73 protein-coding genes, 1 other RNA gene and 3 pseudogenes are annotated in these 82,991 nt (G+C 50.7%); 34 read left to right on the top strand and 43 right to left on the bottom strand.

Going from position 1 to position 82,991, the window contains the following annotated elements; genetic code table 11:
* Nucleotides 1-532: 532 nt before the first annotated feature.
* From PsB1_RS04955 to PsB1_RS04940, 4 genes are all read right to left on the bottom strand, one after another.
* A complete protein-coding gene (locus PsB1_RS04955) occupies nt 533-1,681 on the bottom strand; it encodes an AGE family epimerase/isomerase (RefSeq protein WP_284359464.1) in 1,149 nt (382 codons plus the stop codon).
* Nucleotides 1,674-2,906: an HAD-IIIA family hydrolase gene (locus PsB1_RS04950; protein WP_284359463.1), complete on the bottom strand. Its 1,233-nt coding sequence runs from the start codon at nt 2,904-2,906 to the stop codon at nt 1,674-1,676. Before PsB1_RS04950 ends, PsB1_RS04955 begins: the two co-directional genes overlap by 8 nt.
* 408 nt (nt 2,907-3,314) lie before the next feature.
* Nucleotides 3,315-4,502: a DegT/DnrJ/EryC1/StrS family aminotransferase gene (locus PsB1_RS04945; protein WP_284359462.1), complete on the bottom strand. Its 1,188-nt coding sequence runs from the start codon at nt 4,500-4,502 to the stop codon at nt 3,315-3,317.
* Between the two features lie 126 nt (nt 4,503-4,628).
* Complete coding sequence (locus PsB1_RS04940) at nt 4,629-5,549, bottom strand: Gfo/Idh/MocA family protein (RefSeq protein WP_284359461.1); 921 nt, start codon at nt 5,547-5,549, stop codon at nt 4,629-4,631.
* Nucleotides 5,550-5,936: 387 nt separating this feature from the next.
* On the opposite strand from PsB1_RS04940, the gene PsB1_RS04935 reads away from it, so the two are divergent.
* The 3 genes from PsB1_RS04935 (at nt 5,937) to PsB1_RS04925 (ending at nt 8,715) form a co-directional block, all read left to right on the top strand.
* A complete protein-coding gene (locus tag PsB1_RS04935) occupies nt 5,937-7,316 on the top strand; it encodes a leucyl aminopeptidase family protein (protein ID WP_284359459.1) in 1,380 nt (459 codons plus the stop codon).
* A 135-nt stretch (nt 7,317-7,451) separates the two neighbouring features.
* A complete protein-coding gene (locus PsB1_RS04930) occupies nt 7,452-7,859 on the top strand; it encodes a MarR family winged helix-turn-helix transcriptional regulator (RefSeq protein WP_284359458.1) in 408 nt (135 codons plus the stop codon).
* Between the two features lie 10 nt (nt 7,860-7,869).
* Entirely contained in the window at nt 7,870-8,715 is an 846-nt protein-coding gene (locus PsB1_RS04925) for a C40 family peptidase (RefSeq protein ID WP_284359456.1), read from the top strand.
* 49 nt (nt 8,716-8,764) lie between these two features.
* On the opposite strand, the gene PsB1_RS04920 is transcribed toward PsB1_RS04925, so the two are convergent.
* From PsB1_RS04920 to PsB1_RS04890, 7 genes are all read right to left on the bottom strand, one after another.
* Nucleotides 8,765-10,351 carry an ammonium transporter gene (locus tag PsB1_RS04920; protein ID WP_284359455.1) on the bottom strand — a complete coding sequence of 529 codons (1,587 nt, stop codon included), beginning with the start codon at nt 10,349-10,351 and terminating at the stop codon, nt 8,765-8,767.
* Nucleotides 10,352-10,566: 215 nt separating this feature from the next.
* A complete protein-coding gene (locus PsB1_RS04915; RefSeq protein WP_284359453.1) occupies nt 10,567-11,520 on the bottom strand; it encodes a tyrosine recombinase XerC in 954 nt (317 codons plus the stop codon).
* Nucleotides 11,517-12,209 carry a DUF484 family protein gene (locus tag PsB1_RS04910; protein WP_284359451.1) on the bottom strand — a complete coding sequence of 231 codons (693 nt, stop codon included), beginning with the start codon at nt 12,207-12,209 and terminating at the stop codon, nt 11,517-11,519. Before PsB1_RS04910 ends, PsB1_RS04915 begins: the two co-directional genes overlap by 4 nt.
* Nucleotides 12,210-12,360: 151 nt before the next feature.
* Entirely contained in the window at nt 12,361-12,858 is a 498-nt protein-coding gene (locus PsB1_RS04905; protein ID WP_284359450.1) for an RNA pyrophosphohydrolase, read from the bottom strand.
* A complete protein-coding gene (locus PsB1_RS04900; RefSeq protein ID WP_284359449.1) occupies nt 12,855-14,105 on the bottom strand; it encodes a divergent polysaccharide deacetylase family protein in 1,251 nt (416 codons plus the stop codon). The genes PsB1_RS04905 and PsB1_RS04900 overlap by 4 nt, the downstream gene beginning before the upstream one ends.
* A 96-nt stretch (nt 14,106-14,201) precedes the next feature.
* On the bottom strand, nt 14,202-15,128 hold the full coding sequence (locus tag PsB1_RS04895) for a class I SAM-dependent methyltransferase (RefSeq protein WP_284359446.1): 927 nt from the start codon (nt 15,126-15,128) through the stop codon (nt 14,202-14,204).
* A complete protein-coding gene (locus tag PsB1_RS04890; protein WP_284359445.1) occupies nt 15,129-15,938 on the bottom strand; it encodes a TrmH family RNA methyltransferase in 810 nt (269 codons plus the stop codon).
* A gap of 455 nt (nt 15,939-16,393) precedes the next feature.
* Here PsB1_RS04890 and PsB1_RS04885 point away from each other — a divergent pair, with 455 nt between their 5' ends.
* Nucleotides 16,394-17,116: a helix-hairpin-helix domain-containing protein gene (locus PsB1_RS04885; RefSeq protein ID WP_284359444.1), complete on the top strand. Its 723-nt coding sequence runs from the start codon at nt 16,394-16,396 to the stop codon at nt 17,114-17,116.
* A gap of 226 nt (nt 17,117-17,342) precedes the next feature.
* Here PsB1_RS04885 and leuC read toward each other — a convergent pair whose 3' ends face one another.
* Complete coding sequence (gene leuC, locus PsB1_RS04880) at nt 17,343-18,752, bottom strand: 3-isopropylmalate dehydratase large subunit (protein ID WP_284359443.1); 1,410 nt, start codon at nt 18,750-18,752, stop codon at nt 17,343-17,345.
* 45 nt (nt 18,753-18,797) lie between these two features.
* Here leuC and xth point away from each other — a divergent pair, with 45 nt between their 5' ends.
* The 13 genes from xth to PsB1_RS04815 all read left to right on the top strand — a co-directional run bounded on the left by xth (nt 18,798) and on the right by PsB1_RS04815 (nt 33,239).
* Nucleotides 18,798-19,607, top strand: a complete 810-nt coding sequence (gene xth, locus PsB1_RS04875) for an exodeoxyribonuclease III (protein WP_284359441.1) — start codon at nt 18,798-18,800, stop codon at nt 19,605-19,607.
* A gap of 23 nt (nt 19,608-19,630) precedes the next feature.
* The gene (locus PsB1_RS04870) at nt 19,631-20,173 is read left to right on the top strand and encodes a hypothetical protein (protein ID WP_284359440.1); all 543 of its coding nucleotides are present in this window, start codon (nt 19,631-19,633) and stop codon (nt 20,171-20,173) included.
* A gap of 38 nt (nt 20,174-20,211) precedes the next feature.
* Nucleotides 20,212-20,817, top strand: a complete 606-nt coding sequence (gene leuD, locus PsB1_RS04865) for a 3-isopropylmalate dehydratase small subunit (protein ID WP_284359439.1) — start codon at nt 20,212-20,214, stop codon at nt 20,815-20,817.
* 70 nt (nt 20,818-20,887) lie between these two features.
* Nucleotides 20,888-21,958: a 3-isopropylmalate dehydrogenase gene (leuB, locus tag PsB1_RS04860; protein WP_284359438.1), complete on the top strand. Its 1,071-nt coding sequence runs from the start codon at nt 20,888-20,890 to the stop codon at nt 21,956-21,958.
* An 81-nt stretch (nt 21,959-22,039) separates the two neighbouring features.
* Complete coding sequence (locus tag PsB1_RS04855) at nt 22,040-23,062, top strand: DUF2333 family protein (protein WP_284359437.1); 1,023 nt, start codon at nt 22,040-22,042, stop codon at nt 23,060-23,062.
* Entirely contained in the window at nt 23,063-23,548 is a 486-nt protein-coding gene (locus PsB1_RS04850) for a universal stress protein (protein ID WP_284359436.1), read from the top strand. It begins immediately after the preceding gene.
* 57 nt (nt 23,549-23,605) lie between these two features.
* Complete coding sequence (locus PsB1_RS04845) at nt 23,606-24,184, top strand: NifU family protein (protein ID WP_284359470.1); 579 nt, start codon at nt 23,606-23,608, stop codon at nt 24,182-24,184.
* Nucleotides 24,185-24,264: 80 nt separating this feature from the next.
* Complete coding sequence (locus PsB1_RS04840) at nt 24,265-24,936, top strand: GntR family transcriptional regulator (RefSeq protein WP_284359435.1); 672 nt, start codon at nt 24,265-24,267, stop codon at nt 24,934-24,936.
* Between the two features lie 61 nt (nt 24,937-24,997).
* Nucleotides 24,998-26,341: a transaminase gene (locus PsB1_RS04835; RefSeq protein ID WP_284359433.1), complete on the top strand. Its 1,344-nt coding sequence runs from the start codon at nt 24,998-25,000 to the stop codon at nt 26,339-26,341.
* 13 nt (nt 26,342-26,354) lie between these two features.
* Nucleotides 26,355-27,746: a glutamine synthetase family protein gene (locus PsB1_RS04830; RefSeq protein WP_284359432.1), complete on the top strand. Its 1,392-nt coding sequence runs from the start codon at nt 26,355-26,357 to the stop codon at nt 27,744-27,746.
* A gap of 9 nt (nt 27,747-27,755) precedes the next feature.
* Complete coding sequence (locus PsB1_RS04825) at nt 27,756-29,156, top strand: glutamine synthetase family protein (protein WP_284359431.1); 1,401 nt, start codon at nt 27,756-27,758, stop codon at nt 29,154-29,156.
* Between the two features lie 72 nt (nt 29,157-29,228).
* Entirely contained in the window at nt 29,229-30,341 is a 1,113-nt protein-coding gene (locus PsB1_RS04820) for an ABC transporter substrate-binding protein (RefSeq protein WP_284359467.1), read from the top strand.
* A 171-nt stretch (nt 30,342-30,512) separates the two neighbouring features.
* Nucleotides 30,513-33,239, top strand: a complete 2,727-nt coding sequence (locus tag PsB1_RS04815) for a hybrid sensor histidine kinase/response regulator (RefSeq protein ID WP_284359430.1) — start codon at nt 30,513-30,515, stop codon at nt 33,237-33,239.
* A gap of 182 nt (nt 33,240-33,421) precedes the next feature.
* Here PsB1_RS04815 and PsB1_RS04810 read toward each other — a convergent pair whose 3' ends face one another.
* The gene (locus PsB1_RS04810) at nt 33,422-36,073 is read right to left on the bottom strand and encodes a TonB-dependent receptor (RefSeq protein WP_284359429.1); all 2,652 of its coding nucleotides are present in this window, start codon (nt 36,071-36,073) and stop codon (nt 33,422-33,424) included.
* 707 nt (nt 36,074-36,780) lie between these two features.
* Here PsB1_RS04810 and PsB1_RS11925 point away from each other — a divergent pair.
* Together PsB1_RS11925 and PsB1_RS04805 are read left to right on the top strand one after the other, a co-directional pair.
* Nucleotides 36,781-36,915: pseudogene (locus tag PsB1_RS11925) on the top strand (hypothetical protein); the annotation flags it as partial.
* An 18-nt stretch (nt 36,916-36,933) separates the two neighbouring features.
* A complete protein-coding gene (locus tag PsB1_RS04805) occupies nt 36,934-37,128 on the top strand; it encodes a hypothetical protein (protein ID WP_284359428.1) in 195 nt (64 codons plus the stop codon).
* Between the two features lie 320 nt (nt 37,129-37,448).
* Here the strand turns inward: PsB1_RS04805 and PsB1_RS04800 are convergent, their stop codons facing one another.
* The 4 genes from PsB1_RS04800 to fsa all read right to left on the bottom strand — a co-directional run bounded on the left by PsB1_RS04800 (nt 37,449) and on the right by fsa (nt 41,982).
* Nucleotides 37,449-38,579, bottom strand: coding sequence for an AGE family epimerase/isomerase (locus PsB1_RS04800; protein ID WP_284359426.1), 1,131 nt, complete (start codon nt 38,577-38,579; stop codon nt 37,449-37,451).
* Nucleotides 38,580-38,601: 22 nt separating this feature from the next.
* On the bottom strand, nt 38,602-40,134 hold the full coding sequence (locus tag PsB1_RS04795; RefSeq protein WP_284359424.1) for a phosphomannomutase/phosphoglucomutase: 1,533 nt from the start codon (nt 40,132-40,134) through the stop codon (nt 38,602-38,604).
* 35 nt (nt 40,135-40,169) lie between these two features.
* Entirely contained in the window at nt 40,170-41,261 is a 1,092-nt protein-coding gene (locus PsB1_RS04790; RefSeq protein WP_284359422.1) for a mannose-1-phosphate guanylyltransferase/mannose-6-phosphate isomerase, read from the bottom strand.
* A gap of 67 nt (nt 41,262-41,328) precedes the next feature.
* Complete coding sequence (gene fsa, locus PsB1_RS04785) at nt 41,329-41,982, bottom strand: fructose-6-phosphate aldolase (protein ID WP_284359420.1); 654 nt, start codon at nt 41,980-41,982, stop codon at nt 41,329-41,331.
* 282 nt (nt 41,983-42,264) lie between these two features.
* On the opposite strand from fsa, the gene galU reads away from it, so the two are divergent.
* Nucleotides 42,265-43,140 carry a UTP--glucose-1-phosphate uridylyltransferase GalU gene (gene galU / locus PsB1_RS04780; protein WP_284359419.1) on the top strand — a complete coding sequence of 292 codons (876 nt, stop codon included), beginning with the start codon at nt 42,265-42,267 and terminating at the stop codon, nt 43,138-43,140.
* A gap of 81 nt (nt 43,141-43,221) precedes the next feature.
* Nucleotides 43,222-44,526, top strand: a complete 1,305-nt coding sequence (locus PsB1_RS04775; protein WP_284359418.1) for a UDP-glucose dehydrogenase family protein — start codon at nt 43,222-43,224, stop codon at nt 44,524-44,526.
* A gap of 403 nt (nt 44,527-44,929) precedes the next feature.
* On the opposite strand, the gene PsB1_RS04770 is transcribed toward PsB1_RS04775, so the two are convergent.
* The 5 genes from PsB1_RS04770 to htpX all read right to left on the bottom strand — a co-directional run bounded on the left by PsB1_RS04770 (nt 44,930) and on the right by htpX (nt 51,535).
* The gene (locus PsB1_RS04770; RefSeq protein ID WP_284359417.1) at nt 44,930-46,828 is read right to left on the bottom strand and encodes an SDR family NAD(P)-dependent oxidoreductase; all 1,899 of its coding nucleotides are present in this window, start codon (nt 46,826-46,828) and stop codon (nt 44,930-44,932) included.
* On the bottom strand, nt 46,825-48,399 hold the full coding sequence (locus PsB1_RS04765; protein WP_284359416.1) for a hypothetical protein: 1,575 nt from the start codon (nt 48,397-48,399) through the stop codon (nt 46,825-46,827). The genes PsB1_RS04770 and PsB1_RS04765 overlap by 4 nt, the downstream gene beginning before the upstream one ends.
* Nucleotides 48,400-48,407: 8 nt before the next feature.
* Nucleotides 48,408-49,073 (bottom strand): ribulose-phosphate 3-epimerase, encoded by a 666-nt coding sequence (gene rpe, locus PsB1_RS04760; protein WP_284359415.1) that lies wholly within the window; start codon nt 49,071-49,073, stop codon nt 48,408-48,410.
* Between the two features lie 85 nt (nt 49,074-49,158).
* The gene (locus PsB1_RS04755; RefSeq protein WP_284359414.1) at nt 49,159-50,499 is read right to left on the bottom strand and encodes an RsmB/NOP family class I SAM-dependent RNA methyltransferase; all 1,341 of its coding nucleotides are present in this window, start codon (nt 50,497-50,499) and stop codon (nt 49,159-49,161) included.
* A gap of 85 nt (nt 50,500-50,584) precedes the next feature.
* Nucleotides 50,585-51,535 (bottom strand): zinc metalloprotease HtpX, encoded by a 951-nt coding sequence (gene htpX / locus PsB1_RS04750; RefSeq protein ID WP_320412717.1) that lies wholly within the window; start codon nt 51,533-51,535, stop codon nt 50,585-50,587.
* 46 nt (nt 51,536-51,581) lie between these two features.
* Between htpX and PsB1_RS04745 the strand changes: the two genes are divergently transcribed.
* Complete coding sequence (locus PsB1_RS04745; RefSeq protein WP_284359412.1) at nt 51,582-51,806, top strand: DUF1674 domain-containing protein; 225 nt, start codon at nt 51,582-51,584, stop codon at nt 51,804-51,806.
* Nucleotides 51,807-52,201: 395 nt separating this feature from the next.
* Nucleotides 52,202-54,886: an aconitate hydratase AcnA gene (gene acnA, locus PsB1_RS04740; RefSeq protein WP_284359411.1), complete on the top strand. Its 2,685-nt coding sequence runs from the start codon at nt 52,202-52,204 to the stop codon at nt 54,884-54,886.
* Nucleotides 54,887-54,978: 92 nt separating this feature from the next.
* Here acnA and PsB1_RS04735 read toward each other — a convergent pair whose 3' ends face one another.
* Nucleotides 54,979-55,416 carry a hypothetical protein gene (locus PsB1_RS04735; protein WP_284359409.1) on the bottom strand — a complete coding sequence of 146 codons (438 nt, stop codon included), beginning with the start codon at nt 55,414-55,416 and terminating at the stop codon, nt 54,979-54,981.
* Here PsB1_RS04735 and PsB1_RS04730 point away from each other — a divergent pair.
* The 3 genes from PsB1_RS04730 to rpoH all read left to right on the top strand — a co-directional run bounded on the left by PsB1_RS04730 (nt 55,415) and on the right by rpoH (nt 57,710).
* Entirely contained in the window at nt 55,415-56,200 is a 786-nt protein-coding gene (locus PsB1_RS04730) for a vWA domain-containing protein (protein ID WP_284359408.1), read from the top strand. The two genes, PsB1_RS04735 and PsB1_RS04730, sit on opposite strands and share 2 nt — an antisense overlap.
* A gap of 114 nt (nt 56,201-56,314) precedes the next feature.
* Entirely contained in the window at nt 56,315-56,602 is a 288-nt protein-coding gene (locus PsB1_RS04725) for a hypothetical protein (protein WP_284359407.1), read from the top strand.
* 223 nt (nt 56,603-56,825) lie between these two features.
* On the top strand, nt 56,826-57,710 hold the full coding sequence (gene rpoH / locus PsB1_RS04720; RefSeq protein WP_284359405.1) for an RNA polymerase sigma factor RpoH: 885 nt from the start codon (nt 56,826-56,828) through the stop codon (nt 57,708-57,710).
* A 247-nt stretch (nt 57,711-57,957) separates the two neighbouring features.
* Here the strand turns inward: rpoH and PsB1_RS04715 are convergent, their stop codons facing one another.
* The 10 genes and pseudogenes from PsB1_RS04715 to ftsE form a co-directional block, all read right to left on the bottom strand.
* Entirely contained in the window at nt 57,958-58,512 is a 555-nt protein-coding gene (locus PsB1_RS04715) for a GNAT family N-acetyltransferase (RefSeq protein ID WP_284359404.1), read from the bottom strand.
* Complete coding sequence (locus PsB1_RS11920; protein ID WP_420887880.1) at nt 58,509-58,850, bottom strand: GNAT family N-acetyltransferase; 342 nt, start codon at nt 58,848-58,850, stop codon at nt 58,509-58,511. Before PsB1_RS11920 ends, PsB1_RS04715 begins: the two co-directional genes overlap by 4 nt.
* A gap of 62 nt (nt 58,851-58,912) precedes the next feature.
* Nucleotides 58,913-59,074, bottom strand: coding sequence for a hypothetical protein (locus PsB1_RS04710; RefSeq protein WP_284359403.1), 162 nt, complete (start codon nt 59,072-59,074; stop codon nt 58,913-58,915).
* Between the two features lie 198 nt (nt 59,075-59,272).
* A complete protein-coding gene (gene rpmA, locus PsB1_RS04705; protein ID WP_284359402.1) occupies nt 59,273-59,542 on the bottom strand; it encodes a 50S ribosomal protein L27 in 270 nt (89 codons plus the stop codon).
* A 32-nt stretch (nt 59,543-59,574) separates the two neighbouring features.
* Nucleotides 59,575-59,877 (bottom strand): annotated as a pseudogene (gene rplU, locus PsB1_RS04700) (50S ribosomal protein L21); the annotation flags it as partial.
* Between the two features lie 417 nt (nt 59,878-60,294).
* Nucleotides 60,295-61,227: a DUF2125 domain-containing protein gene (locus PsB1_RS04695; RefSeq protein ID WP_284359401.1), complete on the bottom strand. Its 933-nt coding sequence runs from the start codon at nt 61,225-61,227 to the stop codon at nt 60,295-60,297.
* A 100-nt stretch (nt 61,228-61,327) separates the two neighbouring features.
* Nucleotides 61,328-62,083, bottom strand: coding sequence for a lysophospholipid acyltransferase family protein (locus tag PsB1_RS04690; RefSeq protein WP_284359400.1), 756 nt, complete (start codon nt 62,081-62,083; stop codon nt 61,328-61,330).
* Nucleotides 62,080-62,835, bottom strand: coding sequence for a YdcF family protein (locus PsB1_RS04685; protein WP_284359399.1), 756 nt, complete (start codon nt 62,833-62,835; stop codon nt 62,080-62,082). Before PsB1_RS04685 ends, PsB1_RS04690 begins: the two co-directional genes overlap by 4 nt.
* Before the next feature lies 1 nt (nt 62,836).
* A complete protein-coding gene (locus PsB1_RS04680) occupies nt 62,837-63,748 on the bottom strand; it encodes a cell division protein FtsX (RefSeq protein ID WP_284359398.1) in 912 nt (303 codons plus the stop codon).
* A complete protein-coding gene (gene ftsE, locus PsB1_RS04675; RefSeq protein ID WP_284359397.1) occupies nt 63,745-64,479 on the bottom strand; it encodes a cell division ATP-binding protein FtsE in 735 nt (244 codons plus the stop codon). Before ftsE ends, PsB1_RS04680 begins: the two co-directional genes overlap by 4 nt.
* Nucleotides 64,480-64,545: 66 nt before the next feature.
* On the opposite strand from ftsE, the gene PsB1_RS04670 reads away from it, so the two are divergent.
* Nucleotides 64,546-65,379, top strand: a complete 834-nt coding sequence (locus PsB1_RS04670) for a zinc-ribbon domain-containing protein (protein ID WP_284359396.1) — start codon at nt 64,546-64,548, stop codon at nt 65,377-65,379.
* Nucleotides 65,380-65,524: 145 nt separating this feature from the next.
* Entirely contained in the window at nt 65,525-66,049 is a 525-nt protein-coding gene (locus PsB1_RS04665; protein WP_284359395.1) for a phosphoribosyltransferase, read from the top strand.
* On the opposite strand, the gene PsB1_RS04660 is transcribed toward PsB1_RS04665, so the two are convergent.
* A complete protein-coding gene (locus tag PsB1_RS04660; RefSeq protein ID WP_284359394.1) occupies nt 66,039-66,347 on the bottom strand; it encodes a hypothetical protein in 309 nt (102 codons plus the stop codon). The genes PsB1_RS04665 and PsB1_RS04660 overlap by 11 nt on opposite strands.
* A 120-nt stretch (nt 66,348-66,467) precedes the next feature.
* Here PsB1_RS04660 and PsB1_RS04655 point away from each other — a divergent pair, with 120 nt between their 5' ends.
* Nucleotides 66,468-67,049, top strand: coding sequence for a cob(I)yrinic acid a,c-diamide adenosyltransferase (locus PsB1_RS04655; protein ID WP_284359393.1), 582 nt, complete (start codon nt 66,468-66,470; stop codon nt 67,047-67,049).
* Between the two features lie 21 nt (nt 67,050-67,070).
* On the opposite strand, the gene PsB1_RS04650 is transcribed toward PsB1_RS04655, so the two are convergent.
* A complete protein-coding gene (locus PsB1_RS04650) occupies nt 67,071-67,877 on the bottom strand; it encodes an OmpA family protein (RefSeq protein ID WP_284359392.1) in 807 nt (268 codons plus the stop codon).
* A 256-nt stretch (nt 67,878-68,133) separates the two neighbouring features.
* Between PsB1_RS04650 and hisS the strand changes: the two genes are divergently transcribed.
* The 5 genes and pseudogenes from hisS to PsB1_RS04625 all read left to right on the top strand — a co-directional run.
* Nucleotides 68,134-69,621 carry a histidine--tRNA ligase gene (hisS, locus tag PsB1_RS04645; protein WP_284359391.1) on the top strand — a complete coding sequence of 496 codons (1,488 nt, stop codon included), beginning with the start codon at nt 68,134-68,136 and terminating at the stop codon, nt 69,619-69,621.
* Nucleotides 69,612-70,745: an ATP phosphoribosyltransferase regulatory subunit gene (locus tag PsB1_RS04640; protein WP_284359390.1), complete on the top strand. Its 1,134-nt coding sequence runs from the start codon at nt 69,612-69,614 to the stop codon at nt 70,743-70,745. Before hisS ends, PsB1_RS04640 begins: the two co-directional genes overlap by 10 nt.
* 1 nt (nt 70,746) lies before the next feature.
* Nucleotides 70,747-71,445, top strand: coding sequence for an ATP phosphoribosyltransferase (gene hisG / locus PsB1_RS04635; protein ID WP_284359389.1), 699 nt, complete (start codon nt 70,747-70,749; stop codon nt 71,443-71,445).
* 234 nt (nt 71,446-71,679) lie between these two features.
* Nucleotides 71,680-72,423, top strand: coding sequence for a hypothetical protein (locus PsB1_RS04630; RefSeq protein WP_284359388.1), 744 nt, complete (start codon nt 71,680-71,682; stop codon nt 72,421-72,423).
* Between the two features lie 32 nt (nt 72,424-72,455).
* Nucleotides 72,456-72,878: pseudogene (locus tag PsB1_RS04625) on the top strand (type II toxin-antitoxin system VapC family toxin); the annotation flags it as partial.
* A gap of 191 nt (nt 72,879-73,069) precedes the next feature.
* On the opposite strand, the gene PsB1_RS04620 reads toward PsB1_RS04625, so the two are convergent.
* The 8 genes from PsB1_RS04620 to PsB1_RS04585 form a co-directional block, all read right to left on the bottom strand.
* The gene (locus PsB1_RS04620; protein ID WP_284359387.1) at nt 73,070-73,330 is read right to left on the bottom strand and encodes a PaaI family thioesterase; all 261 of its coding nucleotides are present in this window, start codon (nt 73,328-73,330) and stop codon (nt 73,070-73,072) included.
* 107 nt (nt 73,331-73,437) lie between these two features.
* The gene (locus tag PsB1_RS04615) at nt 73,438-73,914 is read right to left on the bottom strand and encodes an SspB family protein (RefSeq protein ID WP_284359386.1); all 477 of its coding nucleotides are present in this window, start codon (nt 73,912-73,914) and stop codon (nt 73,438-73,440) included.
* A 180-nt stretch (nt 73,915-74,094) separates the two neighbouring features.
* Nucleotides 74,095-74,449: a transfer-messenger RNA gene (gene ssrA / locus PsB1_RS04610) on the bottom strand.
* 137 nt (nt 74,450-74,586) lie between these two features.
* Nucleotides 74,587-77,340 (bottom strand): M14 family metallopeptidase, encoded by a 2,754-nt coding sequence (locus PsB1_RS04605; protein ID WP_284359385.1) that lies wholly within the window; start codon nt 77,338-77,340, stop codon nt 74,587-74,589.
* A 129-nt stretch (nt 77,341-77,469) separates the two neighbouring features.
* Nucleotides 77,470-79,173 (bottom strand): ATP-binding protein, encoded by a 1,704-nt coding sequence (locus PsB1_RS04600; RefSeq protein WP_284359384.1) that lies wholly within the window; start codon nt 79,171-79,173, stop codon nt 77,470-77,472.
* Nucleotides 79,173-80,312 (bottom strand): FIST signal transduction protein, encoded by a 1,140-nt coding sequence (locus tag PsB1_RS04595; RefSeq protein WP_284359383.1) that lies wholly within the window; start codon nt 80,310-80,312, stop codon nt 79,173-79,175. The genes PsB1_RS04600 and PsB1_RS04595 overlap by 1 nt, the downstream gene beginning before the upstream one ends.
* A 113-nt stretch (nt 80,313-80,425) precedes the next feature.
* Nucleotides 80,426-81,550: an acyl-CoA dehydrogenase family protein gene (locus PsB1_RS04590; RefSeq protein ID WP_284359382.1), complete on the bottom strand. Its 1,125-nt coding sequence runs from the start codon at nt 81,548-81,550 to the stop codon at nt 80,426-80,428.
* 9 nt (nt 81,551-81,559) lie between these two features.
* On the bottom strand, nt 81,560-82,750 hold the full coding sequence (locus tag PsB1_RS04585) for an acyl-CoA dehydrogenase family protein (protein WP_284359381.1): 1,191 nt from the start codon (nt 82,748-82,750) through the stop codon (nt 81,560-81,562).
* Between the last annotated feature and the right edge of the window lie 241 nt (nt 82,751-82,991).

Here is an 82,991-nt window from a genome sequence, read left to right as displayed (position 1 = left end):
AGACGGCACTCAGGAGAAGCTTTTTTTAGAAGGTGGTCCTAAAGGTGAAAGCCTAACTGGACCTTGGGTAAGACCTGGGAAGCCACGCTTTTTATTGAAAGACATGGCAAGTGGCAAAGTGCTGGTTGAAAGCGCAGTTAAAGGGCCTGAATGTAAATAATAAATAAATTAAATTAAATCAATGTTTTGTGATTACCTAAAATCTAAATGTCTCAAATGTTCAGTTATAATGCCTGCATTAGACATAAATTAGGCCAGAAACTTGCTAAATCTTAGTAAGCTATGATTTGATTGTGTCCCTTGCAAACTGCAGACGCCAATGACGCCAACAAGGGCATTAGACAAAGCCTTTAGAGTACATGGCAGCATGCTACATCTCCATCCTATATTTGCATGGAGATGTGTCATCTTTAGTGCCTTGTTGAAGTGATGTTTAAGCATTTGAAAAGATGGCCCAGTTAACTGAAATGCGTTTAGACCAATCAGGACCAATTGCATCATGAGTTTGTTCGGTCGAACCATGCACACAAGACTAAGCATTACTCTCTAGAAGTTGGCTCACACGAAGAATTTCAGCAAAAGCCAAAAACACATGGTAGAGCGTGGATGTAGGAATTGGGCCTTGGCACGGGTTCCAGTCACTATCGTAGGCGTCAACCCAAGTCCCTTGTAAGTGAGTGTTTAAATGGTTTGAAAACAATAGATCAAGAGATTGGCCTATCGCACCTCTTGGATCTGTACCAAAGATTTCATAGGCTGCAATATGGGCTTTAATGCGCTCTGTATTTGGCCAAGTTCTAGATCCCTTATCCAATACCAAACCATCATTACGGACTTGATTATAGGTTGCAAAACTGATTGGATCAACTCCGTTAGCTTCAGCACTCATGATCAAAGCGCGTGTAGTTGCACGAGTATCAATAGCTAAAAGGCGATTGGCATTGCCTAAAATCCATGCCCACTCTAATTGATGACCCGGCTCGGTTATGCGCCCGCTCGAATTGTTGAGAGGAACCATGTCTTCATCAAAATACTCTGGAAGACGACCATTTGCTTGATCGAACAACTTTGTCTCAAACAGGGTGACAACTTTACGTGCCAAAGTCTCAAACCTAGGATGTGGCTGCGTATCAAGCCAGGCCAAAGCAGCTTCCAATAAATGCATATGCGGATTTTGCTGGCGAGGTCCAACAGCAGGCTTTTCATGCATAAAGCCGATGCCATTAGGGTGACGCATGTGCGCCTCTATAAATTCAACTGTCTTAAGCGCCCACGACAACACATCTTGTCGTCCGCTGGCCCTATGAAACCAAGCCAATGCAAACAAAGCAAACGCATTGTCATATAGATCAGGTGTTGGGTCCATGAGTTGGCCATCCGTCGTAACGCGTCGCGCCCAGCCACCCACCTCTCCCAGCCAAGCATGTTTAACCAAGAAATGAAAGCCATGCTCAGCTAAAGCCAGCCCAGGCTTCCAGCCTAAACAAAAGGCATGAGAAAAGACGTAAATTTGCCGACCAATAACACGTATTCGCTTAAAGCCCGGGTCGTCGGGGGTTCCATCTGCCTTAAGTCGCTCAGTATAGCCACCATGAACTCGATCAATACCCACATCGCCCCAAAGCGGCAGTGCTTGGTCAAACATCCAATTACGCACTTGGGTAACGTGTTTTTCAAACATCATTGTGCCCCCGAAACCCATCCCCAAGAGCGGATCTGACCAATTCAAGAAGATCAGATCCATCATAAAAATATGCTCGAACACCAGCTTTGTTGGCCGCTTCGATATCGCTTTGTTTGTCACCAATTAAAAAGCTCTTGGCCTTGTCATGTGGCCACTCATGCATGGCTTTAAGTAACATTCCAGGGTTGGGCTTTCGATCTGGATGGTCGAACGCGCGAAACCTCTCAATCACTGCCTCTGGGTGATATGGGCAGATATAGAAAGCATCGATATGGCCACCAGTCCGAGCAAGATCTTCTTGCATATGCTGATGAAAATGGCGCACCGCTTCAGGTGTGTACAGACCGCGTGCAATTCCGGCCTGATTTGTCACTACGATTGTGTAATAATTGGCATCATTCAGTGTACGGATCGCCTGTTTTGCATTGGGCATCCAAACTAAATCTTCTGGTCTGTGCGTATAACCATTATCCTGATTAAGTACGCCATCGCGGTCAAAAAAAGCGATCGGGCGACGCGTCCGCATGGGGATTTCCATACACGCCTGTGCATAGGTGTCTGGCAAACCAATATCGAGGAAATATCCTTCAAAAATCTGACCATCGATTGCCCATTGCTCCACCAATTGTGGGAAAATGTCTTGTTCTATGGAGCATGGGCCCTTAACCATATCAGCGACAGATTGCTCTAGCAGATATACCCCACCATTGATGGGCATTGGGCCTTTCAGATTTGTCTCTTTTTCAAGAAAGCCGCTGATACGCATGCCATCAAGCTGCACTGCACCATAACGTGAAGGATCCGAGACTTGCCGCAACGCCAGTCTTGCCTTCATTCCCGGACGTGGTGCAAGGGTAAGAGCACGCAGGTTAATTTCAAACAATGAATCACCATTGCCCATCAAGAACCAAGGATCCAATTGATCTTTTACCAGCGCAAGCGCACCTCCAGTCCCTTGCGGTTGCACCTCACGCATAACTTTGACTTCAGCCTCATAAAAGCGTCTGCCATGATAGGCAGCTTGCACTTCTTCTCCCAAATGCCCAGCTAATAAGATTAGATCAACAAAGCCTTGGCGGGCGGCCTCACCGAGAACATGATCAAGAAATCGAACCCCAGGCGCAATTTCAAGAAGCGGTTTGGGTGTATCAGCCGTCAACTTACCCAAGCGCGTGCCTTTACCACCAACTAAAAAGACTGCTTGTTTGATATATGGGGGCACGAAAGACACCGTAAGGCTTGAGGAGAATAGGTTCTGCTAAGCCAAACCAATGATGCTGTCAAAATTGGGCATACTTCCATCATATGCCTGTTAACATTAGATTGGTAAAGCCTCACAAATACGATAATGATTAAAGAGTGGGCGCTTATTTAGCTTCAAACTCTTATTGAAGCTTGCCAGCATTCCTGTTGGCAGATCTTGACAAACAGATGTTGATTTTTTTCAAGACGACAAAGCTACAGAGGTCTACGCGATCCTTTTTGTTTGCATTGGGACCAATAAAGGATCTTGATCCATGGTTTGGGATCGGTATTTTCTTGCTTCATCATTTCAATACAAGCCATGCCCTCATCCTGCCTAATACCCAAACTTTCGCGCTGAAAGATCATAAGGCCAAATATTTATGGTTTATGCGTGATTACGCCCGGCAAAATTGCGCACAGTTTCGATGATGTAATCTTGGGTCGCCTCATCCAAATCCGGGTACATAGGCAAGGAGATCACAAGATCTGATTTGGCTTCAGTCACTGGCAAGCCACCAGGACCGACAGGGAAGCGGCTATAAACGCCCTGCTTGTGAATTGGGATAGGATAATAGGCGGTGGTCGGCACGCCACAGGACTTGGCATAGGCTGCTAGGCCGTCACGGTTTGGGATTTCAATAGTGTATTGCGCCCAAGTGGATACGCCGCCCTCAATCACATTTGGAACAACAACACAATCGCCTAATAATTGATTGTATCGCTTCGCAATCCGGTTACGCGCATCGATTTCTTCAGCGAATACTGCAAGCTTTTCAAGCAGGATCGCGGCTTGAACAGTATCGAGGCGCGAATTCATCCCGATGCGCATGTTTAGATATTTTGGGTCGTGGTTAATGGTTTTGCCCGCAAGATCACTTTTGGTCGCCTTACCATGCACACGCAGCGAATCCATTATCTCCCAAAGCCCATAATCATGGGTGAGCACACCACCCCCATCACCATAACAGCCCAAGGGCTTAGCCGGAAAAAAGCTGGTGGTAGTTACATCGGCCCAATGAATAGGATGTTGGGCATGAAGGGTGCAACCAAAGCCTTGCGCGGAATCGGCGATTAGCTTGAGACCATATTTTTGAGCAAGGGCAGAGATTGCAGGATAATTGGCAGGTTGGCCAAAAAGATCGACTGCGATGATAACTCTGGGCCTTAACGTTCCTTGCGCCAACACAGCCTCAATTGTGGCTTCCAAATGCACAGGATCAAGGTTGTAGGTCACAGGATCCACATCGACAAAGACGGGGGTCGCTCCTAACCATGGTACCACCTCTGCGGTGGAGGCAAAGGTAAAACTTGGACAAAAGATAGCATCACCAGTGCGGATGTGCCACGCCATCAATGGCAAGACCAATGCATCTGTCCCATTGGCGCATGATAAAGCATATTTCGATTGACCAAACGCCGCCAAAGCTGCTTCAAAGGTTTGGACTTGTGGACCCATGATATAGGCACCGCTATTGATAACCCCCATCACGGCGTCGTCAATCCGAGTGCCAAGCCTGCGGCGCTGGGCCAAAAGATCTATAAAGCCAATGGGTGGTCGGTGGCTCTTGGTCATGGTCTCGTACACTTAGTCCCAAACGAATGCTCATAGTGGATGCATAAAGTGCATAGGCGATCGGATTGGAGATTACTGCAAGACAATACAGAAAACGTGATCACTTTTGGCAACCAAGAGCGACAATCAGGTGCGCGTGGCATGATCAATTGCTTCAGCGATCCGAACAGCAGCTGCCCCATCTAGTCCCGAAATTGAGACCTGACGCTCATTTAAAATAGCAGCAATAAAGTCTGTAGTGGCGGCATCCATCGGATCAGGAATCCGTGATGCAAAGTCAGAGTACAGACCGAAGCTAGGTTCGTCTTTGAACCTTTTGGCGATAAAGTCGATCTCGACCACCCCTTTGTGGTAACCAATCATCATGCGACGATCGCGTTCTTCGGCTACGCGACTGGCGAGAAATCGCGCTTGACCGCCACCCTTAAAGGTCAAAACAGCTTCGACCGTGTCAGGGTTTTCAGGCCTGCCGACCAAGCGTTGCGCCCTGATGTCCATTGGCTCTGACCGAAATAGGAGACGTGCTACATCAATATCATGGATCATCAGATCCAAAGTCACAGACACATCAGCCCCGCGATTACTGGGTAAGCCAATACGCGTTGCCTCCATGAATTGCGGTTGTTCTTTAACCTCAAACAATCCCATCGCGGTAAATATATAGCGCTCTTGGTGGCCGGCCTGAAGAATTACACCGCGGTATGCGGCATGTTGGCACAAAATATCCGCATCCGCTGATGTTGCCGCCAAAGGCTTTTCGACTAAACAATGCTTGCCAGCATCGATTGCAGCGCGGGCAACCCCTCCATGGGCAACAGCCGGGGTTGCAACGACGAGCGCATCAACTTCCCCTAATATGGCCGATAGGCTAATAAAAGCACGACTGCCCATTTCGCGTGCCAAGGCTTCTGCCCGCTCTTGGTGCAAGTCAAAAATGCCAACCAAAGTCGCGCGCGGGTTTGAAATGATTTTTTTCGCGTGATTACGGCCAAAAACGCCTGCCCCAGCAACCCCGATCCGGACTTTTTTGTTTGAAAGTTGAGTCACTTTATTCGCCTTCAATAAAGGGGCGCGCGGGGTACCTGTGAGTTGTCGCTACTGTGCTTCTAACCTGTCTGCAACCCACAAGCTTTCACTCAAAGCTTAAATTTGACGGTCATTGCTTGGTTTCGGCTTGGACAGAATCTCTGGTGCCGATTTGCTCCACCACATCCGACCAAATGCCATCAACTTGATTGGTTTGCAAGGTCGCCATGATCCAATGTTGATCCCGCTACCCCATTTAGTCTTGCGTACACGGACTAAGTGTCCTAACCTCGTATTCAATTAGGTTATATCTGCAGCCTTAGCACCATCACTTTTGCCTTAGCTAGGATCTGAGAAACGAGCTTCTGTTTCGGTATAAATGGGTGCATATTCACCTAAAGACGTATCATGCACATCAATATCGCACCACCTGATGCCCCATCCATTCCTATCTATGCCATCTCCGCTAAGGATTGGCCTAACTATTTGGACGGCAAGGCCATTGGGCAGGCGGTTTGGGCCTCCAGCCATGATTTTAAAGCACAAGCTGGACGCGTTTTGTTACTCCCCGCTCCGGATGGTTCATTAGAACGAGTGTTATTGGGGCTTGGACCCGTGCCCAGTCCTGCTTTCTATGGTGCCTTGGCGGCCAAGCTTCCAGTTGGTGATTACCATATTGCAACCCCTGTCAACAAGGAACAGGGACATGCGATTATGGTTTCCTATCTCTTGGGAACCTATGTCTATAATAGATATAAGGCCAAAGAGGTCCGCGCCGCACGACTGGTGCCCCCTTTTGGGGCGGACAGCCAAGCTGCTTCGATCACTGTATCTGCTGTTGAGTTGGGCCGCGACCTTGTGAACACGCCACCCAATGACATGGGCCCAGATGCACTAGAGGCAGCCGCCCTGACCCTCGCTCAGCAGCATGGGGCAGAAATTGAAGTGATCCGTGGTGGGGAGCTGGTCGCGCAGAATTACCCCCTGATCCATGCAGTAGGGCGCGCCTCTGCACAAGAGCCACGATTGGTCATTTTAAGGCTTGGTCGTCCTGATGCGCCGCGGGTAGGCCTGATTGGAAAGGGTGTGACCTTTGATACCGGGGGCCTTAATTTAAAGACCGGCTCAAGCATGGCATTGATGAAGAAGGATATGGGCGGGGCGGCCTGTGTTTTTGCCCTCTTTTCAGCTTTGGCTCAAGCCAGACTAGACATTCACCTATCTATTTATATCCCGATTGTTGAAAATTCGCTTGGCTCACAATCGTTTCGGCCCAGTGATGTGCTCGTGGCACGTAATGGTTTGAGCATCGAAATTGACAATACTGATGCTGAAGGTCGGTTGATTCTAGCCGATGCCATAAGCCGGGCGCGCGAAGACGGCAATCAATTGTTGATCGATATGGCGACTTTAACTGGAGCGGCGAGGGTCGCACTTGGGCCTGAAGTGCCGCCATTTTTTACAGAAGATGAGACCCTTGCCCAAGATCTCAGTGAAGCAGCAGCCTTAACCCATGACCCTCTTTGGCGTTTGCCATTATGGCGGCCTTATGAAGATGATTTGGAAAGCCCTATTGCCGACCTAAAAAATTCGGGTGGCCCGTTTGCGGGGGCCATCAATGGCGCACTTTTCTTATCAAAGTTTGTGACATGCGCAGATCATTACCCTAGTTGGGTTCATGTAGATGTTTATTGTTGGAATCCCAAGGATAAGCCTGGTCGACCTATGGGCGGGGAAGTTCATGCAGTGCGTGCGGTCGAAGCCATGTTACGGAAAAGATTCGGCTAAATGATACTTTTGGTGCCTCTTTCAGACTTGGGCTGAAGAAACCCGGTGGGAGGACTCTTTTCCAATTTCGCAAATCGATTCACCACGAGGCTTATTGCTTCGCGTTATCATCGCACAACGCCATTGGGGTCGGTTTTGGATCAGTTTGCAGGACTTGATAAACAAGCACTCAGTTTATGGCTGGACGTCACATCGCGGTCCGTTCAAGCCGATGGCCCTGATTTAACAGCACGTCAAACCGCTTTGATGCTCACGGTTTATTTGGAAGTAGGCCCTCATACGGTGCGATCGCTGGCGCATAAATTGGGCGTTGGAAAGCCCGCCATTGTGCGAGCTATTGATACATTAGGTGATGCGGGCCTTGTGACACGGGTTCCTGACCCACATGATCGGCGCAGCGTGTTCGTGATCGGCACCCAAAACGGGGCCAGCCGTCTTTCGACTTACGCTGCCAGTATTGCACGCACGATTGCTGATATCGCAAAACTTGATCTTCACGTGACAGAAACAAGCTTTAGCGCACGTGATCACCAACTCGCCTAATGCAAAAGAGATGAGACTTGACCCAAACCTAAACCCCTTCCGCCCCGACCTTGCGGCGGTGAAGTTAAAAGGTTTGGTTAGTGCCGATCACTATGTTGAGCCTACCTTGTTTCAAGTGAGTGCCGCCGTAGCGCCCTTGCGTAAAGTGGGTGCCCCAGATGGGGAGCAGATAAACCAAGCCCTGCATGGGGATATGATTGAGATCTATGAAGAGCGCGATGGCTTTGGCTGGGGGCAGATGCGCAGCGATGGCTATGTTGGCTGGCTGGATATGGAAGCTTTATCTGCCCCTGTTTTGCCCGTTACAGCAAAAGTCCAAGTCCTTCGCACTTATGCTTTGAGTGCGCCTTCAGTCCGCGCCGCACCCCATTTCCTTTTAAGCTTGGGTGCGCAGGTCACAGAACTTGGCCGCGAAGAAAACGGCTTTGTGGAGACTGCACGGGCTGGCTGGGTTTACGCTGCCCATTTAGCGCCATTGCGTGCATGTGCATCTGATCCTGTGGCGGTCGCAGAGCAATTTCTCCATGCGCCCTACCAATGGGGCGGCGTAGAGAGCTTGGGGCTTGATTGCTCAGGCTTGATCCAAACTGCTTTCAAAGCGGCAGGTATCACAATGCCACGCGATTCTTATATGCAGCGTGAAATTGGCCATGAAGTCGCTTGGGATGCCAGCCTTCAGGGCCTTATGCGCGGTGACATTGTGTGTTGGAATGGCCATGTCGCCCTAATGACTAGCCCCACCGATATAATCCACGCCAATGGCTTTCATATGCAAGTGGTGCGAGAGCCTTTGGCACATGCTGAAGCCAGGATCGCGGCAAGCTATGGTTCGATCATCACCATTCGTCGGCTATAAAAAAGGGCGGCCGAAACCGCCCCCCGTTAAACGCACTCTAAATTGCAGCTTAAAGATGATAAGCGCGCTCACCATGCTCTGCAATATCCAAACCTTCCTCTTGATCGTCTAAAGATGCCTTTAGGCCAATGGTATATTTTATCACTGCAAAGACGATGGCAGAGGCTGTGCCAGACCAAGCTATGGTAACCAGCACACCTTTGAGTTGGCTTATCACTTGGGTACCCATATCGTAAGTCACCGCTGGACACACGGCCAAGATCTTGCCGGATTCGTCGAAGCAAGTGGTGTAATCGACGATCCCTGCCCCACCAAGTGCGGGCGAAACCACAATCCCAGTTCCAATCGCACCGATGATGCCGCCAATGGCATGTATGCCAAAGGCGTCCAAGCTATCATCATATTTCAAAGCTGACTTGACGATGGAGCAGAAGAATATACAGGCAGGCGATACCACAAGACCCAAAATCAAGGCACCCATTGGCCCAGCAAAGCCTGCTGCGGGGGTGACTGCGACCAAGCCTGCAACAATGCCAGATGCAAGGCCCAGCATGGATGGGCGCTTGCGTGTAACCCACTCATAAATGACCCAGCTTAAGCCCGCGGCAGCCGTAGCGATAAAGGTATTAGCCATGGCTAGAACCGCGTAATAGTTCGATTCAAGGTTTGAACCAGCATTGAAGCCGAACCAGCCAACCCACAATAAACCAGCACCAATGAAGGTCATCACTAAGGAATGAGGCGGCATGGGCTCATTTCGGTATCCAGAGCGAGCTCCCAAGATGATACACCCAACCAAGGCTGCAATTCCGGCATTGATATGCACGACCGTACCGCCCGCAAAATCAAGCGCACCAAAGCCCCAGATCAAGCCCGTTGTGAATGTGTCACCTTGCGCCGAAGCTGCGGCCAAACTGTCTGGGCCAGGCCACCACCAAACCATGTGCGCGATGGGATAATAGGACAATAGGGGCCATAAAACAGCAAATAAAACCACGGCGGCAAACTTCATCCGCTCGGCAACACCTCCTAAGACCAGCGCGGCTGTGATGGCTGCGAAAGTCATTTGGAAGACCACAAACACAAGTTCTGGTAGATAAACGCCGGTTGAAAATGTCGCAACCAGTGCTGGATTACCATCGCCATCAAGACCAGAACCCTTTAAGAACAAACGGTCAAGGCCACCTATAAAACTGTCAAGGCCGCCACCTGATGTAAACGACAGACTATAGCCCCACACCATCCAAGCAATCATGCCAATCACCATGACCGTAGAAACTTGCATCAGCATGGAGAGCATATTCTTCGCCCGCACCAAACCACCATAAAATAAAGCTAGCCCTGGAACGATCATCAATAGGACCAGTAGGGTTGATACCATCATCCAGGTTACATCACCCTTATCCACGACTTTCAGGGGCAATGTTGCAACGAGTTTGGCGGCGGCTGCTGCTTCTGCTGCTGCGGGTGCTGGTACTGCTGCAACATTATTTGCCCCATCCTGAGCAAACACAGGTGAGGCCAACCCACTAGCAAAAATAAAAATCAATGCTGCAAGGACTGTTAGGCCTGCTCGTACGCGCGCTTGTAAGCTATGCTTCAGTCGCGTGCATCTTATTTTACGTGTCCCGTCCATCGTGCTCCCCACAAGGTGTGAACCGAGGCTAACATTAACCCAGTCTCATCCAAGCTAGGGTTAGAATTTGGGCTGTTATGAGCAAGTATGTGTCTGCGGCCACGGGCATCTCACGGCGAAGAGCATAAAATTTAAGCACACATTATCTTAATTGCTCTTTGAAGTAGCATATTATTGGCTTGAAATCGGCGTGGGTAACTTTGTTAGGATGTGGCCTAAGCGCGTGGGTGGGCGCGGGCAAAAACGGCGAGCATTTGACTGGAGTCAACATCCATATAACGCTGGGTGGTAGATAGCGACGCATGACCCAATAATTCTTGAATGGATCGAAGGTCACCCCCTGATTGAAGCAAATGGGTGGCGAAGGCATGGCGCATAGCGTGTGGTGTTGCGCTTTCGGCTAAACCTAATTGGCCCCGCATCCGGACCATGCTTGCTTGTACGATACGCGCGCGCAGCGGCCCACCACGGACGCCACGAAATAACGGACCATCGCCTTGAAGGACAAAAGGGCAAACAGTCACATAAGCGGTCACGGCATCGCGTGCAGCAGGCAAAGTCGGGACAAGGCGGGTCTTCTGGCCCTTTCCTACAATTCGCAAAGTAGGTGGCAAGTCTTTATGCATGCCCGTTAGACTTAAAACTTCAGATATCCGCAATCCACAGCCATATAGCAAGGTAAGGACTGCGGCGTCTCGTGCGCCGACCCAAGATGAATCATTGTCCTGAGCCAAATCTATCAATTCAAACGCAGCCTCTGGGGATACAGCACGCGGGATTGGGGGTTTAATCTTAGGACCACTAACTGCGCGAATGCTGGTGTTGATCAGGCCCCTACGCCGATCTAAAAAGCTAAAAAAGGATCTCAGGCTGGCTATAACACGCGCTACAGAACGGTCGCTTAATGGGGATTCCCCAGCACGTCGTCGCGCCAGATAAGCACGAATATCACCAGCTGTGAGTTGGGCTAGTGCGTGAAGATTTAACGCCTCACCGCGATGGTTAACCAAGAATGAGAAAAATGCGTCGACATCTTGTTGATAGGCTAGGCTTGTGTGGTCGGATAAGCGGCGCTCATGTTTTAGCCAAAGCAGCCAGTCTCGTCGTGCTTGGCAAAGTGGGTCGTCTGCAGCGGTGCTGCGATCATGAGGATCGCTGGTTTGTGTCACAATAATCCGCTGGAGGCAAAGCGGCTCAACACACGCTCTAAAACACGGGCAAAAAACATCACCAGTTCTCCACCATGTTCGGGGCGAAAAGCGTCAATATCACGACTGGCGATCGCTAAAACGGCTAAGCGCCGATTGGGCCCAAATTCAAGGCGTGCAAGAACTTCAGAGCGCAAGTGTGCAGCCTGGTCGCCATAAAGCCATGTCCGTGTGTGCTCGATCGGTCCTAAAAGCGTTGGTTGACTGGCGGGAACCAAGCGTTCGATGGCCGAACCTGCTTTGTCAAGGGCTTGGCTATTGATATCCGAATCAGAGACAGCCAAAATGCAAACATCTGAAGCTAAGGCGAACGCGACATGTCCGGTAAGTCGCTCATTCAGATCATCAGGATCATGGCTGTCAAGCACTGCCAAAATGGCTTCTTGAACACGGATCTGCGCTTCATAATTAGCGCGCGCCGTCTCAACAATTGCTGAAAAGCGCGACCGCGCGGAGCGGGTCTCCCGCAGCATACGCTCACGCGCTAGATCGCCAATCGCAATCACATTTCCCGAACTTGGTTCGCTAGCGATACAGGTCAGTAATTCGGCATCATTGCGGATAAAACCGGGGTTTTGCATCAAGAAATCACGAACGAGATCTAGGTCGAAACCAGGTTCAGCGAATAATGTAGCATCTTGATAAGCCATAGGGGGGCGGGATCCTAGTCAAGGTTGATTGGAAAGCCATTATGGAGTCAACAAGGTGAACACACGGTTACACAAATGGAGACAATACAGCTTTTTTTACATCGATCGCTGCTTTAACCAACAGGACTGGTCAGCCAGTTGAAGGGCTGATTTAAGCCGCTGCTAAATGCGCAAATTCTTGCGCTACTTGGCTATATACATGGCGTTTAAATGGTACGACCAGTTCAGGTAGGGCTTCCAAACGCTCCCAACGCCACGCATCAAATTCAATATGCTTATGGGCATTGAGCTTCACATCTCGATCCGAACCCAAAAAGCGAAAAGCATACCAGATTTGGGCTTGGCCTTTATTGAGGCGCATTTTGCCGCGTTGCATTTCGGCTGGAAAGTCATAGGTCAGCCAATGGTTCGTGTGTCCTATGACGGACACCAAACTCGGCCCAATGCCGGTTTCTTCTCCTAGCTCACGTAGGGCAGCAGCCTGCACATCCTCATGACGGTCAATGCCCCCTTGGGGAGCTTGCCACGCATATTGACCGTTGAAACCACGCCGTTTGCCAATCCAAACCAAGCCCCGCATGTCAAAAAGCAATAAGCCAACATTGGGTCGATAGCCTTGTGGGGGTTGGGGAAAAATCGTAGGATTCATGTAATGAGCGCCGAGGCAGGTGCAAGGATCAACCCCCGTCGGGGAAGGTCTTTCGCCCATCGTCCTATCTGGTCTATGGTTACGCTATAGGCAACTCCAAACCCAAGTGCAGACTTTTTTTGAGCGGCCATCGCTTCTAAAGCCCCCAATTGTGCGGCAATATCCTCGCTGGATGGTCGTTGATCGATCAAACGGTCGGCTTGAACGGTGCGTAAACCGGCCGCCGTCGCGGCAACACCGAGCTGTGCTGAGGAGCCGTCGCCGATAAAGGCAATGCCGCGGGACTTAAGTTCGCGCATGAATTTTGTCGTGGGATCCGTGGCGGTCGCAAATTTAGCTCCCAAATAATGCGTGACACCATAATAGCCCGCAGCCCGCGACAGTAAATAGGTTAGTTTTCTTTGATTTTCGTCAGCTGATGCCGTGGTTAACAAGGTATTGGGACCTGGATCATTATCGGGGTAGTCAAATGGCTCCATCGGAATTTCAATCAAAACTTCATGGCCCTTGGCCCGCGCGCGATCGATCCATCCCTGCAAATTACTGGCACTCGCGACAAAAGACAAAGTTACTTCGCTCGGCAAATCATCAATCGCACGCTGAGTGATGCGGGCATTTAAGCCCAAACCCCCAACCACCAATGCTACTTTTGGTTTCTCCGTCGCAGAAAACGGTTTTTTATAGACGTCAAAAACCGTGCGATTGCCCGGTCCTATAATCGGTATCAACCCACCAACCGATTGTTGATGCATGCCAGGTGCAGGGGCTTGGTTGAGTGGGGCGCTGGCTGGCGCGCGAAATGCTTTGCCCTCTACTTTGCCAAATTCAGGGGCCTTCACCGGTCCAAAATCTGCACTTTGGGGTATTTGGCCTGAAGAAGCTGTTTTAGCGCCACCCACAATGTCTGGCACCCCGCGTTCAATTGCTTCATCGTTAGCATTTGGGTTGGTTGGTGGTGGGGTACCAGGTAGCCAAGGTGAGGTTGTGCCTTCTCCTGTGCGCCAAGGTATCATCGCCGACTTTTCTTCCAGCTTATCGGCTTCCTCACCATCTTCAACCTTGGCTTTGGTGGGGTCATATTTGGGAACCACAACCGTGACCGAAGGTTCAGCATCCTTTTCAGTACCATAAAACTGTATCGAGCCTGCAACTACGCCACAAACTAAACATATTACAAGCAGACCTAAGCTTGCATGCTTAAGCCCAAGCATCATTGGCTTCGCGGTTATTGTCTTAGAGGCTGCCATGGTGCCAAGTGGTCCGTTCTGACAAATTAACTGCGCTGTGTCGGTTAATGATTCAAAAACATAGCAGCTCCAAAGCTGAAATTCTCATGAGTTCCCTTAGCTGTTAGCAGACCACCGGGCATAAATCGCAGTGGGCAACAAACGGTTGGAGTTTTGCTCAGCTATGGCCATTTCACCCGCTTCACGGTGTCCAGAGCGGGTGCCCAATGCGGCCTCAAGGCTATTATCTAGGGCAAGGAAACTTAGCCTTACTGCATAAACAGTCGCAACTAAAAAAAGAGCATCTTCTGCAAGCAATTGCGAGCAGGCCGCCAACAACCGATTGAGCCCCTCTTCAAGCTTCCAAATCTCACCTGTTGGCCCACGACCATGTTTCGGGGGATCCAAAATAATCCCGTGATAATGATTGCCACGGCGAACTTCGCGTTCTACGAATTTTAGGGCGTCATCAAGGATCCAGCGAATGGGCTTATCCTCTAAACCGGCCAGAGTTTGATTGTCGCGGGCAAAGCCTATGGCCTTTTTCGATGCATCAACATGGGTCACGCTCGCACCGGCTTTGGCACATACCAAGCTTGCCAGCCCCGTATAGCCGAACAAATTCAAAATATTGGGTGGCTCCCCCTTTGGCGCTTGCTTGACGCGGGCTTCAATCCGATCGCGACACCAGCGCCAATGAACCGATTGTTCTGGGAAAAGCCCAAGATGGCGAAAGGGTGTGCAGCGCGCGTGAAAACGAATACCCCCCCACGAAATCGCCCATGTTTCTGGTACACGCCGCACAAAGCGCCATCGACCCATTTCTTCAGTTTCTTGACCTGTAAATGCTGCGTCATACCGCCATTCCTGATCAGGCAAGCGCTTGGGCCATAACGCCTGACTATCTGGGCGTACAAAGAGATAAGGTCCAAAGCGCTCAAGTTTCTGGCCGTTTCCAGAATCGATCAATGCGTAATCTGTCCAGTCTTCGGCAACCAGAACTGGGGCCATAAGTGGCGGACTAATATTAAGATTTTTGGCCATTTAATCACGCGCCCCGAAAAAGTCTTTTTGTCGCCAAATCTCATAAGCGGTCACGGCGGTCGCGATCGCAAGGTTTAAACTATCTGCCCGACCTGACATCGGAAGTCTTACGAGGCCATCACATGCTTGCGCCCAAGAATCCGGGAGGCCCGATTGTTCATTACCCATCAACAATACCGTCTTTGTGCCAAAATCCGTGTCCGTGTGACGTTGAGAGCCCTTAAGTGAAGTGCCAACCAACTTAAATCCGAAATCCTTGCGCCACATATTAAACGAGGCGAAGTCTGATTTGCTGATTGGGGTCGAAAATACTGAGCCCATGCTGGCCCGCACCGCCTCGACTGAGAATGGGTCACAACTTTCTTCCAATAGCACAATCCCACCCCCCCCGATGCAATCGAGAGTTCGCATAATCGTTCCTAAATTACCTGGATCTCTGATGCGTTCGAGGGCGATGATGAAAGGTGCATCCATAAGTGAACTGAGTGAGCTTAATCTTTGCTGAAACAAGCCAATGACCGATTGCGCATTATCGCGCTTGGCAACAGCTTCAAGAACCCGATCGGTCACGCGCGCAACACGTGCGCCTACATCCAATGCCTTTTGAGCCAAAGCCTGTACGGCTAGGCGCGTTTCGGCAGCCCCTGAAAACAATAAGGCTTCAAGCTGCCACCCTTGGTCCAGCCCTTCGCCAACATGGCGTGCCCCTTCGGCCAGGAATAAACCAGTTTCGCTGCGAGTCTTTTTGCGATCAAGCGACTTAGCGAGTTTGATCAAACTATTGTGTGTGCTGCTTACATCATCAATCATTGCTAACTCTTAGCGCTAGTTTGGATCAATGGGAGGGTGTGAGCGGTAAATAGCTGTGTTTTCTCGCGCGTGACGCGAGTAGGCTTACGTCGGCGACGTCGTGACCCGATCTGAGGGCGATAGCGCGTGCTTTGCGGGGAAATGGCCTCTGATTATGATTTACGGCTGTTTTATGGGTGCAGCCCATTGATCTTGGACTGTTAAATCCAGAAGCCTAGCTTGCAAGAGGCAAGATGGGGTACAAGAAACGTGATGTTGAATAACAAAGGCGATGATTTGTCTTGGTCCAAACCATAAATCATGGCCTTAACATGCTTGGATTTGCCGCAGGGTGCGCGCGCTCAAATTATTATAAAGACGCCTATCAAAATCTTAAGTCATTGGGTCAATTCGGAGATATAAAAGCATGATATACAAGAGCATCCACGATATCATTACAAGACAGGAACCTTAACATGTTTGTGTTCAGCCAAACCTTGATCCTCATTCTTCTGGCTGCGGCATCTGGTGCGCTCGTATCTTGGGTGATTACGCGATACACAAGTCCATGTGATGCATTACGCGAACAGATCAAAGCATTGAGTACTCAGCGCGATGAACTTGTGTGGACACTTGAGGTCAGGGCAGGGCCTGATGCGCATACAGTCGCAGCAAGCCGCCGCATCGTGGCTTTAGAAAGAGAGCTGGCTAATGTGCGGGCACGCGCCGACACTCTGGCAGCTGCCTATGCTAAACTCCTTGCGGCTCAGCCCCACAATGATCAACCAACCAACCCTTTAACCAATGACCTCATAACCGACATTAGCCAACAAGATTCAAGCGATCTTGCCTTTGTAAACAAGGGATTTTTGCGATCCCCCTTGGCAGAATTATCGCCCGCAGCATTAAAAGAAGCAGTCAAACAAGCAGGCGTTGGCACACCACCACAGCGCATTTTACCGCCTTCAAAGCCAGATGATTTAACCTTGATAACAGGCGTTGGCCCAATGAATAAAGCTTGGCTACATGCACAAGGCATTTATTTTTTGAATCAGATTGCCAACCTCTCAATCGAGGAGCTGGCTTGGCTTTCAAACCGTTTACCCGCTTTTGGAGCGCGTGTTTATCGCGAAAACTGGATCGCACAGGCCTGCAAACTTGCAAATGAAGTGTCAGAGCCGAGCCATAAGCAAGATTGATGTGGCCCTTTCGGGTTTATGGTAAGCCAATCGTTTGCATCAACGCGCTAAGCCCACCAATTCTCTGATTATGGGTTCAAACCACAATCTTGTGCCTGTCTTGGGTGTTTTGTATGGCAATGCTTTGGTGCAGCTCCTGTCTGCCCCAAAGGTGTGTCTAGGTCCCTGCTCTAAGGATAACTGGCCAACTCAACGCCAATAGGCCATTATCACACAAAAATCAGCGCTAAATCAACGTGCGCACATCGGTCAGCCGACCTGTTAAAGCCGCCGCTGCGGCCATCGCAGGGGATAATAGATGGGTACGCCCATCACGGCCTTGGCGGCCTTCAAAATTGCGATTTGAGGTCGATGCACAACGCTCAAAAGGATCTAAGCGATCAGGATTCATGCCCAAACACATAGAGCATCCTGGCTCTCGCCATTCAAAACCGGCCTCACGAAAGATGACGTCAAGACCTTCTTCTTCGGCCTGATAGCGGACGAGGCCAGAGCCTGGCACAATCATAGCGCGCACGCCATCTGCCACCTTTTTGCCGCGAACAAGTCCTGCCACGACGCGCAAATCCTCAATTCTGGAGTTGGTACATGATCCAATAAAAACGCGTTGCACCTCCAGATCCGTCATTTTCTGACCGGGCTCAATGCCCATGTAAGTCAATGAACGCATTGCGGTTTCGCGCTGAACCGGGTCAGCGATGAGATCAGGATCTGGGGCCACTGCATCGATGGCGATAACCTGTTCGGGGCTTGTACCCCAAGTCACAAGTGGCGGTATAGAGGCAGCTGGAATGGTGATGACTTCATCAAACACCGCGTCATCGTCGCTATAAAGGGTTTGCCAGAATGCGATGGCTTGCTCCCAAGCCCCAGCCTTGGGGGCTGAGGGCCGACCTTTCAAATAGTCAAACGTGATCTGATCTGGGGCGATCAGCCCGGCGCGTGCACCCGCTTCAATCGCCATATTGCACAATGTCATCCGCCCTTCGGCAGAAAGGGCGCGAATGGCAGTACCGCGATATTCAATGACGTGGCCAGTGCCACCCGCTGTACCAATCCGCTTACAAATGGCCAAGGCAAGGTCTTTTGCGCCGACACCGGGGGCCAATTCACCATCGACGACAACCGCCATGTTTTTCATTTTGCGGGCACGCAGGGTCTGGGTAGCCAACACATGCTCAACTTCACTCGTGCCAATGCCATGCGCCAGTGCCCCGAAAGCGCCATGGGTGGAGGTATGGCTGTCCCCACACACAATTGTCATGCCAGGTTGGGTGCGGCCTTGCTCTGGGCCGACAACATGGACAATGCCATTGCGAATTTCGCCCATTGGGAAAAACTCAATCCCATGCTGGGCGACGTTTTTGGCAAGGGTTTGTAATTGCAGGCGGGCTTGGGGGTCTTGAACACCGTCTATGCCATCGGCTTGATTTTGGGTTGGTGTATTATGGTCGGCCACGGCGAGGGTAAGGTCAGGGCGGCGCACAGGCCGACCTGCCGCTTCCAAGCCTGCAAAAGCCTGCGGCGTTGTGACCTCATGGATGAGATGGAGGTCAATATAAAGAAGCGAGACACCATCATCGGCTGTGCCAATGACGTGGTTCTCCCAAATTTTGTCATAAAGAGTTTTTCCCATACACGACGCTTTAGCGCACTTTCCTCTTTCGCCCAAGTCGCTTAAATGTCTGGGATGACGCGCCTATCAATCGCTACTTGGAATATCAATTCGGTTCGCCTGCGCGCGGGCTTGATACAACGCTTTGTAGAAGAGCGCCGCCCGGATATCGTGTGCTTGCAGGAGATTAAATGTCGCAATGGTGAGTTTCCGACCCATGTCTTTACCCAAATGGGCTTTCCTCACCTCCATATTCGCGGCCAAAAAGGCTGGCACGGGGTGGCCATCGCCTCCCGCTTTGCGTTGGAAGAAATATCAGAGCCAGATTTTTGCCCCCAGCAAGAAGCCCGCGTTGCGGCGGTTCGTGTAAAGGGCATCACGCTGCATAACCTCTATGTGCCCGCAGGCGGCGATGAGCCCGATACCCAGATCAATCCAAAATTTGCCCATAAACTGGCATTTTTAGCGCGTATGGAAGCCTATTATGCAGCCCACCCAACCAACGAGCCCTTGGTGCTTGTTGGTGACTTAAATGTAGCGCCAGGCGAACATGATGTTTGGGGACATAAGCAATTATTGAATGTCGTCAGCCACACCCCGGTTGAGACTCAAGCTTTAGACAAGGTCATGGCCCGTGGGGGCTTTATCGATCTGGCACGCATAGCGGTTCCGCCAAGTGAAAAGCTGTTTTCTTGGTGGAGTTATCGCTCGCCCGACTGGACCAAAAACGACCGTGGGCGCAGACTGGACCATATCTGGGCTAATAGAGAGCTTGCAAAACAGTTTGATGCTGATAGCTTTTCCATCCACAAGAATGCGCGTGCATGGGAGAAGCCCAGCGATCATGTTCCCGTGATGGCCCACTTTGACATTTAAACTTAACCGAGGCTTATGGTAAAATGGCAGGGCAAAGAAGATCCGGATTGGTGGTGCCTTTAATGATCATTGGCGCAACCCTATTTGCGCTTGGCACCTATCGGTCGCTCAAGCCAGAACAGGCGCAGGTCAATCAGGGGTTCGTGGCATCGGATCAGAAACCCAGCGATGCAGACAAAGCTGATGCCGCAGAGCTTGCAGCACAAGCAGCGCCCGAAGCTGACACCCAATCGCCCAGCCAATTTCAGCTTTCAGTCACAAAAGCACCTTGGGTCAAGGATTTGTTGATTGGGGCGCTCGGCGAATTTGACCTTGCCGTGGTCCGTAGTCTGCAAAAGCAACAAGCCGCAGGTGAAATGAATTGCAGCCCGGTGCTGACAGGGCTGGCGCAACCGGAGATCAAAAAACTTGAGGAGGTGATCTGTACCGCCAAGGACGGCAATATTCTAAAAGCAAGTTTTGATGGGAGTGAGCATGGAACCCTCGAGATCAAATCCCCAGAGGGTGATGTCGTCACCATCGAAAAATCAGAAACGGACTTAAGGATTTCTGCTGAGGGACCATAAGGTAAGGTCAGCCAGCATCTAGAGGATTTTCATTAGCCATGAAGAAATTTTCACGTCTTTTAGCCCATGCCGCTCCCTTGCCGATTGCCAATATCGATACAGACCAGATCATCCCTAAACAATATCTTTCGACAATTGAGCGTAGTGGACTGTCCAAGGGGCTGTTTTTCGATATGCGGTTTTTGCCAGATGGCACTGCAAACCCTGATTTTGTTCTCAATAAACCAGCCTATCAGGGCGCTGAAATCTTAATTGCCGGGCCCAACTTTGGCTGTGGGTCATCGCGTGAACATGCGCCTTGGGCCTTGTTGGATTACGGTATTCAATGCGTGATTTCAGCCTCCTTTGCGGACATATTTTTCAACAATTGCTTCAAGAATGGGGTGCTGCCCTTAGTTCTAGCGCCTGAAGTCGTGGATAAATTGATGGGCCAAGCCAACGGCCAAAACGCCCGCTTTGAAATTGATCTAGAACGCCAAACCCTAACCGCGCCGGACGGTGTCACCCATCATTTTGACATTGACCTTGGTCGCAAAAAGTCCTTGCTCGAAGGGCTAGACGAAATTGGTCAGAGCCTGGTCCATGATGATCAAATTAGTGATTATGAGCACAAGCGCAAACTGATGACGCCTTGGTTAGGCTAAGGCGGGCAAGCTTCCAATTGCCGATGAAATCGCCCGTGACAGGAAGCGCATTCAAAGTTAAGGCCGCGGCATGACCAAAAAACTCCTTCTTTTGCCGGGCGACGGCATTGGCCCTGAAGTCCTCGGCCAAGTCGAACGCCTTTTGGCCCATTTAACCAGCTACCAAGGTTTAGACCTTACAATCGAAACGGCCCTATTTGGTGGGGCAAGCATTGATGCATGCGGCCAACCCATAACCGATGCTGTTGTAGCCCAAGCCAAAGCCAGTGATGCAGTTTTGCTGGGCGCTGTAGGTGGTCCACAATGGGTTGATGTTGCACGTGATCTGCGCCCGGAAATGGGGCTTTTGCGGCTACGCAAGGAGATGGATGTTTTTGCCAATTTGCGCCCGGCCATTTGTTTTGAATCCCTTGCTGATGCATCGGGACTTAAGCGGCATTTGGTGGCAGGTCTTGATATCGTCTTTGTACGCGAGCTCACGGGTGGGGTGTATTTTGGTACGCCCCGGGGGATTGAGACGCTCTCCGACGGTTCAAGACGCGGCTTTGATAATCAGGTCTATACCAGTCATGAAATCCGCCGTGTCGCTAAAGTTGCTTTTGAGCTTGCGCGCCAACGTGCCAACAAGGTGACGAGTTTGGAAAAGTCCAATGTGATGGAATCGGGGCTGTTATGGCGCCAAGAAGTGACAGCTTTGCACGCCGAACACTATAGCGATGTGACGCTCGAACATATGTATGCGGATAATGCCGCCATGCAAATGGTACGGGCGCCCCAGCAGTTTGATGTGTTATTGACCGACAATCTATTCGGCGACGTTTTGTCGGATTTAGCCGCCGCGTGCACGGGTTCAATCGGGCTTTTGCCATCCGCCGCACTTGGAAACCCCGGAACACCAGGCCTTTATGAGCCTATACATGGGTCAGCACCCGATATTGCCGGAACCGGCAAGGCCAATCCGATTGCCGCCATTTTGTCGCTTGAAATGGCGTTGCGCTGGTCATTAGACGAGCTCAAGCTTGCCGACCGGGTGTTTGAGGCGGTTAAAAGTGCCCTTAATCAAGGGGCCAGAACAGCGGACTTGGGTGGCGATCTTTCAACAGAGGCTATGGGTGATGCCATCCTTCATGCCCTAGGATGAAGGATCATGCGTCAGCTATGCTTGCCATCAGTGCTATAGAAGCCCATGATATAATCATCGCTCGAATGCTTGGAGGGATTGATGGATTTAGGTCAACGCGTGCGCCATACGATTGCTGGGTTGAGGCGTGCTATGACACCTCGTGAAGCGGTCGATCCATTGACACAGCCCAAGGCACCCGCAAGGCCGCAACATGTCCTCCAATGGCAGCCTTGGCTGGTCGTGTTGGTCGTAGCACTGGTTCCGATTTATTATGTGTCCGGGGCGGTCTTAACCCACCGGATTAATGATGATTTGAACTTTAAAGCACAAGAGCCTGCACCACAGGGCTCCAAAACCATCGCCTTGATGGCTGGCTTGATCGATCGGGAGATTAACCATACGGCTTGGGCCCCCAATATCCAGCCGTTTCAACCAGCAGCACTGTTACGCTTTGGCGGCAATATGGCCAATTTCCAGTCCGGCATGATCAAAGCCTTGTCGAATGTGACCTTCGAAATCGAAAGCTATATTGGCCGCTCGCGGGGTACCTCTGCTGCCGATCTAGATTTAGGGCGCGCCCGTCAAGGCCTTTCACGCCAGCCTGACACCTGGCTCTTAGACCCATGGCCAACATCTTCCGCCGATCAGGAATACCGAAAGGCGCGCACGGCACTTCTCGCCTATAATGCGCGCATTGCCTCTGGAAATGCGGTTTTTGATGTGCGCGCAGATAATCTCCAAGCCCTGTTAACGCGATCGGCATTAGATCTCGGTTCTTCGTCGGATTTACTTGAAAAGCAGATTGATGCCGGACGAAAGGTTTGGATTGATCGACGTGCAGATAAGCTTTTCTATTTCGTCAAAGGCCAATCCTATGCATATTACATGATTCTCTCGGCATTACGCGATGATTTTAAGGCTGTGATCACTGAGCGCCGGGTCGGTGCCATATATGATGCAATGCTCGCTGATTTAGCATCCAGTGCGAGTATGGCCCCGATGATCGTTCAAAATGGGTCACCCAATGGGGTACTTTTGCCAAACCATCTTTCAACTGAGGGTTTCTATTTATTGCGTGCGCGCGCTAAATTGCGCGAAATCACTGATATTTTGCAGCGCTGAATGGACCTTCAAGTGGGTGAAAGAAAACTGCTTTGTATTGCTGATGACAGCCCAGAATGTCGCGCTGCTGTCTATTTTGGTGCGCGACGTGCGGCCAATACCCATGCCATTTTGACGATTTTAAGAGTAATTGAGCCTCTAGACCCTGGTCTGTGGTCAGCCATGGGTGAAGCGATGCGCGATCGGATGCGCAATGAAGCTTTCGATGATTTACAAGGCCTGGCAGAAGTTGCTCAACAAGCCACGGGGATTACACCAGAGCTTGTAGTTAAAGAGGGGATTTTAGACCAAGCAATCCGAGCATACATTGATACAACCCCCAGCGTCAAAACCTTGCTACTGGCAGCAGCATCTGGGCGTGGTGGGCCAGGTCCATTAGTGGCGGCGGCGATGCGTGGCGGATTTGGCTTTGGCCTGCGCGCAGTTGCCATCATGATCGTACCAGCTGGCTTAAGCGATGCTGATTTGAGCGAACTGGCAAGCTAGAGAGGAACAAGCGCACAGGGCGTTGAATTTATGCCAATCTGGGACCATAGTAAGACTATGTTCATTCAAACCGAAGCCACTCCCAATCCGCAGACTTTAAAATTTATACCCGGTCGCGATGTGCATCCCCCAGGTGCGCTTGAGTTTAGCGATCCAAAAGCGGCGGCGGCGTCCCCGTTCGCGGCTGCACTTTTTAAGATAGAAGGCGTGCGGCGGGTGTTTTTTGGGCCCGACTTTATCACCGTGACCAAAGATGGGGCTTATGAGTGGCCGCATTTAAAGCCCTCTTTACTTGGTGCGATCATGGATAGCTTCGTATCAGGTATTCCGGTGATGACAGGTGATGATGCGAGCGCGGCCCCAGCACCTTCAGCTGCGACCCATTATAGCGGCGATACAGCCCAAATTGTGCGCGAAATAGAGGAATTATTGGCTACCCGCGTGCGCCCAGCCGTTGCCCAAGACGGTGGTGACATTGATTTTGATCGCTTTGAGCCTGATACAGGCACGGTTTACTTGCGTATGCGTGGCTCTTGCTCTGGCTGTCCATCCTCAACAATTACGCTCAAGCAGGGCATCGAAAGCATGCTGAAGCATTATGTCCCAGAAGTGGTGCGTGTCGAGCAAGCCCTTTAGTTTGATCCCCCGATGGATGACGATCCCTTTCCTGCTCAGTGCCCCAACTTGAGTTTCCTTCATGATAATGGATCCTCGCCATGACCAGCCATGACATCCAAGATCTTGACCGAGTTGACCGCGCTGCACCGCTACACGAAGCCATTTATCAAGAATTGCGTGCCAGATTGTCACGTGGGGCGATGGCCCCGGGTGAAAGCCTTAGTCTGAGATCCCTTGCAGCCGAACTGGGCGGTAGCGTGACGCCGGTCCGCGACGCAGTTTGGCGCTTAACCGCAGAACAGGCACTCACGATCGGAGAAACCCGGCGTATCAGTGTACCTGAAATGGATCGGGGTGACATTCTTGAACTCATGCGGGCGCGCACCTTGTTGGAGCCTGAAGCCGCAGCGCGTGCCTTGCCCTTTCTGGACGAACACCATCGCGTCGCTATGCGCGCTGCCAACGAAGCCATGAATTTATCCTTACGCCAAGGCGATGTCGTAGGTTATATGGCCAACAATCATGCCTTTCATTTTAGCCTGTATCGCGCTCGACCCTCAATCGTACTTGTGGCGATGATCGAAAACATCTGGGTGCGATTTGGACCCTTTATGCGCCTAATGTATCCAGGCGCGGTCATGGCAAAAGACCTCTCAGACCGTCACGGCGACGCCCTATTAGCGCTTGAAGCCGGGGACGAAGCTGGGCTTCGTGCCGCGATTTCCGCAGATATACAAGATGGCTTAGATTGGATGCTGACGCGCATTTAACTCCAGTTTGGGCTTGACCAACCCCTCCGTAAGAACGTTATAACAGTTTCTGAGGTGGAATGTGTCTATCAATAGGGATAAACTGAATGAGTTTTTGGTGCGCGAACGCGATGTCTATCGTCAACAGCGGCCCAAAAGTGCAGCACGGGCGCAGCACAATAACGGGTTTTTTGGATCTGTGCCCCAACATTGGATGCTCGACTGGCCAACGCCATTTCCGCTAATCCTTGATCACGCCAAAGGGACTAGCCTGACCGATCTGGACGGCAACACCATGATCGATTTGTGCTTGGGCGATAGCGGGGCGATGTTTGGCCATAATCCCGAGCCAATTAGCCAAGCCTTGATACGCCAATCACGCCGTGGCCTAACCACAATGTTACCTTCCAATGAGGTTGCGGAGGTTGGGCAACTCTTACAAGAGAGGTTCGGTTTACCTTATTGGCAAGTCACGCTTTGTGCATCAGACGCCAACAGATTTGCACTTCGCGCCGCTCGCGCCATCACCAAAAGGCAAAAAATACTGGTATTTGATGGCTGCTACCATGGTGCGGTGGATGAAACTGCTGTTGCTTATGTGGATGGGCAAACGCGGGCAAAGCCCAGCTTGTGGGGTCAGGCCTATGATTTAGCCAAGGTGTCACGCTGTATTCCCTTTAACGATATGGCCATCCTAGAAGCAGCCTTGGTGCCGCGCGATATTGCCTGCGTGATCATGGAGCCAGCTTTGACCAATTGTGGCATGATTGCCCCCTTGCCCGGATTTTTAGACACTGTGCGCAGGCTTAGCCGGGAAAACGGTAGTTTGCTTTTGATGGATGAGACCCACACCTTATCGACAGGCCCTGGCGGCTGGACCAAGACCTATGGACTTGATCCTGATATTTGGGTAGCAGGTAAAGCCGTTGCTGGGGGCGTTCCCTCTGGCCTTTGGGGCTTTACCGAAGCTGTTAAGGGCGGCTTGGACAAGGTTCGGGCCGAATGGCCACCTGGCCATTCTGGCGTGGGGACAACACTGTCAGGTTCACCGCTGCAAATGGCTGCCCTACACGCGTGCCTCAAAGACGTTATGACGCCGGCCACTTACGCCTCCATGATTGACTCTGCCAAGGCGCTTGAAGCAGGCATTTTAAAAGTCATTCAAGATTTCAAGTTGCCTTGGTCTGTCATTCGTTTAGGCGCACGTTTGGAAACCGTATTTGCACCCACCCTACCGACCAACGCAGCAGACATGCGTGCCACTTTTGATAAAAACCTAGAAGCGGGCATTCATCTGGGCCTGCTTAACCGAGGATTTCTTGTTACGCCGTTCCATAACATGGTGTTGGCGGGCCCTGACCTACCCAAGCATGCGCCAAACAGCTATTCTAATGCCTTAACCTCCATCATAAGCCAGATCATTTAGCAATCGGTGACCTATGTCCTTTGAAACAGATCCCAATATCCACAAGCGCTTAGAAGCCTGGATTAAAGAAAAGGGAGTCTCAGAGATTGAACTGATTTTGCCTGATATGAACGGCATCATTCGAGGTAAAGTTGTACCGGCACCGCGCTTTTTGAAGGGGGTGTCCAACCATACATTGCGCATTGCTTCCTCGATTTTAAGCGTGACAGTTACGGGCGAATATCCAGAACCTGACTTAGAGCGTGACGGGGAAGACAGCTATTCAGGCACACTAGATCCCGATTGTGTTTTGGTGCCCGATCCCAATTCCATCTGTGTCGCGCCAGGCTATCGCACGCCGACAGCTTATGTTGTCACAGATGCATACACCCACGCCGGAAAGCTGATTGAAATTGCGCCACGCCAAGTCTTGCGCAGGGTTCTTGATCTTTATACACAAAAGGGCTGGCAACCTGTGGTCGCCCCTGAGGTCGAGTTTTTCCTAACTGCCCGCAATATCGACCCCGATCTACCCCTTGAAACACCGGTTGGCCGTTCGGGCCGCGCCGAAACCGTTTCCCAACCTTACGGTCTTGAAGCAATCAACGAATATGAGGATCTGATCGAGCAAATTTATGAATATTGCGAGATTGCCGAACTCGATATCGACACGATGATCCACGAAGCCGGTGCCGCGCAATTGGAGGTCAACTTCAATCATGGTGATGCATTAGAGCTGGCTGACCAGGTTTTGATGTTTAAACGCATCGTGCGCCAAGTGGCCTTAGCCCAAAATGTCTATGCGACCTTCATGGCCAAACCGATGGACAACCAGCCCGGCAGTGCCATGCATATTCACCAATCCTTGGTCGATGCAAAGACCGGGCGCAATCTATTTGCCAATGTGAACGGCACGGACAGTAGATTATTTCGCTCCTTTGTTGGCGGCTTGCAGACCTATTTGCCGGAAGTTGCCCCGCTTTTTGCCCCCAATGTCAATTCATTCCGGCGAATGCGACCCCAGTTTGATGCGCCCATCAATGTGCAATGGGGCTTGGATAATCGCTCATGCGGCTTGCGCACACCGATCAGTGACGGCCGTAACCGACGGGTTGAAAACCGTTTGCCAGGGGCGGACGCAAATCCCTATCTGGCCATCGCCTCATCCTTAGCCTGTGGTTATGTCGGTATGGTGCAAGAGCTTGAGCCTGGCCCGATGATTTCGACTTCGGCTTACCGTATGCCGCGCTCTTTACCACGCACTTTGGACGAGGCTTTAGGCCGCTTCCGCGACTGCGCACCTATGCGCGAGGTACTTGGCGAAGAATTTTGCAGCTTGTTTGCGGCTGTAAAATTGGACGAGCTGGATGCCTTTGAAGGCGTGGTTTCAGCTTGGGAACGCGAACACTTACTCTTGAAAGTTTGAGGTTATCTTGTGTCTATTCTGTTCAATCAGCATACAATTGGCGTTGCGACTCGTAGCGAAGCGGAGGCATTTTTGGCGGCCAATCCAGAGATTGCTTTTATCGATATCCTCTATAATCCCATGAGTGGCCCTCCGCGCGGTAAACGCATTCGCCCGCATGAGCTTTTGGCTGTCTATGGCCATGGCCGCTATTTGCCAGGCTCGATCACCGTTGTTGATATGACGGGTGCTGATTGTGAAGCAACAGGTCTGGTATGGGAAGATGGTGACGCCGATCGTTTGGCTAAACCCGCACCCAATACTTTGTTTAAAGCGCCTTGGTTAGGTGAAGACGTCGCCCAATGCGTTTTATCCCTATATGAATTAGACGGGGCGAAGAATGAACTTGACCCCCGCCATGTCCTCCAACGCGTGTTAAACCGCTTCGCTGCCGATGGCTTGACCCCGGATGTGGCGTGTGAGCTTGAATTTTATTTGTGTGATCAGCGCTTTGAAGGTCAACCCGCCTCTTTGCCACTTTCACCCGTAACTGGGCATAAGCCAATAGGCCATGAGGTATATGGGTTGCGCGAGCTCGATGATTATATGCCCTATTTACGTGACCTTTACGCTGCAGCCGCTGCGCAAGATTTGCCGATTGAAGCTGCTATCAGTGAATTTGCGCCAGGCCAATTGGAAATTGGGCTTGCCCATCGCGCTGATGCTTTACGTGTCGCCGATGAGGCGGTGATGTTCAAACGCCTTGTAAAGGGTTGCGCGGTCGCGCATGGGATGGAAGCTACCTTTATGGCCAAGCCATTTGAAGGCCGCGCTGGCAATGGCCAACATTTGCATGTGTCAGTCCTCAACAAAGCAGGCCACAATATTTTCGCCAGTGAAGACCCACAAGGCACGCCCGCTTTGCGCCATGCGATCGCAGGCATGCAGCAACTATTGCCCGCTGGCATGGCGATCTTTGCACCCAACCAAAACTCATATCGCCGCTTTGTTGGTAATTCCTATGCACCGGTTGCGGCGACTTGGGGCGTCAATAATCGCACTGTAGGCTTACGCGTCACAGCAGGCCCACCAGAGAGCCGCCATGTTGAGCACCGGGTTTGTGGTGCAGATGCTAATCCCTATCTCGCATTGGCGACCATGTTAGCTGGCGTACATTACGGCCTGACCCATCAGCTGGACCCCAGTCCTGCCATCACCGGAGATGGATATGCCCAAGCGCACAAGGCACCCGTGGCTCTGGCTAAGAATTGGTTTAATGCAGTAGACACTTTTGCTGCATCCGAAGTGATAAAGGACTATCTCGGTGCGCGTTTTCAAGCCATGTTTACGACACTGAAGCGAACAGAGCAGGACCGCTATTTCGCTCATGTCCCAATTGTAGATTATGAATGGTGTTTTCGTAATGCCTAAACGCACTATTGGTATCCAAGGAGAAGCCCAATGACAGAACGACCATTATCGCGCGATGAAGTTGATATATTTATGCGCCTTCGACCCCATTCCAGACGCGCATTTATGGCCGCGTTTGGCGCCACAGCGGCGGCACTCTCCCTCTCAGCTTGTAAGCCAGCTGAACCTGCGTCGGGCGAGGGTACCAAATTGGTGATCCCTGGATCAGAAGGGAGCAAGTTAGAGTTTTATAATTGGGATACTTATATAGGTGAAACAACGCTCGCTGATTTCAAAGCCGCCAGCGGTATCGATGTCAATATGACATTATTTGCCAATAATGATGAGCTATTCGCCAAATTTAGAGCTGGGAACCCTGGTTTTGACTTAATCATGCCTTCTAATGAATATGTTGCCCGCATGATTGAAGCCAAAATGCTAGCACCACTAGACCAATCCAGAATCCCAAATAAAAAGAATCTGCTCCCTGAATTCCAAAATGCCGATTTTGATCCGGGCCGCAAATATTCTATGCCCTATACTTGGCTCGTTCTCGGCATTGGGTATCGCAAATCTGCAATGAAGGGGGGCGTTACTCCAGATAGTTGGAAGTATTTGTATGACAGCGCAGAGTATAAAGGCAAAATTTCTATGCTTTCAGAAAGCGCTGATGTCTTTCGAATCGGATTTAAATATCTGGGCAAAAGTGTAAACGACGCAACACCTGAGTTGATTAAGCAAGTCGAAGACATGCTGATTAAACAAAAGGTCAATATCAAAAACTTCCACAATGACGATGGTCAGGATTTATTGATGTCACGAGAAGTCGATCTCGTTCTTGAATATAATGGTGATATTGCCCAAAAGGAGACAGAAGATCCAGACCTCGCCTTTGTGGTACCGAAGGAGGGTTCACTATTGAATTCAGATTGCATGTGTATCCCGAATGGCGCGCCCAACCCCAATAACGCACATGCCTTCATCAACTTCCTGTTAGACGCCCAAAACGGTGCTAATATCACCAAGACAATCTTATATCCCACTCCAAATGCTGCGGCTAAAGCCTTGATGGATGAGACCTATAAGGATAATCAAACCATTTTCCCGCCTACAGCCGTGATGGCTAAATGTGAATATGGGAAATACCCAGGCTCAGCCATTACCCAAGCCTTCGAAGCCGCCATGACCCGTGTACGGGCAGCCTAGATTGTATAAATTCACGCCTCACAGGTTGTGATCGCGATCGCAGGGGTACCCCTTAGTACCCCTGCATTGATCAACTATGAATTATGCGCAATTTTTACATCATTTTACTAATATTTTTTTTGACTGCTTCGCGTTAAAAGAGAATTCATTACATTCTGTTACCTGATTGTTATGATCCGTGCGTTATCAGGACTTATTGGTTTTTTAACTGGCTCCACATCTGTGGATATCTCAAGTACTGCAGGCCAAATGCGGGTAACTGCGGTTAAGCAAACCCTGAAGAATGCTCGTATAGATCTGGTTGCGAGCTTGATTAGTCAGGGTTTGCCAAGCTTATGCGTGACCCTGGCAGGTGCCCCTACCATGGCAAGCTTGATATTCGTACTTGGTGTGGCAGCAGACGCCATGGTTAAAGCTTTTGCCAATGCGCGTCTTTCAGAGATGCGGTCTATATTGGATCCACACCTTTTACTTAGCAAGGCCATTGAGAATGAACAAACTCTAGTTATTGTTTTGCCAATTCGTTGCTTATTGGCTTTGGCAGCGCCAATTGCTTTACTCTTTTATGGGACACAACAAGAAACCCACCTTACCGCAGCGGCCTTTATGATGGCGGCCAGTGCGACCGTGTTTGTTACCCAAGCAAGTCCAAACCCAAGGATCTTGATCTTAGGGACATGGCCTGTTTGGCTTGGCCTAGCAGGGTTTAGCTTTTGGTTATTATTCAAATTTGAAAGCACAGAAGTTGCAATTGTGGTCATTGCTTATTTCTTCTGCATGCTGTGGTTTGCACGCTATTTTTACTTGGGGCAGGTACGTCTTCAACGCCTTCTGACCGAGAAAGACCACCATGCCGCCGAATTAGCTCGCGCCTTTGAACGTCGAGAACGCGATCTATCTATTTTTGCTTCTTTAGAGAGCGATTTGCCCGTCGGAATTTTTGACTATGATGCCCGTACCAAGACTCTTTTCTGGTCACCTGGAACATTTCGAGCCTTTGGCCGCATACCGGGTTCCCCCGTCCCGACTTTGGCTGAGCAATTAGCACAAGTGGCACCTGACTCCATAGAACAGGCAAAAGCCAATCTAGAAATCTATACCAAAACCCCGGGTGTCACTAAATTTGTAACGCCTATAATAGGCTTGGACGGCCAAACTCGGCAGGTTTCTGCCATCGTTCACACTGTGATGAACGAACATGGAGAGCTTGCACAAATATTTGGTGTTGTAGACGATCAAACAGAGTTGCGCTCTTTGCTATTCAAAGCCGAACAATTTGAAAATCGGCTTGAAGCCGCATTGACAAGTGGCTGTTCCATGGTGTGGGATCTTGAAGAACCCGGCCACAAAATCATTGGCTTTGGCGCGGTGGAACACTTTTTGCGCCCCGATCAAGATCGCCACGGTGATCTCATCGCCATGTTCGCCGAAAATGTGGTGGATGAAGATCGACCTAAGCTTAATCAGGTTACACGGCAAGCCTATCTTGAAAAAAAGCCGCAAACCCTTGATTTTCGTTTCTGTATTGATGGCCAGACTATACGCCATGGCCGCAGCATTGTAAGCGTCTTTGGTCGCCCAGCCTCTGGTGCCGGGATTATTCGCTCTTTTGTGACCGACATAACAGACGATGTTGCGCGCCGGGAAGCATTGGACCAAGCCCGCTCTGCCGCCGAATTAGCCAATAATGCAAAGAGTGCTTTTTTGGCGAATATGAGCCATGAGATCCGTACACCTTTGAATGGCATCGTCGCCATAACAGGAGCGCTGGCGACGACAGAACTGACCCCGTCTCAGCGCGAGATGGTTGATCTTGTCTGTGAGTCAGGTGTGTCTTTAGAGCGGGTGTTAAATGACATTTTGGACCTTGCCAGGGTTGAATCAGGTAGGCTTGAAATTGAGTCTGCCCCCTTCTCACTTACCGATTTAATCTCAGGTACTGTAGCCCTATTTGCGGTTAAAGCGGACAATAAGGGTTTGAAATTTAGGCAAATAGGGCATCATGTTGAGGGAAAGTGGCTGATCGGAGACGCCGCCCGCATTCGTCAGATTTTGACGAATTTCTTATCCAACGCCATTAAATTTACCGACCATGGGAGCATTGATCTATGTGTTGAACTCGCACCAGAGAAAGATGGCAATAACAAAGATATGCTACTAACCCTATCGGTCAAGGATACCGGTCCTGGCATTGCCCAAGCCGATCAGGAACGGTTGTTTCATCGGTTTGAACAAATTGATGCCTCTATTACACGCGCCCATGGCGGATCAGGATTGGGTTTAGCCATCTGTAAATCCTTGGCACAGCTAATGGGCGGGGAGGTAGAAGCCCAATCGGTTTTAGGTCAAGGGTCAATTTTTTCATTGAAGTTAAAACTTCCGGTTGCTGATATGCCTTCCACGATCAAACCAAAGCCGGGGGATGCTCTGCCTGACCTGTCGTCACCAGGATCGGCTGGTAAACTAAAAGTTCTCGTGGCCGATGATCACCCGACAAATCGGCGGGTGTTGCAAATGATTCTTGAACCCTTAGGTATTGAATTGGTGATGTGCGAGGATGGGCAACAAGCGCTTGATGTATTAGACCAAATGGATGTGGATCTCGTGCTGATGGATCTACAAATGCCTGTCATGGATGGGTTAACCGCCATTCAAACCATAAGACGTCGAGAGGTGACATTCAAAAAGCAAAGATTGCCGATCATTGCTGTTTCGGCCAATGCCATGGCCCACCACAAAGCAGAAGCCCTAGAAGCTGGAGCGGATATGCACATCGCGAAACCCTTCACCCCCAGCATTTTAATCCAAGGCCTTGAAGCCGCATTGGCTGGAGAAACGCCTTTGAACACAGACGAACATGCACCCCATTTTAAACGATATGCCCTGCCTAGTGGCTGACCGATTGAATAAATAGTCTCTGGAAGATTATTCTTGGGGAAGAACTGATTGATTCTAGTAGAATTGATGGAATAGCAGACACAATTATACCTGACTTTTTACTTCCCTACATTAAGCTATCACTGGGGTGGCAAAAATTAAATTATGCCACCCCATGATTATAAGATTAATCAGTAAACTGATTAAAACTTAAATGTTGCATCAATACCAAAAGTTCTTGGCATGTTAAAATTGCCATAATCACCCATAATATTCCCATTATTGGCAACCCGAACAATATTAGGAACACCTGTGACCGCATTGGTTTGCACCGATGGCAAACTATTTGATGGATCACGCCGGTATACATAATGCTCGTCCAACAAGTTTCGGCTCCATAATCCAAAACTCAATTCTTGGTCACCTCTCCCCAGCGAAATACCAGTCAATGAAATGCGACCATTTACGATCAATGATTCGTCATTCTTGGTGTCGAATTGATCAAAGGTTTGTGTTGCTTCTGAATAATTGGCATCCAAATGATACTTGATGCTCGCATTACTGCTACCAATTGGGCTCTCATAATCGACTGCAAGACTAGCAGCATTACGTGGGGTAAAGACGATATAGAACTTTTGATTGACAGTGGTGAATTTGCCAGTGGCAACACCTGCGGATGTAAATTCCTGATAGGTCACAGGAACCAATGGAATGTCAAAATCGGTATATGCATAAGACGCATTCAGGGTTAAGCCCTCAATGGGACGGAAGGTCAAATCTGCCTCAACACCATTTATTTTAGTTGTGCCTGGTGCATTAAATGTTACAAGATTGTTGAAATTGCCTGTCGCTGTTGGCTGCACCGTTGACAAATCTACTTGGCTACCTTTTCGATCCATAGTGTAAACGGCAATATTCGCACGAGCGCGGCGGTCCCAGAAATCGGCCTTGAAACCAACTTCATAGCTCTTAACATCTTCAGGATTAAATGACTGATAATTTGATGTCCTCGAACTTGCGCCGCCAGCACGATAGCCTGTTGCATATTTGGCATAGGCATGTATCTGATCGCCCAAGTCATAAGCCACAATCACAAGCGGATTGAAGCGTGTCCACGTCTTATCTAACGGTTTATAACCATTTCGTGCAACTGCTGCTGCATTTGCCGGATCATCGTAATTGAGATTACGCGAAAACAGAAGTCGACCTTTCTTCTCGTCGGTAGTGTATCTACCTCCTAATGTGATATGAAGAGCTTCAGATGGGTTCCAAGTGACTTGGCTGAATGCAGCATAACTTCTAGAGGTTACTGTTGATGCCCGGTCAATCGAGCATCCATTAACAGCTGCACCCAATTTTGGATTTGATGGGCCCGTGCAAAACGCAATTGGTCTATAAGTTGCACCGGTTACAACACCTTGGTCCACAATTGCAATGGCACCCATTGAGTTTGGTGTTGTCGCATCGTCGCTTACCTTCTCTGTAAAGTAATAAAGACCGGCAACATAGTCAAACTGACCTAGCGTTCCAACGGCTTGAAACTCCTGGCTGAATTGTCGTTGTTTTAAGTCAGCATTGCTATAGCGTGCAAATGGACAAGGTGATGTTTGTGTGCAGGTTGCAGTTAAATTGACAACAGGAATACGGTGTGCGCCCCCTGAATTGTCATATTGTTGAACATCAACACCACGCCAAGCCGTAATTGAGCGCAATTCAAGCTCAGATGAGACTCTCCATTTCAAGGTGTTAGAAATTCCAAATGTATCGTCCGTGCTTTCCTTTTGCGGTACACCAATATCGGCTGTACGCATCAATTTTTTACCATTAACGACAACATCAGGTAATAACTTGCGCACAGTGCCTTGGCTTCCGACAAAATCAGTACCAGGCGTAACGCAAGTTGAGCCAGCTGGTATTGGAAGAGGTGCAAGATTTGTCCCTCCACTTAGACAATTATTGGGATTATAATTGAGAAGCTGGCTATAAAACGGTGTATTGCGGTCGCTTGCTACATCGTATGCAATGTCATTCGTGATTTGATCTGAAGGTCTCCACCGGGCAGCGACACGCAATCCCTCTCGCCGAAACAGTCCAAATCCGGCTTCGCCTTGAAGTGGGTTCTTGGTAATTGCATCTTGATTTTGCACAATACCATCAAGCTTGATGGAAAGATTGTTCCATTCATCAAGATCTACATGAAAAGATGCATTATAGCTGCCGATATTTCCGAATCCGCCTGAAAATCTGCCCCCATAAACACCCGTTGGTGCCTTGGAGACGATCGACACTGCACCACCTTCCGTGTTGCGTCCAAACAAAGTTCCTTGCGGACCTTTTAGCACTTCGACGCGCTCAATATCAAATAAGCCAGCGTTCAACCCGTGCTGGCGTCCCAGATAAACGCCATCAATATAAACGCCGACACCTTGTTCGCGGGCAGGTTGGTTGGCATCCAAGGGCACAATACCACGAATTCCGATTGTCAGTGCCGATTGTCGGGCTTCAAATGTGGCTACCCGGAGAGACGGAAGCCCCCCATCAGAAAGGTCCAATAAGCTTTGAACCTTGCGCTCAGCCAACATCTTTGCACCCATAACCGAAATGGAAATTGGCGTGCTTTGTAAATTGGTTTCCCGCTTGGTTGCTGTTACGACGACAACATCTAATTCAGCCGGTGGTAAATCATCAGATGGCTCAACCGAGCGCGAGCCATCATTTGGTAACGCACTGGCTTCTTTAGTCACCTCATGATTGGGATCCTTATTGGCTGCCTGCGCAACACCACCAAATCCCATTAACATGCCAGCTGTAAGCGCCAAGAGCGATACCGAATGGCTCGACCTAATAAATTTCATCCTATGTCCCCGATAAAAGTGCACAATCGGATAACCTAGAGTGCAACTTGGTTTGATATCGGAAGCGGTTTAGGAGTAAAGATTAGACTTTTAATGTCATTAATGTGTCTATAATTTTAATTTATCATATGTTTTTTGTAATGGTTTCATGTTATTTTTATGACAAAGCCACTGCATAGATTCAAGGCCAATGCTTAGATTCATGGGGTCACATGATTTGAAATGATTGTTCGAGTTTTAAAACCTAATTAGTCGTTTTTTTCGATTTCCAAGCATCACCTAACCAGAATGTAGGAAACAACCCCCCACAACGGCAAAAGTTTAGCTTTATGTTTGAGGCAAAGATCATGTTGAATGATTAATTGATCATTGCTTACAATGGTCATCATACGCTCTATCAATTTCTCCCATGGATTCAATTTCTTAACATGAAGGCGCATTCTGGCACCAGGTGGTAAGGCGGTGCCGCCGCTGGTGTGGGGCCGTGGATAAGGGTGTGTTTCAACTGAAGAGATAATGTTACGCTAAAGTGCCTGCTGGCTGATGCGATGCCTAATAAGGCTGCCTTTGAGGAACTTGTTGCAAAATGGGACACCCGCCATGAAGCAGAGGGCGATTGCCCATCTTAAAAGGACTTCAAGATAAGCGCGGCCGCGGGCCTGTGGGATCCTGGAGAGGCATAGGGTATCGCGCCAACGTAGGAACATATCGCACCTGACCATTTCACAACGTGCAAACCGACCCTGAATTGCTTTATAGAAAGATTGAATGGATGTCTGAGCGATGAGCTTTTGAATGCAAAAATGTTGCACCGCCTCACACACGCAAGGGCGGTTCTGCAAGTCTGGCGTCGCACTATCATGAAGTCCGACCCACGCAAAACTTGGCTGCAAAGGCCAAATCCCTTACCACGCTCAACACCACCACCAGCTAAGGCGAAGCGCTCAAACCTAAGCTACCCACCTAAGCCTTCGACAACACCATTAATGATCGATGAAAACCAAGCAAAGACACCCCATGTGGCTCTCATTCTCGCACGCAATGTGGGTGGCTGAACCATGGGGGTTACGTCAATCACAAACCCCAAATGCTAATATCGAAACTCAAAGGGTTGAAATGGTATCATTGGATTGTATCAACTCAATGGAATGGCTCGCCAGCTTCAAATGCCTGTATTGGGATCATACAATGATGAAGCGCATTATACCACCTAGGTGTTGATAGGTTCATTTCCAGACTAGGACCCTTCATAACAATCAGCCAATTATAGAAATGCGCCCTAGGGACCCATAAGGTCATGAGTGCACAGCATGATGTAGGGTGAAGGCCAGCCCAGTCATATGCCCAAGGTGCTTTTGCAATGCACGATCCAACCTTAGCGTGCGTCTGCAAGTTTCAGTATTTCGGCGAAAGCTAAAAAAAGATGGTAAAAGGTGGAAGTAGGCATTGTTGTTGCTGTTTGATGCCCATTTGCATCAAATGCATCCACCCAACCTCCAAGTGGGTTGGTGTTGAGATAGCGTGAGAACAATAAATCTATCGTGGGTAGAATAACAGGCCAAGGATCATGACCCATTAACTTAAATCTTGCCACGGCGGCTTTAAGCCGCTCCGTATTTGGCCAGGTGCGTGACCCAGCATCGATCAAACTGCCGTCATCCAAGATCGCATTATACGTGGCCGCAGTGGCGTGATCGACACCCTTGGCCTCTGCAAAGCCGATCAAGTCATCGACTAAGGTGCCCAGCTCCAAACCCAACAGATTGTCCGCAGTCACCAAAATCCAGGCCCATTCAAACTGGTGGCCAGGCTCAACCAAACGCCCTTGCTGCCCCAAAAGTGGTATAAGATCATCGTCAAAGTATTCGCAAAGTGCCTTTGTATTCGTGTTAAAGAAATGGGACTGAAACAGGCCAAAGACTTCATGGGCCAGCCGAGCAAAAATCTGTGCTTGCGTGCTTTCATAGCAAACCAAAGATGCTTCTAAGAGGTGCATATGGGGGTTTTGCAACCGCGGGCCTTGAGGCGGAATTTGGTGCCAAAATCCAAGTTTCGGATGGCGTAACTTCTGATCAATCACATCGGCAGTCTCCAACATCAATTGCAAGACATCCGGTGAAGGTGCTACGCGATAATACCAACCCAATGCAAACAGAGCAAAAGCGTTGTCATAAAGATCCGTAGTCGGATCAAGTATCTTATGATCGGATGACACACGCTTGGCCCAGCCAAGCTTTGAACCCTGCCAGCAGCATGACATCATCGACTGAAACATGCGATGCGCTTCGCTTAGTCCGCGCTCCCAGCCAAGGATATAGGAATGGGAAAAAACATAGAGCTGGCGGCAAAAAACCCGAACGCGCTTAAAGCCGGGGTCGGAGGGTTTAAAATCTAAACCCAATTCTTCAACAGGACCACCATGGCTTTTGTCCCAACCCAGTTCCGCCCAAAGAGGCAGAGCCTGGTCAAACATCCAAGCCCGCAATCGTTGCACCACTTCCTGCATAGGTAAGCCTCTTTGGGACAGTTTAAATCGTTTGATTATAGTGGCCTACTTCGGGGTAGGCTGCCAGCCTTGGTTTCACTTCTTCATGGAATAAAGCCCGCATGTCGCCATCTGAGATACTGCTTTCCACAACCACCACCAATTCTGGTTTGTTGGAGGAAGCCCGAACCAAAACAAAGGATCCATCCGCTAACGTTACCCGGGCACCATTGACCGTGTTCACATCGCGGATGGCACGTCCTAATATGGATTCATTCGTGTTTGCCAAAGCGACATAATTGGCAACCACCTTGTCAATCACTTGATATTTAATCTCATCAGCGCAATGCGCAGACATGGTCAGCGATGTCCATGTTAAGGGTAATTCTTGTTTTAAAGTAGAAAGCACGCGCCCACCTGCCCTGTCTAACATGCCTAAAATGGCGCGTGCCGCAACCAAGGCATCATCATAACCACGCCCATAAGGCGCACGAAAGAAAAAATGACCTGATTTTTCAAATCCTGCCAATGCACCTAGTTCATGGGTGCGGCGCTTAATATAAGAATGCCCAGTCTTCCAATAATCCACCCTTGCCCCATTGGCCTTTAAAACTGGGTCAATCTTATAAGCCCCAGTTGATTTCACATCCACGACAAAGGTTGCGTTTTTATGACTAGAACTCAAGTCGCGGGCAAGCAATAAACCAATTTTATCAGCAAAAATCTCTTCTCCTTGATCGTCAACCACGCCACAGCGATCACCATCACCGTCAAAGCCCAAGGCAAGTTCTGCCCCGCTGTTAAGCACAGTACTTGCCATAGCTTTTAGCATAAGTTCATCTTCTGGATTGGGATTATATTTGGGAAAGGTCCAGTCGAGTGTACAATCCATTTCAACCACATCAGCGCCCATGGCCCGCAATGCCTCTGGAGCATAAGCGCCCGCGGCACCATTTCCACATGCCACAACGACTTTGATAGGTCGGCTCAGCTTAAAATCATCAACAATGTCTGCTATATAGCGCTCCCGCATCCCATCGATCCGGGTGAGACTTCCCCCTACGCGCTCCTCAAAAGCACCGGAGAGCACAATGTCCTTTAAGCGGCCCATTTCCTCAGGTCCAAAGGTTAAGGGCTTATGCGCACCCATTTTAACGCCAGTCCAGCCATTCTCATTATGACTTGCCGTGACCATGGCAACGGCAGGCGCATCCAAGGCAAATTGAGCATAATATGCGACAGGCGATAAGGCCAAGCCGATATCAAGCACCTCACAGCCTGCCTGCATCAAACCTAATATCAGAGCCTGCTTGATCGACAAGGAATAAAATCGATAATCATGCCCCACAACAACCCGGCTGGTGCCATAATCTTGCAACAAGGTTCCAAGACCAAGACCGAGTGCTTGAACACCGAGAAAATTCAATTCAGGGGCGGCATCATTGCCCTGCATCCCAAACCACCAGCGTGCATCATATTCGCGAAAACCTGTCGGCTTGACCAAAGGGGTCATCTCAAAATCAAGCGTATTGGTCCTAAGTTCGGCGCGTGGCTTGGTTAGGGTGGTCTTGGTCATTATTAAGCTCCAGCTTAGGTTGGTCAAGGTCGGTCTTAGGCAACAGAACCTTCTGCCTTGAAGGCGTGGGCGGCCAGCCCAACGTCTTGGGTACGATCCTTGGCACAGACCAAAATGCCATCATCGGTCGCAATGATCACCAAATCCTTTACCCCAATTACAGCCACGGGTATGGATTCAGATCGCACGAGGCAGCCTGAAGTATCAAAGAGTGCTGTTTTTCCTAAACATACATTTGCAGCTTCATCTTTCTGGGCCAACTCCCACAATGTGCTAAAGCAGCCGACATCACGCCATCCCATATCGACCGACACAACCGCAGCTCGCTTTGTCGCCTCCATCACCGCATAATCTAAAGAGATCGATGGAGCCTTCTTAAAGCTGTCCTCATCAAGATCGATTTCGCCCCTGTTGTTTCGGCTGGCACTTAGCGTCAAGCGGGCAGCTTCTAAAACCAAAGGTGCATGTAACGCCAATTCTCTTAGAATGACTTTTGGTGTGAAGAAGAATATACCTGCATTCCATGCATAAGACCCTGATGCCACATAGGCCTGAGCTGTGGCAAGATCTGGTTTCTCCCGAAAGGTGTCAACGGCACATACGCCCCCTGATAAGGATTCCCCAATCTTAATATATCCATAAGCAGTTTCTGGGAAAAGCGGGGTAATTCCGAATGTCACAACTCTACCGTCCAGTGCTGCTTCTTGGGCATCCAGACAGGCCTGATACAAACGCTCAGGCTTGGTGATAACCGCGTCAGCCGACAAAACCAGCATCAAGGCATCAGGGTTTGTTTCGGCCTGCACCAAGGCCGCCACCGCCACCGCTGGGGCAGTGTTGCGCGCTACGGGCTCGATAATCAGGGTTGCATCCACGATGGCGTTTGTCACAAGCTCTTCACGCACAAAACCGGCATGGGCTTGGCCGCACAAAATCACTGGGGCGCCAAACAGGACGGATTGCCCACATGCGACGCGCTGTAGGGTCTGGGCAAACATGGTCTGTTGGCTCTGCAAGGCATGAAACTGTTTAGGCTTCAGGCGTGTCGATAAGGGCCATAGTCGCGACCCTGATCCCCCGGTCATAATCACGGGCGTGATGGTGTGGGTAGTCACAGGTTTCGCCAAACAACCCCGCCTTCTTTCATAAGCAAATCCAAAAAGCTTTGAACCTCATGTGACAGCACAAAATGGTTTATAGGATGGATTGGCCCGTTGTAATCCAATCTTTCATAAAAGCATCTAAACCAAGATCTGTCAGCACATGCTTATAGAGGGCATTGAATACAGCGGGTGGTAAAGTTGCACAATCCGCCCCCGCCAAAGCCGCATCACGCACATGCAACGCGGTTCGTGCGGAGGCCGCCAAAATCTGCGTTTCAAAACCATAATTGTCATAAATAAGCCGAATGTCCCGGATCAGTTCCATGCCATCACTGCCATTATCATCCAAGCGGCCAATGAAGGGTGAGATATAGGTTGCGCCAGACTTTGCGGCCAAAAGGGCTTGAACGGCTGAAAAGCACAAAGTTACATTGACGGGCGTGCCTTCATCGGAAAGCGTCTTACAAACCCGCAAGCCCACAGGTGTCAGGGGTAACTTTACCACGACATTGGGCGCAATTTTTGCTAAAAAACGACCTTCTGCCAATAAGGTATCATAATCAGAAGCTACTGCTTCTGCGCTGATAGGGCCTGGAATCAGGGCGCACATCTCGACAATTGCTTCGCCAATCTTACGCCCTGACTTTGCAATCAACGATGGATTGGTTGTGACCCCATCAATCAAGCCTGTTGGCACTAATAGTTTGATTTGTTCAACTTCAGCCGTGTCGATAAAGATTTTCATATTCAGTCCTATTGGTTAGGCATAGGCCATGCCCTGAGGGTTGCATGCCCTTAAAGCAGGCTGGCTTTGTGCTCAAGGTCAAAGGATTTAGCATGGTTTTTTGACCAATTATCCGATATCTCATGTTTAATTGCCTGCTGGAGTGGTTGCTATTTATCCCCCCAAGACATAAGCGAATTTCAAATCGTCAGAACGCTCATGACGCTTGCTCGTTTGGGTGCGGTAAGTTCCTTTTAGTAAGGCCATCTTCAAAACAAGCCAAGCTATAGGTAAGGGATGGGTATGAAAAAGATACGCAAGGCTGTTTTGCCGGTTGCAGGTTTTGGAACCCGCGTTTTACCGGCAACCAAATCTCTGCCCAAAGAAATGCTGCCTGTCTTTGATCGTCCCGCTGTCCATTGGGTCGTGGAAGAGGCTTTAGAAGCAGGGATTGAGCATTTTGTTTTTGTTACAGGAAGAAACAAAAATGCCATCGAAGATTATTTTGACCGAGCTTATGAGCTTGAAGAATCGCTACGACGCGCAGGCAAAACTGTTCAGCTTAAAATGTTAGAGGATATGCTACCCGAAGCTGGCTCTAAAAGCTTTGTCCGCCAGCAATCCCCGCTTGGCCTAGGCCACGCAGTTTGGTGCGCGCGTGATATCATTGGTTATGAGCCTTTTGCAGTTTTGTTGCCGGATGTTTTGATTCAAAGTTCCCCCTCTTGTTTAACCCAAATGATGGCTGCCTATCATGAAGTCGGGGGCAATGTGATTGCGGTGGACCCGGTTCGCGGTGATCAAGTATCCGATTATGGTGTCATTGCCCATGGCCCCCAAATGGGGAAATCGATGGCTGTGACTGGGATGATTGAAAAGCCAGCTCGCGATCAGGCCCCTTCAAACTTAAGAATTACCGGGCGTTATATTCTTCAACCAGAGATTTTCCACTATCTCGAAACCCAACCCCGTGGCGCAGGTGGGGAAATCCAATTAACCGATGCGATGCTTCGCCTCATGGGAAGCCAAGCGTTTTATGCCGTTGAGTTTGAAGGCCAAGAATTTGATTGTGGCACTAAACTTGGCTATGCACAGGCCTTTGTTGGCTATGCGCTTAAAGATCTAGAATGGGGCCAAGCTGTTCGAACCATGATGGAGCAATTATTGACCCGTCCTTGATGAATGACGCCTAGTTTGTGTAATTATAAAGGAACAGACATCAATTATATCTGATTAGATCGTATACTGAGGGAAAGAGTGATGCGGGTAGCAATGGTCGGCACAGGTTATGTCGGATTGGTTTCTGGTGCCTGCTTTGCAGATTTTGGCCATCAAGTCGTTTGCATCGATAAGGATGATGGTAAGATAGAGAATTTGCGACAAGGTATCATGCCGATTTTTGAACCCGGCTTAGCTGACTTGGTTGAAGCCAATACCAAAGCCGGTCGTTTGACCTTTTCCATCGAACTGAAAGAAGCAGTCCGTGATGCCGACACAGTCTTTATCGCTGTAGGCACCCCATCACGGCGCGGCGATGGCCATGCCGACTTGAATTTCGTTGAACAGGCGGCGCGGGATATTGCCGCCCATCTCGATCATTATACCGTCATCGTCAACAAATCTACGGTACCAGTTGGAACCGGGGATCGCGTGGAATCTATCATGCGTGAAACCAATCCTAAGGGGGATTTTTCAGTCGTTTCCAATCCTGAGTTTTTGCGGGAAGGGGCTGCAATCTCTGACTTTAAACGCCCTGATCGCATCGTTGTGGGTACAAGTGATGAGCGCGCCCGCCAAGTCATGCGCGAACTTTATCGCCCTTTATTTTTGAATGAGACACCAATCCTCTTCACGGATCGGCGTACCAGCGAGTTGATCAAATATGCTTCCAATGCCTTTCTGGCTGTCAAAATCGCTTATATCAATGAGATGGCAGATGTCTGTGAAAAGGTTGGGGCTAATGTCCAAGAAGTCGCGCGTGGGATTGGGTTGGACAATCGGATTGGCAAGAAATTCCTCAATGCCGGTCCAGGTTATGGGGGTTCATGCTTTCCCAAGGATACTTTGGCCTTGATGCGAACCGCACAGGAAGCCGACGTACCAGTATCAATTGTAGAAGCAACAGTTAAAGCCAATACAACCCGCAAAAAAAAGATGGCCACTAAAATTATCACAGCCTGTGGAGGTGAGGTTCAGGATAAAACCATAGGCATATTGGGTTTGACCTTTAAGCCTAATACCGATGATATGCGCGAAGCGCCAAGCCTAGACATTATTCCGGCGTTACAAGCCGCAGGTGCAAAGATACGAGCCTATGACCCTGAAGGGATGGCAGAGGCGAAAAAGGAATTGAAAGATGTCATCTTCGTAGACGGGCCTTATGATGTGGCAGACAATGCCCACGCCATCGTCATTTTGACCGAGTGGGATCAGTTTAGAGCACTTGATTTTGAACGCATTGCACTGGCCATGGTCACCCCGATCATGGTGGATTTGCGCAATATCTATAATCCTGAAGATTTAAGGCAGGACGGCTTCACCTATGTGAGCATTGGGCGCAAATAGAATGCAGGTTTGACGAATACTCGCCAAATCCCCAGTCATTGTCCTGTCGGCATAAGTTTAATCTTGAAATTGACGGTGGGGGAAATGAATGGGGGTAATTGAAAACATGCCAGCGGATAAGCAGCTCATCGCGTTTCAGCGTTTACGCATTTCTAGGGTCAAGCGCATCTGCTTTTCAAGCAAGGCCCACAAGCAGCCAGTATCCCAAAGGCTTTTCAGCAGATACACTCCACCGATCAGTTCTCTTTAATCCTTAAAACCTTCAAGACGATTTCGGTTGACTTGATGAATGAAAAGCCCGTTGGGTTGAGTTGGACATGGGTGGCCTGCTTGCAAAAGAGGATGCCATGATCAAGTTATTTTTGACCTTAGACATTGAGATAGATCCTTAAGGTAAGCTCAGTTATTCTAGACCAGCCACGTCAATACGTTTTAGGCTCGCCACTTGATTTGCACCGCGTCTGAAATCAGGCAAGATATGCTGCAACCAGGTTAAAGCAGCTGTTTCTTTGTCTTTGCGAGCTGCCTCCAGCACATGATCGATCAATATACGCAGATTGGGGACTGGATCGACTGGGTCATTGGCTAACATCACGCCCTCAATTGAGGTGCTCACCACTTGTTCATAGGTATGAAACAATTGTTCGTGCAAGCGTTCACCTGGACGCAATCCAGTTTCAATGATGGCAACATCACGCCAAGGTTCTTTACCTTTCATACGGATCATGGATTGTGCCAATTCCACAATACGAACAGGCTCACCCATATCGAGTACGAACTGACCACTTGGCAGCTCACCTCTTTGCTCAGCCCCAATCGCTGCGGCTTGCAATACCAAGGAGCTGGCTTCTTCCACTGTCATGAACCAACGTGTCATTTCCGTATGGGTGATGGTTACGGGCCCGCCACGAGCAATCTGACGTTCAAACAGTGGCATCACTGAACCGCTCGACCCCAACACATTTCCAAATCGGACGGAATGGAATGTGCCCTTTGCACGGAGCGAACAGTCACGAACATAAAGCTCAGCAACTCGCTTTGCAGCTCCCATGACATTGACGGGGTTTACCGCCTTGTCAGTCGAAATAAACACAAATGATTCAACATCGACCGCCAGTGCAGCATCGGCAACCACACAGGTGCCACCTAGATTAACCTCTAAGGCTTCGCAAAAATGCCCTTCCATCATCGGGACATGCTTGTTCGCAGCGGCATGAACCACCATATTAGGCCGATACTTTTCAAAAATCGCTTGAATCCGAGGCGCATTTCTGATGTCGCAAAGTCGAGGAACAATATCTATACTAGGATGAAGGGTGCTGATTTCCGAGGATATTTGATATAAATTATTTTCAGATGAATCGATCAAAACAATCCTAGCAGGCCCAAGCTCTGCAATTTGCTTAACAATCTCACTGCCAATTGTCCCGCCAGCACCTGTGACAAGCACTTGCTTGAATCGTACCAGATTCCGCGGTCCGCGCAGATCGAGTTCGCGCCGTGTACGCCCCAAGACATCAGCGGGATGCACAGCCCCCAAACTAGCACCCGAACCCTCAGGAATACGCATCAAAGCAACCCCTTTGTGCGCGGCGATTTTCAAGGCAACTTGGGCGGCCTGACGACCAGGATCACGACCAATTAGTGCGATGCGAACTTCAGAATTTCTTGAAAGTGCATCTGTAACAAGGGGTTCCAAAGCATCAAGGCCACCAAACACCCGTGCCCCTGCAAAGATTTTACCCACTTGGGTTCCAAAAGTGGAGACAATAGCAATGGGGCGGATAGGCAAAGGCCCCGACAAGCGAGCAGCTTGAATTGCTTGTGTAATCGCATCGATGGGACCTACTATAATTGTTGCTGGGGCATTGGGGGCAATCGCACGAAACAAAGCGCCAAGCCCCCCACCCGCAAAAACCCGCGAAAATCCCCGCGCCGCCGCCATCATCAAAAAAGAAATAACAGCCGCTAAAGCAGGGGAGATTCGCGGTACACTGACTTGTGGATCTGCAAAAAACAGCACCGCAACTGTGCCAATTCCAGACGCAGCAACCGCTTGGGAAAGGCGCACCAGATCGTCAGCAGAAGTCCAACGCCAAACAAATTGATTGAGTTTAAATCCAATTAATGCGATCGCCGTCAAGGTGCCATAACTACCAACGGCTAGAATGAACCCCTTATCGCTCGCAGTGGGAAAACCTAAACCATAAGCGATATTAAGAGCCAACCAAAAGCTTAGCATGGACAATAAAATGTCGATGAAATAACCCGTTGAAAATAGCTTAACTTTATGGCGTGTCATGCTTTATCCTCAAGTTGGAGCTCCCACCGCATGTCGATCTCACGGCGCGAGGACTGGTCGCCCAATAAACACATCAACAAATGTTGAGAAATACCCCCTTTACTATAATTTGATAAACCCTCCGCGATAATTTGTAAACTACAAGTTCGAAGCCGCCAAGTCACACCTGAGGGTAATTGAATCAAAGCGCTTTGACCGTCCTTACAGATCACAGTTTGGCAATTTTGGCCCAATAAAAAGTAGCCATAAACCCTTTGTGGAATGCCCCCCCCAGCTTCTGGGAATAAGAGATCTTGAACCTTGATCAAATTGTGGTCTGCTGAAACCGTGATCGTTCGGATGCACGTATAGTGTTGCCCAGCTACATCTACCCGACAACTGACTTCAAGGGTTACATTGTCGTCTTCATCGCGCCGACGACACTGGGGTTTGCTTAGATGGGCAGGACAATCAAATCTTAAGGCTGACCCATATTCATCACCTGTGGTGAATAAAATCTGGCCCTGCCACTCAACCTCAATTAGGGGGCCATGATAGCCTGGGCTGCTACAGCCGCGTGTCCAAATTCTAAGGTCGCCAATTTCTAAAAACCCGATGGAACCAGTCTTTAAAATGGTCGATCGACGCCAGTCATGCGATCCTAAAATCGCTTCAACCAAGCCGCGAAACCCGTGCTGGTTACCGAAAGTGACGAGCGAACCATCACCCCGAGTTAAGGTTGCAATCGCTTGTGCCGCACGTTGAAAAATAGGCTCGATGGCCTCAATCTTAGTCAACATGGCTAAATCTGCAGTCGCAGACAATGTACCCAGAATAGAGCCATCGGCAAACATACCGTCGGGGCAAATCAATTCGTCAATACACCCAACAGCCCCGTCAACCACATCTTGTGCTAGCATACCTGGTGCACAGGCTTGTACCCCAAGTATAGCGCAGGCCCGCATCCATAAAACGCGGCGATTTGTAGGCACAAAGGCAGACCTTAATTGACTTAAAAATCCTCGACCATCTGAACACAGACACCTGACATCTGCGAGAAAAAATGCCCAAATCCTGGCTTGTGAGGCAGGTGTAAGCTGGTGGGATATTGGTAATAGATGTGCCAGCCAATTGAGCACCCGGCGTCCACGACAGATTATATGTTCATTATTGGACAGCCCAACCATATCAAGAGTTAGTCTTGAAAGTGCATTGGGTGTAGCATTGGGATGATTTTCAAACCAGTGAGGCAACCAGGTTTCCACGATCGGAACAAAGTGATCCTCTAAGGTTGAAAGGTCGCGGAGAAATTCAAATGATACCGCCCAAGCTGTGTTGAAGGATGCAGGTACGTGAAATGGACCTTTGACGGGATCAAAATTCCCAAGTCCGGCCCGAACAGGTGCAAGCCCCCTTGCCAGCGCCTCTCCCTCTTCACGGTTTGCCGGCCTGATATCGGTCAGACGATACCAATGGGCAGGGATGACCAATTCTTCATCGCGTTTCCAAGCCGCTTTCACCATATTGCGCCATTCTTGGCCGAACCAAGCAACAAGACTAGTACCACTTAGAGAACTTGGCTGAGTTGACATGACTTGCTTTATGCCACTGCTGCTTTGAGAGCTGCAAGATTGGCAACATAGGCGCTTGGTCCGCCTTTGAAAGCGGCGGTTCCAGCCACCAATGTGTCAGCACCTGCATCAATGCAGGCCCGCGCCGTTTCAGGAGTTACGCCACCATCAACTTCAAGCAAAATCTTGCGGCCCGAACGGTCAATCATCGTGCGCAGTGCCGCGATCTTGGGAAGCTGACTTGGCAAAAACGTCTGTCCGCCAAAACCTGGATTAATACTCATCACCAAAATCAGGTCTACACAGTCAATGACATGTTCAATCGCCGTTTCATGCGTGGACGGATTGAGAACGACGCCGGCCTTTTTGCCCAATTGTGTGATAGTTTGTAGACTGCGGTGCAAATGGGGACCTGCCTCCGGGTGAATTGAGATGATATCCGCACCAGCTTGTGCAAAGGCTTCAAGATAAGGATCGGCCGGTGCTATCATGAGATGGACATCAAATGGCTTATCCGAATAGGACCGAAGCGCCCGAACAACTTGGGGTCCTATGGTTATATTGGGTACAAAATGGCCATCCATCACATCAATATGGATCATATCGGCACCCGCCGTCGTGATGTCTGCAACCTCTTCACCAAGCTTTGCAAAGTCTGCAGATAAAATTGAAGGGCTAATCAGGAGATTTGACATAGAAGTTTGGTTCTCTTTTAGGGAATTTTTGCTCTTCTAGGCATCGACAGCATACTTCTAAGCGCAAGTGCTAGCTTAGCCTCAGTTAAGTTTTATTAAAACGTGCGATAAAAAATCCATCCAAGCCACCCAGCTCCCCCCAATAACTTGGAAATATACGCACATAGCCTTCTTTTGTAATGGCCTGCTCCAGCTTTGGTAGCTCATCTGGTTTGATTGGCGACACCACTAATCCAGACTCTTGAGCTGCTTGAACACCCGATTGCGCTTCTTCTGGTTCAAGTGAGCACACCGCATAAACCAATCGGCCACCGGGCTTTAGAGCCTGTGCGCCAGTCAAGATCAGCTCAGCTTGAGTTTGGGCAAAGCGCGCCACGTGGCTAGGAGTTTTAATCCATAAAGCTTCGGGGTTACGGCGCAAAGTTCCTGTTGCGCTGCAAGGTGCATCCAAAAGCACGGCATCAAAACTTTCTGGCGCGTCAAATTGGCGCGCATCAGCCACCATCAACTGGGCGGTTAGCGCGGTTCGGGCGAGGTTTTCAGCGACCTTATTGATCCGGGCACTATCCACATCCAAAGCCGTTACGCGCGCGCCTGTGGCCGCCAATTGCAGGGTTTTACCCCCGGGGGCCGCACACATATCCAACACAGTTTCACCGCGCTTTGTGGCTAAAAGCTTTGCAGGCAAAGCAGCCGCACCATCTTGCACCCAATAATTGCCCTCGCCCCAGAGTGGCAAAGCCGTCACATCGGAAGGCGTTTCACGCAATCGAATGCTGCCCGTTGGTAATAAATCGCCTCCGACCGCTTTTGCAATGATGGTTCCATCACCTTTGTGACTGAGGTCAAGAGCTGGTTGCTGAGCTAAACTCGATGCAATAGCATCTGCGGTTTCCGCGCCGTAGGCGCTGCGCCAGCGGTTCCACCATAAAGCGGGTACACGTTCACGGTCGTGCGGGCGGGAATAAGGTTCGGTCGCGATGGCACGCAGGACGGCATTCACAAGTCCAGCAAAGCCGCGTCCTGTCGCTTCAAATTTAGCAAGATCTACAGCACGCCCTACCGCGGCATGGGGGGGCGCTAAACCCTCAATCAATTGGGCGGCTCCAACACGTAACAATGCTTTGGCAAAATGAGCGCTATCAGGCAAAGGGCGTGCCAGTTTCGTTGCAAGCACAGCGTCCACAATCCCCAAAGCCCGTAATGTCACCAAGGTAAGGTGTGCCGCAAAGCCGCGGTCACGCCCATCTAAGCCAACAAATGATTGTTCCCTGCGCATCGCCTCTTCCAAAGTCCAGCGCTGGTCAATCACATGGGAAACCATGCACACGGCAGCAAAGCGCGCAGGATCGGGGTTCACCAGCGGAGTTTGACGTTTGGGTTTCCTAAAGCGGTTCCGGTCTGCTGTGGCATTTGGAAGGGGCATGGCAGCGTCCTGCGCGCACAGACCTGCCCGGTCAAGCGCAAATGCCTGTTTGTTGTCCAATCCAACAGTTAGCCATGATTTTGCGCTAACCCCAAGGCCCCTTCTTGCGCGCCCAAGGGCTTTTGGACTGCCGTTGCTGGACCCCAGCCGAGCGAGCTTGATCGTCAATCCCCAAAGCATTTCCCTGCGCATCGCTTGCCACTAGGGCATTGAGCTCTGCCACCCGATTTTGGGTTGCGGGATGGGTTGAGAATAAGTTATCACGCAGCCCACCGGCGAGTGGATTGATGATAAACAAGTGGGCGGTAGCAGGATTGCGCTCCGCATCCTCATTGGGCACATTTCGAGCATAGCGCTCAATCTTTTCCAAGGCCGAAGCTAACCACTTTGGATCGCCGGCAATCTGGGCACCCAACCGATCGGCTTCGTATTCGCGTGAACGGCTAATGGCCATTTGCACAATGCCCGCCGCCATCGGGGCGACTATCATCATCAAAATCATCGCCACAAGATTGGGTCGCTCGCGGTCACCGCCAAAAAACATGGCAAAATTGGCTAGCATTCCGATCGCCCCAGCAATGGTCGCCGTGACCGTCATGGTCAGCGTATCATGACTTTTCACATGGGCGAGTTCGTGAGCCATCACCCCGGCCACCTCTTGGCGTGTTAGGAGTGACAATAGGCCAGTGGTGGCTGCAACCGCCGCATTTTGCGGGTTTCGCCCAGTAGCAAAAGCATTGGGCTGGTCATTGTGGATCACATAAATGCGCGGCACTGGCATATTGGCCTTTTGCGCCATGGTCAACACATCTTGGGCATAGGTCGCAATTGTAGGATCGTGGTCCCCGGGCCCAACTTCAATGGCGTGATAGGCACGCAATATCAGCTTATCTGAATTCCAATAGGAAAAGATGTTCATAGCTGCGGCCAACACAAAAGCAATCGCCATGCCACCGGGCCCCCCGATCACATAGCCAAGGGCCATGAAAAGGCCGGTCAAAGCCGCCAATAAGATAAAGGTCTTGGTCGTATTCATCCTAGGCTCGACTCCATCAAAGCAGGGCCTATATGTAAGGTCTATCATGCCAGAAAAAAGCCATGCTACCCCCCCTTTGCCATCACCTCTACGTGATGAGCTTGCCGCTCAAACCAGCAGCCCTGCTCAACGCGCGCTTGCAGAGGCGCAAGCACGTCAGGAACAAGCCCAACAGAAGCGCGCTTTAGCGCCAGAGTTAAACGGACCTAAAGGGGCAGAGCCAACGCGGTTTGGCGATTGGGAGCGTAAGGGCATCGCTTACGATTTTTGAGGCCAGGACAAGCTAATGTCTTGTCCAAAGGCATGCGGGTGTCATTCATTCTCGATTTGAATGCTCCAAGGCTGGCCTGAACGGTTAACGGCATTGAGGTGCGTGAGGGGTTTCTAGCGACCGCGATGATGATGTCTTTGAACCTACATTATTGGTGCACCTTGAAGCACCAATCCTCACCATGGTCTCAATAGGTGCACCCCACCCTGAACGCAAGCATAGACCTTTAACCATTTAGGCGTTAAAGAAGGAGCGCTACCCTAGTGGGTGGTCACCGCCGGTCGAGACGCCGCTCACTAGCGCGCGACCCTTGCGGGCGAAACCTTTGGTGCTTTTTGCCGCTGGTGAAGGGCCAAAGGGGTCTATCAACTCGCTCGAATAAAGGACGGCTTATCATGCCCTCAGTCAATAGTTTCAATTCACGCCAAACCTTGGGTGTTGGCTCCAAAACCTATGTCTATTATTCTTTAGAAGCCGCCGCCAAGAATGGCTTGGGCGATGTGTCTAAATTGCCGGTGACCTTAAAGATCCTGCTGGAAAATCTGTTGCGCGCCGAAGATGGCGTCACCGTCACCAAGGCCGATATTGAGGCTGTGGCGCGCTGGGTGGACAATAAGGGCAAGACCGAACACGAAATTGCGTTTCGCCCAGCACGGGTTTTGATGCAGGACTTTACCGGCGTTCCCGCTGTCGTGGATCTGGCCGCCATGCGCGATGCGGCTGCGGCCTTGGGTTCTGATCCTGAAAAGGTCAATCCACTGATCCCAGTTGATTTGGTGATCGATCACTCTGTCATGGTCGATTATGCCGGTCAGGGCGACAGCTTTGCCAAGAATGTTGATCTTGAATATGACCGCAATGGTGAGCGCTATGCGTTCTTGCGCTGGGGCCAAAGCGCATTTAAGAATTTCCGTGTGGTACCGCCCGGCACCGGCATCTGCCATCAGGTCAATCTAGAATATCTGGCTCAAACCGTTTGGACCGCCAAGGACGGGAGTGTTGAAATCGCCTATCCTGACAGCGTGGTTGGCACCGATAGCCACACCACCATGATCAATGGTTTGGCGGTTCTGGGTTGGGGTGTCGGCGGGATTGAAGCCGAGGCGGCGATGTTGGGTCAACCCATATCAATGTTGATCCCTGAAGTGGTTGGCTTTCGTCTGGATGGGAAACTGCCAGAGGGTGCTACCGCAACCGATTTGGTGCTGACCGTTACCCAGATGCTGCGCAAAAAAGGTGTGGTCGGCAAATTTGTTGAATTCTTTGGCCCGGGACTTGATTCCATGACATTGGAAGACCGCGCAACCATCGCCAATATGGCACCAGAATATGGCGCGACCTGTGGTTTCTTCCCAGTTGCTGAAGACACAATTACTTTCTTGCGTTCAACCGGGCGTGATGAGGAACGGGTAGCTTTGGTTGAAGCCTATGCCAAAGCCAATATGATGTGGAAGCATGATGCAGGCCTGCCGATTTTCACCGATGAATTGGCCCTTGATCTAAGTAGTGTACAGCCCTCTCTGGCAGGGCCCAAACGCCCACAGGATCGGGTTTTAGTGGCGGATGCGTCTACAGCTTTTAAGTCAGCACTTGAAGGCGAATTTGGCAAAGCAGGCGAAGTGACCAAACGTGTCAGCGTTGAAGGCCACAATCATGACCTTGGCCATGGAGATGTGGTCATAGCCGCCATCACATCTTGCACCAATACTTCCAATCCTTCTGTCTTGATTGCGGCTGGACTGGTTGCCAGTAAAGCGCGCGCACGGGGTCTCACGGTTAAGCCATGGGTTAAGACATCGCTCGCACCAGGATCACAAGTTGTCACTGATTATTTAACCCTATCAGGTCTTCAAGCTGATCTAGATGCCATGGGCTTCAATCTGGTGGGCTATGGCTGTACAACTTGTATTGGTAATTCTGGACCTTTGCCTGAAGCTATTACCAAGGCGATTGTTGCAGGCGATTTGGTTGCTGCCTCTGTATTGTCGGGTAATCGTAATTTCGAAGGGCGGGTTAATCCCGACACACGGGCCAATTATTTGGCGTCCCCGCCCCTAGTGGTGGCATATGCATTGGCTGGATCCATGCAAATCGATCTTACTAAAGACCCTTTAGGCACAGGCTTGAATGGTCAAGCCGTTTATCTCAGGGATATATGGCCTAGCACACGCGAGGTGTCAGCCATTATGCGCGATTTTGTCACACCTGATCTGTTTGCGCGCCGTTATGCCGATGTCTTTAAAGGCGATGCAAACTGGCAGTCGATACAGGTTTCAGGCGGCCAAACATATAATTGGCCTGCACACTCAACTTATGTTGCGAACCCACCTTATTTTGAGGGCATGACCATGACACCCAAACGTGTCACCGACATCTTACAAGCGCGCATCCTCGGCTTATTTGGCGACAGCATCACCACAGATCATATCTCGCCAGCAGGTTCGATCAAAGCCTCAAGCCCTGCCGGTAAATATCTGACCCGAAATGGCGTCAGTGCCATTGACTTTAACTCCTACGGCGCACGTCGCGGTCATCATGAAGTGATGATGCGCGGTACATTTGCCAATATCCGCATCAAGAACCAAATGGTGCCGGGCGTGGAAGGTGGTGTCACCAAACACTGGCCCGATGGCGAGGTGATGCCGATCTATGATGCAGCGATGCTCTATAAGGATGCGGGAACTCCCCTCGTGATTTTTGCGGGCAAGGAATATGGCACAGGCTCCTCGCGGGACTGGGCAGCAAAGGGCACCAATCTTTTGGGTGTGCGCGCGGTCGTAACTGAAAGCTTTGAGCGCATTCACCGCTCTAACCTGATCGGCATGGGCGTATTGCCGTTCCAATTCTGCGATGGCGTCACCTGGGCCAGCCTGAAACTGGTGGGAGATGAGCTTGTGACCATTTATGGCATCAAGGACATCGCGCCGCGCAAAGAAATGGAAATCGAAATCCGCCGTGCCGACGGGACGGTGGTGATTGCGCCCGTGATCAGCCGCATCGATACGGCCAATGAGCTTGATTATTATTTGTCCGGCGGCATCATGCAATTTGTGCTGCGCCAATTGGCGCGCGCTGCCTAGGAAGCTTCTTCCCCCTTTTCTGATGCAGGAAAGGGGGAGTTTCCTTGCAAGAAGTCATTATTCCGACGCAAACCAGCCCTTTTTTTGCTTAATCATGGTTTGATGGTACCCCTATTCTTTTGAGGCACACCCATGCGTCGTCTTTTATTGCTCTCAGCTGCCTTAAGCCTTGCCCTACCGCTGCCGGCAGCAAGCGACACTGTCCAGCCGGATAGTTTCTTAAAAAGGGATGGGGCTGGACTTTGCCGAAACGCACCGGAGCTGATCGCGTTGGCACCGGAAGAGAGCCGCCAGCAAACCCGACCTTCTCGTTGGGGCAGCCGTGACGATAGGGCGTCTTCGGCGCGCAAAGCGCGCGAGGTCGGCGCGCCATCTCCGCTCCCAGCTCCACCGTCGCCACCACTACCTCCTCCATCTCCGCCAGCCCCGCCACTGGTTGGGGAGGTCGCGATCACTGCCAGTCCTTTGGTAGGCGCATCGGACCCTGCTTCAATTGTCGTCTCGGGCGCTCGCAGCGAGGCAAGCGCCATGAGTTCGCCGACCGCTGAGGCCAAGGTAGGCGCCACAGACTCACGGTCGGAAAAGGTACCCAAACCTAGGCCAGAAATTGCACCTCAATCGGGCCAATTAACCGCTGGTGAGCACGATGACTTACTCAATCCTCGTCTTTACCAGCGCTATGTCGACAAGTTTCTGAAAGGCGAAACCCTGCAGGGCGTCCCGAAAGTTGACACGGGCCGCGTCCTCAGCGTCACGGTTCGCGATAAAAACGGCCAGCCCATGCCATTTGCGAAAGTGACCCTTACCTGCGCGGACGGCAATAGTCTCAGCCTCAGCAGACTTGCCAATGGACAAGTGGTGTTCTTCCCAGACCTGGACAGACTGGGTGCATCGATCACAATGACAGCCCAAAGTGGCAATGACGCCAGCCCCATACGGCGCATCAATGTTGCGGACGTTCCCGGTGCACAAAATGTTGCCGTGGAGCTGCGTGGTCAGCGCAAAGAGGTTGACCAATTTGATCTGGCGCTTGTGGTCGACACGACGGGAAGCATGAACGACGAACTGGAATATTTGAAGTCTGAGCTGCGGGCTATCGTTGGTGCCATTTCACAGCGCCACCCGAATTTGGACATTCGTATTGCCTTGATCTTCTATCGCGACAAAGGGGATGACTATGTCACCCGCATCTTTGACTTCATGAAGGACCCCAGCAAGGCTCAAAATTTGGTTGCGGCGCAAAGCGCAGATGGTGGTGGTGACACACCCGAGGCGATGGAAGTGGCGATGAACAGGGCCATGGGCTTGTCCTGACGGCCTGGCGCAATCAAATCACTCCTTCTCGTCGCAGATGCACCTCCGCATGGCGAAGATGTTGCCGCGACGTGGAATGGCGCAGAAGTTGCGCGCGCTAAACGCATTCAAGTGGTGCCGATTGCAGCTTCTGGCGTCGATGATGCGGCTCAATATGTCATGCGGGCCATGGCTGCGGCCACACAGTCCCGCTATTTGTTCCTGACCGATGACAGCGGTATCGGCAATACCCACGCAGAACCAGACGTGGATTGTTACTTGGTAACGCGGTTAGACGCCCTTGTGCGGCGCGTCTTGGACAGTCAAATCTCTGGCCGCCGCATCGAGCCAGAAGACCGCGAAATCCTGCGCTCCGTTGGGACCTACGACAAAGGCCGCTGTGTTTTGCCGCAAGATCTTTAGTTAGAGGTGAAGTACGAAAGGCGGGCGCGTTTGAAGGCTAGGCGATTTTCTGATCGATCTGATTGGGGAACCTTACAAATCATTCATCAGGTCGGGCCTTTATTTTGCCCAACCACACTCCTAAATGAGACTTCGAACGCCGGATAGGGAACCAAAGCCCTTCCCCGACGCTCCTTCAATTGCCAGCATCAAACAAGCGGCGATGATTTTGGGGAGTTCATGCATGACTCGTGCACTAGCGCTGACAGTTGGACCAGAATTAGGTCTGCAAAGATATCTCACCGAGATCCGTAAGTTTCCTATGTTGGATAAGGACGAGGAATATATGCTCGCCAAGCGCTGGCGTGAACATGAGGATACTGGTGCGGCTGAGAAGCTGGTTACCAGCCACTTACGTTTGGTGGCGAAAATGGCAATGGGCTATCGTGGCTATGGATTGCCCGTCGCTGAAGTGATTTCGGAAGGCAATATCGGCCTGATGCAAGCGGTCAAGAAGTTCGACCCTGATAAAGGCTTTAGACTTGCCACTTATGCGATGTGGTGGATCCGCGCCTCCATCCAAGAATATGTCTTACGCTCTTGGTCTTTGGTCAAAATGGGCACCACGGCTGCGCAGAAAAAGCTGTTTTTCAATCTGCGCCGTATGAAGTCCAAAATGCAGGCCATTGAAGAAGGTGATCTAAAGCCTGATCAAGTTGATTATATCGCCAATCAATTGGCCGTGACCAATGATGAAGTGATTTCGATGAACAGGCGTTTATCGGGTCCTGACGCGTCCCTCAATGTTAGAGTTGGCGAAGAAGGTGGCGGTGAATGGCAAGATTGGTTGGCCTCCAGTGATGAGAGCGCCGAAACCGAATATGCTGAGCGTGAGGAGCATGATGAACGTATGGTCTTGCTCAATAAGGCTATGGCTGGACTCAATGCGCGTGAGCAACATATCATCCGTCAACGCCGTTTGCGCGATGACCCGGTGACGCTGGAAGATTTGGCCGATCACTATGGGGTCAGTCGCGAGCGTATTCGCCAGATCGAAGTGCGCGCCTTTGAAAAAATGCAAGCTGCGATTAAAAAAGCCGCTCTCGATAGAGGTTTGATCTCAGCCTAGATCTTGGTTGATTAGATTGATGCAGTTGGTGAGGGATGACAGGCCAACTCTTATCAGATTTGAGTTTATGAAGAACTCATTGTCCATTTAGAGGCTTGGTTGAATGATCAATCCCTTGTGCGCAACCAGTTCAATCATTAGTCCCTTCTATCACCTCCATTTTTCCGGCATTAGATTATACTTTCGATAAAATGAGAGAACATTTCTGGTGTGCTGTGAAGTGTTGGAAGGGCGCCGCAAATCACATTTATGCTGCAGTTATATGGGTACCTATGCGTGGTCTTTCTATAACATAGCTTGTGGTTAAGCCTTTCTGCGTAAAGCCAAGATGGGTCAATGAATCTCCACTTGGGCCATGTGGCATGTGGAGCTTAGCTACAAAGGTGCTGATTCCCAAAAATCGCTGCGCCCATTCAAGAACCCCGCCCAGGGCTTCTACCACCAAGTCAGTACCCCCGTTTTGTTGATCCCAGATCCCAGATCTCCAAATCTCTGACTCCCAAATCTTTGGCAGCATCAAAAAGCGCAGTTCTGCAGCATCTGGTTGTTTGTGGCGTAAGGTGATTTGGCCGATGACCTCACCCGCTTCATTCTCAATCGCCCAGCCATAATCCATGCCTCCTTGTTCAGCTGCGCGGATCATCAAGATCATTGCGCTGGCATGCAACAACCAAAAGTTCAAAGGCTTAGCGCTCAAGCCTGTGGCCCTTTCGATGTGTTGATAGAGAGTTGCCATGACGGCGACATCTTCATGCTCCAATGGGCGCAGTAGCAGGCGATGTGTCAATAACGCTGGCGTCATGGCGTCCGTCTCCTGTCTTGTGATCCACGCGACCGACGCATCAATTTGGTCTTGGACATGTGGCCAGTAGCCAAAACGGGAAACATGCTAGTCGCTGCTTGCATATAGTAACCAAGCTTCTCAAGTACGTGACCGGATTGTGAATTTGTTGTGGCATAGCCCGCGACCAGCTCGTCTGCGCACAAATCTTGGCAGACTGCGCCGATCAAACCAAGGGCCGCTGCAGTGGGATAGCCTTGCCCCCAATAATCAAAGCCAAGCCAATAACCAAGTTCCCAGGCGGGGCTGCCATCCAAGGTCATACGGTCCAGCCAGTGCAGACCCATGGAGTCGATCAGGCCTGAACCCTTTTTTCCAAACCAAACACATAGACTTTACCGCCAGCCCAAAGGTCGGGATGCTAGCTTAGCCATTCTTGGTCATCTTCTTGATGATAAGGGTAAGGCATGCGCAATATATGGGCAGAAACGCGCAAATCATTCGCCAAAATCACCAGACAATCAAGGTCGCCCATCCCCATTGGGCGCATGAGAAAACGGGCAGTATCGATTTGCTGACACATGACAAGTCTCCAAATGGAAACCCGCGCGGGAGTGGTTGACTTAAGGTCAAGATTTGGGTGATTGACCCGATGGCACTAGAAAAACCATCTGAAACGCAAACGGGGAGCCGGTGATCTGGCCCCCCGCGCGTAAAATGGTCTGTTTTGACTGGAATACCCCTCTGTTAGGGAGGCGAGCCGAAATGGTTCAGGACCGCCTTATTCTGCTGCTTCCGCGAACGGGATCACCGACACAAAACATTTGTCATCGCGTTTGCGGGTGAACACCACCTTTCCATTGGCGGTAGCAAACAGTGTATGATCGCGACCAAGGCCAACATTAGTCCCAGCAAAGAATTTGGTGCCGCGCTGCCGCACGAGTATATTGCCCGAAACCACCATTTCGTTGCCGAATTTCTTTACACCAAGTCGCTTGGAGTGCGAGTCGCGACCATTGCGTGACGAGCCGCCGGCTTTCTTATGTGCCATATGATCTGTCTCCTAAACGATGCTTATGTGTTAACAGCAGTGATATGAACGACGCTACCCCATTGTCGGTGGCCATTGCGACGGCGATAGGTTGAGCGACGAGTCTTTTTCATCACCATCACTTTGTCACCCTTGCGGGTTTCGAGCAAAGTCGCAGCAACCGTCGCGCCTGCCACCAAAGGGGCACCTACGTTGACGCCAGCTTCACCACCGACCATCAGCACATCGCTAAAAGTAATGGTGCTGCCTGCTTCGCCTTCGAGTTTTTCAATCACAAGCTTGTCGCCTGCAGCGACTTTATATTGCTTGCCGCCAGTTTTGATCACCGCGAACATCGCGCTGTTCCTTGATATGGGGCGAACGGACCAAACCTTGGATGGAAAGGGGTTCGCGAAAAAAGAAAGACGCCCGCCATGACAGCGCGCGCTCGGATGGGCGTCCTTAAAGTCGAGCGCGCACGAAGTCAATTGATAATGCTGATGTTCGAACGTGCAATCGGCAAGCTACGCCACTCAATAGTGATGGTAAAGCGCTTTAAATCAAAACTAGATTGGAGTGACCCCTCAGTTAAGTGGTGCCAGCTCCACCCTAATGCGCAGGTCCCAACAACTTGGGAGTAAACAACGACGCTTATCCTACTCCGCCTGCTGGTTCCGCTTGCTGGGGAGGTGTCTCAGGGGGGCTTGCTGCATCGCCTTACTAAACAAAGAAATGCCAACAAGGTTTTCAATCCCATTGGTCAGCGCAAGAAACTAATCAAAAGCTTTGGGCAGGCGTGAAACCTTATAGCCCAACAGGTCAATCCACCCATCCACAATGCGCACTTCAATCGGGGTTTCCAGTCCATGTAAGCTAAGACCTTCGGGCTTAAGCGCCCCGGTGCCGCGTATCTGGCCTTGCCAATCACCAGATGGATTGAGTGATACAATTCCACCCCCATGTGTTAGGCTGACAGGTCCCCAAACCAATTCTGCAGCCATCAAGGTAAAATTGCCTTGGGCATCGGCCCAACGTTTCGCCGATTTTAACAAGGTTTGCCCCTGACTGATGGGGCCAGCCAAGCGGATACGGGTGATGCGATCCCCAAGCAAACGAGCTTGGCCGTTTGGGGCTTGGCTCAAAACCATATCAGCCATTTCCAATGACATAGCCAAACGATTTGAATCTTTGGGGTCTGCGATCACATGCATCGCACTAGGGCCAACTTGCCAAACGAAACTGGAAGCTGCACCCGATTTGAAAGCTGCATCAACGCCTTTGAGGTCTTTAAACGTCACTGACAAGCGGGCGACTTGGCGGTCGCGCAGACGAAGGCTGGCCCTCAGATCTGTAGCGAAGAGGAGATGGCGTGATCCCTTGGGGGTGATGAGGGTGGGATCAAGTGCACCCTCCAACACCCATAGGTTCAGATTAAATGGTGAAGCAGCCACAACAAAGCGCGAAGCCTCAAAGCCGAAGCCGACAGGTGATGCCAGCTTTAAATCCTTGAAGCGCATCTCAAAGCGATAGGGAAATCCTGTAACCCTGATTGAACTGGTTGGTTGATTTGGCATTGCTTTGGCGCAAGTTGCTTTAATCGCCCGTGCCGTTTGAACCCAATAAATGGAATAGCCTGCTAGAACCAAAGCACCCAAGCCAAGCGGAATCACTAAGCCAGCCAGCGAAGTCGATCGGCTTTTAGACATTTACCACCACCATCGTCATCTTCGTCCGCACCTTCATCATCAATCAATCCCTGGTGACGCCTAGGGTCTTGTTTTGGGGCTCGCTGCCGCTTCACTAATTTCAAACACTTGTTTCCTTGGCAACTTTGCGCACCAAACCTTGTCCATGAAACTCGTCCACCAAGGCCTGGGTGGCAGTTTCAATCTTGCTTTCCAACAATTCCATAAAGATCTCGCGCTTTAGGCCGGGTGGGATCATGGGTAAAAATTCGAACACTACGGTGCCGCCATAACGCAAGATGCCCTTAGCGGGCCATGCTACACCCGAATTGAGCGCCATCGGCACACATGGGACGCCTAACAGCATGTAAATTGCAGCAACGCCGGGCTTGTACTTTGGCGGCAAGCCAATGGGTTGGCGCGTACCTTCTGGGAAAATAATGAGTGGACGACCTTCCTCGAACCGTTCTTTGGCATGCGCAACCATAGCCCTTAACGCACTCATATGTCCTGAGCGATCAACCGCAATAAGTCCGGCTTTGCGGCAATACCAGCCAAAAATAGGCAGAGACAATAATTCCTGCTTAAGCACATAGACTGGAAAACGCGTAAACAATATCGGGGCAATAGTATCAAACATGCTTTGATGCTTAGAGGCGATCATAACTGGCCCATTGGGCATGTTCTCGATGCCACGCACTTCAAATTTGATGCCGCAAATCCAGCGCGCACCAAACGCTGCCACCCTTGCCCAAACTGTCATCACATGTGCGCCACCTAAGCGAAAGGCTAAAACATACGGCACGCCCAAAGTGCCAACAATCAGAACACTAAGCGCAATCCACACTGAGAGCAGAAGCGAGCGTATGAGGATCATGGGGTCTTATCCTTTTGCACTCGGCGCTCATGCGCTTGACCCTGCTGGTTATGGCTTTCTTTTACCAAGCTGATTTGCTTCAACGCCAGTACCCTGTCACCATCCATAAAGCCGCGCGCTATGGCGACCAGATATTTTCCATATTCAAGGGCAAAAGCGCGTGTTGTTCGATCTTGTTTCCACCAATCCCCGTCCAACCCATGATTGGCCTGTACAGGATAGGCGATTAAGACGACATTAGGTATGGCGCGACGGATTTCATAGAGGCTGCGAGGCATATGATAAGCATCTGTAATCACAACCAAAGTCTGGATATTGTTCTTCTTGACCCAAAGGGCAGCTTCCTGTGCATTGCCACTGGTATCAACTGCACGACGACCCAGATCGATGCAACAGTCATAAGTCACCTGTTGACCCCCCGCAACACGGCGCAATTCAGCCTCGGTTGCCGTCGAATTGACACCTGAAATCAATAGATGCGGGACGGAACCATTTTCGACCAATTGAACACCGGCAATCAATCTTTGATCTGAACCCCCGGTTAAGGCAGCGGCACCATCGGCTCTTATGGGTCCAACTGGTGGCATTAAGGTTGCGACATGATCGCCAAAACGGACAAAACCGATCAAGAGACCAAGCCCACAAACAAGGCCAAACAAGAAGATCAATCGACTGAGCCAAGTTGCTGGTCGGGCGTGCAAAAAAGCAGGCTTTGCCCGTCTTTTTCGTTTGGCCTGCTTTAAGCTCGCCATATCACACGAGATCTCGCAAGGTTGCCCTCGCGGCCACTTCAGCCGCCCAAGCACTTGCAAAAGCTGTGATAAAGGGTGCCACCAATAGTATCCATAAATCAGTCCAGCTCACTAAAGGTGATCCGCTTGTGAAATCGCTGGCACCAAAGGCAAAGACGGTTAAACCAAGCAAAGCAATGATTCCTGCAGCATTGGCCCCCCACAAGCCCGCTACAAAGCCCAGCCTTAAAAAGCGCTTTTGCACTTCACGCGCAACAAAAGCGTCTTTAGCCCCTACTAAATGCAAAATATGTACAGCTTCACGCCTTGTCTCTAAGGCGGCGCGCGCCGCAAAAGCAATGGTGGCAAGGGCAGCAACCACCAAGGAAAGCAGCGCCATCATTGCCAAAATCCGTACCATAGTTGATGTGCGCAGAATTTCGCCAGTAAACCGACTATGATCGTCAACCACGATTTTAAAGCCAGCCGCAGTGAGTTCTTTTTCAATATCCTCTTTAACTGTAGTCTGGCCTGACATTACTCCCACTTCAATCAGACGTGGAACCGGTAGAGCATCCAAAGTTGTGCTCAAATCAGTACCGTAATTGCGCAACAACTCCTTTGCGCGCTCCCTACTCATGGTTTCACTGCGGGTTACCCCTTCGATACGCCCGACAATCAGAGCTGCCCGCTCTAAATCTTCATCTCCTCGAGGGCTTTGCACAATGATACTCATGGCACTCTTTAAGTCACTGGTCCATGTGCTAGCAGCGCGAAACCCCGCCGAAGCGCCAAGGCCAGCCAAACAGCCGAGTGCGCACATAATCGCAACTACAATAGTGAGGGGGCGAACTTGACGCGAATCAGTCGGTAATAAAGCACTTTGAGATTCGTGGGTAAATCGTACCCATAACAGTTTGAGGGCGTTGATCATAAGTTCGCCTTCATAAGGGGACTGGAATTTGGGGCTTGGGTGAGCTCACCTGCTTCAAGGCGCAACACAGGCGCACCGGACCGACGCACTAAATCAAGGTCATGCGTGGCAATCACCACGGTCGCACCCAATTTATGCAGCTCAATAAACAAGCGAATGATCCGTGCGCCCATGTCAGGATCTACATTGCCTGTCGGCTCATCGGCAATCAACAATGACGGTTTGCCCACTACTGCGCGTGCGATTGCAACCCTTTGTTGTTCGCCGCCAGATAAGGTTTCAGGCAATGCATCAATGCGGGCACCAAGTCCAACCCAGCGTAATAAGTCATCGACATCCTCAGCATAGTCGGCCAATGGCACGTTGCGAACCCGAAATGGCATCGCAACATTTTCAAACACCGACAGGTGCGGTAAAAGCCGAAAATCCTGAAAAACAACGCCGATTTTACGCCGCAATAAAGGCAAATCATTACGACTTGCTCTGCCAACATTGACCCCAAACAGATTAGCCTGACCTACACTGGGCCTTAGCGCCAAATACATTAGTTTTAACAACGTCGATTTGCCTGCTCCTGAAGGACCTGTTAGAAAATAGAATCCGCCACTTTCAAGTTCAAAGGATACGTCACGCAAGGCTTGGGTGCCAGAGCCATAGGTGACGCCGACTTTATCAAAGCGGACAATAGGTCCACCATCGCGATAACCAAGGGTGCGTGTTTTGTGATTCATGAGTAGACTCTGATTGCAAATAAGCGCTTTTTTAGCATTGCGCCAGCCAGGTGATTTGACAACTACATGCAACTCATATGTCCTACTTGTAACGCGAGATACAATGTCGCTGAAAGTGCTGTTCCACCTACAGGTCGCACGACGCGTTGTTCAGCGTGCGGGACAAAGTGGTGGGCAAAACCACCAATACCAGAAGTGCCCGCTGGAAAACCTTCAAAAGCTGAAGTTAAAGCCAAACTAGCGGCACTTCTTTCTGCCGCTGAAAAAGCAAAACAAGCCGCGCGATCAGAACCTAGTGGAGTTGCAAAGCGGAAGGCACAAGGCCGAATCAAACTGCTCAATAGTATAGCAATCACAATTCCTTGGTTATTGGCAGCCTGCATGTTGGCGGGCGCGATAGTAACGGCGATTACTTATCGTAGCGATATTGTGCGTTTATGGCCCAAAACCGCTACCCTTTATGCTAAATTGGGTGTTCCGGCCAATCTTTATGGTGTGGACATTCAATCGGTGATTGTCACAACCACTTTAGAGGCCAGCGGACCGCGTATTGAAATTAAAGGGATTTTAAAATCAGTTTCACGACGACCAGAGTTTGTGCCCTATATAAGGCTGTCATTGGTTGATCCGACTGGCCGTGAACAATTGACTTGGATGATTGATCCAGGTGTTGAAATTCTCCAACCAGGCGTAGCGCACCGTTTTTCAAGCGCCCGCACCAACCCTATTCGGGGTCCTTTGAATGCAGTACTGGTTTTTGCAGAACCCCCACGCAAGGGGCCTGTACCAACGCTTCTACCGCCACCGCGGGCCGAATCTGCGACATTCAAACCAGCGCCTGAGAAGTCAAAATCTGACCCTAAACACGAACAGAAACAAGCGCCAACTCCCAAGTACTGATCAAATCATGCGGTCAATTTACAATGAATGCACCCTCAAGCCTGTTTAGTCCCGATCAAATCAATTGGGGCGTCTGGACAATTTTGGGATTTTTCTTCCAGCTGACAGTTCTTTGCAAAGAAGAAAGCCGCGAGGCGTTTGGAGCATGAAGTCAAACCTAGATGTAATAGTGTCAGCCCAACAAATTGATCAACGTATCGTGGCATTGTCTCGCCAAATTGCCGAAAAACTGGAGCCAGACGCCGTTGTCGTTGGTCTATTGCAGGGCGCTTTTATCTTCATGGCCGATCTAATACGCGGCTTAGCACAACAAGGGCGTGTCCTGCGCACAGATTTTTTATGGCTGTCCAGCTATGGTGATGGGCAGGAAAGTACTGGCCGTATCCATGTGCTGGCTGATCTACAAAAGCCGATAAATGGGTGCCAAATCCTACTCGTTGATGATGTCTATGATACAGGACGTACCATCTTATTTGCCAAAGGCTATCTGGCCACCAAGGGGGCCAAAGAGGTCTTAACCTGCTTATTGGCACGCAAACCCCTGGCCAAAACCTTGCCGCCTCCAGATTTTTTGGGCTTTGATTTGCCCAACCGCTTTATTGTTGGTTATGGGCTTGATGATGCGGGTGGTGGCCGCGGCCTGCCCGATATATGTGCGTCTAAGCTTTAAGCCTTTCGCGAATTTTGTGCCATCGCACAACGATCCAGATCAGTGACCAAGCATTGCCTAAAACCACAATGGGTAAAACCCAGAGCAGTTTTTGCTTTACATCCGTTTCAACCAGCCACACCGCCAATCCATAAACGAAAAAACCTATATAGAGGTCAGCCAGCGAGACTTGACCCCAAGGCATGGCAGTGATTGCGGCAAACTCAGCCCCAAAATCACCACGCCAACTGGCCCAGCCGATTAAGGCAGTTAGGATAATCGCCAGAAAAAGGCATAAAAGTCGGAACGGATGGATCATGAGAGCTCATTTAGCACAAACTGTCGTCATTTCGAGCATTGTTTACTTCTAACCAGTGGTGCTTGAACGCATCTAGCTCTAAAGAGCGATGAGACACTCCTTCGCTCCATAGGACCCATCATGGTTAAACTCAATAAAATTTACACCCGCACGGGCGATGACGGCACAACGAGCCTTGCCACCGGAGAGAAGGTTCCAAAGTTTGATGCTCGCGTTGAAGCCTATGGCAGCGTGGATGAGGCTAATGCGACGATTGGGGTAGCCCGCCTATACGTGGGCGCAGATACTGTCCTTGATGCGATTTTAGGGCGCATCCAAAATGATTTGTTCGATTTAGGGGCTGATCTGGCCACCCCAGAGCGGGGCAAACCTGTATCTTGGGAAGCGTTGCGTATTTTGCCAAATCAAGTTGAACGGCTTGAGCTTGAAATCGATGAAATGAATGCCACCATGGCCCCTTTGAATTCCTTTGTTTTGCCGGGGGGCGCGCCGCTTAGTGCCTATCTCCACACGAGCCGCACCGTAACTCGCCGTGCGGAACGCCAAGTCGCACTGCTGATGCAGAACGAAGGCGAAACTGTATCGGCTTGCGTTTTGCATTATCTCAACCGCCTGTCTGATTTGTTGTTTGTGGCGGCACGGCGCGCCAATGCCAATGGTGCGGGCGATGTGAAATGGGTCCCAGGCCTTACAAGGGCATAGTCCTTAGATGATGTTGAAGCATTATGGTTTGACTTCATGTTTAATTTTAAACTCAATGCGGCGGTTTTTGGCTTGGGCTTTAGCATTGTCGCGGGTATCTTTGGGCCGGGTTTCGCCATATCCGGTGACTTCTAAGAGACTAGCGGGAACCGATTTTGTAACTAAATAATCCGCAACCGATTGTGCGCGACGTTCTGAGAGGGCTTGATTGGCGGTTGCATCACCACGCGCATCGGTATGGCCACCCAATTCAACCAAATAGGTCTTACACCGTTTGGCAACATCGGCCAAAGCGTTTAATAATGGCTTTGACTCTTCTGATAGCACAGCACTGCCTGAACCAAATTGAATCACCCGGCCATCGAGTAAAGTATCATATGCGGTTTGGCACGCCAGTGAAGTGGGCTGCGACCCCAATGTTGAGGCAGCGTCTGGCGCGTCATCAAGGCGTTTGCCGGCCAAAGTAATCTGATTATCGAATGCCAACACTTGGCCAACATGGGTTTCTTCTTTCATGATCGCCTGTTTAACAAGGCTCATCGCGCGCGCACGCTCGCCTATCTCTTGGACGTCGCCCCTCAATGTGAGCACCCCTGACCTGAAAGCCACTAAGATAAAGTTTTTATTCTCTTTGGTCAGAACATCATGGGCAAATGCGACCCAATCGACATTTTTTGGGGCTTGTTTGGCGATGAGTGCGGATTGCCCTGTTGCATTTATGGTGTGTTCAAGGCTAAGGCCCAAAACTAGAATGGAAGCTAAAACACCCGAAGCGATGGCAAGTGACACATGCATGCTTTTCCGGCGGCGTTGTGATTTTCCGCTCATGGCGCACATTTCCTAGTAGGTTCAGATCATATAGGACGATAGGCAACGATGTTGGGTCGAAGCAGACTTGGTCCAGCATCCCTAACAATGGTCGCAACCGCTGTCACCTTGTTTTCACTATTTAATCTATGTTTATGGCATGAATGGGTGTGAAAGCTGGGGATTTGATTGTGGTGCCGATCATTGCCGTGCACCCCTTCGCACGATAAACACGCGCTCCACTCCTGATTGACCATCCTTCCCTTGGGCCATTTGTATGACTAAAGCCAAAAACGCGACGCCGAACCGCCCCCTCGCCCGCGTGCCGCGTGGATTCCTAGATCGGCGGGCACAGACACTGGCAGCAGAGCGCGACGTGGTTGAAAAGGTCCTCCAGGTCTATGAATTATGGGGCTATGAGCGCCTAGATACCCCAAGCTTTGAATATGCCGATGCGCTTGGGAAATTTCTGCCCGATCAAGACCGCCCCAATGAAGGGGTGTTTGCGCTTGAAGATGATGACGGCCAATGGATGAGCTTGCGCTATGACTTAACTGCCCCTTTGGCTCGGTTTGTCGCACAACATTGGGATGGATTGACCAAGCCTTTTCGCCGCTGTGCGGCTGGGCCAGTCTGGCGCAATGAGAAGCCTGGCCCCGGACGCTACCGTGAATTTTGGCAGTGCGACGCCGATTGTGTCGGCTCGCCACGCGCAGAAGCCGATGCGGAGGCGATCGCCATGGGCGCAGCAGCCATTGAAGCGGCCGGTGTGCAACGTGGACATTATGTCGTCAATGTCTCCAACCGGAAACTACTCGATGGTCTCTTAGCCCATATTGGAATTGATCTGGAAGACACCCAAAAAAGGCTTGGCGTGCTGCGTGCCGTCGATAAGTTGGACCGCTTAGGCCCTGAAGGGGTAGAGCTTTTGCTGGGACACGGTCGCAAGGATGAATCGGGCGATTTCACCAAGGGAGCAGGTTTATCAAGCCCCGCCATCGCCCAAGTTTTAGCATTCACAGCCGCCCAAAAAACCACGCGCGCCTTAACCCTTGATGCCTTAAGCCAGGTGGTTGGGGTAACACCTTTGGGGCAAGAAGGCATTGAAGAGCTTGCCGCGATTGATGCGACTCTCAAGGCCTTGGGTGTCGGTGAGGATCAAGCGCTCTTTGATCCTGCAATTGTGCGCGGGCTTGAATATTACACTGGCCCCGTTTTTGAGGCGGAGCTTTTGGTACCGACCATAGATGATAAAGGACAAAAGGTTCGCTTTGGCTCCATCGGTTCAGGTGGACGCTATGATGATCTTGTAATGCGCTTTCGCGGCGAACGTGCGCCTGCAACGGGATTTTCTCTGGGTGTTTCGCGCCTGTTGGCTGCCCTTGCCGCCACAGGACAAGAGCGAACCAGCTTGGCGGGGCCGGTCGTGATCATCGTCCTCGATCAAAACGCGATTGCGGGCTATATGCGCATGGCAGGGGAACTGCGCGGGGCTGGCATTGCCGCTGAAGTGTATTTGGGCACATCTGGCTTGAAGGCACAATTGAAATATGCGGATCGACGTCAATCGCCTTTAGTAGTGCTAGAAGGCAGTGAAGAGCGCGCCAATGGTGTCGTCACACTCAAAGACCTCAATCTTGGGGCGCAATTGGCCCAGTCGATTGAAACCAATCAGGCATGGCGCAGCGAACGGCCAGCCCAAATCGAAGTCCCGCGCGCCAATCTGGTCATCGCTGTGCAAGATATGCTGGCCCGATGCCGCTAGATCACGATCAGGTGACTCAGGCGGCGTGGGCTGCGCTTAAAGCGCGTGGCGCACACGATGTCGCGCTACCAACCCTGCTCCCTGCCGCGCTGGTGTTAGAATTAGCGGGCGAAGATTTGCGCCCTAGGCTTTATTTTGCGTCCGGCCCACAAGGCGATGAGCTATGCTTGCGCGCTGACCTTACCATTCCAGCAGCACTCCATTATTGTCAGATCGCCACCCATGATCATCAAGAAGTGGCTTGGGCGTGCGAAGGTAAAGTGTTCCGCGCGCCAAAACCCGGCGAAGATCGCCCACCCGAATTCACCCAGATCGGCCTTGAGCGGTTTGGCGATGCCGATACGATTGCAGCAGATGTTGGGGTATTCGTGGCGGCTTGGGAGGCCTGCCAAGCTGCGGGCCTTAACAAACTTCATGTTCGCCTATGTGATGGCGGCCTTTTGCCCCAAATCATCGCCAAGGCGGCGCTTCGAGCCCCTTGGGGCGAGGCGTTAAGCGAAGTTGCAAACCATGCAAGCGCCTTACGACGGGTTTTGGATCAGGCCTGTGGCAATGGCCCAAAGCGCGAAATCACTGCGCTTGAACGCAAGATTGTTGAGCTTGATCAGGCGCGTGCGCGCAGCACTGTGGCCGAAGTCCTTGCCCTCGCTCAATTTTCCTTGCCAGGTGCGCGCCAGTTAAGCCATGTTGCCGATCGATTGAGTGCACGCGCGCGGCGCGCCTTAGCACCCCCTTTGGATGGGGTAACCGCTCAAACCCTCGCGCGTTTGGTGGCGATGCGCAGCCAAGACACGCTTGAAGCCAGTTTGGATGAATTGGTGGCTTTGGCCCATAAGCTTGGAGTGGACTTATCGGTGTGGCGGGAAGCTTGGGCAGAGCGGCTCAAGCTGATCCGCCAAGAAGCGCCCATTGCCTTGGATCATGCGCATTTTGAAACACTAAGCCCTGAGGCTTTTGACTATTATGACGGCATGGCCTTTGATTTTTCCGTGGATGCGAGCTTTGCTCGGCCAGTCGCAACTGGTGGGCGATATGATACCTTGGTTGGCGTGATTTCAGGCGGGCGGATACAAGCCCGCGCTGTGGGATGTGTGGTCCGCCCGGCTCGATTTGGAAGGTATTAAAATGGCACAGATTACTTTGGCCATTCCATCCAAAGGTCGCCTCAAAGAACAATGCGAAGCTTGGCTGGCAAGTCGTGGGTTGCTGGTGCGCCAAACCGGGGGAGAACGTGGCTATAGCGCCACATTGGTGGGCTTTGAAGATGTGCAAATCCGTCTGGCTTCCGCCATTGAGATTGGAAAAGCCCTTTTAGCTGGCGAAATTGAAATGGGCATCACGGGCGAAGACATTGTCCAAGAAGCCGCCAGCGATGTTGCGTCGCGGATCCGTATCGAAGCGCGCTTGGGTTTTGGCCGCGCGGATGTCGTTGTTGCTGTACCAAACGGCTGGATTGATGTGGAAACCATGGCAGACCTTGGCGAAGTTGCGACCGACATGCGCCGCCAAACAGGACGCCGCTTTCGCATTGCAACAAAATTTACCCGCCTCACCGCCCAATTCATGCGCAACCACCATGTCGGGGATTATCGGATTATCGATAGTGCAGGCGCAACCGAAGGCGCGCCTGCCGCTGGCATTGCCGAGGCCATCGTGGATATTACGACCTCTGGCGCAACACTAGAAGCCAATGCATTGAAGGTGCTGGAGGATGGCTTGATTCTCAAAAGTGAGGCTTGTTTGATGCGATCCAAATTAGCCGATTGGAATGATGAAACGCGCGCAATCGCTGCAAAATTCCTTAATCGGTTGGCGCTGGCTTAGAGAGCTTTCCGCCTTTTATGCAATTGTCGCCCGCACTCTCATCGAGCGAACCTCAGTTCTGCTTGTACATGATTACATGCCCGGGCATTGCGGACGCGGATAACACGGAGCGCGTACTGCCTGACAAAAGAGGCTAAACTGCACCCACTCAAATCAACTTTTTAACATAATCTCCTGAGGGCCTTGCCGTCAAAGCAAGTGCGACGTAGAATCCAATCAAAGGATGGAATAAGCATGGCGAAGTTCGGAGAAGTTCCGACTGATCTGACGCTTGATATCGGCGGGGATATTTCCCCAGACGAATTCCTAACGGCTGTCCGCAATTTCTTTGGCTATGTGCGTGAGATCACTGAAGCGCAACAAGGGGACGGGCCGGCTGTAGACTGGACTGTCAAGGTCAAGGAAGGCTCTAGTTTGGTCGGTCTTAAGCCGTCTGCTAACGCCTCTACTTCGCGGCTCGCAATGATCTACCAGAAGGCCAGTTTCGGTGTGCAAGCCCTAACTAGAGGCGACATACACGGGTCCGGACTTACCGAGAAGGCTGTGAACCACTTAAAGGCGTTGTCGGAGATTGGTGAAAAATCGAAGAGAGCACCAAGCCTACAGATTTGGGTTCGTAAGCATCCAATTTCTGTGAATGTTGGGATCTCCAAAGCGATAAAGGAGTCGCTTGAAAGCGATTATTTCGATTTTGGGACCATTGAAGGTCGCTTAGAAGCCATTAAAGACACAAACGGTTCGCTTAAGGTGGGAATAAGGGACTATCTTTATCCTAAGATAATAAATTGTAAGGTCCCAGAGAGTTTAATTGATCGCGTTTTTTCTAGCTTTCGCCGACGTGTCGAATTAACTGGCAAGATACATTATCGGCATGACGGTCAGCCGGTTAGCATCGAAACGAGTGAAATAGACGTGTTACCGGAAGACGATGAGTTGCCGTCGTCCCGTGACGTCCGGGGGATATTGGCGTCGGCATGAGTATAGAGCGCATCTAATGGGACAGTGATGCCTTTCTTGCGTGGCTCAATAATGATCCCGGCAAAGCTGCAAAATGCGGAGGCGTAATCAAGCGTGCCGAGCGTGGAGAAGTTTTAATTATAACATCTGCTTTGACACTGGCTGAGTGCCTTTGGATGCGCGGACAAACAAGAGTTTCTAAAGATAAGGCCCAGATTGTCCAACGTTTTTTCAAACGTTCGTATATTAGGGTTTACAATGTCACTAGGAAGATAGGTGAAGATGCTCAGACGCTTGTTTGGGACTTTGGCGTTAAGCCTAAGGATGCAATTCATGTGGCTACTGCAATCTCCCTCTCAGTTGAGGCGCTAGAAACGTTCGATGTCGATCTCATCAAGAAAAGTGGCTCAATGGGTACCCCATTGCTCAAAATCAGGCAGCCCGAAGCACCGCACCAAGGCGACCTGGAGCTTTGAACGAGCATAAATTTGGTGAAGTGGATGGCTCGAGCCATCCGCTCGCTTGACAACGAGGGCGAAAACGCGCGCTAAGTCGAAACGCTCAGCCATCAACCCGGGGAAAAAGTGCGACAGCAGCTAATGGGATTGGTACAACAGTAGAGCTAGCACGCGCCACAAGCCGCCCTTCGCCATCAAACAATTCGGCGTCAAAAAAACGCCGCCTTACCGCCCCATTTCACCACCCGCCCATGCGCTTCAACGGGGCCTAGTGGACAGGGCCTGAGAGAACCAGTCTTTAATTCAAGAGTTGGCACACCGTAAGCAAACTGACCGGCAATCATGCCTGCAAAAGCCATCGCTTCATCCAGCATCGCGGTGACGATCCCGCCTTGTAGGGTACCACGTGGATTACACCATGCGGCCTGACCCACTATTTTAAGGCGCACGAGGCCTGCGGCTTGATCCACACAGATTACCTCCATTGCCAATGTTTCTAAACAAGGTGGTCGCCGCCTAGTCTTAGCAAATCTGGCTATTATTTCCGCGTTGGTGTGGAAGGGTGATTGGGATTTTATCACTTCTTGCGGCGAAATGCATCCATACTGACAACGGCACCTGTCTTTGGTTGATTTTCCCCGGCCTCATTGCCACTGGTCTTGTCTAAGTCATCCTGCGCATCAGAAGTGTTCATTGAATCATCTTGCACATCAAAGGGCAAAGCAAACCGAACTGAAGGATCGTAAAAACGCGTGATTGCTGCAAATGGAACAACAATCCTTTGTGGTATTCCGCCAAAATGCAAAGTAATGGCAAACCATTCGCCACGTACTTCTAAGCCCTCATATTGATGTTGAATCACGATGGTCATCTCATCGGGATATTTATCGATCAAATATTTTGCGATGTGAACCCCGCGAGCGCGGGTACGAAAACTAATGTAAAAATGATGGTCACCAGGCAAGCCTGATAGTGCAATCTTGATGGCTTCGCGCACAACCCCGTGCAAGGCTTGTTGAGTTAACTTGGCATAGCCGATCAGGTCTTCAGACATTTGACTCAACTCTCCTTATTGACGCTATATGGCAATTAACCTGTCGATTGAAATGTCTGGCTCTTCTTAATCGTCCTTGATCCGTCGCGCAATCGACTTCGGCGTCTTGGCGAAGGTTGGTCCTTTTTGGGCCAGTAGCTCAAACCACCTTTACCTAGTATCAATTGAATGAAATTCAGTGGAGGGGGTTGCTGTTGCCGGGCCCCCCTCCCCGCCCCGCCCTCAGCCGAAACTTCGGGACTTAGTCGAACGTCAATCAGACTGCATTACGCAGCCAAACGAACGTCCTGTGCAAAGTTATCGTTTGCATTTATGAAATGGGCGGTTAACGAAGCCCACGCGGGTAAAAGACACGTCTTTACACATCCGTCGATCCTGATCGGCCCCACACTTGCGTGGATCCACGCGAAGAATTTGGTGGAGCCGCGGGGAATCGCACCCCGGTCCGGCCTGCTTATTTCACGAACGTTTATCACCATAGTCCAGCGAACTAGACATCTCCATCATATAGCCAAACACGCAAGAGGGGAAGTCTGAGGTTCAGGCGCAATGTGTTTGGATTTCTTGGGGCGCATGAAAATATCTCGACCATTTTCTAAGCCCATGCGATTGGACGTCTTTTATTGCTTGCCCCATGGGCGAACTCAGAGAAAAGGGGTAGCCTTTATCACCCTAGCGCGTGGGCCTAGCGCGCGCGGCGCTGAAATAAATGGCGTTCATCACGAGGCTATCCAATCCATCGGCCATACCGCGATAGGTTGGGTCAATTGTAAATGCAACAACAAAGCCACGGCCTTTGCCCTCAACCGTCACCACGGGCTTGAAGCCATATTGCTGGCGGCTATCGTCCCACACAATGCCGCTGGCTTTTACTTGATCTGGGCCTGAAAAACGAACCACATTCGTGCCTGCATCCATGGTCAATGGCCGATAAATCGCAGAGCCTGATACCATCATGGTCAGATTGGGTGCCAGTCCCGCCGTCAACCAATGTTCCTGATCGGTCTGGGCGCGCAGAATGGCACCATCCAATTCGGTTGGTTCGCGTACGGGCGAGGCGATGGCCTGCACAAAAGCACCGACATCAGGTAAATTGAGGCCTTCAATCGTGGTGCTGCCAGGCTTGGATTTAGGATCAGCTTGTTTTGATTTGGCCTCTGCGTCGGTCATGGTGGCTTGTTCGCGCCGCAAGCCCGTTAGTCCCACATCAGGCTCGGCCAGCCAGCTTGTGGCAGAGCCCACGGACATAAGCACACCACCTTGTTGTACAAAATTGTTGAGATTGGCGATACCGGCTTGCCCGAAGGCAGATTGATAATCGCCTTCGCCATCAGGAAGGATGATCACATCATATTCCGACAGAGCCGCCTTGGCGAAGCGACGTACCCGAATAGGGGTGATGGGAACACCAAATTTGCGCTCTATGACATAGCGCATGGCCCCGGCAGAATTGCGGTCCGTGGGACTATCCCAAGCTAATGCAATCTTGGGATTACGGAGTTTGAGCGCCTTATCCGAACCAAGGCTAGGGCCTTCTGTCACCCAAGTAGTTTTAAAACCGATAATGGTGGCACCTGTGCTGTCAGCAAGCCTGGCTAGGTTTTGTTCCAACGAAGGGGCATTTTCCCCACCAAGAACAACAAGACTTCCTGCACCAAATGTTTGGCCTTCCAGCTTAAACGCCCCCTCCATCTGACGGACAATCATGCCAGCTTGCAGTGCTTGGGCCATAAAGCGTGTGGTCGCGGTAGAACCAGAAGCAATGACATAAGCGACTTTTGAATCGCCATGCACCAATTTGCCCGGTAGGATCAGCGCCGTGCCCGCTTTCTGCGTGGTGACATTTGGATCCATCGTGCAGGCTTGGACCTCAACATTATAAAGGAGAGGCAAAGACCAAGCTGTCACATCATAGATCTCATCTTCAAGGCCAGCGCGGCGCAATCGTTCTTGCTTGGCAACAAAAGCTGGTTCCATTTTGGTATCGACCTCAAGCAAGTTGCGGATCAGGCGCTTGGTCGGCTGGGCCGCCGAAATAACATAGCTTCCAGGCGCATAGTTGCGCCCACAAGCACTAAATCGTGTGGTGGCACGGGCTACATCAATGCCTTGACGCGTCAGGATCCCAGCCAGCTTGTCCGCATTGGACTGATCGGCTTGGGTTGGAACAAGATAGGATTTTATCGCCTCGCTACGGCCTTCTTGGATGGCCGATTGGCGAAAGGCATAAAAAGAGCGAACAAAACGCATACGTTCTCGCGCTGCAACTTCCAAAGTGGAAAGTACCGCAACAAACTGACTTTTAATCGTCTCTTGATAGGTGAGGAATGTGCCATCTGACCTTTTGATCATCAGGCCGCGCGCTGAACCCTGCTCAAAGGTCATCGAAATCGTACCCTGCGCCGTTGGCCAACCATCGCCATAGCCCGGATAGAAGAGATCATAGCTTTCGCGCGTGAAATAGGGCAAGCCAATCTGATCAAACCAACGCGCATTATGTTGACCCAACAGCGTCTTCAGGGCGATTTGTTCCTGCGTTACATTGGGATTGATCGGATTGGCTTCTGGGGGAAAAAAGAAGTTGCGGTCCGAGCCCATTTCATGACTATCAACCATCACCACCGGATAAAAGCTGAGATATGCCGCAATTTGGGCGCGGGTTTCAGGCTGGGTCAAGGCGAACCAATCGCGGTTTAGGTCAAATTGGGCATGATTGACGCGCCCGCCCGGCCAAGGCTGATCCCGCTCTGCGGCGATGGGGCTGCTAACTGGAGCCAGACCTGAACTGCCAATATTGGTAGCGATAAAACGATCGCGCCCATCGGGGTTTTGCATAGGCACGATCACAATCAAGGTGTTTTTTGCAATCTCGGCCATCCGCTGATCACCGCGCGCTGCCAACAAATGATATGCCAATTGCATAGAGGATTCTGCGGGTCCAATCTCATCGCCATGCACCGAATAAGCCAGCCAAACCACTGCCGGATGGCGGGCAATGATGGCATCAGCTTCGCTAGTAGTGAGTGTGCGAGGGTCTGCGAGTTTTTGCACGTCGGCCTGGATCGCGCTCAGATTTGCAATGTTTTCTGGCGAGCCGATCACCACATAAATCAAACGCTTGCCCTGCCAAGACCGGCCATAATCCACGAGCCTTACGCGGGTTGGCGCATAGGCCGCCAAAGCCTCAAAATAATCAATGATGGAAGCATGCGGGGTAATCGCTTGTCCGATCTGATAGCCAAGAACGCTATGCGGCGTCGGCACAGCTGGGTCATAATTAGCACCGGGCCAGTAAAATTCAGGTGAGACCGGGGCCAAAGTGCCAATAAGGTTGCTCTCCCCTTGCTGGCGTGACTGAGCATGGCCCATCTGGGGCAAAACTAAAACGGCTGCCAAAGCAGCTAGGATCACACGAAAGATTGACATTTAAGCCCCCAATGGCCTCACAGACATGATGCGATGAAGGTCTAAAGGGCCTAAGCCAAGTGTTCAAGCGCGAGCATGCGTTCGCAGGTTACAAGGTAGGTGCCGGTTTAAGCATTTGGGCGTTTAAGCCTAACGACGCGCACGCTTAGGGATGTGGGCATCTGGAGTATTGGCTTTTGTTGCCCGCATCAGGGCATGAACCAGCGACTCCGCGCTATATGGCTTAGTGACAAAATCGGTCATGCCCGCATCTAAGCAAGCATGCCTGTCTTCGGGTCTGGCGTTCGCTGTACAAGCCACAATGGGGGTGTTTCTATTGATGCTGTGACCGGCACGAACTTGGCGCGATGCCGTAAGGCCGTCCATAATGGGCATTTGCACATCCATTAACACCACATCGAAGGCTTCGAGTTCCATCGCTTCAAGTGCTTCCACCCCATTGGTGGCCCAAGCCACTTCAGTAGGCCAAAGTGACAGCATCGCGCCAAGGATCTTACGGTTGAGCGCATTGTCATCAACGGCCAAGATACGCAAAGGTCGCTCCAACACACTCTCAGGTAACGTGTCTTTGAGGCCATCGTCTTGCACGTCTGTTGTGTCAAATCGTCCTTCAAAAGTGAAGGTAGATCCATGACCTGGTTTGGATTCAAGCAAAAGATCGCCTCCCATTTGGTTCGCTAGGGATTTGGCAATAGCAAGGCCTAAACCAGTGCCACCAAATCGCCGCGTGATGCTACTGTCGGCTTGAACAAAAGCATCGAAAATCGAGGCTTGTCGTTCCAATGGAATGCCAACACCCGTATCTTTGACCTTGATGGTCAATTGACAATTTTTTGGCCCACAGCGAGTTGAAAATGAGATTTCCACTCCACCGGAGGCAGAGAATTTGACGGCATTGGAAATGAGATTGAACACAATCTGGCGTAAACGAGTCGGGTCACCCAATACTGTGTCGCGATGAAGCTGTTTTGTATCAATCTTAAAGTCAAGCCCCTTGGATTGTGCTTGTGGACCCCACAAATTCTCAATCTCTGTCGCCAATTGTTTCAAGCTAGTGGGGTGCTTTTCGATTTCTAGCTGACCTGATTCAATTTTGGCATAGTCCAAAACGTCATTGACCATCGCCAGCATCAAACGTCCGGCTTCATTAAACATGAGAACATATTTGGTTTGTTGTTCGTCGAGCTTTGTGCGAGCCATTAATTCAGCAGACCCCAATAGTGCATTGAGTGGGGTGCGCAGTTCATGACTCATCATCGCCAAGAAACTTGATTTGGCTGCATTTGCTTGTTCTGCGGCAATCTTGGCTGCTTCAAGGGCCTCCTCTCTGGCGAAGCGTTCTGTCTCGTCGCGCAGGGATATAAGATTAAATGCCGCACCATCCACGGATCCGACACTATAAGTTGCTGAAAGTGGAACTTCATAGCCATCCTGATGACGACCAAGAAAATTGCTAACCTCGCCTTGCACCAAATCCGTGGGATCTAAAAATGCACTGATTGGTTTGCCGATGACCAATTCGGCCTCTGGAACGCCAAAGGTTTCCATGGCAGCGGTATTCATCAAGGATATCCGTCCTTGATCGTCCAAGGAGATCAATGCATCACGGGATTCAAGAATATATCGGGTCAGGGTCAAACGCGCTTCTTCAGCAATCTGAGCGTTGAGTTCTCCCATTTCTTCTGACATTAAAGTGATGGAGCGTTCAAGCCGGTTACGCGCCCGTGCATCATCTTCATAAGCCCCCGAAATTAATTCAAGCAGGCGCTCTTGATCGATTTGACCATTTTGGTCGGTACAAAGCTTGACCTGATGCACCAGCATATCGTGCATCACGCAGCCTCAAACACAGTGACAGTCATGGTCTGATTATGCAGATTGCAGGTGCCTTGAAAGCCATTTGGGGAGATTTCCCCATAAGAATAAAATCCCACATGCGCGATTCCGTCTAATGCTTCAATCACGGCGCGAACTTCTTCGGTGGCCCGTTGTCCTAAAAGGAGACGCCGCCCGATACAGGACACCAGTATTGCGAAGCTGTTTGCAGAATTGCTGGTAGACTGGCTTGCACTTGCGGCCTTTCCTGCTTTGCCAGCGCCCGCGATCAGGCCATCGACTTCCCCAAACATCAGCTGAGCAGTCCAGCCTTCGGGCATATCACCTGCGAAAGTCATTGCCCCGGTGGTTTCATCAACGCCTAGGATGGTACGCACAACCTTCTGATCTGGATTGGCTGGATTACTGACCTGTAATGGGTAAAAGAGGGCAGAACCTGGCAGCTTTTCACCCTCGTCACCCAAATAACGTTTATAGAGTTCTAGGGCGGATTTATGATCGAGTTGAAACAAAGTATTGCCGTCTGATTTGGTGATTTTACGCTTCGGACCAAATACTTCCCAGCCCCCAAAAGAGCCGGTTCGAAGAGTAAGGTCAGTCCCAAAAAATGCAACGGCAACTACTTTTCCTGGTGCAAGATCGTTTGAACAACCTACCAAGCTCTCGCCAAATCGATCACCATCACCTGCCAAGCCGCCATTGATGGAAACCTTGGTACCTAGAACAGATTGGAAACCTTCTACTAAAGCCGAACCATTAACCCTTGCACCGTCAGAGACGATGAAGACCCCAGCTAAGTGGGCACCCTTAAATTGTTTGGCCAAATCTTGGCCTACCTTAAAGCTCTCCCCCGCCAGGCCAATATCGGCTTCAGCAATTTGAATCCTAACCGCTTCAAACCCCAAACAAGCTGCAAATCCACCACCAACATGGGCATGAGCATAGGCAATTTCTCCACCTGTTGTGCAACCCACAATTTGAGCTGCAGGCATTAGGGATTTGAGTTGATTAAAAGCTGAAGTATTGCGCGCAACATCTGGGTCAAGAAAGGCAAAAACAATGCCATAGCCTGCCGCATCAAATCCTGCAGGCAATTCCCACCGATTCTCACAAAATTGTAAAACACTATGCCGCATCAAGATTTCCTGCTTTGTTTAGTAGGAACCTGAATGAAAATAATTGAGATAGTGTTTAGCTGATTGAATTCTTGATAATTACCTGAAATTTTCTTCACAGAGCTATGTAATGTTCAATAGCCTTCTAGTTTGGCCCAGCGGTCTCTGTGAAAAGCACTTGATCCAAATTGGGCTTCAAGTACCCGCGCACGTTTTATATAAAGGCCACTATCATGCGCATCGGTCATGCCGATTCCACCGTGCAATTGGATTGTTTCATTGCTGACCAGTTGTAAGGTTTCCCCAGTCCGCGCCTTGGCTAGGCTCACCGCTTGACCGACGTCCTTGCCGGTTTCAAGCGCTTCAAAGGCCCCAACCACGCATGATTTGGTCAGTTCAATCTCAACCAGCATGGCCGCAGCGCGGTGTTGGAGTGCCTGAAATGAACCAATTAACTGACCAAATTGGGTACGGGTTTTCAGGTATTCGTGGGTCATGTCAAAGCAAGCACTAATCAAGCCCAGCATTTCACAACAGATGCCAAGACGACAATAATCAAGCATCAAATCAAGCTTGGCTGGATCAAGCACACCACCACCCAAGCAAGCCGCATCCATCACTTCGGCAACGGTGAAGCTGATATCGGCCCAATCGCGCGAGTCGACACTTTCCCGGGGGGTGACTGCGACGCCCTTGGCTTTTGGGTCCACAAGAAAAAGGGCAAGGTCTTGTGCGCTACCCTCGTCAATCCGGGCGCAAACCAACAGCAGATCAGCGTGATTGCCGCCCTGTACGAAACGCTTTTTCCCCTCGATCTGCCATCCTGAAGCGGTTTTGACGGCGCGGGTGGCGATTTGGCTGGGCGCGTGGTGCGCCCCTTCATCAAAGGCTAAGGCTAACCGCAACTGCCCAGAGCCGATCAAATGCAAATACTGGGCTTTTTGATCGGGCGTCGCAAAGAAATCAAAAGCGATGGCACCAATGAGACCGGTCTGAAACAAGGGAGATGTACCAAGCGTTCGCGCTTGGGCCTCCAGCGCCAAACCCATAGCCCGCATACCCATGCCCGAACCACCATAGGCCTCATCGATCAAGGCACCCGCAAAACCCATGGCCCCAATTTCCGCCCATAAAGCAGGTTCAAATGTTGATTGGCTGTCGCGCATGGCACGCATGGCGTTGACAGGGGCCTTGTCGGCGAAAAAACCGTCGGCGACATCTTTGAGTAGGGCCTGATCTTCGGTCAAGGATAAGGTCATAATCAGCACCTATTGGTGATCGTGCAAGCCAAGCACGCGCTTAGCTACAATATTGAGATTGACTTCTGATGTGCCGCCTTCGATTGAGTTTCCTTTGGCGCGCAACCAATCCCTAGTCGCCTTTAATGCTTCTGGTCGATAGGCATCGCCAGCCCAGCCAAGACCATCCATACCAAGTGTCTCCACCAATAACTCAGTCTTGTCTTGATTGAGTTTTGCAGCTGCAATTTTTAAAACGGAGGCATAATGAGACACTTCAGACCCCGCTTTGGCTTCTTCTTGTGCACGGCGCATGGTCAGATGAAAGGCGCGTTCATACATGCGCTGTTTGGTAATGCGCGAACGCAAATCCTTATTGGCTAAAGTGCCATTATCGAGGCCAAAAGATTCTTTTGCGGCCTCCACCAGATCAAGGCCCGCACCCCCGCCAAAGCCTGAAGCAGAAATATTGGTGCGCTCATATTGCAAAATCCGCTTGGCGACATCCCAACCCTTGTTTTTCGGGCCCAGCATTTGGGTTTTCGGGACGCGAACCCCGTTTAAGAAGGTCTCACAAAAGGGCGATAACCCTGAAATCAGTTTAATCGGGCGTACATCAATGCCTGGCGTCTTCATATCAAACAGGAGAACAGATATGCCTTCATGCTTGGGAACCCGTGGATCGGTTCTAACCAAGCAAAGCATCATATCGGCGTAATGGGCGTAAGATGTCCAAATCTTTTGCCCCTCGACAATATAGTGGTCGCCATCTGAAATAGCTTTGGTCTGCAGACCTGCCAAATCTGATCCCGCACCGGGCTCTGAATAACCTTGACACCACCAGCTGCGGCCATGCACCATATCGGGTAAATAGGCTTGTTTTTGTTCTTCGGTACCAAATTCTAAAATCACCGGGCCAAACATCCAAATTCCAAATGACATCAGAGCAGGGCGGGCCTTGATCCTGGCCAACTCCTCTTGCAGCACGCGGTTTTGCTCCCCATCCAAACCACCCCCACCATAGGCTTTGGGCCACATCGGGGCAGTCCAACCCTTGGACGCCATAGCTTCAAGCCAAAACTTGCTGTCCGGGCTAGGAAAATGTGCATTGCGGCCGCCCCACACGGCTTCAGATTCAGCCATGGGTGTGCGCATGGAGGGTGGGCAATGGGCTTCAAGCCAGCTGCGTGTTTCGGTCCGAAATGTTTCGATGTCGGTCATAGGCCCTCCATGCATAGCCGCACCTCTATTGGGTGTTCCGCCATTGTGTAGAACGTAGGCCCTTCGATGGCCAGACCAAATGCGTGAATGATTCTAGTCCAGTTCGACTTCCTAACGTGACCCACCCAGTGCTGATCCAGTTTGAATACCCATCAGATTAAAAGCATGGACCAACATGAAGAGCGCCACCACCCCACAGGCTAAGGAAATCAAAGTCCATGGGATCATCCTCACTCTACCA

The organism is Candidatus Phycosocius spiralis (assembly GCF_030158815.1).
Classification (GTDB): Bacteria; Pseudomonadota; Alphaproteobacteria; order Caulobacterales; family Aquidulcibacteraceae; genus Aquidulcibacter; species Aquidulcibacter spiralis.
This window is presented reverse-complemented; position numbering and strand designations above follow the sequence as displayed.

What these genes read in the sequence shown, in the direction of transcription:
- PsB1_RS04955 (WP_284359464.1), bottom strand. Translation starts at nt 1,681, where the DNA reads ATGTTTGAAAAACACGTTACCCAAGTGCGTAATTGGATGTTTGACCAA.
- PsB1_RS04945 (WP_284359462.1), bottom strand. Translation starts at nt 4,502, where the DNA reads ATGACCAAGAGCCACCGACCACCCATTGGCTTTATAGATCTTTTGGCC.
- PsB1_RS04935 (WP_284359459.1), top strand. Translation starts at nt 5,937, where the DNA reads ATGCACATCAATATCGCACCACCTGATGCCCCATCCATTCCTATCTAT.
- PsB1_RS04925 (WP_284359456.1), top strand. Translation starts at nt 7,870, where the DNA reads ATGAGACTTGACCCAAACCTAAACCCCTTCCGCCCCGACCTTGCGGCG.
- PsB1_RS04920 (WP_284359455.1), bottom strand. Translation starts at nt 10,351, where the DNA reads ATGGACGGGACACGTAAAATAAGATGCACGCGACTGAAGCATAGCTTA.
- PsB1_RS04910 (WP_284359451.1), bottom strand. Translation starts at nt 12,209, where the DNA reads ATGGCTTATCAAGATGCTACATTATTCGCTGAACCTGGTTTCGACCTA.
- PsB1_RS04905 (WP_284359450.1), bottom strand. Translation starts at nt 12,858, where the DNA reads ATGAATCCTACGATTTTTCCCCAACCCCCACAAGGCTATCGACCCAAT.
- PsB1_RS04900 (WP_284359449.1), bottom strand. Translation starts at nt 14,105, where the DNA reads ATGGCAGCCTCTAAGACAATAACCGCGAAGCCAATGATGCTTGGGCTT.
- PsB1_RS04895 (WP_284359446.1), bottom strand. Translation starts at nt 15,128, where the DNA reads ATGGCCAAAAATCTTAATATTAGTCCGCCACTTATGGCCCCAGTTCTG.
- PsB1_RS04890 (WP_284359445.1), bottom strand. Translation starts at nt 15,938, where the DNA reads ATGATTGATGATGTAAGCAGCACACACAATAGTTTGATCAAACTCGCT.
- PsB1_RS04885 (WP_284359444.1), top strand. Translation starts at nt 16,394, where the DNA reads ATGTTTGTGTTCAGCCAAACCTTGATCCTCATTCTTCTGGCTGCGGCA.
- leuC (WP_284359443.1), bottom strand. Translation starts at nt 18,752, where the DNA reads ATGGGAAAAACTCTTTATGACAAAATTTGGGAGAACCACGTCATTGGC.
- xth (WP_284359441.1), top strand. Translation starts at nt 18,798, where the DNA reads ATGTCTGGGATGACGCGCCTATCAATCGCTACTTGGAATATCAATTCG.
- PsB1_RS04870 (WP_284359440.1), top strand. Translation starts at nt 19,631, where the DNA reads ATGGCAGGGCAAAGAAGATCCGGATTGGTGGTGCCTTTAATGATCATT.
- leuD (WP_284359439.1), top strand. Translation starts at nt 20,212, where the DNA reads ATGAAGAAATTTTCACGTCTTTTAGCCCATGCCGCTCCCTTGCCGATT.
- leuB (WP_284359438.1), top strand. Translation starts at nt 20,888, where the DNA reads ATGACCAAAAAACTCCTTCTTTTGCCGGGCGACGGCATTGGCCCTGAA.
- PsB1_RS04855 (WP_284359437.1), top strand. Translation starts at nt 22,040, where the DNA reads ATGGATTTAGGTCAACGCGTGCGCCATACGATTGCTGGGTTGAGGCGT.
- PsB1_RS04850 (WP_284359436.1), top strand. Translation starts at nt 23,063, where the DNA reads ATGGACCTTCAAGTGGGTGAAAGAAAACTGCTTTGTATTGCTGATGAC.
- PsB1_RS04845 (WP_284359470.1), top strand. Translation starts at nt 23,606, where the DNA reads ATGTTCATTCAAACCGAAGCCACTCCCAATCCGCAGACTTTAAAATTT.
- PsB1_RS04840 (WP_284359435.1), top strand. Translation starts at nt 24,265, where the DNA reads ATGACCAGCCATGACATCCAAGATCTTGACCGAGTTGACCGCGCTGCA.
- PsB1_RS04830 (WP_284359432.1), top strand. Translation starts at nt 26,355, where the DNA reads ATGTCCTTTGAAACAGATCCCAATATCCACAAGCGCTTAGAAGCCTGG.
- PsB1_RS04820 (WP_284359467.1), top strand. Translation starts at nt 29,229, where the DNA reads ATGCGCCTTCGACCCCATTCCAGACGCGCATTTATGGCCGCGTTTGGC.
- PsB1_RS04815 (WP_284359430.1), top strand. Translation starts at nt 30,513, where the DNA reads ATGATCCGTGCGTTATCAGGACTTATTGGTTTTTTAACTGGCTCCACA.
- PsB1_RS04810 (WP_284359429.1), bottom strand. Translation starts at nt 36,073, where the DNA reads ATGAAATTTATTAGGTCGAGCCATTCGGTATCGCTCTTGGCGCTTACA.
- PsB1_RS04805 (WP_284359428.1), top strand. Translation starts at nt 36,934, where the DNA reads ATGAAGTCCGACCCACGCAAAACTTGGCTGCAAAGGCCAAATCCCTTA.
- PsB1_RS04800 (WP_284359426.1), bottom strand. Translation starts at nt 38,579, where the DNA reads ATGCAGGAAGTGGTGCAACGATTGCGGGCTTGGATGTTTGACCAGGCT.
- PsB1_RS04795 (WP_284359424.1), bottom strand. Translation starts at nt 40,134, where the DNA reads ATGACCAAGACCACCCTAACCAAGCCACGCGCCGAACTTAGGACCAAT.
- fsa (WP_284359420.1), bottom strand. Translation starts at nt 41,982, where the DNA reads ATGAAAATCTTTATCGACACGGCTGAAGTTGAACAAATCAAACTATTA.
- galU (WP_284359419.1), top strand. Translation starts at nt 42,265, where the DNA reads ATGAAAAAGATACGCAAGGCTGTTTTGCCGGTTGCAGGTTTTGGAACC.
- PsB1_RS04775 (WP_284359418.1), top strand. Translation starts at nt 43,222, where the DNA reads ATGCGGGTAGCAATGGTCGGCACAGGTTATGTCGGATTGGTTTCTGGT.
- PsB1_RS04770 (WP_284359417.1), bottom strand. Translation starts at nt 46,828, where the DNA reads ATGACACGCCATAAAGTTAAGCTATTTTCAACGGGTTATTTCATCGAC.
- PsB1_RS04765 (WP_284359416.1), bottom strand. Translation starts at nt 48,399, where the DNA reads ATGTCAACTCAGCCAAGTTCTCTAAGTGGTACTAGTCTTGTTGCTTGG.
- rpe (WP_284359415.1), bottom strand. Translation starts at nt 49,073, where the DNA reads ATGTCAAATCTCCTGATTAGCCCTTCAATTTTATCTGCAGACTTTGCA.
- PsB1_RS04755 (WP_284359414.1), bottom strand. Translation starts at nt 50,499, where the DNA reads ATGCCCCTTCCAAATGCCACAGCAGACCGGAACCGCTTTAGGAAACCC.
- htpX (WP_320412717.1), bottom strand. Translation starts at nt 51,535, where the DNA reads ATGAATACGACCAAGACCTTTATCTTATTGGCGGCTTTGACCGGCCTT.
- PsB1_RS04745 (WP_284359412.1), top strand. Translation starts at nt 51,582, where the DNA reads ATGCCAGAAAAAAGCCATGCTACCCCCCCTTTGCCATCACCTCTACGT.
- acnA (WP_284359411.1), top strand. Translation starts at nt 52,202, where the DNA reads ATGCCCTCAGTCAATAGTTTCAATTCACGCCAAACCTTGGGTGTTGGC.
- PsB1_RS04730 (WP_284359408.1), top strand. Translation starts at nt 55,415, where the DNA reads ATGAGTTCGCCGACCGCTGAGGCCAAGGTAGGCGCCACAGACTCACGG.
- PsB1_RS04735 (WP_284359409.1), bottom strand. Translation starts at nt 55,416, where the DNA reads ATGGCGCTTGCCTCGCTGCGAGCGCCCGAGACGACAATTGAAGCAGGG.
- rpoH (WP_284359405.1), top strand. Translation starts at nt 56,826, where the DNA reads ATGACTCGTGCACTAGCGCTGACAGTTGGACCAGAATTAGGTCTGCAA.
- PsB1_RS04715 (WP_284359404.1), bottom strand. Translation starts at nt 58,512, where the DNA reads ATGACGCCAGCGTTATTGACACATCGCCTGCTACTGCGCCCATTGGAG.
- PsB1_RS04710 (WP_284359403.1), bottom strand. Translation starts at nt 59,074, where the DNA reads ATGTGTCAGCAAATCGATACTGCCCGTTTTCTCATGCGCCCAATGGGG.
- rpmA (WP_284359402.1), bottom strand. Translation starts at nt 59,542, where the DNA reads ATGGCACATAAGAAAGCCGGCGGCTCGTCACGCAATGGTCGCGACTCG.
- PsB1_RS04695 (WP_284359401.1), bottom strand. Translation starts at nt 61,227, where the DNA reads ATGTCTAAAAGCCGATCGACTTCGCTGGCTGGCTTAGTGATTCCGCTT.
- PsB1_RS04690 (WP_284359400.1), bottom strand. Translation starts at nt 62,083, where the DNA reads ATGATCCTCATACGCTCGCTTCTGCTCTCAGTGTGGATTGCGCTTAGT.
- PsB1_RS04685 (WP_284359399.1), bottom strand. Translation starts at nt 62,835, where the DNA reads ATGGCGAGCTTAAAGCAGGCCAAACGAAAAAGACGGGCAAAGCCTGCT.
- PsB1_RS04680 (WP_284359398.1), bottom strand. Translation starts at nt 63,748, where the DNA reads ATGATCAACGCCCTCAAACTGTTATGGGTACGATTTACCCACGAATCT.
- ftsE (WP_284359397.1), bottom strand. Translation starts at nt 64,479, where the DNA reads ATGAATCACAAAACACGCACCCTTGGTTATCGCGATGGTGGACCTATT.
- PsB1_RS04670 (WP_284359396.1), top strand. Translation starts at nt 64,546, where the DNA reads ATGCAACTCATATGTCCTACTTGTAACGCGAGATACAATGTCGCTGAA.
- PsB1_RS04665 (WP_284359395.1), top strand. Translation starts at nt 65,525, where the DNA reads ATGAAGTCAAACCTAGATGTAATAGTGTCAGCCCAACAAATTGATCAA.
- PsB1_RS04660 (WP_284359394.1), bottom strand. Translation starts at nt 66,347, where the DNA reads ATGATCCATCCGTTCCGACTTTTATGCCTTTTTCTGGCGATTATCCTA.
- PsB1_RS04655 (WP_284359393.1), top strand. Translation starts at nt 66,468, where the DNA reads ATGGTTAAACTCAATAAAATTTACACCCGCACGGGCGATGACGGCACA.
- PsB1_RS04650 (WP_284359392.1), bottom strand. Translation starts at nt 67,877, where the DNA reads ATGAGCGGAAAATCACAACGCCGCCGGAAAAGCATGCATGTGTCACTT.
- hisS (WP_284359391.1), top strand. Translation starts at nt 68,134, where the DNA reads ATGACTAAAGCCAAAAACGCGACGCCGAACCGCCCCCTCGCCCGCGTG.
- PsB1_RS04640 (WP_284359390.1), top strand. Translation starts at nt 69,612, where the DNA reads ATGCCGCTAGATCACGATCAGGTGACTCAGGCGGCGTGGGCTGCGCTT.
- hisG (WP_284359389.1), top strand. Translation starts at nt 70,747, where the DNA reads ATGGCACAGATTACTTTGGCCATTCCATCCAAAGGTCGCCTCAAAGAA.
- PsB1_RS04630 (WP_284359388.1), top strand. Translation starts at nt 71,680, where the DNA reads ATGGCGAAGTTCGGAGAAGTTCCGACTGATCTGACGCTTGATATCGGC.
- PsB1_RS04615 (WP_284359386.1), bottom strand. Translation starts at nt 73,914, where the DNA reads ATGTCTGAAGACCTGATCGGCTATGCCAAGTTAACTCAACAAGCCTTG.
- PsB1_RS04605 (WP_284359385.1), bottom strand. Translation starts at nt 77,340, where the DNA reads ATGTCAATCTTTCGTGTGATCCTAGCTGCTTTGGCAGCCGTTTTAGTT.
- PsB1_RS04600 (WP_284359384.1), bottom strand. Translation starts at nt 79,173, where the DNA reads ATGCACGATATGCTGGTGCATCAGGTCAAGCTTTGTACCGACCAAAAT.
- PsB1_RS04595 (WP_284359383.1), bottom strand. Translation starts at nt 80,312, where the DNA reads ATGCGGCATAGTGTTTTACAATTTTGTGAGAATCGGTGGGAATTGCCT.
- PsB1_RS04590 (WP_284359382.1), bottom strand. Translation starts at nt 81,550, where the DNA reads ATGACCTTATCCTTGACCGAAGATCAGGCCCTACTCAAAGATGTCGCC.
- PsB1_RS04585 (WP_284359381.1), bottom strand. Translation starts at nt 82,750, where the DNA reads ATGACCGACATCGAAACATTTCGGACCGAAACACGCAGCTGGCTTGAA.